This window comes from Streptomyces sp. NPDC092045, assembly GCF_044756005.1.
Lineage (GTDB): Bacteria > Actinomycetota > Actinomycetes > Streptomycetales > Streptomycetaceae > Streptomyces.
The window spans coordinates 170898-280393 of the sequence record NZ_JBIVSC010000001.1; the positions used below are offsets into that span (position 1 = coordinate 170898).

Annotated in this window: 105 protein-coding genes and 5 pseudogenes (2 of these 110 cut by a window edge); 59 read left to right on the forward strand and 51 right to left on the reverse strand. The window is 73.5% G+C overall.

The window, feature by feature from the left end; translation table 11 throughout:
* Positions 1-906, forward strand: partial view of a bifunctional phosphoribosylaminoimidazolecarboxamide formyltransferase/IMP cyclohydrolase gene (purH, locus tag ACIQKA_RS00780; protein WP_383151223.1) — the 3' portion only. 660 nt of this gene lie to the left of the window's left edge; only the last 906 of its 1566 coding nucleotides appear in the window; its start codon lies off the left edge, out of view; the stop codon is at positions 904-906.
* Positions 907-1046: 140 nt separating this feature from the next.
* Positions 1047-2555, forward strand: coding sequence for a DUF2079 domain-containing protein (locus ACIQKA_RS00785; protein ID WP_383151222.1), 1509 nt, complete (start codon positions 1047-1049; stop codon positions 2553-2555).
* A gap of 86 nt (positions 2556-2641) precedes the next feature.
* Here ACIQKA_RS00785 and ACIQKA_RS00790 read toward each other — a convergent pair whose 3' ends face one another.
* Entirely contained in the window at positions 2642-3292 is a 651-nt protein-coding gene (locus ACIQKA_RS00790) for an RDD family protein (protein WP_383151221.1), read from the reverse strand.
* A 251-nt stretch (positions 3293-3543) separates the two neighbouring features.
* Here ACIQKA_RS00790 and ACIQKA_RS00795 point away from each other — a divergent pair, with 251 nt between their 5' ends.
* The 7 genes and pseudogenes from ACIQKA_RS00795 (at position 3544) to ACIQKA_RS00825 (ending at position 9919) form a co-directional block, all read left to right on the forward strand.
* Positions 3544-4404 carry a bifunctional methylenetetrahydrofolate dehydrogenase/methenyltetrahydrofolate cyclohydrolase gene (locus ACIQKA_RS00795; RefSeq protein ID WP_383151220.1) on the forward strand — a complete coding sequence of 287 codons (861 nt, stop codon included), beginning with the start codon at positions 3544-3546 and terminating at the stop codon, positions 4402-4404.
* Positions 4405-4456: 52 nt separating this feature from the next.
* Positions 4457-4834: pseudogene (locus tag ACIQKA_RS00800) on the forward strand (DUF3017 domain-containing protein); the annotation flags it as partial.
* A 130-nt stretch (positions 4835-4964) separates the two neighbouring features.
* Entirely contained in the window at positions 4965-5339 is a 375-nt protein-coding gene (locus tag ACIQKA_RS00805; protein ID WP_402539572.1) for a hypothetical protein, read from the forward strand.
* Between the two features lie 152 nt (positions 5340-5491).
* Positions 5492-6481, forward strand: coding sequence for a malate dehydrogenase (locus ACIQKA_RS00810; protein ID WP_383151218.1), 990 nt, complete (start codon positions 5492-5494; stop codon positions 6479-6481).
* A gap of 319 nt (positions 6482-6800) precedes the next feature.
* Positions 6801-8597, forward strand: a complete 1797-nt coding sequence (locus tag ACIQKA_RS00815) for a hypothetical protein (protein ID WP_383151217.1) — start codon at positions 6801-6803, stop codon at positions 8595-8597.
* Complete coding sequence (locus ACIQKA_RS00820; RefSeq protein WP_383429412.1) at positions 8590-8970, forward strand: hypothetical protein; 381 nt, start codon at positions 8590-8592, stop codon at positions 8968-8970. The genes ACIQKA_RS00815 and ACIQKA_RS00820 overlap by 8 nt, the downstream gene beginning before the upstream one ends.
* 1 nt (position 8971) lies before the next feature.
* Positions 8972-9919, forward strand: a complete 948-nt coding sequence (locus ACIQKA_RS00825) for a serine/arginine repetitive matrix protein 2 (protein ID WP_391093444.1) — start codon at positions 8972-8974, stop codon at positions 9917-9919.
* Positions 9920-9933: 14 nt separating this feature from the next.
* Here ACIQKA_RS00825 and ACIQKA_RS00830 read toward each other — a convergent pair whose 3' ends face one another.
* Positions 9934-10602: a CatA-like O-acetyltransferase gene (locus ACIQKA_RS00830; RefSeq protein ID WP_383429416.1), complete on the reverse strand. Its 669-nt coding sequence runs from the start codon at positions 10600-10602 to the stop codon at positions 9934-9936.
* Positions 10603-10890: 288 nt separating this feature from the next.
* On the opposite strand from ACIQKA_RS00830, the pseudogene ACIQKA_RS00835 reads away from it, so the two are divergent.
* Positions 10891-11483 (forward strand): annotated as a pseudogene (locus ACIQKA_RS00835) (PLP-dependent aminotransferase family protein); the annotation flags it as partial.
* 66 nt (positions 11484-11549) lie between these two features.
* Here the strand turns inward: ACIQKA_RS00835 and ACIQKA_RS00840 are convergent.
* Together ACIQKA_RS00840 and ACIQKA_RS00845 are read right to left on the reverse strand one after the other, a co-directional pair.
* Complete coding sequence (locus ACIQKA_RS00840; protein WP_402539573.1) at positions 11550-12257, reverse strand: hypothetical protein; 708 nt, start codon at positions 12255-12257, stop codon at positions 11550-11552.
* A 27-nt stretch (positions 12258-12284) separates the two neighbouring features.
* Positions 12285-13127 (reverse strand): hypothetical protein, encoded by an 843-nt coding sequence (locus ACIQKA_RS00845; protein WP_402539574.1) that lies wholly within the window; start codon positions 13125-13127, stop codon positions 12285-12287.
* Between the two features lie 130 nt (positions 13128-13257).
* Between ACIQKA_RS00845 and ACIQKA_RS00850 the strand changes: the two genes are divergently transcribed.
* Together ACIQKA_RS00850 and ACIQKA_RS00855 are read left to right on the forward strand one after the other, a co-directional pair.
* Positions 13258-13560, forward strand: a complete 303-nt coding sequence (locus tag ACIQKA_RS00850; RefSeq protein ID WP_402539575.1) for a hypothetical protein — start codon at positions 13258-13260, stop codon at positions 13558-13560.
* An 11-nt stretch (positions 13561-13571) separates the two neighbouring features.
* On the forward strand, positions 13572-14756 hold the full coding sequence (locus ACIQKA_RS00855) for a glutathionylspermidine synthase family protein (protein ID WP_383151209.1): 1185 nt from the start codon (positions 13572-13574) through the stop codon (positions 14754-14756).
* Positions 14757-14774: 18 nt separating this feature from the next.
* Here ACIQKA_RS00855 and ACIQKA_RS00860 read toward each other — a convergent pair whose 3' ends face one another.
* Positions 14775-15470 carry a polysaccharide deacetylase family protein gene (locus tag ACIQKA_RS00860; protein ID WP_402539576.1) on the reverse strand — a complete coding sequence of 232 codons (696 nt, stop codon included), beginning with the start codon at positions 15468-15470 and terminating at the stop codon, positions 14775-14777.
* 208 nt (positions 15471-15678) lie between these two features.
* On the reverse strand, positions 15679-16884 hold the full coding sequence (gene rocD / locus ACIQKA_RS00865; protein ID WP_383151207.1) for an ornithine--oxo-acid transaminase: 1206 nt from the start codon (positions 16882-16884) through the stop codon (positions 15679-15681).
* A 288-nt stretch (positions 16885-17172) separates the two neighbouring features.
* Here rocD and glyA point away from each other — a divergent pair, with 288 nt between their 5' ends.
* From glyA to ACIQKA_RS00880, 3 genes are all read left to right on the forward strand, one after another.
* Complete coding sequence (gene glyA, locus ACIQKA_RS00870; protein ID WP_402540236.1) at positions 17173-18486, forward strand: serine hydroxymethyltransferase; 1314 nt, start codon at positions 17173-17175, stop codon at positions 18484-18486.
* Between the two features lie 433 nt (positions 18487-18919).
* Positions 18920-19933 (forward strand): tryptophan--tRNA ligase, encoded by a 1014-nt coding sequence (trpS, locus tag ACIQKA_RS00875; RefSeq protein ID WP_383151206.1) that lies wholly within the window; start codon positions 18920-18922, stop codon positions 19931-19933.
* Between the two features lie 128 nt (positions 19934-20061).
* Positions 20062-20658 (forward strand): 2'-5' RNA ligase family protein, encoded by a 597-nt coding sequence (locus tag ACIQKA_RS00880; RefSeq protein ID WP_383151205.1) that lies wholly within the window; start codon positions 20062-20064, stop codon positions 20656-20658.
* Positions 20659-20674: 16 nt separating this feature from the next.
* Here the strand turns inward: ACIQKA_RS00880 and ACIQKA_RS00885 are convergent, their stop codons facing one another.
* Positions 20675-21430, reverse strand: a complete 756-nt coding sequence (locus tag ACIQKA_RS00885; RefSeq protein ID WP_383151204.1) for an SDR family NAD(P)-dependent oxidoreductase — start codon at positions 21428-21430, stop codon at positions 20675-20677.
* 42 nt (positions 21431-21472) lie between these two features.
* On the reverse strand, positions 21473-22846 hold the full coding sequence (locus tag ACIQKA_RS00890) for an FAD-binding protein (protein WP_391093435.1): 1374 nt from the start codon (positions 22844-22846) through the stop codon (positions 21473-21475).
* 227 nt (positions 22847-23073) lie between these two features.
* Here ACIQKA_RS00890 and ACIQKA_RS00895 point away from each other — a divergent pair, with 227 nt between their 5' ends.
* Complete coding sequence (locus ACIQKA_RS00895; RefSeq protein WP_391093530.1) at positions 23074-24159, forward strand: YhjD/YihY/BrkB family envelope integrity protein; 1086 nt, start codon at positions 23074-23076, stop codon at positions 24157-24159.
* Positions 24160-24499: 340 nt separating this feature from the next.
* Here the strand turns inward: ACIQKA_RS00895 and ACIQKA_RS00900 are convergent.
* Positions 24500-25543, reverse strand: a pseudogene (locus ACIQKA_RS00900) (D-alanyl-D-alanine carboxypeptidase); the annotation flags it as partial.
* Between ACIQKA_RS00900 and ACIQKA_RS00905 the strand changes: the two are divergent.
* The 3 genes from ACIQKA_RS00905 (at position 25482) to ACIQKA_RS00915 (ending at position 28812) form a co-directional block, all read left to right on the forward strand.
* Entirely contained in the window at positions 25482-25727 is a 246-nt protein-coding gene (locus ACIQKA_RS00905; RefSeq protein ID WP_109185214.1) for an SCO4848 family membrane protein, read from the forward strand. The pseudogene ACIQKA_RS00900 and the gene ACIQKA_RS00905 overlap by 62 nt on opposite strands.
* Before the next feature lie 21 nt (positions 25728-25748).
* On the forward strand, positions 25749-27065 hold the full coding sequence (locus tag ACIQKA_RS00910) for a metallophosphoesterase (RefSeq protein ID WP_383441674.1): 1317 nt from the start codon (positions 25749-25751) through the stop codon (positions 27063-27065).
* A gap of 193 nt (positions 27066-27258) precedes the next feature.
* Positions 27259-28812, forward strand: coding sequence for an ABC transporter substrate-binding protein (locus tag ACIQKA_RS00915; protein WP_383151200.1), 1554 nt, complete (start codon positions 27259-27261; stop codon positions 28810-28812).
* Between the two features lie 60 nt (positions 28813-28872).
* On the opposite strand, the gene ACIQKA_RS00920 is transcribed toward ACIQKA_RS00915, so the two are convergent.
* From ACIQKA_RS00920 to ACIQKA_RS00930, 3 genes are all read right to left on the reverse strand, one after another.
* Positions 28873-29610 (reverse strand): TetR family transcriptional regulator, encoded by a 738-nt coding sequence (locus ACIQKA_RS00920; protein WP_383151199.1) that lies wholly within the window; start codon positions 29608-29610, stop codon positions 28873-28875.
* Positions 29611-29620: 10 nt separating this feature from the next.
* Positions 29621-30046, reverse strand: a complete 426-nt coding sequence (locus tag ACIQKA_RS00925; protein WP_383151260.1) for a thiol-disulfide oxidoreductase DCC family protein — start codon at positions 30044-30046, stop codon at positions 29621-29623.
* A 138-nt stretch (positions 30047-30184) separates the two neighbouring features.
* Positions 30185-30619: a hypothetical protein gene (locus tag ACIQKA_RS00930; RefSeq protein WP_383151198.1), complete on the reverse strand. Its 435-nt coding sequence runs from the start codon at positions 30617-30619 to the stop codon at positions 30185-30187.
* A gap of 168 nt (positions 30620-30787) precedes the next feature.
* Between ACIQKA_RS00930 and ACIQKA_RS00935 the strand changes: the two genes are divergently transcribed.
* Positions 30788-31567, forward strand: a complete 780-nt coding sequence (locus tag ACIQKA_RS00935) for an alpha/beta fold hydrolase (RefSeq protein ID WP_402539577.1) — start codon at positions 30788-30790, stop codon at positions 31565-31567.
* An 18-nt stretch (positions 31568-31585) separates the two neighbouring features.
* On the opposite strand, the gene ACIQKA_RS00940 is transcribed toward ACIQKA_RS00935, so the two are convergent.
* Positions 31586-32821: an MFS transporter gene (locus ACIQKA_RS00940; protein ID WP_402539578.1), complete on the reverse strand. Its 1236-nt coding sequence runs from the start codon at positions 32819-32821 to the stop codon at positions 31586-31588.
* 101 nt (positions 32822-32922) lie between these two features.
* Here ACIQKA_RS00940 and ACIQKA_RS00945 point away from each other — a divergent pair, with 101 nt between their 5' ends.
* A complete protein-coding gene (locus tag ACIQKA_RS00945) occupies positions 32923-33468 on the forward strand; it encodes a MarR family winged helix-turn-helix transcriptional regulator (protein ID WP_383151195.1) in 546 nt (181 codons plus the stop codon).
* A gap of 49 nt (positions 33469-33517) precedes the next feature.
* Here the strand turns inward: ACIQKA_RS00945 and ACIQKA_RS00950 are convergent, their stop codons facing one another.
* From ACIQKA_RS00950 to ACIQKA_RS00975, 6 genes are all read right to left on the reverse strand, one after another.
* On the reverse strand, positions 33518-34078 hold the full coding sequence (locus ACIQKA_RS00950) for a hypothetical protein (RefSeq protein ID WP_391093428.1): 561 nt from the start codon (positions 34076-34078) through the stop codon (positions 33518-33520).
* Positions 34079-34183: 105 nt separating this feature from the next.
* Complete coding sequence (locus ACIQKA_RS00955; protein ID WP_383151193.1) at positions 34184-34942, reverse strand: succinate dehydrogenase iron-sulfur subunit; 759 nt, start codon at positions 34940-34942, stop codon at positions 34184-34186.
* Positions 34942-36696, reverse strand: coding sequence for a succinate dehydrogenase flavoprotein subunit (sdhA, locus tag ACIQKA_RS00960; protein ID WP_391093426.1), 1755 nt, complete (start codon positions 36694-36696; stop codon positions 34942-34944). Before sdhA ends, ACIQKA_RS00955 begins: the two co-directional genes overlap by 1 nt.
* Positions 36697-36720: 24 nt before the next feature.
* Positions 36721-37197, reverse strand: coding sequence for a succinate dehydrogenase hydrophobic membrane anchor subunit (locus tag ACIQKA_RS00965; RefSeq protein ID WP_383151191.1), 477 nt, complete (start codon positions 37195-37197; stop codon positions 36721-36723).
* 8 nt (positions 37198-37205) lie between these two features.
* Positions 37206-37586: a succinate dehydrogenase, cytochrome b556 subunit gene (gene sdhC / locus ACIQKA_RS00970; protein WP_356541453.1), complete on the reverse strand. Its 381-nt coding sequence runs from the start codon at positions 37584-37586 to the stop codon at positions 37206-37208.
* 192 nt (positions 37587-37778) lie between these two features.
* On the reverse strand, positions 37779-38219 hold the full coding sequence (locus ACIQKA_RS00975; protein ID WP_383429443.1) for a 2-oxo-4-hydroxy-4-carboxy-5-ureidoimidazoline decarboxylase: 441 nt from the start codon (positions 38217-38219) through the stop codon (positions 37779-37781).
* A gap of 483 nt (positions 38220-38702) precedes the next feature.
* Between ACIQKA_RS00975 and ACIQKA_RS00980 the strand changes: the two genes are divergently transcribed.
* Both ACIQKA_RS00980 and ACIQKA_RS00985 read left to right on the forward strand, forming a co-directional pair.
* Complete coding sequence (locus ACIQKA_RS00980; protein ID WP_402539580.1) at positions 38703-40313, forward strand: glycoside hydrolase family 20 protein; 1611 nt, start codon at positions 38703-38705, stop codon at positions 40311-40313.
* Between the two features lie 303 nt (positions 40314-40616).
* The gene (locus ACIQKA_RS00985) at positions 40617-41192 is read left to right on the forward strand and encodes a hypothetical protein (protein WP_383151189.1); all 576 of its coding nucleotides are present in this window, start codon (positions 40617-40619) and stop codon (positions 41190-41192) included.
* A 46-nt stretch (positions 41193-41238) separates the two neighbouring features.
* On the opposite strand, the gene ACIQKA_RS00990 is transcribed toward ACIQKA_RS00985, so the two are convergent.
* The gene (locus tag ACIQKA_RS00990; protein ID WP_391093423.1) at positions 41239-41994 is read right to left on the reverse strand and encodes a Clp protease N-terminal domain-containing protein; all 756 of its coding nucleotides are present in this window, start codon (positions 41992-41994) and stop codon (positions 41239-41241) included.
* Positions 41995-42398: 404 nt separating this feature from the next.
* Here ACIQKA_RS00990 and ACIQKA_RS00995 point away from each other — a divergent pair, with 404 nt between their 5' ends.
* Positions 42399-43079 carry an RNA polymerase sigma factor gene (locus tag ACIQKA_RS00995; protein WP_383151257.1) on the forward strand — a complete coding sequence of 227 codons (681 nt, stop codon included), beginning with the start codon at positions 42399-42401 and terminating at the stop codon, positions 43077-43079.
* On the forward strand, positions 43079-44203 hold the full coding sequence (locus ACIQKA_RS01000) for a hypothetical protein (protein ID WP_402539581.1): 1125 nt from the start codon (positions 43079-43081) through the stop codon (positions 44201-44203). The genes ACIQKA_RS00995 and ACIQKA_RS01000 overlap by 1 nt, the downstream gene beginning before the upstream one ends.
* Before the next feature lie 157 nt (positions 44204-44360).
* On the opposite strand, the gene ACIQKA_RS01005 is transcribed toward ACIQKA_RS01000, so the two are convergent.
* The gene (locus ACIQKA_RS01005; RefSeq protein WP_402539582.1) at positions 44361-45311 is read right to left on the reverse strand and encodes a L,D-transpeptidase family protein; all 951 of its coding nucleotides are present in this window, start codon (positions 45309-45311) and stop codon (positions 44361-44363) included.
* Positions 45312-45526: 215 nt separating this feature from the next.
* Between ACIQKA_RS01005 and leuE the strand changes: the two genes are divergently transcribed.
* Both leuE and ACIQKA_RS01015 read left to right on the forward strand, forming a co-directional pair.
* Positions 45527-46183: a leucine efflux protein LeuE gene (leuE, locus tag ACIQKA_RS01010; RefSeq protein ID WP_383151185.1), complete on the forward strand. Its 657-nt coding sequence runs from the start codon at positions 45527-45529 to the stop codon at positions 46181-46183.
* Between the two features lie 60 nt (positions 46184-46243).
* Positions 46244-47065: a MerR family transcriptional regulator gene (locus tag ACIQKA_RS01015; protein ID WP_402539583.1), complete on the forward strand. Its 822-nt coding sequence runs from the start codon at positions 46244-46246 to the stop codon at positions 47063-47065.
* Between the two features lie 118 nt (positions 47066-47183).
* On the opposite strand, the gene ACIQKA_RS01020 is transcribed toward ACIQKA_RS01015, so the two are convergent.
* Positions 47184-48518, reverse strand: coding sequence for a polysialyltransferase family glycosyltransferase (locus ACIQKA_RS01020; protein WP_402539584.1), 1335 nt, complete (start codon positions 48516-48518; stop codon positions 47184-47186).
* A complete protein-coding gene (locus ACIQKA_RS01025) occupies positions 48515-49591 on the reverse strand; it encodes a glycosyltransferase family 2 protein (protein WP_402539586.1) in 1077 nt (358 codons plus the stop codon). Before ACIQKA_RS01025 ends, ACIQKA_RS01020 begins: the two co-directional genes overlap by 4 nt.
* Positions 49592-49811: 220 nt before the next feature.
* On the opposite strand from ACIQKA_RS01025, the gene ACIQKA_RS01030 reads away from it, so the two are divergent.
* The 11 genes from ACIQKA_RS01030 (at position 49812) to ACIQKA_RS01080 (ending at position 63456) form a co-directional block, all read left to right on the forward strand.
* Positions 49812-51101 (forward strand): DUF6716 putative glycosyltransferase, encoded by a 1290-nt coding sequence (locus tag ACIQKA_RS01030; RefSeq protein WP_383151181.1) that lies wholly within the window; start codon positions 49812-49814, stop codon positions 51099-51101.
* Entirely contained in the window at positions 51101-52564 is a 1464-nt protein-coding gene (locus ACIQKA_RS01035; RefSeq protein ID WP_402539587.1) for a cytidylyltransferase domain-containing protein, read from the forward strand. Before ACIQKA_RS01030 ends, ACIQKA_RS01035 begins: the two co-directional genes overlap by 1 nt.
* Positions 52565-52575: 11 nt before the next feature.
* Positions 52576-53469, forward strand: coding sequence for an N-acetylneuraminate synthase family protein (locus ACIQKA_RS01040; RefSeq protein ID WP_383151179.1), 894 nt, complete (start codon positions 52576-52578; stop codon positions 53467-53469).
* On the forward strand, positions 53466-54599 hold the full coding sequence (locus ACIQKA_RS01045; protein ID WP_383151178.1) for a hypothetical protein: 1134 nt from the start codon (positions 53466-53468) through the stop codon (positions 54597-54599). The genes ACIQKA_RS01040 and ACIQKA_RS01045 overlap by 4 nt, the downstream gene beginning before the upstream one ends.
* A gap of 150 nt (positions 54600-54749) precedes the next feature.
* Entirely contained in the window at positions 54750-55976 is a 1227-nt protein-coding gene (locus ACIQKA_RS01050; RefSeq protein WP_383151177.1) for an amidohydrolase, read from the forward strand.
* Between the two features lie 462 nt (positions 55977-56438).
* The gene (locus ACIQKA_RS01055) at positions 56439-57497 is read left to right on the forward strand and encodes a BMP family protein (RefSeq protein WP_383151176.1); all 1059 of its coding nucleotides are present in this window, start codon (positions 56439-56441) and stop codon (positions 57495-57497) included.
* A 107-nt stretch (positions 57498-57604) separates the two neighbouring features.
* The gene (locus ACIQKA_RS01060) at positions 57605-59320 is read left to right on the forward strand and encodes an ABC transporter ATP-binding protein (RefSeq protein ID WP_383151175.1); all 1716 of its coding nucleotides are present in this window, start codon (positions 57605-57607) and stop codon (positions 59318-59320) included.
* The gene (locus tag ACIQKA_RS01065) at positions 59317-60435 is read left to right on the forward strand and encodes an ABC transporter permease (RefSeq protein ID WP_383151174.1); all 1119 of its coding nucleotides are present in this window, start codon (positions 59317-59319) and stop codon (positions 60433-60435) included. The genes ACIQKA_RS01060 and ACIQKA_RS01065 overlap by 4 nt, the downstream gene beginning before the upstream one ends.
* Positions 60432-61694 (forward strand): ABC transporter permease, encoded by a 1263-nt coding sequence (locus ACIQKA_RS01070; protein WP_383151173.1) that lies wholly within the window; start codon positions 60432-60434, stop codon positions 61692-61694. The genes ACIQKA_RS01065 and ACIQKA_RS01070 overlap by 4 nt, the downstream gene beginning before the upstream one ends.
* Complete coding sequence (locus ACIQKA_RS01075) at positions 61691-62095, forward strand: cytidine deaminase (protein ID WP_383151172.1); 405 nt, start codon at positions 61691-61693, stop codon at positions 62093-62095. Before ACIQKA_RS01070 ends, ACIQKA_RS01075 begins: the two co-directional genes overlap by 4 nt.
* 83 nt (positions 62096-62178) lie before the next feature.
* Positions 62179-63456: a thymidine phosphorylase gene (locus ACIQKA_RS01080; protein WP_383436637.1), complete on the forward strand. Its 1278-nt coding sequence runs from the start codon at positions 62179-62181 to the stop codon at positions 63454-63456.
* 67 nt (positions 63457-63523) lie between these two features.
* Here ACIQKA_RS01080 and ACIQKA_RS01085 read toward each other — a convergent pair.
* Positions 63524-64169, reverse strand: a pseudogene (locus ACIQKA_RS01085) (HAD family hydrolase); the annotation flags it as partial.
* A 29-nt stretch (positions 64170-64198) separates the two neighbouring features.
* Here ACIQKA_RS01085 and ACIQKA_RS01090 point away from each other — a divergent pair.
* The gene (locus tag ACIQKA_RS01090) at positions 64199-64528 is read left to right on the forward strand and encodes an STAS domain-containing protein (protein ID WP_383151169.1); all 330 of its coding nucleotides are present in this window, start codon (positions 64199-64201) and stop codon (positions 64526-64528) included.
* On the opposite strand, the gene ACIQKA_RS01095 is transcribed toward ACIQKA_RS01090, so the two are convergent.
* The 3 genes from ACIQKA_RS01095 to ACIQKA_RS01105 form a co-directional block, all read right to left on the reverse strand.
* On the reverse strand, positions 64511-65482 hold the full coding sequence (locus ACIQKA_RS01095) for a sigma-70 family RNA polymerase sigma factor (protein ID WP_402539590.1): 972 nt from the start codon (positions 65480-65482) through the stop codon (positions 64511-64513). The two genes, ACIQKA_RS01090 and ACIQKA_RS01095, sit on opposite strands and share 18 nt — an antisense overlap.
* 82 nt (positions 65483-65564) lie before the next feature.
* Positions 65565-66212, reverse strand: coding sequence for a L,D-transpeptidase family protein (locus ACIQKA_RS01100; protein WP_383436666.1), 648 nt, complete (start codon positions 66210-66212; stop codon positions 65565-65567).
* A 160-nt stretch (positions 66213-66372) separates the two neighbouring features.
* Positions 66373-67632, reverse strand: coding sequence for an MFS transporter (locus ACIQKA_RS01105; RefSeq protein ID WP_402539591.1), 1260 nt, complete (start codon positions 67630-67632; stop codon positions 66373-66375).
* 62 nt (positions 67633-67694) lie between these two features.
* Between ACIQKA_RS01105 and ACIQKA_RS01110 the strand changes: the two genes are divergently transcribed.
* Positions 67695-68666 (forward strand): LysR family transcriptional regulator, encoded by a 972-nt coding sequence (locus ACIQKA_RS01110; RefSeq protein ID WP_402539592.1) that lies wholly within the window; start codon positions 67695-67697, stop codon positions 68664-68666.
* A 48-nt stretch (positions 68667-68714) separates the two neighbouring features.
* Here the strand turns inward: ACIQKA_RS01110 and ACIQKA_RS01115 are convergent, their stop codons facing one another.
* Positions 68715-69488: an alpha/beta hydrolase gene (locus ACIQKA_RS01115; protein WP_383436648.1), complete on the reverse strand. Its 774-nt coding sequence runs from the start codon at positions 69486-69488 to the stop codon at positions 68715-68717.
* Between the two features lie 188 nt (positions 69489-69676).
* On the opposite strand from ACIQKA_RS01115, the gene ACIQKA_RS01120 reads away from it, so the two are divergent.
* Positions 69677-70831, forward strand: coding sequence for an adenosine deaminase (locus ACIQKA_RS01120; RefSeq protein WP_383151164.1), 1155 nt, complete (start codon positions 69677-69679; stop codon positions 70829-70831).
* Between the two features lie 179 nt (positions 70832-71010).
* A complete protein-coding gene (locus ACIQKA_RS01125) occupies positions 71011-71388 on the forward strand; it encodes a hypothetical protein (RefSeq protein WP_383151163.1) in 378 nt (125 codons plus the stop codon).
* A gap of 129 nt (positions 71389-71517) precedes the next feature.
* Here ACIQKA_RS01125 and ACIQKA_RS01130 read toward each other — a convergent pair whose 3' ends face one another.
* The 5 genes from ACIQKA_RS01130 to afsQ1 all read right to left on the reverse strand — a co-directional run bounded on the left by ACIQKA_RS01130 (position 71518) and on the right by afsQ1 (position 75302).
* Complete coding sequence (locus tag ACIQKA_RS01130) at positions 71518-71721, reverse strand: PspC domain-containing protein (RefSeq protein ID WP_383151162.1); 204 nt, start codon at positions 71719-71721, stop codon at positions 71518-71520.
* Positions 71722-71811: 90 nt separating this feature from the next.
* Positions 71812-72402 (reverse strand): VanZ family protein, encoded by a 591-nt coding sequence (locus ACIQKA_RS01135; protein ID WP_383441643.1) that lies wholly within the window; start codon positions 72400-72402, stop codon positions 71812-71814.
* Between the two features lie 40 nt (positions 72403-72442).
* Entirely contained in the window at positions 72443-73102 is a 660-nt protein-coding gene (locus tag ACIQKA_RS01140; protein ID WP_383436657.1) for a hypothetical protein, read from the reverse strand.
* A complete protein-coding gene (locus ACIQKA_RS01145; RefSeq protein ID WP_383151158.1) occupies positions 73099-74628 on the reverse strand; it encodes an ATP-binding protein in 1530 nt (509 codons plus the stop codon). The genes ACIQKA_RS01140 and ACIQKA_RS01145 overlap by 4 nt, the downstream gene beginning before the upstream one ends.
* A complete protein-coding gene (afsQ1, locus tag ACIQKA_RS01150; RefSeq protein WP_017239746.1) occupies positions 74625-75302 on the reverse strand; it encodes a two-component system response regulator AfsQ1 in 678 nt (225 codons plus the stop codon). Before afsQ1 ends, ACIQKA_RS01145 begins: the two co-directional genes overlap by 4 nt.
* A 169-nt stretch (positions 75303-75471) precedes the next feature.
* Here afsQ1 and ACIQKA_RS01155 point away from each other — a divergent pair, with 169 nt between their 5' ends.
* A complete protein-coding gene (locus ACIQKA_RS01155) occupies positions 75472-76194 on the forward strand; it encodes a SigE family RNA polymerase sigma factor (RefSeq protein ID WP_391093407.1) in 723 nt (240 codons plus the stop codon).
* Between the two features lie 194 nt (positions 76195-76388).
* Here the strand turns inward: ACIQKA_RS01155 and ACIQKA_RS01160 are convergent, their stop codons facing one another.
* The gene (locus tag ACIQKA_RS01160; protein ID WP_376237803.1) at positions 76389-77021 is read right to left on the reverse strand and encodes a uridine kinase; all 633 of its coding nucleotides are present in this window, start codon (positions 77019-77021) and stop codon (positions 76389-76391) included.
* Positions 77022-77138: 117 nt separating this feature from the next.
* Between ACIQKA_RS01160 and ACIQKA_RS01165 the strand changes: the two genes are divergently transcribed.
* The gene (locus ACIQKA_RS01165; protein WP_383436660.1) at positions 77139-77537 is read left to right on the forward strand and encodes a hypothetical protein; all 399 of its coding nucleotides are present in this window, start codon (positions 77139-77141) and stop codon (positions 77535-77537) included.
* 79 nt (positions 77538-77616) lie between these two features.
* Here the strand turns inward: ACIQKA_RS01165 and ACIQKA_RS01170 are convergent, their stop codons facing one another.
* The 3 genes from ACIQKA_RS01170 to deoC are packed head-to-tail and all read right to left on the reverse strand — an operon-like array spanning position 77617 to position 80931.
* Entirely contained in the window at positions 77617-78537 is a 921-nt protein-coding gene (locus ACIQKA_RS01170; protein WP_402539594.1) for an aldehyde dehydrogenase family protein, read from the reverse strand.
* Positions 78530-79966: an aldehyde dehydrogenase family protein gene (locus ACIQKA_RS01175; protein ID WP_383160500.1), complete on the reverse strand. Its 1437-nt coding sequence runs from the start codon at positions 79964-79966 to the stop codon at positions 78530-78532. The genes ACIQKA_RS01170 and ACIQKA_RS01175 overlap by 8 nt, the downstream gene beginning before the upstream one ends.
* A 5-nt stretch (positions 79967-79971) precedes the next feature.
* Positions 79972-80931: a deoxyribose-phosphate aldolase gene (gene deoC / locus ACIQKA_RS01180; RefSeq protein ID WP_383441637.1), complete on the reverse strand. Its 960-nt coding sequence runs from the start codon at positions 80929-80931 to the stop codon at positions 79972-79974.
* 137 nt (positions 80932-81068) lie between these two features.
* Between deoC and ACIQKA_RS01185 the strand changes: the two genes are divergently transcribed.
* Positions 81069-81311 (forward strand): hypothetical protein, encoded by a 243-nt coding sequence (locus ACIQKA_RS01185; protein ID WP_402539596.1) that lies wholly within the window; start codon positions 81069-81071, stop codon positions 81309-81311.
* Positions 81312-81345: 34 nt separating this feature from the next.
* On the forward strand, positions 81346-82017 hold the full coding sequence (locus tag ACIQKA_RS01190; RefSeq protein ID WP_383160497.1) for a PH domain-containing protein: 672 nt from the start codon (positions 81346-81348) through the stop codon (positions 82015-82017).
* A 78-nt stretch (positions 82018-82095) separates the two neighbouring features.
* Here ACIQKA_RS01190 and ACIQKA_RS01195 read toward each other — a convergent pair whose 3' ends face one another.
* From ACIQKA_RS01195 to ACIQKA_RS01205, 3 genes are all read right to left on the reverse strand, one after another.
* On the reverse strand, positions 82096-83751 hold the full coding sequence (locus tag ACIQKA_RS01195; protein WP_383442926.1) for a phospho-sugar mutase: 1656 nt from the start codon (positions 83749-83751) through the stop codon (positions 82096-82098).
* Between the two features lie 371 nt (positions 83752-84122).
* Positions 84123-84926 carry a purine-nucleoside phosphorylase gene (locus tag ACIQKA_RS01200; protein WP_376237822.1) on the reverse strand — a complete coding sequence of 268 codons (804 nt, stop codon included), beginning with the start codon at positions 84924-84926 and terminating at the stop codon, positions 84123-84125.
* 204 nt (positions 84927-85130) lie between these two features.
* Positions 85131-85568 carry a gamma-glutamylcyclotransferase gene (locus ACIQKA_RS01205; protein ID WP_390107711.1) on the reverse strand — a complete coding sequence of 146 codons (438 nt, stop codon included), beginning with the start codon at positions 85566-85568 and terminating at the stop codon, positions 85131-85133.
* Between the two features lie 203 nt (positions 85569-85771).
* On the opposite strand from ACIQKA_RS01205, the gene ACIQKA_RS01210 reads away from it, so the two are divergent.
* Positions 85772-87211 (forward strand): NAD(P)H-quinone dehydrogenase, encoded by a 1440-nt coding sequence (locus ACIQKA_RS01210; RefSeq protein ID WP_376237826.1) that lies wholly within the window; start codon positions 85772-85774, stop codon positions 87209-87211.
* Between the two features lie 225 nt (positions 87212-87436).
* The gene (locus ACIQKA_RS01215; protein ID WP_383150041.1) at positions 87437-88360 is read left to right on the forward strand and encodes a DeoR/GlpR family DNA-binding transcription regulator; all 924 of its coding nucleotides are present in this window, start codon (positions 87437-87439) and stop codon (positions 88358-88360) included.
* 151 nt (positions 88361-88511) lie between these two features.
* Here ACIQKA_RS01215 and ACIQKA_RS01220 read toward each other — a convergent pair whose 3' ends face one another.
* On the reverse strand, positions 88512-89057 hold the full coding sequence (locus tag ACIQKA_RS01220) for a TetR/AcrR family transcriptional regulator (protein WP_402539598.1): 546 nt from the start codon (positions 89055-89057) through the stop codon (positions 88512-88514).
* Positions 89058-89137: 80 nt separating this feature from the next.
* Positions 89138-90892 carry a biotin carboxylase N-terminal domain-containing protein gene (locus ACIQKA_RS01225; protein ID WP_383149772.1) on the reverse strand — a complete coding sequence of 585 codons (1755 nt, stop codon included), beginning with the start codon at positions 90890-90892 and terminating at the stop codon, positions 89138-89140.
* A gap of 373 nt (positions 90893-91265) precedes the next feature.
* Between ACIQKA_RS01225 and ACIQKA_RS01230 the strand changes: the two genes are divergently transcribed.
* Positions 91266-91697, forward strand: coding sequence for a hypothetical protein (locus ACIQKA_RS01230; RefSeq protein ID WP_383149773.1), 432 nt, complete (start codon positions 91266-91268; stop codon positions 91695-91697).
* Between the two features lie 89 nt (positions 91698-91786).
* On the opposite strand, the gene ACIQKA_RS01235 is transcribed toward ACIQKA_RS01230, so the two are convergent.
* The 4 genes from ACIQKA_RS01235 to ACIQKA_RS01250 all read right to left on the reverse strand — a co-directional run bounded on the left by ACIQKA_RS01235 (position 91787) and on the right by ACIQKA_RS01250 (position 94654).
* Positions 91787-92392 (reverse strand): nucleoside triphosphate pyrophosphatase, encoded by a 606-nt coding sequence (locus ACIQKA_RS01235; RefSeq protein WP_383149775.1) that lies wholly within the window; start codon positions 92390-92392, stop codon positions 91787-91789.
* A gap of 95 nt (positions 92393-92487) precedes the next feature.
* Positions 92488-92616: a morphogenic membrane protein MmpB gene (gene mmpB, locus ACIQKA_RS01240; RefSeq protein ID WP_366371321.1), complete on the reverse strand. Its 129-nt coding sequence runs from the start codon at positions 92614-92616 to the stop codon at positions 92488-92490.
* A gap of 194 nt (positions 92617-92810) precedes the next feature.
* Positions 92811-93023, reverse strand: a complete 213-nt coding sequence (locus tag ACIQKA_RS01245) for an acyl-CoA carboxylase epsilon subunit (protein ID WP_366371323.1) — start codon at positions 93021-93023, stop codon at positions 92811-92813.
* A gap of 29 nt (positions 93024-93052) precedes the next feature.
* Complete coding sequence (locus tag ACIQKA_RS01250; RefSeq protein ID WP_383149779.1) at positions 93053-94654, reverse strand: acyl-CoA carboxylase subunit beta; 1602 nt, start codon at positions 94652-94654, stop codon at positions 93053-93055.
* Between the two features lie 134 nt (positions 94655-94788).
* Between ACIQKA_RS01250 and ACIQKA_RS01255 the strand changes: the two genes are divergently transcribed.
* From ACIQKA_RS01255 to hutH, 5 genes and pseudogenes are all read left to right on the forward strand, one after another.
* The gene (locus ACIQKA_RS01255; protein WP_383149781.1) at positions 94789-95643 is read left to right on the forward strand and encodes a biotin--[acetyl-CoA-carboxylase] ligase; all 855 of its coding nucleotides are present in this window, start codon (positions 94789-94791) and stop codon (positions 95641-95643) included.
* A gap of 214 nt (positions 95644-95857) precedes the next feature.
* Complete coding sequence (locus tag ACIQKA_RS01260) at positions 95858-96997, forward strand: adenylate/guanylate cyclase domain-containing protein (protein WP_383149782.1); 1140 nt, start codon at positions 95858-95860, stop codon at positions 96995-96997.
* A 69-nt stretch (positions 96998-97066) separates the two neighbouring features.
* Complete coding sequence (locus ACIQKA_RS01265; protein WP_383149784.1) at positions 97067-97855, forward strand: enoyl-CoA hydratase/isomerase family protein; 789 nt, start codon at positions 97067-97069, stop codon at positions 97853-97855.
* A 151-nt stretch (positions 97856-98006) separates the two neighbouring features.
* A pseudogene (locus ACIQKA_RS01270) lies at positions 98007-99113 on the forward strand (diguanylate cyclase domain-containing protein); the annotation flags it as partial.
* 725 nt (positions 99114-99838) lie between these two features.
* Positions 99839-101380: a histidine ammonia-lyase gene (gene hutH / locus ACIQKA_RS01275; protein ID WP_383150043.1), complete on the forward strand. Its 1542-nt coding sequence runs from the start codon at positions 99839-99841 to the stop codon at positions 101378-101380.
* 92 nt (positions 101381-101472) lie between these two features.
* Here hutH and ACIQKA_RS01280 read toward each other — a convergent pair whose 3' ends face one another.
* Complete coding sequence (locus ACIQKA_RS01280; protein ID WP_383149786.1) at positions 101473-101739, reverse strand: hypothetical protein; 267 nt, start codon at positions 101737-101739, stop codon at positions 101473-101475.
* Between the two features lie 111 nt (positions 101740-101850).
* Here ACIQKA_RS01280 and ACIQKA_RS01285 point away from each other — a divergent pair, with 111 nt between their 5' ends.
* Positions 101851-102192: a hypothetical protein gene (locus ACIQKA_RS01285; protein ID WP_383149787.1), complete on the forward strand. Its 342-nt coding sequence runs from the start codon at positions 101851-101853 to the stop codon at positions 102190-102192.
* A gap of 192 nt (positions 102193-102384) precedes the next feature.
* Positions 102385-103656 (forward strand): Ig-like domain-containing protein, encoded by a 1272-nt coding sequence (locus tag ACIQKA_RS01290; protein WP_383149789.1) that lies wholly within the window; start codon positions 102385-102387, stop codon positions 103654-103656.
* A gap of 83 nt (positions 103657-103739) precedes the next feature.
* Here the strand turns inward: ACIQKA_RS01290 and ACIQKA_RS01295 are convergent, their stop codons facing one another.
* Positions 103740-104612 carry a helix-turn-helix domain-containing protein gene (locus ACIQKA_RS01295; protein ID WP_383149791.1) on the reverse strand — a complete coding sequence of 291 codons (873 nt, stop codon included), beginning with the start codon at positions 104610-104612 and terminating at the stop codon, positions 103740-103742.
* 119 nt (positions 104613-104731) lie between these two features.
* Between ACIQKA_RS01295 and ACIQKA_RS01300 the strand changes: the two genes are divergently transcribed.
* On the forward strand, positions 104732-105784 hold the full coding sequence (locus ACIQKA_RS01300; RefSeq protein WP_383149793.1) for an NAD(P)-dependent alcohol dehydrogenase: 1053 nt from the start codon (positions 104732-104734) through the stop codon (positions 105782-105784).
* A gap of 91 nt (positions 105785-105875) precedes the next feature.
* Positions 105876-106226: a DUF1330 domain-containing protein gene (locus ACIQKA_RS01305; protein ID WP_390107755.1), complete on the forward strand. Its 351-nt coding sequence runs from the start codon at positions 105876-105878 to the stop codon at positions 106224-106226.
* A 28-nt stretch (positions 106227-106254) separates the two neighbouring features.
* Here the strand turns inward: ACIQKA_RS01305 and msrA are convergent, their stop codons facing one another.
* Together msrA and ACIQKA_RS01315 are read right to left on the reverse strand one after the other, a co-directional pair.
* The gene (gene msrA, locus ACIQKA_RS01310; protein ID WP_383436687.1) at positions 106255-106914 is read right to left on the reverse strand and encodes a peptide-methionine (S)-S-oxide reductase MsrA; all 660 of its coding nucleotides are present in this window, start codon (positions 106912-106914) and stop codon (positions 106255-106257) included.
* Positions 106915-107007: 93 nt separating this feature from the next.
* Positions 107008-108114: a hypothetical protein gene (locus tag ACIQKA_RS01315; protein ID WP_383149799.1), complete on the reverse strand. Its 1107-nt coding sequence runs from the start codon at positions 108112-108114 to the stop codon at positions 107008-107010.
* Between the two features lie 71 nt (positions 108115-108185).
* On the opposite strand from ACIQKA_RS01315, the gene ACIQKA_RS01320 reads away from it, so the two are divergent.
* Positions 108186-109340 carry a cystathionine gamma-synthase gene (locus ACIQKA_RS01320; RefSeq protein ID WP_402539601.1) on the forward strand — a complete coding sequence of 385 codons (1155 nt, stop codon included), beginning with the start codon at positions 108186-108188 and terminating at the stop codon, positions 109338-109340.
* A 94-nt stretch (positions 109341-109434) separates the two neighbouring features.
* Here ACIQKA_RS01320 and ACIQKA_RS01325 read toward each other — a convergent pair whose 3' ends face one another.
* Positions 109435-109496, reverse strand: partial view of a DUF1059 domain-containing protein gene (locus ACIQKA_RS01325; protein WP_366371353.1) — the end only. The gene runs 130 nt beyond the window's last position; 62 of the gene's 192 nt are visible here — the last part of the coding sequence; its start codon lies beyond the right edge, outside the window — the gene reads right to left on this strand; it ends in the stop codon at positions 109435-109437.

Consider the following 109496-nt stretch of genomic DNA (forward strand, 5'->3'; position numbering starts at 1 on the left):
AACGTCCTGCGCTACGGCGAGAACCCGCACCAGGGCGCCGCGCTCTACGTCGACGGGACGGGCGGCCTCGCCGAGGCCGAGCAGTTCCACGGCAAGGAGATGTCGTACAACAACTACACGGACACCGACGCCGCGCGCCGGGCCGCGTACGACCACGACGAGCCCTGCGTCGCGATCATCAAGCACGCCAACCCGTGCGGCATCGCGATCGGCGCCGACGTCGCCGAGGCCCACCGCAAGGCGCACGCCTGCGACCCGCTGTCCGCGTTCGGCGGCGTCATCGCCGTCAACCGCCCGGTGACGGTCGAGCTGGCCGAGCAGGTCGCGGAGATCTTCACCGAGGTCATCGTCGCCCCGGCCTACGAGGACGGCGCGGTCGAGGTCCTGGCCAGGAAGAAGAACATCCGCGTGCTGCGCGCCGAGGGCGCCCCGGCCGACCCGGTCGAGGTCAAGCCGATCGACGGCGGGGCCCTCCTCCAGGTCGCCGACCGCCTCCAGGCCGACGGCGACGACCCGGCGAACTGGACCCTGGCGACCGGCGACGCCCTCTCCGCCGAGGAGCTGGCCGAACTGTCCTTCGCCTGGAAGGCCTGCCGCGCGGTCAAGTCCAACGCGATCCTGCTCGCCAAGGACGGCGCCTCGGTCGGCGTCGGCATGGGCCAGGTCAACCGCGTCGACTCCGCGAAGCTGGCCGTCGAGCGGGCGGGCGAGGAGCGGGCGCGCGGCTCGTACGCCGCCTCCGACGCCTTCTTCCCCTTCCCCGACGGCCTGGAGATCCTCACCGCGGCCGGAGTGAAGGCGGTCGTGCAGCCCGGCGGTTCGATGCGCGACGAGCTGGTCGTCGAGGCGGCGGCCAAGGCCGGCGTGACGATGTACTTCACGGGCGCCCGCCACTTCTTCCACTGACGCGGATCCGCGCGGCGCGAACGGCCCGCCGTCCCCCACCGGGGCGGCGGGCCGTCCACGTCGTGTCGGCGGATCAGTCGATCGGGTGGTCTCTGTTCTAATGGATTGCTCTTCTGTCGACCGCCGGTAATGAGGGCGTGATGTTGGACGTAGGGAACAAGTCCCCCGAGGAGGCCGTCGGATCCGGCGCCCCCGTCGCCGGCATTCCCGCTCCGGCGAGCGCGCCGGAGGCGCCGGGCGCACCGGACGCGGCCGGCCCCGGAACGCGGCCGGGCCTCCCGCCCGCCCCCCTCCGCCCGTACCTGGTCCTCGCGGCCGTCCTCTGCGGCCTCTACTTCCTGTACTCCTGGGTGCAGTACGCGCACTTCCGGACCCCCTCCTGGGACCTCGGGATCTTCGGGCAGTCCGTCCGCGCGTACGCCGAGTTCCGGGCGCCGATCGTGGACATAAAGGGGCCCGGCTTCCCGATCCTCGGGGACCACTTCAGCCCGGTCACCGCCCTGCTCGCGCCGCTGTACTGGATCTGGCCCTCGCCGGTCGCCCTGCTCTTCGCGCAGGCCGCGCTCTTCGCCGCCTCGGCCGTGGTCGTCGGCCGCACCGCGCAGGAGGTGCTCGGCAGCCGGGCCGCCGGCCTCGGGCTCACGGTCGCGTACGGGCTCTCCTGGGGGCTCCAGGAGGCGGTGAGGTCCGACTTCCACGAGATCGCCTTCGCCGTCCCGCTGCTCGCCCTGACCTGCCGGGCCCTGCTCCTCGGCCGCTGGTCCCTGGCCGCCTCCTGGGCGGTCCCGCTGATCCTCGTCAAGGAGGACATGGGGCTCACCGTCGCCATGGTCGGCGCGGTCGTCCTCCTCAAGGGGAGCCGCCGGCTCGGCGCCGCCCTGGCCGCCTTCGGCGTCTCCGCCTTCGCCCTCACGGTCCTGGTCCTGATCCCGGCGGCGAGCAGCCTCGGCCAGTACGACTACTGGTCCAAGATCGAGAAGACGGGCGAGGGGGCCGACACCTCCTTCGGGCAGGTCGTCGGCGACGCCCTCGCCTCGGGCGAGCGCTGGGAGATGGTCCTCTACCTCCTCGCGATCACCGGCTTCCTCGCCCTGCGCTCCCCGCTGGTGCTGCTCGTCCTGCCGACCCTGGGCTGGCGCTTCCTCTCCCAGGACCCCAACCACTGGGGCATGCACTGGCACTACAGCGCGATCCTCATGCCGGTGGTCTTCCTGGCCCTCGTGGACGGCGTCCGCGCGGTCCGCACCTCGCCGCGCGCCTGGCTCGCCTCGTACGGGAGGGTCGTCGTCCCGGTGGCGACGGCGGTCGCGCTCGTCCTCGCCGCGAACCTGCCGCTGCGCGAGCTCCTGAAGCCGGAGACGTACCGCTCGGACGCGCGGGTCGCGCAGGCGCGGGACGCGCTGGCGCGGGTGCCGGAGGGGGCGAGCGTGGAGACGGACGTCTCGCTCCTCGCCCACCTCACGGCGGACCACCGGGTCTACTGGGCCGGGACCTCCCAGGAGGTCGACCCCGACTACCTGGTCTACGACCTGCGCGGCTGGTCGCAGCAGGCCTCGGACCCGGAGCGGCTGGCTTCGCAACTGCATCCCCGGGCCCGCTACGAGCTCACCCACCGCTCGGACGGGTTCGCGGTCCTGAAGCGGCGCTGACCCCGCGCGGGACGCGGGACGACGGGGAGGCCCCGGGCATCGGTCGATGCCCGGGGCCTCCCGCGTGGAACGGAGCGGACGCGGTGTCAGCCGTTCTCCTTGACGACCAGCGTGCTGCACACCTTGTCGGAGAAGGTCTGCTTCTTCGAGTCCCAGATCGGCCACAGGTAGCCGATGTAGCAGGCGATGCCGTCGAGGAAGTGCGCGAGCTGGCGCACGAAGGACATGCCGAAGCCGAGCGGGCGCCCGTCCGACTCGCGCAGCGTCCGGGTGCCGACGATCCTCTTGCCGATCGTCTGGCCCGTCGCGCCCTCCTTGTAGACCTGGAAGAAGAACATGAAGACCAGGTAGACGAAGCCCACCAGGGTGAGGACCACCGCGAGGCCGTTCTCGCCGCTGCTGCCGCTGTTGCTGCCCATCGCGGCGCCGACGCCGGCGAGGATGTAGTACGGCACCAGCATGATGGCGCTGTCGATCAGCCGGGACAGGACGCGCCAGCCCCAGTGCGCCAGCGGGGGAACGTTTCCGTAGCCGCCCGCGCCCGGGTAGCCGCTGCCGGCGTAGGGGGAGACCGGCGGGGCGGCGGGGTAGCCGTAGCCCTGCTGCGGCACGCCCTGCGGGGCCTGCTGCGGGTAGCCGTAACCGGGCTGCTGGCCCTGCGGGTAGCCGTAACCGGGCTGCTGCTGACCCTGTCCCTGGGGCTGGCCGTAGGGGTTGTTCGGGTCGCCGAAGCTCATGGCGGGATTCCTCCGTGAAATTTCTCTGTGCGGGGACGACGCGGCCCGCGCGGAGGACTTTCACGGCATCTGAGCGGATTTCCCCCCGGCACTTTCCGCGGTACTGCGCGGATCATCGTCGTCGTACCGTCGACTTCTTGTCCAGTCGATACGGGACGGAGTTGTGCAAGTGCAACCTTCCGTTCCGGGTCCGGAGCCCCTCCGTACGGGCGAATTGGAAGAAGGCGGGGGGCATCCGGGAAGATGGCTCCATGAGCGCCCAGATTCTCGATGGCAAGGCCACCGCAGCCGCGATCAAGTCCGATCTGACCGTCCGTGTGGCGGCCCTCAGGGAGAAGGGCGTCACGCCCGGACTCGGCACCGTCCTCGTCGGCGACGACCCGGCCAGCCAGAAGTACGTGGCCGGAAAGCACCGTGACTGCGCGGAGGTCGGCCTCGCCTCCATCCAGCGCACGCTGCCGGGCACCGCCACGCAGGAGGAGATCGAGGCGGTCGTGCGGGAGCTCAACGAGGACCCCGCCTGCACCGGCTACATCGTGCAGCTCCCGCTGCCCAAGGGCATCGACGAGAACCGCGTCCTGGAGCTGATGGACCCGGAGAAGGACGCGGACGGGCTGCACCCGACCAACCTCGGCCGCCTGGTGCTCAACGAGCCCGCCCCGCTGCCCTGCACGCCCAACGGCGTCATCACCCTGCTGCGCCGCCACGGCGTGGAGATCGACGGCGCCGAGGTCGTGGTCGTCGGGCGCGGCGTCACCATCGGGCGCTCGATGCCGCTGCTGCTCACCCGCCGCTCCGAGAACGCCACCGTGACCCAGTGCCACACCGGCACCCGGGACCTCGCGGCGCACCTGCGGAACGCCGACATCGTCGTCGCGGCGGCCGGCGTGCCGCACCTGATCCGGCCCGAGGACGTGAAGCCGGGCGCGGCCGTCCTCGACGTCGGCGTCTCGCGCAACGCCGAGGGGAAGATCGTCGGCGACGTGCACCCCGGCGTCGCCGAGGTCGCCGGCTGGATCTCCCCGAACCCGGGCGGCGTGGGCCCGATGACCCGCGCGCAGCTCCTCGTCAACGTCGTCGAGGCCGCCGAGCGCGCGGCCGCGGCGCTCTGACGTGACCCCGGGGAGCCTCCGGATGCGACGCGGACCGCGCAGGCGCCCGCCCACCGTCACCACCGACACCGCGCGCCCCGAGGGCGGCGGACGGGCCGCGCCCGGCGCCGCCCCGGCGCCCGCGCGCCAGTGGCCGCTGCTCACGGTCCTCTGCGTCGCCGGGGCCGGACTGCTCGTGGTGGGCGCGGACGCGTTCCCGCAGTCCTTCCGGGTGGGGACGATCCTGGTCGGGACCGCGCTCCTGCTCGGGGCCGTGATGCGGCGGACGGTGCCGTCCGTGGGCATGCTGGCGGTCCGGTCCCGCTTCACCGACATGATCACGTACGGGGTGATGGGCGCCCTGATCGTGCTGCTCGCGCTCATGGTGCAGCCCGGTCCCTGGCTGCGGATCCCGTTCCTGGAGGACGTGCTCCACCTGACGGTGACGTAGGGCCCGGTCCCGCCCGTCGACGAGTGCGGCGCCCGCCCTCTCCCCCGTGGGAGGGCGGGCGCCGTCGTGATCAAGGGTCATGTACGTGCCAACGCCGGTTCAAGGCCCGTCGGCGCGCTGTGGCACGGAAGTGACCATTCCGCTACCTCTTCCCCTTCGCGGGGACGCGCCGCCCCCGGAACCGCCGTCCTTCGACGGGGCGGACGGGAGCGGGGGCGCGGGGCCGCGCACGCCCGGCTGGAAGGCGCTTCCGGGCGAACTCGGCCCGGAGGACCGCGCGTTCGCCGAGCGGATCCGCCGGCCGATCGACCGCGGCGGCCTCGGCGTGACGGCCGTCGCCGAGCGCGCCACCGCCCCCGGGGACGCCGACGCGGCGGCGACGGAGACCGACGCGCACGCCCCGGTGCCCGCCGTCGCCCCGCGCGCGCCCGCGGCACCCTCGTGGACGGCGCCGGGGCCCGTGCGACGGGCCGGCGGGAGGGTCCGCGCGGACGGGTGGCAGTGAGCCGGACCACAAGGGGGTGGGGATTCAGGAGGGCCCGGGTCGGATAGCCTGACCGCTGGATATCTCTTCACGTCGAGACACCGATCGATCAAGAGGGGTATCCCGCACCAGGGGCAGGGACCCCCACCGCCAGCTGTCTTACGGAGATCGCCATGACCCGCACTCCCGTGAATGTCACCGTGACCGGCGCGGCCGGCCAGATCGGCTACGCGCTGCTCTTCCGCATCGCCTCCGGCCACCTGCTCGGCGCGGACGTGCCGGTCAAGCTGCGCCTCCTCGAGATCCCGCAGGGCGTCAAGGCCGCCGAGGGCACCGCCATGGAGCTCGACGACTGTGCCTTCCCGCTGCTCAAGGGCATCGACATCTTCGACGACCCGAGCCAGGGCTTCGAGGGCGCCAACGTCGCGCTGCTCGTCGGCGCCCGCCCCCGCACCAAGGGCATGGAGCGCGGCGACCTGCTCGCGGCCAACGGCGGCATCTTCAAGCCGCAGGGCAAGGCCATCAACGACCACGCCGCGGACGACATCAAGGTCCTCGTCGTCGGCAACCCGGCCAACACCAACGCCCTGATCGCCCAGGCCGCCGCCCCGGACGTCCCGGCCGAGCGCTTCACCGCGATGACCCGCCTGGACCACAACCGCGCGCTGTCGCAGCTCGCGGCCAAGACCGGCGCCTCGGTCGAGGACATCAAGCGCCTCACCATCTGGGGCAACCACTCCGCGACCCAGTACCCGGACGTCTTCCACGCGGAGATCGCCGGCAAGAACGCCGCCGAGGTCGTCGACGACCAGGCGTGGCTGGCCGACACCTTCATCCCGACCGTCGCCAAGCGCGGCGCCGCGATCATCGAGGCCCGTGGCGCGTCCTCCGCCGCCTCCGCCGCGAACGCCGCCATCGACCACGTCCACACCTGGGTCAACGGCACCGCCGAGGGCGACTGGACCTCCATGGGCATCCCGTCGGACGGCTCCTACGGCGTCCCCGAGGGCCTCATCTCCTCCTTCCCCGTCACCACCAAGGACGGGAAGTACGAGATCGTCCAGGGCCTGGAGATCAACGACTTCTCCCGCGCCCGCATCGACGCCTCCGTGCAGGAGCTCGCCGAGGAGCGCGACGCGGTCCGCGAGCTCGGCCTCATCTGAGCCCGTACCTCGCGCACTTCCGGCGCCCCCGGCCCGTACGACCGACCGTACGGACCGGGGGCGCCGTCCTTTCGCGCCGCCCCCGCGCGCACCACCTCTCCGCACGCCCCCCGGACCACCGCTCCGCGCGCCCGCGCACCACCTCTCCGTACGCCCCCCGGACCGCATCTCCGCGCGCCCCGCGAACAGCCCCCTCCACGCGTCCTCCGCACCGCCCCCGCACCGCCTCCTCCGCACCGTTTTTCCCCCGACAGGACGTCCCCGCCTCCCCTATGCTGTGCCACCGGCTCCCGGTCGACTCCACGGGAGCGGAGGACAGTTGAACACCATCGGGGGAGCCTTGGCGCAGTCGTTCGTACCCCAGCAGCCCGGACAGCCACCCGGCGTCCCGCCGTCCGGCACACCGCCCCACGGCACCGCCCCGCCGTCCGGCACCCATCCGGCCACCAGCGAGGCGACCCGGCTGCTCTGCGCCGGCGCGTACCTCGACGACGGCTTCCGCGACGCGGTCATCGACCAGCTCTACGTCCACGAGGAGCGCTTCGCCGCCCCCTCGCTCGGCTACGACGCGAGCCGCGTGCTCGCCCACGCGCTGCGCGCCCGCCGCGTCGAACTCGGCTGGGCCGCGGGCGTCCTGGCCCTCTGGATCATCGCGTTCCCGCTCACCAAGGGACTCGTGGTCCTCCTCGTCGTGCCCTTCCTGCTGCTCGGGATCGCCCGCTGGGTCCGCGGCCGGGCCGCCACCGCCGCCACCCCGGTCTACCGGCTCGTGCCCGCCTTCTTCCTGCGCTGGTACGGGCGGTTCATGCTCCTCCAGGGCGCGCTGTTCCTCCTCTTCCTCGCCGTCGGCGACGAGGAGGAGCGCTGGGAGATCCTCGGCGACCTCTCCGAGGCGGGCGAGTTCCTCGGCGCCCTGTCGCAGCTGGCCGCCGAGGAGGTGTGGGGCGTCGGCAGGCTGGAGGCGTGGATCACCGTCGCCGTGCCGCTGCTCGTCGCCTGGGCGGTGGCCGTCCAGCGCGGCCAGTTCGCCCGCGCGCTCACCCAGGAGCTCTCCAAGGAGCGCTTCCCCGACCAGCGCGCCGACCCGGCCGAGCAGGCCGAGGGCGCCCGCTCGCGCCGGCTGCGCGAGCGCATCCGGATCGAGCAGCACGCGCGGCTGGTCATGTACGGCGCCGACGACCCGTTCTGCGGCGCCGGCGAACCGTACGAGCCCTGGTCGCTCTCCATCGAGCTGCGCCCCCGGAAGGACCTCGACGGCAAGGCGCCCGAACCGCTCGACAACAGCGCCATCATGCGGCACGTCGTCCCGCTCGTGGAGGCGCTGCGCGTGCCCTCCCCGCACGGCTCGCCGCAGATCCGGGAGGCCGTGCGGGACCGGCTGCGCGAACTGGAGATCGACGAGGTCGTCTTCCTGCCCGTCGACGGCCTCCCGGCCCGCACCGCCGCCCCCTACACCCCCGAGGGGTTCGAGGCGCACCGCTCGGGCTCCATCGAGGAGGGCGGCGAGACCCGCCGCCACTTCCTCCGCATCCGGGTCGGCGGCTGGGGCGAGGAGATCGTCACCACCGTCTTCGTCCGCGTCCACACGCAGGGCGGCATGCTGATGCTGGAGGTCGCCCCGCACGTCCTGCGGCCGGTGAAGCCGCTCTACCGGTACGCCGACCGGATCGCCCACCGCTACCGGCACAACCACCACTTCGGCAAGGCCGTGTGGGCCCTCGGCCAGACCCCGCGCTCCGCCGGCCAGGCCGTCGTCACCCTCTGGCGCTCGCTCGGCCACGCCTGGCGGCTGCTCACCGCGGGCCACGCCCACGCCCTGCCCGAGGGCCCCGAGGTCTCGGTCCGCGAGCTCGGCTCCGACGACGACGCCTCCCTGTTCCAGGAGATGGACGTCAGCCGCTACCTGAAGAGCGTCCAGGACCGGGTCGCGAACGGCGTGACGGTCGCGCTCCGCGAAGCCGGCTACGAGACCGCCGAGTTCGAGCAGAAGATCGTCCACGTCGCCGAGGGCGGCACCTTCATCGAGAACACCAAGGGCAACGTCACCCTCGGCAACAACAACACCGTCACCAACAAGACCTTCACCACCTCGACGCCCGGAGGCAACCGTGGCTGACACCGACAACACCCCGCGCCGCGACGGCATCCAGGTCTCCAACACCGGCGGCAACGTCACCATCGGCGACCAGAACACCGTCACCAACACCGTGACCGGGAACCAGCCGTCCCGCGACCCCCTCCAGGAGGAGCTGCTCCGGGCGATCCGCCGTCTGCGCACCGACCTGGGAGGCGTCGTCGCCTCCGAGCGGACGACCGCCCTGGACGCCGAACTCTCCGACGCCGAGGACGAGATCGAGGGCACCGGCCGCGCGGACACCGGCCGCCTCATCCGCCTGCGCCGCGCCCTCGCGGACGCCGGCGCCGTGACCGGCATCCTCGCCTCGGGCGTGGCCGTGGGGCAGGCCGTCGGCGCCCTCCTCGGAGGATGAGATGAGCGGGTACGGGGGCGGCGGAGCCCGCTGGAACGACGAGACGCAGAGCTGGGAGACGGGCGCCCCGGCCGCCGGGCCCGCCCCCGGCCCCGTCGGCGGGAGCGGCCCGCTCCTCCCGCCGCCTCCACCGCCGTCCGCGCCGTTTGTGCCGCCCGCGCCGCCCGCGCCCTTCGCGCCCGAGCACGGACCGGGGCACGCGCCGGAGCACGGGCCCCGCTACGTACCGGAGACGGGCGACTGGCAGTACGCGCCGCCCCCGCCCCCGAACCGCTCCTCCGGGCGGACGGCGGTCGCGGCCGGGGTGGCCGTGGCCGTCCTGGCGGCGGGCTCCGTCGGCGGCTGGCTGCTCTGGGGCGGGGACGGGCAGGAGGACCCGGCGGCGGGCGCGCCGGGTTCGGTGTCGGCCCCGGCGACGGTCCCGGAGGAGGAGGCGCCGGAGACGACGGCGACGCCCTCCGGGACGCCGAGCTCCTCCGGCACCCCCGCGGACGGCACGCCCCCGCCCGGCTACCGGACGGTGAAGGACCTCAAGAGCTTCACGCTCGCGATCCCCGAGGACTGGCACCGCACCGAGAACGACCAGGGCGTCTTCTACAACGCGCCGGACGGCCGGAGCCTCCTCCAGGTCTTCGTGGTCACCGAGTCGGGCCTGACGCCGTACGAGGCCCTGCGCGGCACCTCGCAGGACGGGAGGGCCACCAAGCCCGGGTACGAGGAGATCAGCCTCGAACGGGTCACCGGCGAACCGGACGCCCCGGCCGACGCCGTCGAGCTGGTGTACGCGTACGACCGCGACGGGGGCCGCCGCAAGGTGGTCGACCGGGCGTTCACGGCGGCGGACGGCAACCACTACGCGATCCTGGCGGCGGGCCCGGAGGCGGACTGGCCGAAGCAGCGCGAAGTGCTGCGGGTGGCCCTGGAGTTCTTCGAGCCCGGCCCGTACTGACCCCGGCCCGGCGCTCAGGGCACCGGCCCCTCCTCGACCCAGGAAGGCTCGGCGAGGAGGGCCCGGAGCTCCTCGACGAGCCGCGCCGAGTGGAACCCGTCCGCGGCGGCGTGGTGCGCCTGGAGGGCGAGGGGCAGCAGGACCCGGCCCTCCCGCTCGACGTACCGGCCGAGCGTGAAGATCGGCGCGAGGTGGTCCCAGCCGCCGCCGATGTTCAGGTCGAACCCGGTGAAGGACGTCCACGGCAGGCTCGACACGTCGAACGCGTTGGGCGGCGGCGGCCCCTGCGGGAAGAAGTCGGTGGCGCGGGCGTGCTCCGCGAGCAGGGGCGCGGCCGCGTCGTGGAACGCGCCGAAGTCGGGGTCGTGGGGCACCCACACGCACGCGAACGTCTCGCGCTCCGGGTTGAGGACCGTGAAGGCCGGGTGCACGACGGGCCAGACGGCCGGCCCGCCCGACGCGGTGAGGCACATCCTGAACTCGTCGTGGCGGTTGACGACCGAGGAGAGCGCCCAGACCTGCGCGAGGTAGGTCTTGCGCGGGGACCGGCGCAGCGCGGCGGCGAACGCGGTGACGTCGAGCTCCACCGTCATCGAATACGTGCACGGGACGGCCCGGCGGTAGTGCTCGAAGTGCTGCCGGCGCGGCCATGTTTCCAGGTCGATCGGGAGGGGAGCGTCCATCGGACCATCATCCCCACCGCCGGGATCGGATCAAGTCGTTATCGGGCGAAGGGACGGGGTCCCTGCCCGCGGCGAACGAGGCGAACGACCGGCAGGACCCGCACGACCGGCACGAGACGCGGGTCCCGCAGGCCCGGCGGGACCCGCACGGGGCGAAGGACTCGCAGGCCCGGCGGGACCGGCACGGGGCGAAGGACCCGCAGGACCCGTACGAGGCGAAGGACCCGGGCAGGGCGGACGACCGGCCCGTCCTCGGGTCCGACCTCCACCTGGAGCTCCGGGGGACGCGACTGGGCGCGGTCCTCGGGCGGCCTCGTCCTGGAGGACGACTACGACGGCGAGTTCCGCTACGACGGGAAGTCCGTGGGGGCCGTCCAGGGCCTCGACCCCGAGCGGGTCGTCCACCTCGGCACCGCGAGCAGGTCCCTCGCGCCCGGCCTGCGCCCGGCGTGGATGGTCCTGCCGGAGGACCTGGTGGACGGGGTGGTGGGGAAGGGGGCCGCGCACGGGGCGCCGAGCGCGCCGGACCGGCTCGCGTTCGCGGAGTTCCCGGGCCCGGGGGCGTACGACCGGCACGTACGGGCGGTGCGGCTGCGCTGCCGGCGCCGCCGCGACCAGCTCGTGGCGGCGGTGGCCGCGCACGCGCCGGTCACCCGGGTCGGCGGCCTCGCGGCCGGCCTGCACGCCGTCCTGCCCCTCCCGCCCGGCACCGCGGAGGCGACCCCGCGCACCGCCGCCCGCCACGGCCTGGCCGTCGAGGGCCTCTCCCCTACCGCCGCCCCACCGCACCCCCGCCCCCGGCAGGCCTCGTCGTCGGCTACGCCACCCCGTCGGACAGTGCGTGGCCGGGAGCGCTGGAGGCCTTGTGCCGGGTGCTGCCGGCCCGAGGACCGGTGCGGGGGCCGCCCGGCGGGGGTCTGGCAGGTCCCGCCGTGCACCGCACCGGGTCAGTGCACCCGGTACCCGCACTCCGCCGGCAGCAGGAGCGCACCCGGCGGCAGTGCGGCCGGGGGGTGGGCGAGCAGGCGCAGGAAGGCTTCGGGGGAGTCGCCCTCGGGCGGGTGGTCGAGGGTCAGGCCGTTCAGCGGGGTGACGGTCCCGCCCAGGTGCATCCGCGCCGCGTGCACGCCGTCGGGGAAGCGGCCGGTCAGGAGGCCGAAGGCCGCCGTGCCGCCGCCGTCGGCGACGCACTCGCGGATCTCGAAGCGCCAGTGCGTGGCCGCGTCGGCCAGCAGCGTCCTGCCCGCCCCGCCCAGGCCGGTGAGGAGGTCGGCGTGGGCCCGCAGGTGGTGGGCGAGGGCGCAGCAGAGGGGGACCTCGGTGCCGTCGGGCTCCGCCACCCGCTCGTAGCCGGGGTGCGGATGGAACGACAGGGCCTCGTCGAGCAGTACGAGCGCGGTGTCCCTCGCCGCCGGGTGGCCCCGCCGGGCGATGTCCAGGAGCAGGGGAGCGGCGATCGCGGCCGCCGGGAACACCGAGCCGCCGTGGTCGTGGACGATCCCGCCACAGCCGAGCAGCGACCCGGCCTCCGCCGCCCGCACCAGGCTCGACGCCCCGGAGAGGACCCGCAGGCCGCGGCCGACGCGCTCCGGCTCGTACCACCCGGGAGGGCCCGGCACCGCGCCCCAGTCCACCGCTTCGATCCGTTCCGGCACGGCCGGATCATCGCACGCGGCCGCTCCCTATCCGGGCCGGTGCGAGCGCCCGGCCTCCGCCCCCGGGTCCGGCGCCTCGCCGAAGCGGGCCAGGGTCAGGGCGCCCGCCACCGCCACCGCGAAGCCGGTGACCGCGAGCCGGCCGAGGCCGGCGCGGGTCGTGTCGCCGAGCCAGGCCACGCCGACCAGCGCCGGGCCGATCGTCTCGCCGAGCACCATGCCCGCCGTCGCCGTCGTCACCGAGCCCCGCCGGAGCGCCGAGGTCAGGAGCAGGAACGCCGCCCCGCCGCCCGTCAGGAGCGCGTACAGGGCCGGGTCCGCCGGGTCGATCCCGTCGATCAGGCGGACCGCCACCTCCACCACCCCGAAGCCGAACCCCGATCCCAGGCCGAGGACGAGCGCGCGCGGGCGGTCCGGCAGCCGGCCGGCCGCCGCGCCGAGCAGCAGGAGCCCGGCCACGACGGCCAGGAGCGCCCAGTCCAGGGCCTCCGGGCCCGCCCGGTGGCCCTCCTTCCCCGAGGCGAGGGCCAGCATCGCGAGCCCCGCGCAGACCACGGCCACGGCCGTCCGCTCCACCCGGCTCAGCCGCACCCGGAGCACCCGCGAGGCGACGACCGCCGTCACCGCCAGGCTCGCCGCGAGGGCCGCGCCCACCACGTAGATGGGCAGCGTCCGCAGGGCCACGACCTGGAGGACGAACCCCAGCCCGTCGAGGCAGAGACCGGCGAGATATCGCCACTGCCGCACCGCCCGCCACAGCAGCGCCACATCGACCCCGCTGCCCGAGCCCGGCTCCGCGGCGCGGGCCGCCACCGCCTGGAGGACGGAGGCCGTGCCGTAGCAGATGGCTGAAGCAAACGCACAAATCATCCCGAGAAGCACGAAACGACTCTAGGTCCTGTGGGCGGAAAGCACCGGACTGGACTGGCGGTCGCGGCATGTGTGACCGTGAGCGGCGCGGCCGTGAGGATCGCGACCGCGAAGGGGGAGGGTGACAGACATGCGGAGGCTGAGGTCGAGCACGGTGGTGCTCGGCGGGATGGGCCTGCTGGCGATGACGATCACGGCCTGTGGTTCCGAACCGGACAAGCGGTGCGTGGACCGGCTGACCCGGGAGCAGCTGCCCCGCTACGAGTGCGACGGCGGCGGGAGCGGTGGCAGCAGCAGTGGCACCAGCACCACGCCCCGCGGCTCCTACTACTACGGCGGCTCCGTCAGCGACCGGAAGGTCAGCGGCGGCAGCTTCGACAGGACCGCCGTCGACAGCGGCGGCTTCGGCTGCTCCCGCACCGGCGGCGGCTGAGGCGGCCGGGCATGGAACGCCACACCATCGAACCCCGCCCGGACTGGCAGCGGACGGTCGAGGCGCAGGGGGTCGTCTACCCCCTGACCCGCTACCCGGACGGTTCGCTGCGCCCGTACTGGGACGAGAGCGCGTACTACTCCTTCTCCCTGCCCGAGGTCGAGGCGCTGGAGGAGGTCGTCGAGGAGCTGCACGAGATGTCCCTCGCGGCGGCCGCACACATCGTCGAGAAGGAACGTTTCGCGGAGCTCGGCGTCACCGACCCCCGGCTGGCCGGACTCATCGCCGAGTCCTGGCGGCGGCGCGACGAACTCCCCTCGGTCTACGGCCGGTTCGACCTCTGCTACGACGGCACCGGGCCGGCCAGGATGCTGGAGTACAACGCCGACACCCCGACCTCCCTCGTGGAGGCCGCGAGCGCCCAGTGGTTCTGGATGGAGGAGCGGTTCCCGGGCGCCGACCAGTGGAACTCCCTCCACGAGCGGCTCGTCGACGCCTGGAGGCGGCAGGCCCACCTGCTGCCGCCCGGCCCCGTGCACTTCGTCCACTCGGAGGGCGACGAGCTCGGCGAGGACCTGATGACGGTCGCGTACCTGCGCGAGACCGCCCAGCAGGCCGGTCTGGAGACCGAGGCGCTCTCCGTCGAGCAGATCGGCTGGGACCGGCTCTCGGGCCGCTTCGTCGACGACCGGCTCCGCTTCCTCCGCAGCTGCTTCAAGCTCTACCCGTGGGAGTGGCTGACCACCGACCGCTTCGGCCCGCACGTCCTGGACACCCTCGACAACGGCGGCGGCACCGGCACCACCTGCTGGATCGAGCCCGCCTGGAAGATGCTGCTCTCCAACAAGGCGCTGCTCGCGATCCTGTGGGAGCTGTACCCGGGCCACCCCAACCTGCTGCCCGCCCACCTCGACGGGCCGCGCGAACTCGCCACCACCACCGGCTGGGCCGCCAAACCGCTGCTCGGCCGCGAGGGCGAGGGCGTCACCCTGCACGAGGCCGGTACGGAGCCCTTCGTGCGGACCGGGGAACCCTGCTGCTACCAGGGCCTCGCCCCGCTGCCCGACTTCGACGGCAACCGGGTGGTCCTCGGCGCGTGGGTCGTCGAGGGCGAGGCGGCGGGCCTCGGCATCCGGGAGTCGGCGGGGCCCGTCACCGACGAGTACGCCCGCTTCCTCCCGCACGTGATCCTCTGACGGCGGTCCCGGAACGGCCTATTCGGGGACGTAGTCCCGGAGCGGCGCGGGCCTCAGGCCCGCCGCCGCGGCCAGGTCCAGGGCCCGCTCCAGATCCTGCTCCAGGGTCTCGTTGAAGTGCAGCAGGACGATGTCGCCGGCCTTGAGCTCCGGGGTCGGCGGGGTCCACTGGCCCCAGGTGGTCAGGTCGTGCGTCCAGGTCACCACGGCCTTCGCCCCGCAGGCGCGGGCGGCGGTCAGGGTGGTCGCGTCGTACGTGCCGTACGGCGGGCGCAGCAGCCGCGGCCCGTCGCCGAACCGGGCGAGGTGCTGGTCCCGGGCCCCGCAGAACTCCGCCTTCTGCCCGGCGGCGTCCAGCGTCGTCAGGTCCGGGTGGTTGACGGTGTGGTTCTCGACGCGGGAGGGACCGTGGTCGAGCAGGGTGCGGAAGTACTCGGCGTCGTACGAGTACGCGCCGGGCAGCAGGAAGAGCGAGGCGGGCACCCGCCGTTCGAGCAGCAGCTTCGCGGCGGCGGGGTCGTGGAACCAGCCGTCGTCGATGGTGATGAAGACGACCGGGTCGGTGGTCTCGACGTGCGAGACCACCGGGACGGGCGTGGGCCAGGCCGCCTCGGGGACGGCGGCCGCGGGACCCGCGACCGCGCCGACGAGCGCGAGCGGGACGAGGGTGGCGAGCGCGGCACGCACGGCGTGACGCGAGCGGGGTCTCGGCATGGCCGCATCATTGGCCTAGACCAACTGTCGTGTCAATGGTCCGTGTTGACCCGGACGGGCCCGTCGCCCGTTCGCGACGGCCCTGCCGCCCTCGTCCGTACCGGCGCCGCCGCCTCCGTCCGTACCGCGCCCGTCGCCCCGCCGGTCCCGGCCCCGTCGTCCCGCCCGTACCGGAAGCGGCCCGCCCGGCCTCCGAGACCCGGCCCCCTCAGTCCGCCAGCACCCCCCGCAACTGCTCCAGGCCCCAGTCCAGGTCCTCCTTCGAGATGACCAGCGGCGGGGCGATGCGGATCGTCGAGCCGTGGGTGTCCTTCACCAGGACGCCCCGGTCGAGCAGCCGCTCCGAGACCTCCCGGCCCGTGCCCTTCGACGGGGCGATGTCCACGCCCGCCCACAACCCGCGCCCTCGCACCGCCTCCACCGCGCCGCCGCCCACCAGGAGCCCCAGCTCCGCGTGGAGGTGGTCGCCCAGCTCCGCCGCCCGCTCCTGGTACTCGCCCGTCCGCAGCATCGCGACCACCTCCAGGGCCACCGCGCAGGCCAGCGGGTTCCCGCCGAAGGTCGACCCGTGCTCGCCCGGCCGGAAGACCCCGAGCACGTCCCGGTCGGCCACCACCGCCGACACCGGCACCACCCCGCCGCCCAGCGCCTTCCCCAGCAGGTACACGTCCGGCACCACGCCCTCGTGGTCGCACGCGAACGTCCTCCCCGTGCGCCCGAGCCCCGACTGGATCTCGTCCGCCACGAACAGCACGTTCCGCCGCCGGGTCAGCTCCCGCACCCCCGGCAGATAGCCGGCCGGCGGCACCAGGACCCCCGCCTCGCCCTGGATCGGCTCCAGGAGCACCGCCACCGTGTTCTCCGTGACCGCCGCCTCCAGGGCCGTCAGGTCCCCGTACGGGACGATCTCGAACCCCGGCGTGTACGGCCCGAAGTGGTCCCGCGCCTCGTGGTCCGTGGAGAAGCTCACGACCGTCGTCGTCCGGCCGTGGAAGTTGTTCGCCGCCACCACGATCTTCGCGTGCCCGTCCGGCACGCCCTTCACCTCGTACCCCCACTTCCGGGCCGTCTTGACGGCCGTCTCCACCGCCTCCGCCCCCGTGTTCATCGGCAGCACCGCCTCCTTTCCGCACAGCTCCGCGAGCCGCGCGCAGAAGTCGGCGAACCGGTCGTGGTGGAAGGCCCGCGAGGTCAGCGTCACCCGCTCCAGCTGGGCCTTCGCCGCGTCGATCAGACGCCGGTTGCCGTGCCCGAAGTTGAGCGCCGAGTACCCTGCGAGCAGATCGAGGTACCGGCGCCCCTCGACGTCGGTCATCCAGGCGCCGTCCGCCGAGGCGACGACGACCGGGAGGGGGTGGTAGTTGTGGGCGCTGTGCGCCTCCGCGGAAGCGATCGCGTCTTCTGTCCTCGACACGGGATCTCCGTTCGTCCTGCGGCCCGGGGTGGATGTGCCCCCTTTTCCTATCGTCGCTCGCATACCGGACGGGGAAACCTCCGACACGGCCGGACCGCTACCCTGACGGCACGCACGGCGACTGGCGCGCGGGGAAGCGACCCCGGGGGAGCCGTGCGCGGCAGACCACACGAGGCGCCGCCCGCCTGGGCGTCCCGGGACCGAAGTCCCGCGTGGCGCCGCGCCTCACGCAGTGCCCCGGGACCCCGCCCACGCCCGGAGGACACCACCGTGACCACCACCGAAGCCGTGACCACCGCCACCGAAGCCGCCGCCACCGAAGCCGCCGCCGAAGCGGCACCCGGCACCCGGCACCCCGCCCTCGCCGCCGCCGACCCCGAACTCGCCGCCCTCGTCGGCGCCGAGGAGCGGCTCCAGGCCGACACCCTGCGCCTCATCCCCAGCGAGAACTACGTCTCCGCCGCCGTCCTCGAAGCCTCCGGCACCGTCCTCCAGAACAAGTACAGCGAGGGCTACCCCGGCCGCCGCTACTACGAGGGCCAGCAGAACGTCGACCGGGTCGAGGCCCTCGCCGTCGAGCGCGCCAAGGCACTCTTCGGCGTCGACCACGCCAACGTCCAGCCCTACTCCGGCTCCCCGGCCAACCTCGCCGTCTACCTCGCCTTCGCCGAGCCCGGCGACACCGTCATGGGCATGGCCCTGCCCATGGGCGGCCACCTCACCCACGGCTGGGGCGTCTCCGCCACCGGATCGTGGTTCCGGGGCGTCCAGTACGGCGTGCGCGCGGACACCGGCCGCGTCGACCTCGACGAGGTCCGCGACCTGGCCCTGAAGGAGCGCCCGAAGGTGATCTTCTGCGGCGGCACCGCCCTGCCCCGCACCATCGACTTCGCCGCCTTCGGCGAGATCGCCCGCGAGGCCGGCGCCGTCCTCGTCGCCGACGTCGCCCACATCGCGGGCCTGATCGCGGGCGGCGCCCACCCCTCCCCGGCCGGCCACGTGGACGTGATCTCCACGACCACCCACAAGACCCTGCGCGGCCCGCGCGGCGCCATGCTCATGGCCCGCGAGGAACACGCCAGGGCCCTCGACCGGGCCGTCTTCCCCGGCCTCCAGGGCGGCCCGCACAACCAGACCACCGCCGCCATCGCCGTCGCCCTCCACGAGGCCGCCCAGCCCTCCTTCCGCACCTACGCCCACGCCGTCGTCGCCAACGCGAAGGCCCTCGCCGAGGCCCTCCTCGCCCGCGGCCTCGACCTGGTCTCCGGCGGCACCGACAACCACCTGATCCTGATGGACCTCACCTCCCGGCAGGTCCCCGGCAAGATCGCCGCCAAGGCCCTCGACCGGGCCGGGATCGTCGTCAACCACAACACCGTCCCCTTCGACCCCCGCAAGCCCTTCGACCCCTCCGGCATCCGCATCGGCACCCCCGCCCTCACCTCCCGCGGCCTCGGCACCGCGCACATGGCGGCGGTCGCGGAGTGGATCGACCGGGGCGTCACGGCCTCCGGCCGGGGCGACGAGGACGCCCTCGCCGCGATCCGCGCCGAGGTCGCCGACCTGATGGCCGCGTTCCCGGCTCCGGGCCTGCCGGTCTGACGGCCGCGTTCCCGGCTCCGGGCCCGGCGGTCTGACGGCGGTGTTCCCGGCTCCGGGCCTGCCGACCTGACGGCCGCGTCCCCCGCCCCGGGCCCGGCGGTCTGACGGCCGCGTTCCCCGCCTCGGGCCTGCCGGTCCGGCGGCCGTCTTCCCCGCCCGGTCCGACGGCCGCCTCCCCCGCCCGCCCGACGACCGCGTCCCCGCCCCGGGCCCGCCCGGCCGATCCGGCGACCGCCGGCGCGGGGGCGCGGACCGTCGCGCGCACTGTGTTCCTGGTCTCATCCGCCACGGGCCACGGCCGCCGCGACCGGAGCCGCGCCCCCGCGCGCGTACCCCCGGAACACCGGCCGGACGGCCCCCGGGACACCGGCCGGGCGGCGCCCGTCGCACCGGTCGGGCGGGGACCCGTCCCGCACCTGAGAGAATGATGTGCATGGCCTTTGACAGTCCCCGTGTGCTCTCCGGAATCCAGCCCACCGCCGGCTCGTTCCACCTCGGCAACTACCTCGGCGCCGTCCGCCAGTGGGTCGCCCTCCAGGAGACGCACGACGCCTTCTACATGGTCGTGGACCTGCACGCGATCACGGTCCCGCAGGACCCGGCCGAGCTGCGCGCCAACACCCGGCTCGCCGCCGCCCAGCTCCTCGCCGCCGGCCTCGACCCGGAGCGCTGCACCCTCTTCGTCCAGAGCCACGTCCCCGAGCACGCCCAGCTCGGCTGGGTCATGAACTGCCTCACCGGCTTCGGCGAGGCCTCCCGCATGACCCAGTTCAAGGACAAGTCCGCCAAGCAGGGCGCCGACCGCGCCACCGTCGGCCTCTTCACGTACCCGATCCTCCAGGTCGCGGACATCCTGCTCTACCAGGCGAACGAGGTCCCGGTCGGCGAGGACCAGCGCCAGCACATCGAGCTGACCCGCGACCTCGCGGAGCGGTTCAACGGGCGCTTCGGCGAGACCTTCACGATCCCCTCGCCGCACATCCTGAAGGAGACGGGGAAGATCTACGACCTCCAGGACCCGTCGATCAAGATGAGCAAGTCGGCCTCCACGCCGAAGGGCCTCATCAACCTCCTGGACGACCCCAAGGTCACCGCGAAGAAGGTCAAGAGCGCCGTCACCGACACCGACACGGTGATCCGCTTCGACCCGGAGGACAAGCCCGGCGTCTCCAACCTCCTCGGCATCCTCTCCACCCTCACCGGGAAGAGCGTCCCCGACCTGGAGAGGGACTACGAGGGCAAGATGTACGGCGCGCTCAAGACGGACCTCGCCGAGGTCATGGTGGACTTCGTCACGCCGTTCCGGACCCGCACCCAGGAATACCTGGACGACCCGGAGACGCTGGACTCCGTCCTGGCCAAGGGCGCGGAGAAGGCCCGCGCGGTCGCCGCCGAGACCCTGGCGCAGACGTACGAGCGGATGGGCCTCCTGCCCGCCAAGCACTGAGTCCTGGGACCCTGGCCACGAGGGTGGTGCAGGCCGCACACTGGCGGCTGCACCACCCGCACGCCCACCCGCACGCGCGACGGCACCGACACGCACCGACACGCACCGAGACGACGGAGGAGAACGACGTGGGGACCGTAACGCTCGGCGTTTCGATCGCGGTCCCGGAGCCCTACGGCAGCCTGCTCCAGGAGCGGCGCGCCGGCTTCGGGGACCGGGCCGCGCACGGCATCCCCACCCACGTCACCCTCGTCCCGCCGACCGAGGTGCCCCGGGAGCGGCTGCCGGAGATCGAGGCGCACCTCGCGCGCGTGGCCGCCGGCCACCAGCCCTTCCCCGTGCGCCTGAAGGGCACCGGCACCTTCCGGCCGCTCTCCCCGGTGGTCTACGTCATGCTCGCCGAGGGCGTCATCCCCTGCGACCGGCTCCAGCAGCGGATCAGGGACGAGGCGGGCCCGCTCGTGCGCGAGCTCCAGTTCCCGTACCACCCGCACGTCACCGTGGCGCACGGCATCTCCGAGGAGGGGATGGACCGGGCCTACGAGGAGCTCGCCGACTACGAGGCGGCCTGGACCTGCCGCTCCTTCGCGCTGTACGAGCAGGGCGCGGACCAGGTGTGGCGCAAGCTGTACGACTACGAGTTCGGCAGCGGCCGGCCGACCCCCGCCGTCCCGGCCCAGGGCGGCAGCCCGGTCGACACGCCGACGACGACGCCGAGCCCCTGAGGGACCGCCGCGGGGCTCACACCGGCAGCCGCCGGTACAGCGGCCTCGGCACGTGTCGCACCGCCGCCGTCACCATCCGCAGCGCCCCCGGCACCCACACCGTCTCCGAGCGGCGCAGCAGCCCCCGCTCGATCGCGCCCGCGACCGCCTCCGGGGTGGTCGCGAACGGCTCCTCCGGCCGCCCCTCCGTCGCCCGCGACCGCACGAAGCCGGGCCGCACCACCATCACGTGCACCCCCGTCCCGTACAGCGCGTCCCCGAGTCCCTGGGCGAAGACGTCGAGCCCCGCCTTCGACGAGCCGTAGATGAAGTCCGCCCGGCGGGCCCGCTCGGCCGCCACCGAGGAGAGCACCACGAGCGAGCCGTGCCCCTGCGCCTGGAGCGCGCCCGCGCACACCAGGCCCGCCGAGACCGCGCCGGTGTAGTTGGTCCCGGCGACCCGGGCGGCGGCGACCGGATCGGACTCGTCGCGCGCCTGGTCGCCCGGCACCCCGAAGGCCAGCAGCACCACGTCGACGTCGCCCTCCGCGAAGACCGGGCCGAGCCGCTCCTCGTGCGACCCGGGATCGAGCGCGTCGAACGGGACCGTCCGCACCTCGGCGCCCAGCGCCCGCAGCGACGCGGCGGAGGCGTCGAGGGCGGGGGAGGGGCGCCCGGCCAGGCGGACCGCGCGGGTGCGCCGGGCGATCATCCGGCGGGCGGTGGCGAGCCCGATCGCCGAGGTGCCGCCGAGGACGAGCAGGGACTGCGGTGCGCCGAAGGCGTCCTTCACGATCAGCTCCTAGAGGGGTCCTGGAGGGGGCCTGCGGGGGTCCTACAGGCCGAGGCGGCGGGAGAGGTCCGAGACGAGGACGGACCGGGGGTCGAGCGCGGCCCGCAGCGCCCGGAACTCGCCGAGCCGCGGGTACATCGCGGCCAGCACCTCCGGCCGCATCCGCGAGTCCCCGGCCAGGTGCACCCGCCCGCCCGCCTCCGCGACCTCCTCGTCGAGCGCGTCGAGGAAGGCGCCGAGCCCGGGGATCCCGGTCGGCAGGTCGAGGGCCAGGCACCAGCCGGGCAGGGCGAAGGAGAGCGGCCCCGGACCGCCCGGACCGAACCTCTGGAGGACGCCGGGCAGCACGGGCCAGCGCCGCCCCGCGATCCGCCGCACGATCCCCCGGAGCACCTCCTCCCGCCCGTGCGGGAGGACGAACCGGTACGGGACGGAACCCCCGGGCCCGTACAGCCGGTTCCAGTGCGGGACGGCGTCGAGGGGGTGGAAGAAGCCGGACAGCGGCCGGAGCCGGCCGGTCTCCGCGCGGGGCGACGCCCGGTACCGGAGTTCGCCCAGGAGCCCTGCGGAGGCGCGGCCGAGCAGCCCGCCGGGCACGCGCGGCGGGGCGGGCAGCCGGACGGGCCGGAAGGCGAGCGGCGCGCGGCGGGCCGGATGGCGGCGGGGCAGCGCGTCGTACGGGGCGGGGTCGCCGCGCGTGAGGACGGCCCGGCCGGTGGCGGCGCCCCGCGCGCGCAGGTCGATCCGGGCGGTGGCGTGGTGGTACGGGCGGTCGCCCCCGTCGAGCAGGGCGAGGAGCTCGTCGAGGTCGCGGGCCCGCCCGGTGTCCACGCGCATCAGGGAGGTCTCGACGGCCGGCAGCCGCAGGACGGCGGAGAGGACCACGCCGGTCAGGCCCAGGCCGCCGGTGGTGGCGTCGAAGAGCGGGGTGCCGGGCCGCACCGTCCTGGTCTCCCCGTCGGGGGTGAGGAGTTCGAGCGAGACCACATGCCGGCCGAAGGAGCCGACGGCGTGCTGGTTCCCGCCGTGGACGTCGCCCGCGACAGCGCCGCCGACCGTCACGTACCGGGTGGCGGGCACGACCGGGACGAACCGGCCGAGCGGCAGCAGGACCTCCATCAGCCGGTGCAGGCTGACGCCCGCCTCGCAGTCGACGAGCCCCGCGCGCGCGTCGACGGCGCGGATCCGGTCGAGGCCGGTCATGTCGAGGACGGTGCCGCCGGCGTTCCGGGCGGCGTCGCCGGGGGAGCGCCCCAGACCGCGGGCGACGGCGCCCCGGGCGCCGGGAGCACGGAGGGCGGCGGCGGCCTCGGCGGGACCGCGGGGCCGGTACACGCGCGCGAGGGTGGGGGCGGTGCGGCCCCAGCCGGTCAGGGCTTCGCAGTCGTCGTCCGGGACGCGGGTCTCGACAGCCATGGAGCCGACCGTATAGGCGAATGTGCCGTGTATGTCGGCATTGCCCCCTGTCGCTTGGCGGTTCGTCGAAAGGGGTGATGATCGGACGGAGTGAGGGTAGGAAGAGAATCCCGGCATCCGGCCCCGCTCCACCCGCGCATGTCGATCGCGCACGGGAGGGCCCGGTGGGGGGATTCTCGTACTCCGGCCACCCGCGCAGCGCACGCATCGAGGGGTACACGCACGACATGGACTGGCTGACCAAGCTCCCCGTCATCGGCCCCTGGGTCACCCGACTCATGCGCACCCACGCCTGGCGCGCCTACGAGACCCTCGACCGGGCCCACTGGACCCGGCTCGCCGCGGCGATCACCTTCCTCTCCTTCCTCGCCCTCTTCCCGCTCATCACCGTCGCCGCCGCGGTCGGCGCCGCGCTCCTCAGCGACGAGCAGCTCGACCGGATCGAGGACAAGATCGGGGAGCAGGTCCCCGGCATCTCCGACCAGCTCGACATCGGCGGACTCGTCGACAACGCCGGCACCGTCGGGATCGTCGCCGGTGCCCTGCTCCTCTTCACCGGCATCAGCTGGATCGGCTCCATGCGGGAGTGCCTGCGCGCGGTGTGGGGCCTCGACGACATCGAGGGCAACCCGGTCCTGCTCAAGGGCAAGGACGCGCTGATCCTCGTCGGCCTCGGCGGCGTCGCCCTCGGCTCGCTCGCCGCCTCCTGGCTCGGCTCCACCGCCGTCGGCTGGAGCGCCGAACAGGTCGGCGTCTCCGAGGGCGGGGCGGGCGGCGTCCTGCTCCAGACCGCCGCCGTCCTCGTCGGCGTCGTCGCCGACTTCCTGATCCTGCTGTACGTCCTGTCCCTGCTGCCGGGCGTCGAGCCGCCCCGCCGGGACCTGGTGGTGGCCTCGCTGATGGGCGCGGTCGGCTTCGAACTCCTCAAGCTGCTGCTCGGCGGCTACATGAAGGGGGTCGCGGCGAAGTCGATGTACGGGGCGTTCGGCGTCCCCGTCGCCCTGCTCCTCTGGATCAACCTCACCGCGAAGCTGCTGCTGTTCTGCGCGGCGTGGACGGCGGCGGCCTCGTCCCGGAAGGAGAAGGCGGCGGGCCCGGAGGGGGTTACTTCCCCGCCTCCGTCTTCTTCTCCGTCCCCGTCCCCGTCCCCTTCCCGGGACCGGACTCCTGCTCCTTCTCCTGCTCCTTCTCCCGACCCGAGTCCTGATCCCGGCCCCGGCCCCGCTCCTGATCCCGGCCCCGCTCCTGGCCCCGGTCCTGCTCCCGGCCGCCGCGACGCGCCGCCGACACGGCCGTCGGCCAGCGGCGGTTGACGAGGAACACGGCGCCCGCGAGGAGGGCGAGGACCCCGCCGACCACGGCCAGCGCGGTCCCGACCCCGCCGGACCTGCCGGCCGCGATCGCCTGGACGGGGTGGACCGGGGCGTTCTTGCCGGGTGCGGGATCCGCCGCGCCGTCGGACCCGGGCGACTTCGTACGGGCCGAGAGCGGCGGCACCAGCTCGCCCACCGGTTCCACCTTGCCGAGCGCGGCGAAGCCCCAGTCGAACAGCCGGGCGGTCTCCCGGTAGACCGCGTGCTGCTCCTTGGAGGAGGGGTTCATCACGGTGACGAGCAGGACCCTGCCGTTCCGCTCCGCGACCCCCGTGAAGGTCGCGCCCGCGTGCGTGGTGTTGCCGTTCTTGACCCCGGCGACGCCCTGGTACGGGGGGATGCCGAAGTCGCCCGTGAGGAGCCGGTTGGTGTTCTGGATCTCGAAGGTCTCGCGCTTCTTCTCGCCGGGCTTCTGTATGCCGGGGAAGGCGGCGCGGGAGGTGGCGGCGTACTCGCGGAAGTCCGGCTTGGTCATGCCGCTGCGGGCGATGAGGGTGAGGTCGTACGCGGAGGAGACCTGGCCCGGGGCGTCGTAGCCGTCGGGGGAGACCACCTTGGTGTCGAGCGCCTGGAGCTCGACCGCCTGGTCGTTCATGTCCTTCACGGTCTGCTGGAGGCCGTGGTTCATGTTGGTCAGGACGTGTACGGCGTCGTTGCCGGAGCGCAGGAAGACGCCGAGCCACAGGTCGTGGACGCTGTAGGTCTGCTTCTCCTTGACGCCGACCAGGCTGGAGCCCTCGCCCATGCCCGCCAGGTCCTGGCTGGTGACCAGGTGGTTCTGCGTCTTGGGGAACTTCGGCAGCAGGGTGTCCGCGAAGAGCATCTTCAGGGTGGAGGCGGGGGCGAGCGGCCAGTGCGCGTTGTGCGCGGCGAGGACCTGCCCGTTCTCCGCGTCGGCGACGATCCAGGACCGGCCCGACAGCTCCTTCGGCAGCACGGGCGCCCCGGCCCCGAGCCGCACCTGCGTCCCTGGCCTGCCGAGCAGGGAGCCGCCGACCGTGGACATGACGGCGGGGGGCTTGGGCTGCGTGTCCTGGACGGCCTGTTCGACCTTCTCGTCCTTCCCGTCGGCGTGGGCCGCGGGCGCGGCGAGGACGAGCGGAAGGAACACGGCAGCGGCGACCGCCCGAGCGGTCTTCTTCGAAGCAGACACGGTCGTGAACGTACAGGTACGGAACAGGGATCCGAACCCCGGCAGGCCATTCGAACCCACCCGTCCACCCGGACGCGGCCGCCCGAGGGCCGACGGCGATACTGGGGCCATGAAGCTCAGCCGTCGCGTCTCCTGGTTCCTGCTCGCGTTCGGGGTGTGGAGCTGGTTCATCTGGATCACCTTCGTAAAGAACCTCTGGAACGACGGGAGCGGCCTCGCCTTCGACGACGCGGGCGACCCGACGGCCTACTTCTGGGTTCATCTGCTGCTTGCCGTCACGTCCTTTGTCCTGGGGACGGTGATCGGCGTCCTCGGGTTGCGCGGGGTGCGCGCCGCGCGCCGCACGGGCGCCTAGAAGAAGAAGGAGTTCCGGGGCGTGGTCGTCTTCCTGCTGGTCCTGGTCGTGGTCCTCGCGCTGCTCGGCGGTGTCCACTGGTACGTGTGGCGGCGGCTCGTCCGTGACGTGACGGTGCCCGGCGGGCTGCCGCGCCGGCTGGGCACGGCCGCCGTCGTGGTCCTGCCGCTGCTCTCGGTCGCGGCCCTGGTCTCCGCCCGGGCGGGCGTGCCCTTCCGGCTCCAGCAGGTGATCGCCTGGCCGGGGCAGATGTGGCTCGCCGTCCTGCTGTACCTGGTCCTGGCCCTGGTGGTGGGCGAGGCCGTCCGCCCGCTCCTGCACGCCCGGCTCGCCCGCCGCGCGCCCGCCGCCGCGGCCCCCGGGCCCGAACCCGTACCGGTGGCGGCCGCAGTGGCCGAGCCCGTCGCGGAGACCGCCCCGGCCCCCGCGCCCACCGCCCCGGCGGGACCGGCCACCCCCGTCGGCCCCGTCGCCCCGGCGGGACCGGACGACCCGACCGGCCCCGCCGACCCCTCCCGGCGGCTCTTCGTCTCCCGGGTCGTCGGCGGCACCGCCGCCGCCGTCGCGCTCGGGACCGTCGGGTACGGCACGTACGGCGTGCTGCGCGGGCCCCGCGTCAAGCGGGTCACCGTGCCGCTCGCCAAGATCCCGCGCGCCGCGCACGGCTACCGGATCGCCGTCGTGTCCGACATCCACCTGGGCCCGATCCTGGGCCGCGCCCACACCCAGCGCATCGTGGACACGATCAACTCCACCCAGCCCGACCTGATCGCGGTCGTCGGCGACCTCGTCGACGGCACCGTCGAGAACCTCGGCCCCGCCGCCGAGCCGCTCGCCCGGCTCCGCGCCCGTCACGGCTCCTTCTTCGTGACCGGCAACCACGAGTACTTCTCGGGCGCCGACGCCTGGGTCGACCACGTGCGCGAGCTCGGCCTGCGCCCGCTGCGCAACGAGCGCCTGGAGATCGCGGCCGGCTTCGACCTCGCGGGCGTCGACGACGTCGCGGGCGAGAGCGAGGGCCGGGGCCCCGACTTCGCACGCGCCCTCGGCGACCGCGACCGGGCCCGCGCCGCCGTCCTCCTCGCGCACCAGCCGATCGTCGTCCACGACGCCGTGCGCCACGGCGTGGACCTCCAGCTCTCCGGCCACACCCACGGCGGCCAGCTCTGGCCCGGCAGCCTCCTCGCCGAACTGGCCAACCCGACCGTCGCCGGGCTCGAACGGTACGGCGACACCCAGCTCTACGTCTCGCGGGGCGCGGGCGCCTGGGGACCCCCGGTCCGGGTCGGCGCTCCCTCCGACATCACCGTCGTCGAACTCGCCTCGAAACAGGCCTAAAGGGGACCCGTCACTCCCCGCACCGAGAGTGATACGTGCTGCTCATCGGCTTAAATTCTCATATCCCGGACATATACCTGTGCTGTGAAAGTTTTCCCTTCCACTTGTGAAAACCGTGTGATGGGATGACGCCATCGCGGTGGTTCCGGGGGGCGCCGCGCCTGGGGTGGCACCAAAAAAAGGAAGCACGGCAATGCGGTCGACGGTCCGTCTGCGGATCCTCATCACTTGTGGAGTACTGGTGGCGGCCGGAGCGGGGGGCTGGCAACTCCTGCCCTCCGACGGCGCCAGCACCGATCCGATCGCCGTCGGCACCACCGACGAGATCACCTCCCTCGACCCGGCCGGCGCCTACGACGCCGGATCCTGGGCGATCTACAGCAACGTCTACCAGTCGCTGCTGACGTTCAAGCCGGGCTTCACCGAGCCGGTCCCGGACGCCGCCGAGAGCTGCGCGTTCGTGGGCACCGGACTCACCACGTACCGGTGCACGCTCCGCGACGACCTCACCTTCTCCAACGGGCGCAAGGTGACCGCCGAGGACGTCGAGTACTCCTTCGAGCGGATGCTGGGGATGAAGACGGACGTCGGTCCGCAGCCGCTCTTCCCGACGCTGAAGAGCGTCGACTCCGAGGGCCGCACCGTCACGTTCCACCTCGGCGCCAAGGACGTCACGTTCCCGCTGAAGCTGGCCACCGGCGCCGGGTCGATCGTGGACCGCGACCGCTACCCGGAGAAGAAGCTGCGTCCCGACGCGGCGGTCGACGGCTCGGGGCCGTACGTCCTCAAGGAGTACAAGCCGGGAGAGTCCGCCCTCCTGGAGCCCAACCCGAACTACAAGGGCGCCATCACCAAGGCCGGCCGTCCGGTCCTCGTGAAGTACTACGCCAAGTCCGAGGAGCTGGCCGAGGCCTGGAAGGCCAAGAACGTCCAGGTGACGCACCGCCAGCTCCCGCCGGACTTCGTCTCCGCCCTGGAGACCTCGGACGGCACCCGCGTCACCGAGGCGGAGAGCGCCGAGATCCGCAACATCAACTTCAACGTCCGGCCCGGCACGCCCATGGCGGACAAGGCCGTGCGGCAGGCCGTCGCGGCGGTCCTCGACCGCCCGGCGATCACCACCGGCGCCTACAAGGGCACGGTCGAGCCGCTGTACTCCCTCATCCCGCAGGGCTTCGTCGGCCACAGCACCGCGTTCTACGACGTCTACCCGGAGCCGAGCGGGAAGAAGGCGGAGCAGATCCTGAAGGCCGCCGGGATCGAGACCCCGGTGAAGTTCACCTTCGGCTTCCGCAAGGACGACACCTACGCCGCCGAGACCAAGGAGATCAAGCGGCAGCTGGAGGAGACCGGCCTGTTCTCGGTCGAGACCGTCGAGGTCAAGTGGGAGGACTTCCAGAAGCAGTACGCGCAGGGCGCCTTCGACGCGTACACCGTCGGCTGGCTCCCCGACTTCCCCGACTCCGACAGCTTCACCGCGCCGCTCGTCGGCACCGGGAACACCCTGCACAACGGGTTCTCCAACAGGCGGATCGACTCCCTGATCGCCTCGACCCAGCAGCACAGCGACCGTTCCCGGACGACGGGCGACTTCAAGGCGATCCAGAGCGAGGTCGCCACCGACGTCCCGCTCGTGCCGCTGTGGCAGAAGAAGGACTACGTCCTCTCCACCGATGCGGTCGCGGGCTCCCAGTACCTGACGGACGGCACCGGCATCTGGCGCCTGTGGGAACTGAGCTGGATCTAGCGGTACGGCGGTGACGCGCCGTGGGGCCGCACTCGTCCCGAGTGCGGCCCCACGGCGTCCCTACCGCTTGGCGCCCGCCCGCTTCGGCCTGCCCGAGGCCGCCATCCCGGCCGCCGTCGGCATGAAGTCGGCGAGCAGTTCGTGGGTCTCCTTGACCAGCGGGCGCAGGATCCGGAAGCGGGAGAGGGAGATCGCGCGGGCGGTGACGGGGGCGAGCCGCTCCACGAGCCGCCGGCTGTTGGCGGCGCCCTCCGACCGGTCGTACACCCAGAAGAGCACCAGGCCCATCTGCTGGAGCCACAGGAGCTGCGGCAGCGCCTCGGCCAGTTCCGGGTCGACCTTCACCGAGGCCCCGGAGATGACCCGCCGCTGCACCTCGATCGCGGCCTCGCGCGGCCCCTCCGACTCGGGCGAGAACGGGCTGAGCGGGCTGTCCGGGTCGGCGGCGTTCTTGAAGAACTGGGCGGCGAACTCGTGGTACGGCTCCGCGATGTCCAGCCAGCCGAGGTAGACCCCCCGGATCCGGGCCGTCAGGTCCTTCTCGTCCCCGGCCAGGAGGGGCTCGACGGCCGCCTGGTGCTCCTCGGCGATCCGGTCGTAGAAGCCCTGGACCAGGTGCTCCTTGGAGGAGAAGTAGTAGTACGCGTTGCCGACGGAGACTCCGGCCTCCTGGGCGATGGCCCGCATCGTCGTCTTGTCGTAACCGCGCTCCTTGAACAGCCGGAGCGCGGTTTCGAGGATGAGCGTGCGGGTCTGCTCGCTCTTGGGGGCCTTCTTCTCTTCCTTCACGTCCTTCACGGGGCCGAGCCTAACGGGGCGGACCGGGCACTTCGCAGCGCCCGTCCCCGCAGCCGTCCGGACCCGGGCCGCCGGCGGGGACCCGGCCGGGTCCCTTGAGCGCCTCGCGCCACTTCGCGGCGGCCAGGACGGTCGCCCGGGCGAAGGGCTGCCCGGCGGGGGTGGCCAGCCAGTGGGCCCTGGGCCGGTGCTCGGCCAGTGCCCAGAGGCAGACGATCCAGGCGGCGGTCTCCCGGTAGACCTGGCCCCGGTCCCCGATCACCGTGATCTCCCGCAGGGTGGCGGCGTGATCGAGGGCCGGGAACCGGCGCCGGGCCTCCTGGGACCCGGCCGGCACCAGGTCGAGCGGGACGAGCTGCCGCTGCCGCAGCAGCCAGTGCCGCAGGTGCACGCAGAGCGGGCAGTCGGCGTCGTACAGCACGGTCAGGCGCTTCACGGGCGTCCGCGGCGCGTGGGCCGCCTGCGCGGGAGCCTGCACGGGAGCCGGTGCGTGCTCCGGTGCGGGAGCCGGTACGAAGGCCGGTGCGTGTTCCGGCGCGGGGGCGTCCTCTCCGGGTGCGGTCGGCACGGCGGTTCAGCCCTGCGGCGCGGGCGGGGCCCAGGGGCCGGCCTTGGGGGGCGTGGTCCAGCCCTGCGGGCCGACCGGCGGCACCTGCTCGCGCTCCATGACCCCGCGCCGGCGGATCTTGTTGAGCACGTACACGTTCCCGAGGTGCATCACGCCGAGGACGAGCAGGACGACCCCGAGCTTGACGGAGAGGGCCTCGAAGAGCGCCCGGGCGTCGAGGACGGCCTCGTCCTGGCCCAGGTAGAGGGCGACGAAGCCGAAGTTGACGAGGTAGAAGCCGACCACCAGGAGGTGGTTGACGGCCTCCGCGAGCTTCTCGTTCCCGTGCAGGACGTCTGCCAGGAAGATCCTTCCGTTGCGGCTGAGCGTGCGGGCGACCCAGACGGTCAGGGCCACGCTGATCAGCAGGTAGACGATGTACGCGACGACAGTGAGGTCCATGCCCCACCCTCCCTTGAACGCGTTCAAAAGCTGTCGGTCATGACTGTAGACCTCATCTTGAACGTGTTCAAGTCATAGGAGGGGAGGGGGCGGGGAGGCCGCGCGGAAGGGGGGCGCGGACGGGAAAGGGATGGCCGCCCGTGTCCCCGGCCGCCTAGGGTCGCGCGGGTGACGCTCTCTCATGACCTGGCCGGTACCGGCCCCTCGACCGTCGTCCTGCTGCACTCCGGGGTCTGCGACCGCCGGATGTGGGACGTGCAGTTCTCCGCGCTCGCCGAGGCGGGACACCGTGTCGTCCGCTGCGACCTCCGCGGCTTCGGCGAGTCCCCGATCGACGCCCCGCACACCCACGCGGAGGACGTCCGGGACCTGATCGACCACCTCGGCGCCGACCGCGTCGCCGTCGTCGGCTCCTCCTTCGGCGGCGAGGTCGCCCTGGAGTTCGCCGCCCGCCACCCCGGACGGGTCGCGGCCCTCGCCCTGCTCGCCTCCGGCGTGCCCGGCATGGAGCCGAGCGCGGAGCTGGAGGCCTGGGGCGACCGCGAGGACGCGCTCCTCGACGCGGGCGACCTCGACGCCGCCGTCGAGCTCAACGTCGGCACCTGGCTCGGCCCCGAGGCCGGGGAGCGGGCCCGCGCGCTGGTCCGCGAGGCGCAGCGCCGCGCCTTCGAGGTGCAGCTCGCCGCCCCCGAGGAGTACGACCCGGTCGACCCCGGGGTGACCCGGGACGAGATCGCCGGCGTCCGGGCCCCCGCCCTGGTGGCCGTCGGCGCCCACGACCTCCCCGACTTCCGGGCGGCCGCCGACGAGTTGGCCCGCCTCCTGCCCGCCGCCCGCCGCCTCGACCTCGACTGGGCCGGCCACCTCCCCGCCCTGGAGCGCCCGGAGGAGACCGCCCGCCTCCTCGTGGACTTCCTGGCGGAGGCCCTGGCGCCGACCGCGCCCTGAGGCGGGGGCCCGGGCCCGTCAGGCGGCCGGGTCCCGGGTGAACCTCCGCACGCCCGGCACCAGCGCCGTCCCCAGGCAGCAGCCGCCCACCACCACCGCCGCGGCGGCCAGGGGCACTCCGGGGCCCCAGGCCGCCGCGGCGAGCGGGGCCAGGGCGTAGCCGAGGGGCATCGCGGCCAGCGAGAGCAGCCAGTCGTACGAGGTGACGCGGGCGAGCGCGTGGGCGGGCACCGCGCGCTGGACGGCGGTCTCCCAGACCGGCGACAGGAAGCCGAGCCCCGCCTGCGCGAGCCCGTAGGCCGCGATCGTCACCGGCGCGGGCGCGGCGACGGCGAGCAGCGCCAGCGGCAGCGCGTACGTGGCGAGTCCGAGGTTGGCGGTCAGGACCGGGCGCCGGGGGCGGGCGCGGCCCGCGAGCAGTGCCCCGAGGAGGAAGCCGACGGCGCCGACCTGGAGGAGGACCACCCAGGTGGTGCCGCCGCCGAGCCGCTGCACGGCGACGGCGGGCCCGAGGGTCATCAGGACGGCGGCGGCGCCGTTCCAGGCGCCGTGGCCGACGAGGCTGGTCCAGTACCAGTCGCGGGAGCGGACCTCCCGCCAGCCCTCGACGAGGTCGGCGCGGAGCGAGCGGCGGGGGACCGGCACCCGCTTCACCCGGACGGCGGTCAGGAGCAGGGCGCTGAGGCCGAAGGTCGCCGCGTCCAGGACGAACGCCCAGCCGGCGCCCACCGTGAGGACCAGCGTGCCCGCGAGCGCCGGGCCCGCGAGGCGGGTGGCGCTCTGGGCCACCCCCATCGCCGCGTTGGCCCGGTGCAGCGCGCCGGCCTCCACCGTGCCCTTCAGCAGCGGCGCGCCGGTCGGCATGGCGAAGGCCCCGGCGGCCCCGCCGCACGCCTCCGCGACCGCGAGCACGGCGATGCCGGGGGAGCCGCCGAGGAGCTGGAGGCCGACGACGAGCTGGGTGGCGCAGCGCACGAGGTCGGTGGTGAGCGCGACCGTCCGCGCGTCGAAGCGGTCGCCGACGACCCCGCCCAGCGGCAGCAGGAGCAGCTTGGGGACCATCGCGCAGCCGAGGACCAGGGCGAGCGCCGAGGTGGAGCCGGTGGCCTCCAGGACGGCGAGGGCGAGGGCGGCCGGGATGGCGGCGTCGCCGAGGAGGGAGAGGGCGCGGCCGGTGAGGAGGAGGCGGAAGGAGCGGGTGCGCAGGGGGTGGGGAACGGGCGCGGGCGCCGTGGCGGCGGGAGCGGCGGGCATGGCGCGAAGGGTATTTCGGCAGCGAATGATTCGTCAACGAAATATTAGGCGCCGAAGTATCCAGAGGGTGTCACGTGCCCGTTCCGACGTACGATCGCCCCATGGACCCGACCCCCGCGCTCCCCGCTCCCCCGGAACCGCGCGACTGGACCGACGGACACGTCGCCCGCTGGCAGCCCGTCCTGCCCGGCCTCGACCCCGTCGTCGAGGGCGCGGTCACCCGGATGAAGAAGCTCTCGGTCCATCTGCGCCGGGTCAGGGAGCAGTCGCTCGTCGACTTCGACCTGGAGCGCCACGAGTTCGACACGCTCCACAAGCTGGCCGGCCGCGGCGGCAGCGCCGCCCCCTCCGAACTCGCGCAGGACCTGGACCTGGCCCCCGCCTCCGTCTCGGGCCGCCTCGACGCCCTGGAGAAGCGCGGCTTCGTCCGGCGCACCCGGTCGACCACCGACCGGCGCCGGGTCGTCGTCGAGCTCACCGCCGCCGGCCGCGAGACCTGGCTCGGCGCGATGGACGTCCTCGGCCACGAGGAGTACCGGCTCCTCGGCGTCCTCGCCCCCGAGGAGCGCGCCCTGCTCAACGACATGCTGCGCCGCGTGATGGTGGCGGCCGAGGCGGGCGACGCCTCCGACCCCTGGCACGCCTGAGGAACCCTCCCTCCGGCGGACCGGGGACGGGCGCCCGCAGGACGGCCCGTCAGACGCTCAGCGAGCGCGCGAAGTTGACCTGGCCCATCACCCAGTGGAGCGTGTCCGGGCCCGTCGCCGGGATCATCGTGGCGTGGTGGCGGCCCCCGCTGGTCACCGTGACCTGGATGAAGCCCGTGGTCCTCTTCTCCTTCATCAGGAGGAACAGCAGGCCCACCAGGCACAGCAGCGTGAAGACGACCGCGAGCACGATCGCGACCGTCGGGATCTTCTCCTCGGTCCGCGACATGTCCATCGCGTTCCACACCGCGCCCTTCAGGGGCATCGACCCGGCCGGCGTGACGATCCGGTCGCCGACGACCGTGATGTCACCGATCGCGAGCACCGGCGCGGCCCCGAACGGCACCGGCGGGAACTGCTGCGGCGCGGGCGCCAGGGGCACGCCGTCGGCCAGCGTCGGCCGGTACGCCGGGGCCTGCGGGTAGCCGTACGGCGGGGTCGCGCCCTGCGGGTGGCCGTACCCGGGCGTCCCGGGCGCGCCGCCCTGCCCCGGCGGCTGCCCCGGTCCCCACCTGTACTCGCCGTCCGCGTAAGGGTTCGGCTCGCTCATCAGTCCCCGCTCTCCACAACGACACACACCGGCGCGTGCGGACGGGAAAGCCCGCCCCCGCACGCCGAGCGTACAGAAGCGGGCTTTCCCGTCGTGACCGCGATGTCAGAAACGACGCGTGATGAGCGCGCGCTTCACTTCCTGGATCGCCTTGGTGACCTCGATGCCGCGCGGGCAGGCGTCCGTGCAGTTGAACGTCGTGCGGCAGCGCCACACGCCGTCCTTGTCGTTCAGGATCTCCAGGCGCTGCTCGCCGGCCTCGTCGCGCGAGTCGAAGATGAAGCGGTGCGCGTTGACGATGGCGGCCGGGCCGAAGTACTGGCCGTCGTTCCAGAAGACCGGGCAGGACGACGTGCACGCGGCGCACAGGATGCACTTGGTGGTGTCGTCGAAGCGCTCGCGGTCCTCGGCGGACTGCCGGCGCTCGCGGGTCGGCTCGTTCCCCTTGGTGACCAGGAACGGCATGACGTCCCGGTACGCCTGGAAGAACGGCTCCATGTCCACGACCAGGTCCTTGAGGACCGTCAGGCCCTTGATGGCCTCGACCGTGATCGGCTTCTCGGGGTTGATGTCCTTGATCAGCGTCTTGCAGGCGAGCCTGTTCTTGCCGTTGATCCGCATCGCGTCCGAGCCGCAGATGCCGTGGGCGCACGACCGGCGGAAGGTCAGCGTGCCGTCGACGTCCCACTTGATCTTGTGGAGGGCGTCGAGCACGCGCTCCTTGGGGTCGATCTCGATCTGGAAGTCCTCCCAGACCGCCGCGTCCGAGATCTCGGGGTTGAAGCGGCGGATCCGCATCGTGACCGTGATGTACGGCGAGGCGGCGGAGTCCTTCTCGACCTTGTCCAGTACGGGAGTAGCCATCAGTACTTACGCTCCATCGGCTGGTAGCGGGTCGTGACGACCGGCTTGTAGTCGAGACGCACGGTCTCGGAGCCGTCCTTGCCGACCTCGCGGTACGCCATCGTGTGACGCATGAAGTTGACGTCGTCGCGGTTCGGGTAGTCCTCGCGGTAGTGACCGCCGCGGGACTCCTTGCGCGCCAGGGCCGAGACGGCCATGACCTCGGCCAGTTCGAGCAGGTTGCCCAGCTCGATGGCCTCCAGGAGGTCGGTGTTGAAGCGCTTGCCCTTGTCCTGGATGGACACGTTCTCGTAGCGCTCGCGCAGCTCGGCGATCTTCTCGACGGCCGTCTTGATGGTCTGCTCCGTGCGGAACACCATCACGTTGGCGTCCATCGTCTCCTGGAGCTCGCGGCGCAGGTCGGCGACCCGCTCGCTGCCCGTGGAGTCGCGCAGCTTCTCGATCTGCGCGACGACGAGGGACTCCGGGTTCTCCGGCAGCTCGACGAAGTCGGCCTTGGCGGAGTACTCGGCCGCGGCGATGCCGGACCGCTTGCCGAAGACGTTGATGTCGAGCAGCGAGTTGGTGCCGAGGCGGTTGGCGCCGTGCACCGACACGCAGGCGACCTCGCCGGCCGCGTACAGGCCCGGGACGACGGTGGTGTTGTCCGAGAGGACCTCGCCCTCGACGTTGGTCGGGATGCCGCCCATGGCGTAGTGCGCGGTGGGCTGGATCGGGATCGGGTCCGTGTACGGCTCGATGCCGAGGTACGTACGGGCGAACTCGGTGATGTCCGGCAGCTTGGCGTCGAGCTGCTCCGGCGGGAGGTGCGTCAGGTCCAGGTAGACGTGGTCGCCCTCGGGACCGCAGCCGCGGCCCTCGCGGATCTCCGTGTAGATGGAGCGGGAGACGACGTCGCGGGACGCGAGGTCCTTCATGACCGGCGCGTACTTCTCCATGAAGCGCTCGCCGTCCTTGTTGCGCAGGATGCCGCCCTCGCCGCGGGCGCCCTCCGTGAGCAGGATGCCCATGCGCCAGATGCCCGTCGGGTGGAACTGGAAGAACTCCATGTCCTCCAGGGGCAGGCCGCGGCGGTAGCAGGCGGCCTGGCCGTCACCGGTCAGGGTGTGCGCGTTGGAGGTCACCTTGAAGAACTTGCCGGTGCCGCCGGACGCGTAGATCACGGCCTTGGCCTGGAAGACGTGGATCTCGCCGGTGGCCAGCTCGTAGGCGACGACGCCGGCGGAGTGCTTCACGCCGTCGACCTCGGTGATCAGCTGGTCCAGGACGTAGAACTCGTTGAAGAACTCCACGCCCTCCTTGACGCAGTTCTGGTACAGCGTCTGGAGGATCATGTGGCCGGTGCGGTCCGCGGCGTAGCAGGACCGGCGGACCGGGGCCTCGCCGTGGTTGCGGGAGTGGCCGCCGAAGCGGCGCTGGTCGATGGTGCCGTCCGGGGTGCGGTTGAACGGCAGGCCCATCTTCTCCAGGTCGAGGACGGCGTCGATGGCCTCCTTCGCCAGGATCTCGGCGGCGTCCTGGTCGACCAGGTAGTCACCGCCCTTGACCGTGTCGAAGGTGTGCCACTCCCAGTTGTCCTCCTCCACGTTCGCCAGCGCGGCGGCCATGCCGCCCTGCGCGGCGCCCGTGTGGGAGCGGGTGGGGTAGAGCTTCGTGAGCACGGCGGTGCGGCTGCGCTTCGTCGCCTCGATGGCGGCGCGCATGCCGGCGCCGCCGGCGCCGACGATGACGGTGTCGTACTTGTGGATCTTCATGAGTGGATTACCTCAGCCCCGTGCCTAGCGGATGTTCGGGTCGAAGGTGAAGATCACCAGCGTGCCCAGAAGGATGGTGAACACCGTGGCGGTGTACAGCAGGCCCTTGAGCCACAGACGCGTGTTGGTCCGCTCCGCGTAGTCGTTGATGACCGTGCGGAGGCCGTTGGCGCCGTGCAGCATGGCCAGCCAGAGCATCAGCAGGTCCCAGACCTGCCAGAACGGGGACGCCCAGCGGCCGGCCACGAAGGCGAAGCCGATCTTGGAGACGCCGCCGTCCAGGAAGAGCTGGATCAGCAGGTGGCCGATGACCAGGACGACGAGGACGACGCCGGAGAGGCGCATGAAGAGCCACGCGGCCATCTCGAAGTTGCCGCGGGTCGCGCGCGGGGTCTTGCCGGTGCGCTTGCGGGGCGGCTCGATGTACGGCGCGGGGTTGTCCACGTCGTAGGGGTGGCCGCCCTCGACGGGGCCGATCGCGGAGGTGGTGTCAGTCGACATGTCTGGCGTCAGCTCCCGAACAGTTCACGTGCGGCGTGACCGAGGACGGGGTACAGCGAGCCCGCCATCAGCACGACCCAGATGCCCACGACGGTCCAGAGCATCTGCTTCTGGTAGCGCGGGCCCTTGGACCAGAAGTCCACGGCGATGACCCGGAGGCCGTTCAGCGCGTGGAAGAGGATGGCGGCGACCAGGCCGTACTCGAGCAGAGCGACGATCGGCGTCTTGTAGGTCGCGACGACCTCGTCGTAGGCCTCGGGGGAGACGCGGACGAGAGAGGTGTCAAGGACGTGTACGAACAGGAAGAAGAAGATGAGGACGCCGGTGACTCGATGAGCCACCCAGGACCACATTCCTTCCCGGCCGCGGTACAGCGTTCCAGCCGGCACGGAAAAACCCTCCGGGAGCGGGGATCGGGGCCGGCCGGCTTCTCTGTCGGTCTGGCCCGGCCGGGTACGGTCCACCGGCCCCGGTCATCGTAGCGACGAGTTGTCGGTTCGCTCGCGCGGGGTCCATAGGTGTGATCAAACAGGCACGGACGGGCTATCGCACGGGACGGAATCACCGCATTGCGGACGGAATCACGCCCCGGGGTGCCGGGGTGTGAGCCCCTCGGCCAGCCGGAAGGCCAGCCGGGCGCGGGCGAGTCGGCGCAGTTCCTCGGCCGCGATCACCCGCTCCTCCTCCGGTTCGTTGCCGAGACGTGACCGGATTCCGGCCAGGACCTGGTCGAGCCGTTCCCCGGGGCGCACTCCGTCGAGGCTGATCACGAACGCGTGTCCGAAGCTGCTCTCGTACGCCGCGTGCGCGGCCCGCAGCGCGGTGCGGGCGGCCGGCGGGGCGTCGGGGTGCGGCAGCGCGGAGGACTCGGCGGCCAGGGCCCCGTCGAGATCGGCGCGGGACAGGTCGTAGCCGGCCTCGTCGGCGGCGGCGAGCAGCGCGTCGACCGTGGGATAGGGGCGGTGGGCCGCCACCCGTTCGGCCCAGCGGGGGCTGTGGCAGCAGGAGAGCAGCAGGGCCACGGCCTCGGCGGGGGGCGCCGCGTTGAAGCCGACGAGACCGCCGGCGGGGCCGCCGGGACCGCCGACGGGGCCGCCGGCGCGCCGGGGCGCGGGGGGCGGGCCGGGTATGGCAGGCGTGTCCGTGGAGCCCGGTTTCCGGCAGGGGACGTGGGTGTCGCTGGTCAGCGTGGGCTCCGGTTACTCCGGGACGGATGGGGTGGGCGTGACGGAACGTTATCGACGGGACGGGGGAAGTGTCCGACGGGTGCGCGATTTTCACCCGGAAGGGAGAGTTTCGGAACATCTGATGGACGCCGGGGTTCCGGTCGCCCGACCGCGGGTGAAGACGGGGTGTCGATCGTCCCCGCCGCCGTCGCCGGCGTCCTTGATGACGGCGAGGGGGGTTCCGGCGTTCCCGCCGCGACGGATGTGGTGGTTCCGTTTCGGCCGTCCGTCCGTCGCCCGATTGGCCGGACCGTCATCCGTAGGAGAGGATTCCGATTGATGCGGTACTCCATACGGGGGCCCCGGCGGGGCCCCGCACTCCTGGCGACCTCGGTGGCACTGGCCACCGCGGCGGCCTGTTCCGGCGGGCCCGCCTCGGGCCCCGCCTCCGCCCCGTCCCCCGGCTCGGCCACGGCCGCCGCGCCCACGAGCGCGCCCTCGCCGACGCCGACCCCGACCCGCACGTACCCGCTCTCCAGCGCGCCCCGCACGGTCCCGGCCGTCCGCGCCCACGAGGCCGCCCGCGGCCCCGGCTGGAAGCCGGCGCCCACCGGCGGGGTCGTCATCGCCGCGAACAGCGGCGGCCTCGCCGACGAGGGGAAGCTGATAGCGGGCGAGCTGGGCATCCCGTACCGGGGCGCCGTCGCCGCCGGACCCGGGGACGTCGAGCTGGCCCTCGGCGGGACGGGCGCCCCCGAGTCGTACACCCTCGTCGTCCGCGACGACCGGGTCCGGATCAGCGGGCCCGACGAGGCCGGGGTCTTCTACGGCACCCGGACCCTCAAGCAGTCGGTGAGGGCGACCGGCGCGATGCCCGAGGGGACGGTGAACGACCGGCCGGCCAAGCCCCAGCGCGGTCTGAACGTGGACACCGCCCGCAAGCACTTCACGGCCGCCTGGATCGAGGACCGCATCCGGGAGATGGGCGACCTCAAGCTCAACCAGCTCGGACTGCACTTCTCCGACGACCAGGGCTTCCGCATCGCGTCCGACAGCCACCCCGAGGTGGTCTCCGCCCAGCACCTCACCAAGGCGGAGGTCCGGCGGATCCTGGCCCTCGCCGCCGAGCGGCACGTCACCGTCGTCCCCGAGATCGACTCCCCCGGGCACCTCGGCGCCGTCATCGCCGCCCACCCGGACCTCCAGCTCCGCAGCGCGACCGGCCGGGCCCCGCGCGGCGCCGTCGACATCGCGAACCCGGAGTCGGCGAAGATCGTCGACGACCTGCTGCGCGAGTACGCGCGGCTCTTCCCCGGCGCGTACTGGCACCTCGGCGCCGACGAGTACGTGGCCCTCATGGCGAAGGACCCCGAGGCCGCCTACCCGGAGCTGGCGCGGGCCGCGAAGGCGAAGTACGGGCCCTCCGGCCGGGTCCAGGACCTGGCCACCGGCTGGCTCAACGACCGCGCCGCCGTCGTCCGCCCCACCGGCAAGACCCTCAAGGCCTGGAACGACGGCTTCTTCACGGGCGGGGTCGTGAACGCCGCGAAGGACCTGGAGGTCGAGTACTGGACGGGCAAGGAGATCGGCGCCCGGCAGCCCGTCTCGTACCTGAGCCAGGGCCGGAAGATGGTCAACCTCAACGACGAGTACCTCTACTACGTCCTCGGCGAGCCCAACGACTTCGCATACCCCACCGGCCGCCGGATCTACGAGCAGTGGACCCCGCTCGTCGTGCGCGGCACCGCTCCCGTCCCGGCGAAGTACGACGCCCAGATCCTCGGCGCCCGCTTCGCGGTCTGGTGCGACCTGGCGAACTCCCAGACCCCGGCCCAGGTGGCGGCGGGCATCCGCCTCCCCCTCGCGGCGCTCTCCCAGAAGGTCTGGAACCCGGCGAAGCCGACGCAGAGCTGGGACCGGTTCCGGGCGCTGGCGGAGCAGGTGCGCTGAACGGGTCCGGAGCGTGATCACTCCGTGCCCCTGGGGGGTGTCTCGCCGATCGTGCCGGGCTCGCGGCGTCCGGCACCGCACCCCGCCGCGTCGTCGCCGGTCGCCGACGCCCCGCGTCGACTCCCTCCTCCGCCCCGCGGCGCACGGCGCCGGACGCCGCTCCCCGATCCGGCCCGATCGGCGAGACACCCCTAGGCAACGGCCCGACCTCACTGGCATGATTCCGGCCACACAGTGACGAAAAGGCGACCCCCGGCACCTCAGGGGGGCGTCGCGTCCGCATCGGGTGGCGAGGAGGCGTCCATGACGTCGGGGAAGCCGGGGAACGACCGGAGCCTGCGGGAGCTGATCGACGGGGCCGACGAGCGGGGCCTGGCCGCGGCCGGCCTCGCCTGTCTCGACCGCTGCCTCCCGCTGCTCGCCGCCGACCGGGGCGACGCCCTGCGGCCCGCCTGGGCGGCCGTCGCGCGCGCCGACGGCGACGCGTGGGGCGAGGCCGTCGCCAGGGCCCGCGTCGAGCTGGACGCCGAGGGCGGCGGGGACGCGGCGGAGTCCGTGCGCGGCATGCTGGCCTCCGCCCCCGACGCCTGGTCGGCCGAGTCCCTGCGCGCCTGGGTCGGCGTCTGCTCCGGCACCGCCCTCGCCCTGCACGGGCGGTACGACGCGGCCGGTGCCGACGGGGCGCTCGTCGAGCGCTGCCGCGCCGGGGACGCCGACGGCGCGGGCCCGCTGCTCGCCGGGGAGCTCCGCCGCCAGCGGGCCGTCCTCGAATCGGCCGCCCACGGCCCGACCGGGCTGCGCCGGGCCCGCGAGCTCTCCGTCGAGGGCGGCCGGGTCCTGCGCGCGGTCGTCTCGCGCCGGGCGCGCACCACGGCCTGAGGGGACGGGGCCTCCGCTCGGGGAGGCCCCGCCCCCCCGGGTGCCGTCAGGCCTCCGGCTCCGTTTCCGTCTCCGGCGCCTGGATCGCGATCGAGGCGACCGCCTCGGAGATCTCCCGTTCCGCCGTCGCCTTGTCGAGGCCGAGCCCGCTCAGGACGCCCTCCCCGTCCTCCTGCTCCAGGAGCGCGAGCAGGACGTGCTCGGTGCCGACGTAGTGGTGCCCGAGGCGCAGGGCCTCGCGGAACGTCAGTTCCAGGACCTTCTTCGCCGCCGCGTCGTACGGCACGAGCGCGGGCGGCTCGTCGACGGCCGGCGGCAGGGTCGCCGCCGCCGCCTCGCGCACCCGGTCCAGGGCCACGCCCCGCGAGGCGATCCAGTGCGCCGCGAGTCCCTCGGGTTCGGCCAGCAGGCCGAGCACCAGGTGGGAGGGGGTGATCTCGGCGTTGCCGACGGCCGTCGCCTCGTTCTGGGAGGCCATGACCACGTTCCGCGCGCGGGGCGTGAAGCGGCCGAACCCGGCGTTCGGGTCCATCTTCTCGGCGTCGGGGTCTTTCGGCACGAACCGCTTCTGCGCCGCCTGGCGGGTGACGCCCATGCTGCGGCCGATGTCGGTCCAGGAGGCGCCGGAGCGCCGGGCCTGGTCCACGAAGTGGCCGATGAGGTGGTCGGCGACGTCGCCGAGGTGGTCCGCCGCGATGACCGCGCCGGAGAGCTGCTCCAGGGCGTTCGGGTGGACCTTCTTGATGGCTTCGATGAGCTCGTCGAGACGGACGGGAACGGTCGGAACGACTGGATTCGTCATGAGGCAACCCTAGGTTGACACCCCACGGGTGTCAACTGTCGGTTGACAGTCGTGAGGGCGCGCCGCGCCCGGGGCGGTCCGGAGGCCGGAGGAGAGGGAAGGGAAGGGGAGGCGCGGAGGAAGGGGCGCGGGAAAAGGAGAGACGACCGGGGCCGCCACCCCCCACAGGAGAGGCCCCGGTCGTCCTCCACGGAGCCGCAGCACGGCTCCGTACTCCTTTCAGCGCCGGAAGTGCGCTTTCTGTCACACCGCTTCCGGACACCGGAAGGTTGCAAGTTGTACAAGGGGCGGGCACCGCGTGGACGAGGTGCCGGAGCACCACGTAGCGTTCCGGTGTGTTGGACAGCGTGGCGGCGGTGACCGGCCGCGACGAGACGACGCGACCGACGAACAGGGTTTGGGGAGTGCTGGGGGACGACGCGGAGCTGACCGCCGCGGTGCTCGCCGCACAGCACGGGGACGAGGACGCCTTCCGTGCCGTGTATCGCGCCGTGCACCCCAGGCTGCTCGGCTACATACGCACGCTGGTCGGCGACACCGACGCGGAGGACGTGGCCTCCGAGGCCTGGCTCCAGATCGCGCGCGACCTCGACCGCTTCGGCGGCGACGCGGACCGCTTCCGCGGCTGGGCCGCCCGGATCGCCCGCAACCGCGCCCTCGACCACATACGGATGCGCGGCCGCCGCCCCGTCGTCGGCGCCGACGAGACCGAGCTCACCGACAGGCCCGCCGAGTCCGACACCGCGGGCGAGGCCCTGGAGGCCCTGGCCACCGGCCACACCATGGACCTGATCGCCCAGCTCCCGCAGGACCAGGCCGAGGCCGTCGTGCTGCGCGTCGTCGTCGGCCTGGACGCCAGGAGCGCCGCCGACACCCTCGGGAAGCGCCCCGGCGCCGTGCGCACCGCCGCGCACCGCGGCCTCAAGAGGCTCGCCGAACTCCTCGGGGTCGAGGCCGCCCCGGACGGCGCCGGCGGGACCGTCGTCCCCCTGGACGGCGTGCCTCCGCAGCGCGGCCGGACACCGGGAGCGGCGGCGCCCGGCGGTGTGACGCAATCGCGTCCGCGTACGCAGAAGGACATGTGATGGCCGACGAGCGGTACCAGTGGCTCGACGAGGAGGCCGCGGAGCGACTGCTCCGGGGCGAGCCCGTCGACCCCGCCGACGACCTCGCGCGCCTGCGGGCCGGGCGCCTCGCGGGGGCCCTCGACGCGGTCCGCACCCCGGTCGCCGGGGACCCGCTGCCCGGAGAGGCCGCGGCCCTCGCCGCCTTCCGCGAGGCCACGGCGGACCGCGCCGCCGCTGCCCCCGCCGCGCGGGGGAACGCCGCCGGGCACGCGGGAGAAGCCGGGGAGACCGCCCCCGCCGACCTGGGCCGGGTGCGGATCGCGCGCGCCGCCGCGCGCCCGCGCCGCTGGGGCCGCTCCGCGCGGTACGGCCTCGCCGCCGCGGTCGCCGCCGTCGCCGTCGGCGGGGTCGCCGTCGCCACGGGCACCGGCGTCCTCCCGCTGGTGGGCCCCGCGCCCGCGAGTTCCGTCTCCGCCGGGGAGACCGCCCGACCGCTCGTCTCGCCGGAGCCCGGCGAGATACGCGAGGACTCCGGGATACCCGGCCCCCCGTCGCCCGGCGGCGGCCGCACGTCCGGCGCGCCCCGCTCCGCCGGCACGGACTCCCCGGCCCCCGACGCCACGGCCCCCGACGGCGGCCGTCCGGAGACCGGCGGAGCGGACAGGCCGAAGCGGGACGTCCCGGAGCCCGGCCGCGGTACGGCGGGCACGGACAGGACCCCGGACCCGGACCGCACGCGCGGCCGGGACCGGGACGGAGGCGGGAACGGGAACGGCGTCACGGACCTCCGGCAGAAGGCCGTCGAGGCCTGCCGGGCGTACCGCTCGGGAAAGCTCGACGACGGCGGCCGTCGCCGGCTCGCGGACGCCCTGCGCAACGGCGAGACCCTGCGCCGCTACTGCGACCGCGTCCTCTCCGGCGCCACCGGCGCGCCCGGGAACAGCTCCGGGGGACGCTCGGACGGCGGCTCCGGGGACGGCTCGAAGGGCGGCTCGAAGGGCGACGGCCCCCGCGGCGGCGAGAACGGGAGCCACTGGAACGGGGGCGGGGACGGCCGGGGCGACACCCCGCGCCCGACGGCGACGACCCTCGTGACGGCCCCGGAGACGGGCGCGACGACGCGCCTCCCGCTCGCGGTGTAACACTTTCCGGACCGTCGGCGCAGTACGTAATGCCGACTGGTCATCGGCCGCGCGACGAGCCGGGGTTCCCCCCGTACCTGCGGCTCCGCGCACCCGGCGCGGGTGGGGCACGTTCCCCCGGTCCCACCCGCGCCCTTTCCTTCCCGGGCTCCCGGGCCTACCAGTGGACGACGACCTTGTCGCCGACCTTCACCTGGTCGAAGAGGGCCGCGAGCTTGGCCCGGTCCCGGACGTTGACGCAGCCGTGCGAGGCCCCGGCGTACCCGCGGGCCGCGAAGTCCGACGAGTAGTGCACGGCCTGGCCGCCGCTGAAGAACATCGCGTACGGCATGGGCGTGTGGTAGATCGTCGACGTCCACTCGCGGGCCTTCCAGCCCACGCTGAACGTGCCCTCGCGGGTCGGGGTGTTCTCCGAGCCGAAGCGCACGTCCATCGACGAGACGACCTTGCCGTCGATCATCCAGGCGAGGGTGCGGCTCTCCTTGCTGATGCAGAGCACCCGGCCGGTCATGCACGCCGGCACCGGGGCGTCGAGCGCGTTGGTGGTCGACGGCTTCAGCTCGTCGGCGGTGGGCTTCCGGCTGGCGCCGAGCAGCCGCTGCCAGGTGGTCCCGTCGACCGAGCCGGTGCCGGCCAGCCCCTGCTTCTCCTGGAAGGACTTCACCGAGCGCGCCGTCATCGACCCGTAGAAGCCGGTGGGCGCGCGGTCGAAGTGCTTGAGCTGCCGCAGCCGCGCCTGGAGCTCGCGCACCTGCTCGTTCTCGTCCCCGTCCTTCATGAGGACCGGGGAGCCCGGCGTCCCGGCGGAGGCGGAGTCCGAGGGGTCCGCCGTGGGGAAGGAGGGGGAGGAGGACGGCGCCTTGCCGTCGGCCGTGGGAGAGGCCTCGGGGGTGGCGGAGCCCGACTCCGACGCGGACGGCGACGCGGACGGCGACGCGGACTCCGACGCGGACCCGGACGCCGATGCCGAGGGCTTCGCCGAGGCGCTGCCCGAGGGGGTCGCGGAGCCGCTCACCGGACCGGCCGCCTGGGCCGTACAGCCCGCGGCGAGCGCCACCGAGACCGCTGCCAGCACCACTCTGCGCACCACGGCCGAAGACCGCTTCATCGTTGCCCCCCGGGAAACTCGTCTGTACGTAGGGGGATGCTTCCCGCACGCGGGTGGTTGCGCACCGCGGCCGGAAAAGGCCCCTCCGGACATCACGAAGTGGTGAACCCCCTCTTCCGCCGGGGGCGGCGCCCGCGTCCCGGCCGGCGCGTGCCGGTCTTCCGCGATGCGAAACACGGGGGCGGAACACCGCATGCGCGTGCGACACTCCGGCCATGCTGGGTGTCACCGATCTGCCGACCTACCTCGCCGGGCTCGTCCTCATCATCCTCCTGCCCGGACCGAACTCGCTCTACGTCCTGTCCGTCGCCGCCCGCAAGGGCACCCGGACCGGCTACAAGGCCGTCGCCGGCGTCTTCACCGGCGACGCGGTCCTCATGACCCTGGCCGCCCTCGGCGCGGCCTCCCTGCTCCGGACCACCCCGGTCCTCTTCACGATCGTGAAGTACGCGGGCGCCGGATACCTGGCCTGGATGGCGTACGGGATGCTGCGGGCCGCGTGGTCGATGTGGCGCTCGCGCGGGGAGGCGCCCGAGGAGGAGCCGGAGGGCGCCCCGGCGGCCCCCGCCGAGCACCCGTACCGGCGCGCGCTGATCATCAGCCTCTTCAACCCGAAGGCGATCCTCTTCCTGATCTCCTTCTTCGTGCAGTTCGTGGACCCGGGCTACGCCTACCCGGCGCTCTCCTTCCTGGTCCTCGGCGTCCTGCTCCAGCTCGGCAGCTTCCTCTACCTCACGACCCTCATCTTCGGCGGCACCCGCCTCGCCGCCGCCTTCCGCCGCCGCCGGCGCCTCTCCGCCGGGGCGACCTCGGCGGCCGGCGCCCTCTTCCTCGGCTTCGCCGCGAAGCTCTCGCTCAGCAGCGCCGCCTGACCCCGTCCGCCGGCACCGGTTGACCCTCACACCGTGTGAGGCCGTTCCGTAGGGGGCGTCATGTTCACCATCGGAGACTTCGCCCGGCACGGGCGGGTGTCGGTCCGGATGCTGCGTCACTACGACGCCGTCGGACTGCTGCGCCCGGCCCGGGTCGACCCGCACACGGGCTACCGCTTCTACGCGGCGGACCAGCTCGCCCGGCTCAACCGCGTCATCGCCCTCAAGGACCTCGGCTTCACCCTGGAACAGGTGGGGGCCGTCCTGGAGGAGCGGATCGACGCGCACGAGCTGCGGGGCATGCTGCGCCTGCGCCAGGCCGAACTCGAAACGGCCCTGGCGGAGGCGCGGACCCGGCTCGACCGGGTCGGCGCGCGGCTCCGTGCCATCGAGAGCGAGGGACACATGTCCACCCAGGAAGTCGTCCTCAAGAAGATCCCCGCCGTCCGGATCGCCGAACTGAGCGCGGTCGCGGCGGGCTTCGGCCCGCAGGACGTCTCCCCCGTCATCGGCCCGCTGTACGAGGAGCTGTGCGGCCGGCTCGAAGGCGCGGGCGTCACCGGCTTCGGCCCGGGCGTCGCGTACTACGAGGACGCGGGCCGGGGCGACGGCTCGGTCGTCGTCCACGCGGGCACGACCGTCCCGGAGGGGACGGAGGCGGAGGGCGTCCTCGTGCACGTCCTGCCCGGCATCGAGGAGGCGGCGACCGTCGTCCACCACGGCGCGATGGACGACGTCCTGCCGACCGCGCAGACCCTGGCGTCCTGGATCGACGCCAACGGCTACGCCTCCGCCGGGTACGCCCGCGAGCTGTACCTGGAGTGCCCGGAGGACCGGGCGCGCTGGGTGACCGAACTCCAGGAGCCGGTCGTCCGCGCCTGAGCGCGGACCGGCAGCGCGTGTCCGGGCCCGGGCACGCGTCGCGGCACCCGCGCGGGCCCGCACCCGCGCCGGGCCCGGGGCCCCCGCACGGGTCCCGGGCTCCGGCGCTCCGCGGTGGCTATCTCTTCAGCGCCCCGCGCAGCCGCAGCGCCCGCCGGGCCAGCCGGCGGACCTGCGGGTGCCGGGGGAGGGGCAGGCCGCCGGGGAGGCCCAGGGCGGTGAGGCGGCGGCGGGTGAAGTGGTGCCGGGTGCGCTCGGCGGCCGGCCCCGACAGGTGCCGCACCGCCGCCGTCCGCAGCTCCGGCCGGATCTTCGGCTGCATCGCGAAGCCGACCGCCGCGACCAGGTCGTTCAGCTCCTCCGTACCGATCCCGGCGCCGTCGCCCTCCGTGCCGCCGAGGGGCGGGACGACCGCGTCCACGACCGTGAGCGGGATCCGGTTGCTGTTCTGGAACGGGGTCAGCCGCTCCAGGAGGGGGCGGGTGCCGACCCGGGCGACCGGCAGGCCGTAGAAGGTGTGCGCGGTCAGCAGCGCCGTCGAGAAGCAGCCGACGACGAGGGCGGGCCGCAGCTCGCGGTAGAGCACCTCCGCGAGGACCGGCCGGTCCTCGACCGTCAGCTCCGCGCCCAGCTCCTCCGCCGCGCGCACCAGCTTCCGCGACCAGGCGTCCGGGGCCGTCGGGTGCGGCTTGAAGACGAGCCGACGGTGGCCCCGGGCGACCGCGCCCCGCACCATCCGCAGGTGCAGCTCCTCCTCCTCGGCGGCGGTCAGCAGGTTCAGGGCCGCCAGGTACTGGCCCAGGAGCAGGGCCGGGCCCTCCGCCGGGGCAGGACCCGAGGGCGGGCCCGCCAGCTCCTCGACGCACTTCGTGAACGCCTCGGCCGGCACGGCCTCCGGCACCGCCCCGAACTCCCCGAGGAGCAGCGGCGCGAGGCCGGGCACCAGGTCCAGGTGGAGCAGCCGGGACACGCGCCCGCCGATCAGCGGGTCGATCTTGTTGCGGGTCGGCCCGTAGCTCATCAGCCCGTCCGCGTACACCGTGATCGACGCCTCGGGGAGCAGCTGGGCGATCGCGAGCGCGGGCGTCACCTGGATCGACTCCAGGGCCAGTTCGACCCGGTCGTCACCGAGCTCCCAGATCCTGCGCAGATGGCGCTGGAGGAGCGGGAGGTCGCTCGCGCGCGGGGTCCAGCCGCCCGGGTGGAGCGGGAAGATCACCTCGTTCCAGGAGAGGACGGAGTCGAAGCGGCCGCGCAGCCGCGCGAAGCCCTCGGCCTCGTCGAGGGAGGGCGTCGTCTCCGGCACGGGCGCGTTGTCGGTGACCAGGAGGATCCGGCGGTCGGCGGGGCCGAAGCGGCCGCTGTCGATCGCGGCGGCGATCGTCACCGCCCCGTAGAGGGTGGAGGCGCAGAAGATCTGGGTGGTGCGGCGGGGGCGCGTACGGGTGCTCACGCGGCCACCTCAGGCTTCGGGCTCTGGTCCGGCTTCGGGCTCTGGTCCGGGTTCGCGTTCTGGTTCTGGTTCGGGGAGGAGGGTCCGGGGCCGTCCGTGGGCGCGGGCGGTGGTGCCGGCCTGCGCCTGCGCAGCCTGCGCAGCAGCGCCGCGCGGTCCCCGCCCATCGCCGTCAGGGCCTCGTCGAGGACGTCCTGCGGCATCCGCCGCAGCGCGCCTGCGCTCATCGCCCGCAATTGCCGCGCCACGTCCGGCTCGAACCTTCCGATCGAACCGACGTGGTGGGAGATCACCGCGCAATAGGTGCGCACGGCTTTCGGGAGGAGGAGTTCCGCGTCCCGGTCCCGCGCCGTTTCCTCGACCACCTGGTCGAATGCGCGGATGAAATCCAATTGCCGGACGTCGCCGATCTGCGTGAGGGAGGTCGCCACTCCGCGACGGTAGAAGACGCCGAGTTCGCCGATGGCCGCGAACGATTCCGCCTCGCGGTGCAGCCGCCAGATCCACGGCCGGTCCTCGGCCGTCCGCAGCCCGTGCGTGAAGTGCAGCAGACCCCGGTCGAGGAGCCGCCGGTGGTAGATCCCGGCCCAGGCGTACGGGTAGTCGACCGAGGTCGTCCGGTGCGACGGCAGGATCGCGTCCCTCGGGCGCAGCACCTCGCCGCGCCGGGGGACCGGCGCCCGGCGCACCCCGCGCTCGCGGCCGGTCACCGAGACGTGGTCGGTGCGCAGGAAGTCGCAGCCCAGCTCCTCGGCGGCGGCGACGAGGCGGGAGTAGTGGCCGGGAGCGAGCCAGTCGTCCCCGTCGAGGAAGGCGACGTACTCGCCGCGGGCGGCGTCGAGCCCGGTGTTCCGGGCCGTGGCGAGGCCCTCGTTGCGCGCGTGCCGGAGCAGGACGGCGCCCGGGATCTCGCGCGCGGCCCGTTCGAGGAGCTCCGGGGTCGCGTCCGACGAGCAGTCGTCGACGAGCAGGAACTCGAAGTCCTCCCGGGCGTTGGCCCGCAGGCTCGTGAGGGTGTCGGGGGCGTATGTCTGCACGTTGAAGAACGGCACGACGACGGAGAGCTTGACCACGCGGCCGACGCTAGGCGCCGGCCCGGCATTCCCCCCGACCGCCGGGAGGACGTCCGGTGAACACCAAGCGGCGGGCCGATTAATCGCCTTTGCGGAAAGGGGGAGATCCGGCCCCGGGCGACCGGATGCCGACCCGCTTCAGCAGGCGGAGAGGCTCTGTTCACCGGTTGTTGTGGCTCAGTTGGGCCGGAAAGCGGAATGCCCTTCTAGCGTCCTCGACGTGCCATCACGTACCCGAGAAGCGATACGGACCGCCGTACTCGCCGACTCCGACACCCGGTGGAAATGGGGCGCCCTCACCGCGCGCCGCATCACGGCGACGGCCGCCGAACCCACCGGCTTCGTCCTGCGCGGACGCGCCACCCCCACCGCCCGCCAGCTCGCCGAGACCGGGGTGTCCGCGGACGCCCCCCGCGAGGTGACGGGCGCGGAGTTCCTGCGCGCCGTACGGGACGCGGAGGCGCGCGGCGAGGGATACGACGTCCTCGTCCTCGCCCTCGTCGGCGGCACCGTCCGGGCCGTCCTCCAGGGCCTGGCCGACCTGGGCCTGGAGCGGCGGCCCGTGATCGTCACCGGCTACGTCGGGGTCGTCTACGAGAAGCTGACCGACGGCCTCCTGCTGCGCCACGGCGCCGACGTCGTCCTCGCCAACTCCCGCCACGACGCCGAGCGCTTCCGCGCCGTGTACGAAGGGGTGGGCGCGGACGCCGGACCGGTCGTGGAGGCGGCGCTGCCCTTCCTCGGCGGCGCCCCGTACGCCCCCGCCGCCGGCCGCGACACCCTGGTCTTCGCCGCACAGCCCTCCGTGCCCGCCACCCGCGCCGAACGCGCCTACGTGCTGCGGCGGCTGATCGGGCACGCCCGGCTCCACCCGGACCGCGAGGTGCTCCTCAAGCTCCGCTCCAAGCCCGGCGAACACACCACGCACCTGGAGGAGTTCCCGTTCCAGAAGCTGGTGCGCGAGCTCGACCCGCCGGACAACTTCCGTCTCGTGTACGGGCACATGGGCGAGGTCCTGGACCGCACCGACCTCCTGGTCACCGTCTCCTCGACGGCCGCCCTCGAAGCCCTGCACCGCCGGATCCCCACCGCGGTCCTCACCGACCTCGGGGTCCGCGAGGCGCTCGGCAACCACCACTTCGTCGGCTCCGGCCTACTGACCTCCTTCGACCGGCTCGACGGGGGGAGCGCGCCGACGCCCGACGAGACCTGGCTCGCCCGCCAGGGAGTCGCCTCCGACGGCTCGTACGAGGAGGCCTTCGACGCGGCCCGTGACCGGGTCGACGCCCTCCTGGCACGGCCCGGACTCCCCCCGATCAGCCCCTACTACACCGCGGAGACGGCCCCCGGCTACCTGCCCGGGATCCTCGCCCGCCACCGCCTGGACGTCACCGCGCCGGAGCCCCGCGAGAGCGGGCTCCGCCGGATCGTCCGGGAGGCCGCGCGGGGCGCGTACCGCCACGGCGTGCAGCGCGTCGCCCCCGTCATCCGCCGCCTGGGAGAACTCTGATGACCGCCGCACCCGCCCCCGGGACCGCCATACCTGCTTCCGGGACCGCCGCTCCCGCGCCCGGGGCCGCCGTACCTGCTTCCGGGGCCGCCGCTCCCGCGCCCGGGGCCGCCGCACCCGCCCCCGGGGCCGCCGTACCCGCCCCCGGGGCCGCCGTACCTGCTTCCGGGACCGCCGCCCCCGCCTCCGGGACCGTCACCCCCGGAACCGCTCCCGCCGCGACCGCCCCCGCGGGCTCCGCGCCCGTCGTGCTCGCCGTGATCCCCGCCCGGGGCGGCTCCAAGGGCGTGCCCGCCAAGAACCTCGCCCCGGTCGCCGGCGTCCCGCTGGTCGGCCGCGCCGTCCGCGCCTGCCTCGGCGCCCGCCCCGTCACCCACGTCGTGGTCTCCACCGACGACCCCGCCATCGCGGCCGCCGCCCGCGCCGCCGGCGCCGAGGCCGTGCACCGCCCCGCCGCGATCGCGGGCGACACCGCCACCAGCGAGGCCGCCGTCCTGCACGCCATGGACGCCTTCGAGGCCACCCGCGGCCGCGCCGCCGACGTGGTCCTCCTCGTCCAGTGCACCAGCCCCTTCCTCACCTCCGCCGAGGTCGCCGAGACCGCCGGCCGGATCCTCTCCGGCGCCGCCGACACGGCCTTCACGGCCGCCCCGTCGCACGGCTTCCTCTGGCGCGAGACGGCGGAGGGCGCCGAGGGCGTCAACCACGACAGGGCGCACCGCCCCCGCCGCCAGGACCGGGAGCCCGAGTACCTGGAGACCGGCGCCGTCTACGCCATGGCCGCACCCGGCTTCCGCACCCACCGGCACCGCTTCTTCGGCCGCACCGCGCTCGTCGCCACCGACCCCGCCCGGGTCCTGGAGATCGACGACCCGCACGACCTGGCCCGCGCCAAGGCCCTCGCCCCGCTCCTGGACGCGCCCGCCACCCCCGGCCTCGCCGACGTGGACGCGGTGGTCCTGGACTTCGACGGCACCCAGACCGACGACCGGGTCCACCTCGACGCCGAGGGGCGCGAGTTCGTCTCCGCGCACCGCGGCGACGGCCTCGGCATCGCCGCCCTGCGCCGCGCCGGACTCCCCGTCCTCATCCTCTCCACCGAGCAGAACGCCGTCGTCGCCGCCCGCGCCCGCAAGCTCCGCATCCCCGTCCTGCACGGCATCGACCGCAAGGACCGGGCCCTCAAGGAGTGGTGCGAGGCCGAGGGCATCGACCCGCAGCGCGTCCTCTACGCCGGCAACGACGTCAACGACCTGCCCTGCTTCCACCTCGTCGGCTGGCCCGTCGCGGTGAGCAGCGCCCACGACTCCGTACGGGCCGCGGCCCGCGCGGTCACCGTCACCCCGGGCGGCGCCGGAGCGGTCCGCGAGATCGCCGCCTGGCTCCTCGGACCCGAACTCGACGCCCCCGCACGTGCCACCGCCGCACGGACGACCCCCGCACGCACCACCACCGAACCCTAAGGACCCGCACCATGAGCACCCGTCTCCGCACCCTCGGCACCAAGACCGCCGGCCCCGGGCAGCCCGTCTACGTCACCGGCGAGATCGGCATCAACCACAACGGCGAGCTGGACAACGCCCTCGCCCTGATCGACGTCGCCGCCGAGGCCGGCTGCGACGCGGTCAAGTTCCAGAAGCGCACCCCCGAGATCTGCACCCCGCGCGACCAGTGGGACATCGAGCGGGACACCCCCTGGGGCCGCATGACCTACATCGACTACCGCCACCGCGTGGAGTTCGGCGAGGAGGAGTACCGGGCCATCGACGCGCACTGCAAGGAGCGCGGCATCGACTGGTTCGCCTCCCCTTGGGACACCGAGGCCGTCGCCTTCCTGGAGAAGTTCGACGTCCCCGCCCACAAGGTCGCCTCCGCCTCCCTCACCGACGACGAGCTGCTGCGCGAGCTGCGCTCCACCGGCCGCACCGTCATCCTCTCCACCGGCATGTCGACGCCGAAGCAGATCCGGCACGCCGTGGAGGTCCTCGGCAGCGACAACATCCTCCTCTGCCACGCCACCTCGACCTACCCGGCCAAGGCCGAGGAGCTGAACCTGCGCGTCATCCAGACGCTCCGGGAGGAGTACCCGAACGTCCCGATCGGCTACTCCGGCCACGAGACCGGCCTCCAGACCACCCTGGCCGCCGTCGCCCTCGGCGCCGTCTTCGTCGAGCGCCACATCACCCTCGACCGCGCCATGTGGGGCTCCGACCAGGCCGCCTCCGTCGAGCCCCAGGGCCTGACGCGCCTGGTCCGCGACATCCGCACCATCGAGACGGCCCTCGGCGACGGGGTCAAGAAGGTGTACGAGTCGGAGCTCGGCCCGATGAAGAAGCTCCGCCGGGTCCAGGGCGCCGTCGCCTCATGACCGGGCAGCTGGCGTTCGTCGAGAGCCCGGTCCAGCTCCTCAACGTCCTGGAGTGGGCGCACACCCGGGCCCCGGCCCGGACCCCCGGCACGGGCCCGGCGCCCGGCGCCGGGGCGCCCGCACCCGTCACGGCGTCCAGCACCGCGCCAGCCCCCCTCGCGGTCGTCGTCCTCTCGCCGACCGACCCCATGTCGCGGGGCCAGCTGCGCCGGATGGCCCAGCTGGCCCGCGACGAGGGCCTCGCCGTCCACTGGCAGGAGGCCCGCGGCGGCCGGGGCGCCCTCGTCCGCACCCTGCGGCGGCTCGCCGGGCCGCTGCGCTCGGCGGAACGGGTGATCATCGGGGACCCGTTCTCCCGGTACGTCCAGCTCCTCCTGACCCTCTTCGGCCCCCGGCACCTGACCGTGGTCGACGACGGCACCGCGACCATGGAGTTCGCCGCCCAGCTCGGCCGCGGCGAGCGCCTGGTCCGCTGGCACCGCAAGGGCGGCCTGGGCCCGCGCGAGCTGGTCCTCGCCCCCGTGACCACCCTGGCCCGGCGCCGGCTCGCCCCGGTCCGGGGCCGCACGGTCGAGATCTTCACCTCGCTGCCGGTCGAGGCCCCGGAGGGCGTCGAGGTCACGGAGAACTCCTACGCCTGGACCCGCGCCCGCTTCGGCCCGCCGCTGCTCACCGGCGGCGCGGACCTGGTCGGCACCTCGCTGGTGGAGACCGGGGTGGTCGACGCCGACCACTACGCGCGCGTGGTCGGCGAGCTCGCCCGTGCGCACGGCGCCACCCGCTACTTCGCGCACCGCAGGGAGAGCGCCGAGAAGCTGCACCGGATAGCCGTCGAGACGGGCCTCCAGGTGGTCCGGCCCGAGCTGCCCCTGGAGCTGGTGGCCCGGCGCGGCCCGGTCGGCCGCACGATCGTCAGCTTCCCGTCCACGGTCGTGCACACCCTGCCGCTGGCCCTGGCCGGCACGGGCGTGCGGGTCGCCGTCTGCGAGGTCGCGCCCGAGTGGCTGCGGGCGACCGCCTCGCCGCGCGCGCAGGGCTTCCTGTCCGGTGTCACGGGGACGGCGGCCCGCGAGGTCGACCGGCTCACCGCGCGCGGGACCCCCGGCGTCGACCGGCTGGAGTTCGGATGATGTTTCCCGCCGCCCGCACGGGGCAATCGGGTGAGGATACCCACACGGGGTGGTCGCTAAGCCCGGAAAATCGAGGTTCTTTCCCCTAACGGGTTGAACTTTTCGTGATCAACGGGCAGTTGACCGCCTCGAAGGCCTACCCTTCAAAAGGTGAACCAGTTGAAGTCCCGTGAGCCAGGCTCCGCCACTCTGCCCGGAAAGCTGCCCGCAACCCTGCGCGACGAACTGATCATGTTCCGCAGGGACTTGCACATGCACCCCGAGCTCGGGAAGCAGGAGTTCCGTACGACCGCCGCGCTCAAGGCCCGCCTGGAGGCGGCCGGGCTCGCGCCGGAGGTCCTTCCGGCCGGCACCGGGCTCATCTGTGACATCGGCACGCCGGACCCGGGCCGGCCCATGCTGGCGATCCGGGCCGACCTCGACGCGCTCCCCATCCCGGACGTCAAGACCGTCGCCTACCGCTCCACCGTGGCCAACCGCGCCCACGCGTGCGGACACGACGTCCACACGACCTCCGTCCTCGGCGCGGGCCTGGTCCTCGCCGAGCTCGACCGGCAGGGGCTCCTGCCCAACGCCGTGCGGCTGATCTTCCAGCCCGCCGAGGAGGTCCTGCCCGGCGGCGCCGTCGACGTCGTCGAGGCCGGCGCCCTGAACGGCGTCGGACGGATCATCGCCGTCCACTGCGACCCCAGGGTCGACGCGGGCAGGATCGGCCTGCGCGCCGGTCCCATCACCTCCGCCTGCGACCGGCTGGAGGTCACCCTGGACGGCCCCGGCGGCCACACCGCCCGGCCGCACCTCACCACCGACCTGGTCACCGCCGCCGCCCGCGTCGCCACCGACGTGCCCGCCGTGCTGGCCCGCCGCGTCGACGCCCGCTCGGGCCTCTCGGTCACCTGGGGCCGCATCGAGTCCGGCCACGCCCCCAACGTCATCCCGCAGCACGCCGAGCTCTCCGGCACCGTCCGCTGCCTCGACCTGCCGGCCTGGCGCGACGCGCCCGACCTGGTGCACGCGGCGATCGACGAGATCGCGGCCCTGCACCGGGCCAAGTCGACCGTCACCTACGTCCGGGGCGTCCCCCCGGTCGTCAACGACGCGGCCGTCGCCGAGCTGCTCCGCGACGCCATGACCGCCCGGCGCGGGGTGCACGCGGTCGAGGACACCGAGCAGAGCCTCGGCGGCGAGGACTTCTCCTGGTACCTGGAGCACGTCCCCGGCGCCATGGCCCGTCTGGGCGTCCGCGTCCCCGGCGACACCCGCGTCCGCGACCTGCACGCCGGCGACTTCGACGTGGACGAGAGCGCCATCGAGGTGGCCGTGGAGCTCTTCACGGCGGCGGCCCTGCTCACGGACGCGCCGCAGCGGGAGTCCTGACCCCGGGCCCGGCCGGCGGGCCGGGCCCGTACGGGCCGGGGGACCGCACCGGCCGGGAACCGCACCGTCCGGGCCGTACGGCCCACGGCCCGAGGCGCACGGCCAGGGCCCACGGGCGGCGCGGCGAGCGGATCCCGGCCCGCCCGCCGGGCCGTACGCACGACCGATGCTTTCCGGCCGGACGGACCCCTCATCCGTCCGGCCCACCCGTTGCCCCACGCGTTCCCCCGGACGGTCCAGCGCCCGGCGTGTCCCCCGTGCGCCCCCTGTCGCACCGGGCGCCCCCGCCGGTATAACCGGCGGTACCGGGCCGAACGCCCTCGGTCGCCCCGCACGGCCGGTTCGCGACGATCCGATAACGACTCATGAACGGGTCTTTAACTGACATCTACGCGCGTTACGATCGCCGCGAAACCAGCGCCGGAAGAGGCGCTTTCGGTCAGTCTTGAAGGGACCCTCCTCTTGCGCCGGATCACCAGGATCACGACCGTGGGCATCGCCTCCGCGGCGCTCGCCCTCTCCGCCACCGCGTGTGGCAAGTCCTCGACGGACACCGGTTCCAGCTCCGCGTCGGACTCGAAGAACATCACGGCCGCCATCGCATACGACATCGGCGGCCGCGGCGACCAGTCCTTCAACGACGCCGCCTACGCCGGCCTGAAGAAGGCCGAGGACGAGCTCGGCGTCAAGGGCAAGGAGGCCGAGCCGTCGGAGGGTGAGGGCGACGCCGACAAGGTGCAGCGCCTCACCGCCCTCGCCCGCGCCGGCAACAACCCGGTCATCGGCGTCGGCTTCGCCTACGCCCCGGCCATCGCGAAGGTCGCCAAGGCCTACCCGAAGACCACGTTCGGCCTCATCGACGACACCTCGGTGACCGCCCCGAACATCGCCAACCTCGTCTTCAACGAGGAGCAGGGCTCCTACCTGGCCGGCGTCGCCGCCGCCAAGACGTCGAAGACCGGCACGGTCGGCTTCATCGGCGGCGTCGAGGTCCCGCTGATCAAGAAGTTCGAGGCGGGCTTCGCGCAGGGCGTCAAGGACACCAACCCCAAGGCGAAGGTGCTCGTCCAGTACCTGACCCAGCCGCCGAACTTCGACGGCTTCTCCAAGCCCGACCTCGGCAAGGCCGCCGCGCAGGGCCAGCTCGACAAGGGCGCCGACGTGATCTACGCCGCCGCCGGTCTGGCCGGCTCGGGCTCGATCGAGGCCGCCGCCGCCGCGGACAAGTGGGCCATCGGCGTCGACTCCGACCAGTACAACCAGGCGGGTCTGGCCTCCTACAAGGAGCACATCCTGACCTCGGTCACCAAGGACGTCTCGGACTCCGTCTTCAACCTGATCAAGTCGGTCAAGGACGGCAAGCCGCAGAGTGGCGAGATCCGCTACGGCCTGGCCCAGGACGGCGTCGGCCTGTCCGAGTCCAACCCGGAGTACAAGAAGATGACCGACGTCATCGCCGCCGTGAACGAGGCGAAGAAGAACATCGTCGACGGCAAGATCACGGTCAAGACCGCTCCGTAAGGAACCGCAGGTCAACGACCACAGGGCCCGGCGACGGTGGGACCCCCACCGGAGCCGGGCCCCGTTCCCGTACGGATTTTCATTTTTCGGCAGTGCTACGCGTGTAGATGTCTCCCTGGCACGATAGCTTCGCCCCGCCCTGCCCTCCCGCTCCCACTCCTTCCGGCCAAGGAGAGTGCGTCATCAACGCGTCCAGCCCCCCTGCCGTAGAACTGCACGGCATCACCAAGCGATTCCCCGGCGTCGTCGCCAACAAGGACATCGCCATCACGGTCCGCAAGGGCACCGTGCACGCCCTCATCGGCGAGAACGGCGCCGGCAAGTCGACCCTCATGAAGATCCTCTACGGCATGCAGAAGCCGGACGAGGGCACCATCGCCGTCGACGGCGAGCAGGTCACCTTCTCCAGCCCCGGTGACGCCATCGCGCGCGGCATCGGCATGGTGCACCAGCACTTCATGCTCGCCGACAACCTCACCGTCCTGGAGAACGTCGTCCTCGGCGGCGAGAAGCTCTACGGCATCGGCGCCAAGGCCCGGAAGAAGATCCGGGAGATCTCCGACCAGTACGGCCTCGGAGTCCGCCCGGACGCCCTCGTCGAGGACCTCGGCGTCGCCGACCGGCAGCGCGTGGAGATCCTCAAGGTCCTCTACCGCGGCGCCCGGATCCTCATCCTCGACGAGCCGACCGCCGTCCTCGTCCCGCAGGAGGTCGACGCGCTCTTCGACAACCTGCGCGAGCTCAAGTCCGAGGGCCTGACCGTCATCTTCATCTCGCACAAGCTGGGCGAGGTCCTGAAGGTCGCCGACGACATCACCGTCATCCGCCGGGGCACCACCGTCGGCACCGCCGACCCGGGGACCGCCACCACCAAGCAGCTCGCCGAGCTGATGGTCGGCAGCGAGCTGCCCTCCCCGGAGACCCGCGAGTCGACCGTCACCGACGTGCCGATGCTCCAGGTCCGCAACCTGGTCCTGTCCGAGGCCGGCGCCGTCGCCGCGGCCCCGCTGACCAGCGCGGCCCCGCCGGACCCGGCCGGAGCCACCACCTTCCCGGAGGAGGGCACCGAGGGCCGCAAGCTCCTCGACGACGTCTCCCTCACCATCCACAAGGGCGAGATCCTGGGCATCGCCGGCGTCGAGGGCAACGGCCAGACCGAGCTCATCGAGGCCCTCATGGGCATGGCCACCCCGGACTCCGGCGTGATCACCCTCGACGGGCAGGACATCTCCAAGATCTCCGTGCGCAAGCGCCGCGAGGGCGGCATCGGCTACATCCCCGAGGACCGGCACCGCCACGGCCTGCTCCTGGAGGCCCCCCTCTGGGAGAACCGCATCCTCGGCCACGTCACCGAGGCACCCAACTCCAGGCGCGGCATCCTCGACCCGAAGGCCGCCCGCCGGGACACCGAGCGGATCGTCCGCGAGTACGACGTGCGCACCCCCGGCATCGACGTCACCGCGGCCTCCCTCTCCGGCGGCAACCAGCAGAAGCTGATCGTCGGCCGCGAGATGAGCCACGCGCCCAAGTTCCTGATCGCCGCCCACCCCACCCGCGGCGTGGACGTCGGCGCGCAGGCGCAGATCTGGGACGCGATCCGGGACGCCCGCCGCGAGGGCCTGGCGGTGCTGCTGATCTCCGCCGACCTCGACGAGCTGATCGGCCTCTCCGACACCCTCCGGGTCATGTACCGCGGCAAGCTGGTCGCCGACGCCGACCCCGCCACCATCACGCCCGAGGAGCTGGGCTCCGCCATGACCGGCGCTGCCACCGGCCGACTCGAAGGCACCGAAGAGCACCCCGGAAACGGTGACGCCCGATGATGAAATTCGACAAGGACCGGCTGATCCTGGGCGCGGCGGGACCGGTGCTCGCGCTGGTCTCCTCGTTCGTGCTCACCGTGCTGGTGCTGCTCGCGACCGGACTCGACCCGATCGAGCCGATCCGGATCATGATCGAGAACGCCGGGTACTCCGACATCCAGGTCCTGATCGTCAACCAGACCGGGATCTACTACCTCGCGGCCCTCGCCGTGGCGGTCGGCTTCCGGATGAACCTCTTCAACATCGGCGTCGACGGCCAGTACCGGCTCGCCGCGATGGTCTCCGCCCTCGTGGGCGCCTCCGTCGAGCTGCCGGGCCCGCTGCACATCCTGCTCATCGTGCTCGTCGCGATGCTGACCGGCGCCTTCTGGTCCGGCATCGCCGGCATCCTCAAGACGACCCGCGGGGTCTCCGAGGTCGTCTCGACGATCATGCTCAACGCCATCGCGACCTCCCTGGTGGCCTGGCTGATCCTGCCGAAGAACTTCGGCGTCCAGCCCGCCGGCTCCAACAACCTCACCACCGGTGAGATCTCCGAGTCCGGCTGGTTCCCCGGCATCGACATGGGCCAGGGCAACGGCGTCATCTACGGCTTCACCTTCGTCGCCCTCGCCCTCGGCGTCGTCTACTGGTTCGTCCTCAACCGCACCCGGTTCGGCTTCGACCTGCGCGCCACCGGCGCCAGCGAGTCCGCCGCCCAGGCCAGCGGCGTCGACGCCAAGCGGATGATCCTCACCTCGATGCTGCTCTCGGGCGCGCTCGCCGGCCTCTCCGGCATGCCGACGCTGCTCGGCGAGTCCCACACGTACAGCCTCGACTTCCCGGTCGGCGTCGGCTTCACCGCCATCACCATCGCGCTGCTCGGCCGCAACCACCCGGTCGGCATCCTCTTCGCCGCCCTCCTCTTCGCCTTCCTCGACAAGGCGTCCTCGTCGCTCGACACCTTCGGCTACCCGAAGGAGATCACCAAGATCATGCAGGGCATCATCGTGATCGCCGTGGTCGTGTCCTACGAGCTCGTCCGCCGTTACGGCCTCCGCCGCCAGCAGCAGAAGGTCGGCGAGGAACTCGCCGCCGGCGGCGCCCTCAAGACCGACAAGGAGGTCTCGGCATGAGCACCGCCGCTGCCACCAAGCCGAGCGCCGCGCCCAAGGGCGGCGGACGCCGCAAGCTCACCCTGCCGTGGATCATGCTGATCGTCGCGGCCGGCCTCGTGCTCTTCTCCCTGGTCCGGGTCGTCTCCGGGGCCGACGACCTCACCTCCGTGGGCCAGGTCTCCGGTGCGCTCCAGCTCGCCGTCCCGATCGGCCTCGCCGGCCTCGGCGGCCTGTGGGCCGAGCGCGCGGGCGTCGTCAACATCGGCCTCGAAGGCATGATGGTCCTCGGCACCTGGTTCGGCGCCTGGGCGGGCTACCAGTGGGGCCCCTGGGTGGGCGTCCTCTTCGGCCTCCTCGGCGGCGCGCTGGGCGGTCTGCTCCACGCGATCATCACCGTCACGTTCAACGTGAACCACATCGTCTCCGGCGTGGCGATCAACATCCTCGCGGTCGGCTTCACCCAGTACCTGTCGAACTTCACGTTCGCCGAGGCCCCGGGCGGCTCCTCCAAGCAGTCCCCCCGCATCGAGGCGATCACCAAGATCACGATTCCAGGGCTCTCCGACTGGTTGCAGGACCTCCAGGCCAAGCACTGGTTCCTGGTCTCCGACCTCGCCGGCATCCTCGGCGGCCTGGTCACCAACCTGTCGCTGCTCACCGTCGTCGCGATCCTGCTGATCCCGGCCACCTGGTGGATCCTGTGGCGCACGGCCTTCGGCCTGCGGCTGCGCTCCTGCGGCGAGAACCCGGTCGCCGCCGAGTCCCTGGGCGTCAACGTCTACAAGTACAAGTACATCGCCGTCACCGTCTCCGGCGCCCTCGCCGGCCTCGGCGGCGCCTTCCTCGCGATCGTCGCCACCGGCATCTACCAGGAGGGCCAGACCGGCGGCCGCGGCTACATCGGCCTCGCCGCGATGATCTTCGGCAACTGGATGCCCGGCGGCATGGCGCTCGGCGCCGGCCTCTTCGGCTTCACCGACAGCCTCAAGCTGCGCGGCGGCGCCGAGAACGTCCACGCGCTGCTGCTCCTGGTCGCGCTGCTCCTGGTGATCGCCGCCCTCTGGCAGCTGTACAAGAAGAAGTACGTGGTCGCGGTGGTCTCCGCCGCCTTCTCCGCCGTGTTCTTCCTCTGGTACGCGCTGACCGACGAGGTCCCGAGCCAGTTCGTCGACGCCGCTCCGTACGTCACCACCCTGCTCGTGCTCGCCCTGTCGGCGCAGCGCCTGAGGATGCCGAAGGCGGACGGACTGCCCTACCGGAAGGGCCAGGGCAAGTGACCGCGAAGCTCTCCGAGACCGACTGGGAGGCCCTGCGGGTCGCGGCCCGCGAGGCGATGTCCCGCGCGTACGCCCCGTACTCGGGCTTCCCGGTCGGCGCGGCGGCCCTCGTGGACGACGGGCGGACGGTCTCCGGCTGCAACGTGGAGAACGCCTCCTACGGCCTCGGCCTGTGCGCCGAGTGCGGGCTCGTCTCGCAGCTCCAGGCGACGGGCGGCGGCCGGCTGACCCACTTCGTCTGCGTGGACGGCCGGGGCGAGCCCCTGGTCCCCTGCGGGCGCTGCCGGCAGCTCCTGTTCGAGTTCGGGGGCCCCGACCTCGTCCTGGAGACCCCGGCCGGGCTCCTGCCCCTGGCCGAGATGCTCCCGCAGGCGTTCGGTCCGGACCACCTGTCGCGGTAGCACTTCGGAGCGGCCCTTCCGGCACGATGGGGAGGGCCGCTCCTCCTTTCCCCCTCTATGCGCGTAGAAAGAGGCATCACCCCATGGACGTCATCTCCGTCATCCGCACCAAGCGGGACAAGGGCGAGCTGAGCCCCGAGCAGATCGACTGGGTCATCGACGCGTACACCCGCGGCGCGGTCGCCGACGAGCAGATGTCCGCCCTGGCCATGGCGATCCTGCTGAACGGCATGAACCGCGACGAGATCGCCCGCTGGACCGCGGCCATGATCGCCTCCGGCGAGCGCATGGAGTTCTCCTCGCTCTCCCGTCCCACCGCCGACAAGCACTCCACCGGCGGCGTCGGCGACAAGATCACCCTGCCGCTCGCCCCGCTCGTCGCCGCCTGCGGCGCGGCCGTGCCGCAGCTCTCCGGCCGCGGCCTCGGCCACACCGGCGGCACCCTCGACAAGCTGGAGTCGATCCCCGGCTGGCGCGCGCTGCTCTCCAACGAGGAGATGCTGCACGTCCTCGACACCACCGGCGCGGTCATCTGCGCGGCGGGCGACGGCCTCGCCCCGGCGGACAAGAAGCTGTACGCGCTCCGCGACGTGACGGGCACGGTCGAGGCGATCCCCCTGATCGCCTCGTCCATCATGTCCAAGAAGATCGCCGAGGGCACCGGCTCGCTCGTCCTGGACGTCAAGGTCGGCACCGGCGCCTTCATGAAGAACATCGAGGACGCCCGCGAGCTGGCCTCCACCATGGTCCGGCTCGGCACCGACAGCGGCGTGCGGACGGTCGCGCTCCTCACCGACATGTCGACCCCGCTCGGCCTGACCGCAGGCAACGCCCTGGAGGTCCGCGAGTCCGTCGAGGTCCTCGCGGGCGGCGGCCCGGCGGACGTCGTCGAGCTGACGATCGCGCTCGCCCGGGAGATGCTCGACGCGGCCGGGATCAAGGACGCCGACCCGGCGAAGGCCCTCGCCGACGGCTCCGCGATGGACGTCTGGCGCCGGATGATCGCGGCCCAGGGCGGCGACCCGGACGCGACCCTCCCGGTCGCCCGCGAGCAGCACGTCGTGACGGCCCCGTCCTCCGGCGTCCTGACCCGCCTCGACGCCTACGACATCGGCATCGCCGCCTGGCGCCTGGGCGCGGGCCGCGCCCGCAAGGAGGACCCGGTGCAGGCGGGCGCGGGCGTCGAGCTCCACGCCAAGCCCGGCGACACGGTCACGGCGGGCCAGCCCCTCCTGACCCTCCACACGGACACCCCGGAGAAGTTCGACTACGCCCTGGGCTCCCTGGAGAACACCTGGGACATCGCCCCGGAGGGCACGTCCTTCACGGCCTCCCCGATCGTCCTGGACCGCATCGCCTGACGCGTCCGGCCGAACGGGACCGGTGGCCCACCGGTCCCGTTCGGCGCAACGGGGTCTTAAGACCCGTCCCCGACAGCAGCCCCGGCGGCGTCCGCATGTCCTCGAAGACCACCGTCCCCGGGCCCGTCAGGCGGTCCGCGCGGGTCAGGCCGCCGCGGTGGCCGAAGGCGCGCGTTCCGGCGGCGCGGGCCGCCCCGACGCCGTACGGGCCGTCCTCGACGACGGCGCAGCGACCGGGCGGGACGCCCATCGCGGCGGCGGCGTGCAGGAAGAGGTCCGGGGCGGGCCTGCCCCGGGCGACGTCGTGGGCGCTGAAGATCCGGTCCGCGAAGCGCTCCAGGAGCCCGGTGCGGCCGAGGTTCCGCCGGATCGTGGGGTGGCTGCCGTCGGAGGCGGGGCAGTTACGGGACGGACAGCGCGTCCAGGACGTCGGTGACGCCCTCGACGGCGGTCGGCTCGGCGTCGGGCGCGTCCTCGCACCGCTGCCGGAGCTCGTGCTAGCCGGGCTCCAGGGGGCGTCCTGTGCGCTCCTCCAGGATCGCGGTCAGGGCCTCGTGGGAGGAGCCCGCGAACCGCTCGACGATCTCCGCCCCGGTGAACTCCGCCCCGAGCCCGGCGAACACCTCCCGGTCCACCCGGCAGCAGATCCGCTCGCTGTCCACCAGCACGCCGTCGCAGTCGAAGGTCACCAGTTCGACAGGTTCGAGAGCCATGATCGGGAGCCCGGTCAGCGGGTCCTCCGATGAGTTCCCGCCCCCGCTCCGGTCTCACCGGCGTGGACACCAGTCAGCCCGGCACCAGCCGGTCCCTCGTCGTGACCCTGAGCGCCCGGCCCGGGCGGGAGGAGGTCGACCGGCTCTGCGCGGAGCTCGCCGCCGCCCCGCCGACCGAGGTCGTCTGCGAGGCCGGCGCGCTCGTGCCGGCCGGGCTCGCCGCCGTCGACGCCCTCGCCCGGCTGAAGCTCGCGGCGGCCCGGCACGGCCACCGCCTCCGGCTCCACGGCGCCGGCCCCGACCTGCGGGCCCTGCTCCGGCTGACCGGACTCGACGAAACGCTAGGCCTCCAGCCGTGACGGCAGGTCGAAGAGCGGGAACCAGCGCTCGGTGTCCAGGAAGAAGTCCATCCCCGCGACCTTGCCCTCCCGCAGCTCCAGGACGATCAGCGCCCAGGGGACGAAGCCGCCCGCCGGGTCCGGGTGGTACTGGGCGAACGCCGGCGACCCGTTCGCCACGGTCGGCACCAGCTTCGAGCCCGCGCAGACCTCGCCGACGCCCAGCATCCAGCCCACGATGTTCTCGTGCCCCCGGAGCCACAGGTCGTACGGCGGCATGGACATCGTCGCGTCCTCGTGGAGGAGCGCGGTCAGCGCCTTCATGTCGTAGCCCTCGAAGGCCGCCACGTACCGCTCCAGGAGCGCCTTCTGCTCCTCGTCCAGCGGGTCCGCCGGGTCGGAGGCGGCCGGCGCCTGCTCGGCCAGGGTCGCGCGGGCCCGCTGGAGTGCGCTGTTCACCGAGGCCACGGAGGTGCCGAGGAGCTCGGCGACCTCGCTCGCCCGCCACGCGAGCACCTCGCGCAGGATGAGGACCGCCCGCTGCTTGGGCGGCAGGTGCTGGAGCGCGGCCACGAACGCGAGCCGCACGGTCTCCCGGGAGACGGCGGCCTCGGCCGGGTCCGCCACCGAGGGCAGCACCCGTCCGTCCGGCACCGGCTCCAGCCAGGTGATCTCGGGCTGCTTCACCAGCTGCGCCCGCGCGACCGGCGTCGGGGAGGTCAGGTCCATCGGCCGCGCCCGCCGGTTCCCCGCGTTCAGCGCGTCCAGGCAGACGTTGGTCGCGATCCGGTACAGCCAGGACCGCAGCGAGGAGCGGCCCTCGAAGGAGTCGAGCGCCTTCCAGGCCCGCACCATGGTGTCCTGCACCGCGTCCTCCGCCTCGAAGGAGGAGCCGAGCATCCGGTAGCAGTAACCGGTCAGCTCACGGCGGTACTTGTCGAGTTCCTCGGTCGTCGCGACCACGGCGCCGCTCATCGGTCCACACCCCGCTCACCCTCATCGGCACCCGTCCGGTGCCGATGAGAGCGAAGCTACCGCAGCCCACTGACAGCCGGGGTCACGTTCCCGGCTTGCGCCCGTAGACGTAGACGTCGTCCCCGTTCCGCAGCAGGTTCCAGTACGCCTTCGCGTCGGCCGGCGTCATGTTCACGCAGCCGCCCGAGCCCGGCGGGTTCCACATGGACTTGGTGGTCGAGTGGAAGGCCTGCCCGCCGTCGAAGAACTGCGCGTACGGCATGGAGACGTTGTAGAGCGTCGACCAGTGGTTGATGTTCCGCCAGTAGATCTTCTTCGCACCGGTGCGGGTCTCGGTCCCGTCCTTGCCCGTGCGCACCGGCACCGGACCGTACTTCAGCGTGGCGCCGTCCTGGATCCAGCTCAGCTGCCGGGTCAGGTCCACGCAGGCGATCCGGCCCTTGTTGGTCGGACACTTGCGGTCCTTGTTCGGGTTCTTCCCGGCCGCCCGCTGCTGGAGCATCGTGTTCATGGTGCGCCAGGTGATCTCCCCGGCGTACCCGGCGGTCGGCGTGATCCCGTGCTTCTTCTGGAAGGCCTGGGTGGCCGCGCAGTCGGCGGCCGACTGGCGCCCGTCGACCGGCCGGCCCAGGAACTTCTCCACCTGCTTCTGGTACGGGCCGGTCGTCACGTTGCAGGACGCGGCCTCCGCCGTGCCCGTGCCCAGCGCGATCGTCAGCGGCACCACCATCGCCGTCAGACCGGCCGTGACGGCCGCCCTCCGGCCCGTTCGGCGTATGACTTCCCTCATGATCCTCTGCACCCCCTGGAGTCCTGTTCCCGAAGACGTACGGGGGAGTCTGGCGGTTGCGGGCCGTCCCGGGAAGTGGGGGAGCGGGGAGGACGGGCCGTCAGGCGGTCGCCGGACGGATCCGCCGGGCCTCCACGCGCGCGCTGTGCGTGCCGTACAGGGTGACCGAGACGACGCCGAGGACCGCGACCAGGCCGATCAGGACCGTGCCCGCCCAGCCGCCCGCGTGGAAGGCGACCGCGCCGAGGGTGCCGCCCGCGCTGGAGCCGAGGTAGTACGCCGACTGGTACAGCGCCGAGGCCTGCGCCCGGCCGGTCTTCGCCGTCCGGCTCACCGAGGAGGACGCGACCGCGTGGCCCGCGAAGAAGCCGGCCGTGATCAGGACGAGGCCCGCCAGGACCGCCGGGAGCGCGTCGGAGAGCGAGAGCAGCAGGCCCGCGGCCGTGGTGGAGACCGCCAGGTAGAGCGCCCCGCGCCGGCCGAGCCGGCCGACCAGCTTCCCCGCGGCGGCCGAGGAGACCGTGCCGACCAGGTACACCAGGAAGATCGAGCCGATCACGCCCTGCGGCAGCGAGAACGGGGCCTCGGCCAGGCGGTAGCCGATCACGGTGTACACCGCGCCGAAGACCGTCATGAACAGGGCGCCGATCGCGTAGAGCCGCATCAGCAGCGGGTCGGCGAGGTGCGTGCGGACGGTGCGCGCCAGCGCCTTCGGGTGGAGCGTGCCCGGGGTGAAGTGCCGGGCCCTCGGCAGCAGCGCCCGGAAGGCGAGCGCGCAGGCCAGGGAGAGCAGGCCCACGGCGGCCAGGCCCGCGCGCCAGCCCCAGAGCTGGGCGACCCAGCCGGACACGATCCGGCCGCTCATCCCGCCGATGGAGTTGCCCGCCACGAAGAGGCCGATCGCGCCGATCAGCGCCTTGGGCCGCACCTCCTCGGCCAGGTACGCCATCGCGGAGGCCGGGAGCCCGGCGAGCGCCGCGCCCTGGAGCGCGCGCAGCACGACGAGGGACTCCAGGTTCGGGGCGAGCGGCACCAGGAGCGCCAGGGCGACCGCGACCGAGAGGGAGACGGTCATCAGGGTGCGCCGGCCGAAGCGCTCCGAGAGGGCGCTGAGCGGCAGGACGCACAGGGCGAGGGCGCCGGTCGCGGCGGAGACCGTCCAGGAGGCGGCGGAGGCGGTGGCGCCGAAGTCGGCGGAGATCGCCGGGAGGAGGGCCTGCGTGGAGTAGAGGAGGGTGAAGGCGGCCAGCCCGGCGGCGAAGAGCGCGAGGCTCATGCGGCGGTAGCCGGGGGCACCGGGGGAGAGGCGGGTGTCGGCGGACGCGGGGGTGGCGGCCGCCCTGGTACTGGCGGAAGGCATGTCACGAACGTAGGACGACGGCTTTCATGCGTCCAATGCACGGAACTGCTGTAATCGTTCCCATGGCGCATGAGTACAGGTCACAGCCGCGGCTGTCACCGAGTAGTAACGAAGAAGACATGGGGCTGCTGCTCGCGCCCCGGCTCGCGTACTTCGCTGCCGTCGCCCGGCACGAGCACGTGACCCGGGCCGCGGCCGAGATGGGCGTCCCGCAGTCCACGCTCTCCCGGGCGATGGTCCGGCTCGAACAGGACCTCGGCGTCGCCCTCTTCGCCCGCCGGGGCCGCACGGTCTCCCTCACCCCGGCGGGCCGCCGCTTCCTCACCGCCGCCGAGCGGGCCCTCGCCGAGGTGGAGCGGGCCGCCGACACCGTGCGCGCCGACGCCGACCCGGCCGCCGGACGGGTCGCCTTCGGGTTCCTGCACACCATGGGCTCCGAGACCGTCCCCGGGCTCATCCGCGCCTTCCGGGTCGACCACCCCCGGGTCCGCTTCACCCTGGTCCAGAACTACGGCGAGGCGATGATCGAGCGGCTGCGGGCCGGCGACCTCGACCTCTGTCTGACCTCGCCGGTGCCGGACGCGCCCGACCTGGTGGCCCGGCGCCTCGACGAGCAGCGGCTGCGGCTGGTCGTCCCGGACGACCACCGGCTCGCGGGCCGCAAGCGGGTGCGGCTCGCCGAGGCCGCCGACGAGACCTTCGTGACCCTGGAGCCGGGGTACGGGCTGCGCCGCATCACCGACGACCTGTGCGCGGAGGCCGGGTTCAAGCCCCGGGTGGCCTTCGAGGGCGAGGAGGCCGAGACCCTGCGCGGCCTGGTCGCCGCCGGCCTCGGCGTCGCCCTGCTGCCCCCGCCGGCCGTCCCCCGGCCCGGCGTCGTCGAACTGACCGTCACCGCCCCGCGCGCGGTCCGCGAGATCGGGGTCGCCTGGCTCGACGGCCACCCGGACACGGCCCCGGTGGCCGCCTTCAAGAAGTTCCTCCTCGGCCGGCGCGGCCACCTCCTCCCGAAGGAGCCCTCGCCCCCGGCGTGAGGACCTTCTCCGGGCCCGCGTCCCGGACCGGGCCGCCGGAGCCCCGCCTCACCGCCGCCGCGCGCCCCCGAACCCCGCCGCCAGCGGCATCCGCAGGCCGAGCGGCGGGGGCGCGGCGAAGGCGTCGGTCAGCGGGCGGGCGACCGGCCGGGAGAAGAGGGCGCCGAGCACGAAGTCGGCGGCCAGGGCCCGCACCTCGTCCGCGTACTGGCGCAGCCCGTGCCCGTCCGAGTGCACCTCGAAGCGGCAGGTCTCCCGGTTCGCCTTCTTCGCCCGCTGGGCGAAGCGGAACGACAGCTCCGGGTCCGTGCGGGCGTCGTTCGTGCCGTGCACGAGCAGCACCCGGCGCCCCACGAGCTGCCGCACCGGCTCCGGCTCGGCCGCCACGTCGTCCTCCGGCAGCCAGGGCGCGAGCGCCAGGACCGCGCCGACCGCGTCCTCCCCGGCAGCCCGCAGCGCGGCCCGCCCGCCGAGCCCGTGCCCGGCCAGGCAGACCGGGACGTCGCCGTAGCGCCGCACCGCCTCCGCGACCGCCCAGGAGGCGTCCGCCGCGAGGTCGGCGTCCGCGCCGTTCCAGCCGCGCGCCCGGTAGCGCACCACGTGCGCGACGAGCCCCTCGGCCCGGCCCGCCCGCACCAGGGCGCGCCCGAGCGGGAGCATCGCCGCGTGGGCCCGCGCGGAGGCCCGCCGCCTCGACGACGGCTCGCCGTCCGGGAGCAGCAGCACCACGCCGCCCACCGCCGACGTGCCGGAACCTGCGACGGGCCGTCCGAGCCGGGGTCTCCGTGCGTCGGGCGGCCCCACGAGTGCGAAGTGCGCCATGGCAGAACAGTCTCAGAAGCCGAGGTGTACGCCAGCCGTACGCGCGGTCACTGTTGCGTATCGCCGCCCGCGCTTCGAACGGCCGTGCCCGGCAAGCCCGTTCGAGCCCCCGGGGGCGCCGCCGCGCGCGCACGGGAAGTCGAGCGCCACGAGGGGCGCTCTACGCGCGTAGGGGCTAGAGTGCGGCAATGACGAGCCAGACCCACAGCGTCCCCACCGCGGACCAGATCCGCCGCGCCCCGAAGGTGCTGCTCCACGACCACCTCGACGGCGGGCTGCGCCCCGGCACGATCATCGAACTCGCCCGCGAGCAGGGCTACGAGAACCTCCCCGAGACCGAACCCGACAAGCTCGGCGCCTGGTTCCGGGAGGCCGCCGACTCCGGCTCCCTGGAGCGGTACCTGGAGACCTTCGCGCACACCTGCGCCGTCATGCAGACCCGGGAGGCCCTCTTCCGCGTCGCCGCCGAGTGCGCCGTCGACCTCGCCGAGGACGGCGTCGTGTACGCGGAGGTCCGCTACGCCCCCGAACAGCACCTGGAGGGCGGCCTCACCCTCGAAGAGGTCGTCGAGGCCGTCAACGCGGGCTTCCGCGAGGGCGAGCGGCTGGCCAGGGCGAACGGCCACCGCATCCGGGTCGGCGCCCTGCTCACCGCCATGCGGCACGCCGCCCGCTCCCTGGAGATCGCCGAACTCGCCAACGCCTACCGCGACTCCGGCGTCGTCGGCTTCGACATCGCGGGCGCCGAGGCCGGCTACCCGCCCACCCGCCACCTCGACGCCTTCGAGTACCTCAAGCGGGAGAACAACCACTTCACGATCCACGCGGGCGAGGCCTTCGGGCTGCCCTCCATCTGGCAGGCGCTCCAGTGGTGCGGCGCCGACCGCCTCGGCCACGGCGTCCGGATCATCGACGACATCGAGGTCGCGGACGACGGCTCGGTGAAGCTGGGGCGGCTCGCCGCCTACGTCCGCGACAAGCGCGTCCCCCTGGAGATGTGCCCCTCCTCCAACCTCCAGACCGGCGCCGCCGCCTCGATCGGCGAGCACCCCATCGGGCTGCTCCGCACCCTGCACTTCCGCGCCACGGTCAACACCGACAACCGCCTCATGAGCGGCACGAGCATGAGCCGGGAATTCGAGCTGCTGACCGAGGCATTCGATTACACGCTCGACGACATGCAGTGGTTCACGGTCAATGCGATGAAATCGGCGTTCATTCCTTTCGATGAACGACTCGCCATGATCAACGAGGTCATCAAGCCCGGATACGCCGAGCTCCGGTCCGAATGGCTGTTCCAGCAGACCGCCGCGACCAGCGGGTCTTCCGGCACGGAGGGCTGAGCCAAGTTCTCGCGGAGGGACGGAGGCGGCCGGGGCGGCACGACACCCGGCCGCTTTCCGGTGTTTGCGGCGGGGACCACCGCTGGTTAGGTTGCAGAGCCGCTCTGCGTTCCCCATTCCCCGGATTTCCCCGCACGGCTTTCCCGAAGCCCCCGGATTCCCCCAAGGAAGATTCTCAGATGAAGCAGTCCGCCAAGAAGCTCGGTGTCGTCGCCCTCGGTGCCGCTTTCGCCGCTGCCGCCGCCGGCACGGCCTCCGCCGCCCCGGTCGTGCCCGCCGCCCCCGACGCGCTCGGCCTGGTGACCCAGACCCTGCCGCTGGGCGACGGCCTCACCGAGCTCCCCGACGGTGCCGCCGAGTCCCTCGGCGCCGGGCAGGGCGCCCTCGGCCAGGGCCTGGACCAGGCCACCCAGACCCTTCCGGCCGCCGCCGGCCAGGCCACCCAGAACCTTCCGCTCGCCTCCGCCGCCGGCGCCCTCGGTGCCGCCCCGCTCGGCGGCCTCCTCGGCGGCCTGCCGCTGAACGGCCTCCCCCTGAACGGCCTGCCGCTCGGCTGACCGGGCCCGCGAGGCCCCGTACGCACACGCCGTACGACCCCATACGCACACGCCGTACGCACGCACGCCGAAGGGGCGCGCACCCGGAACCTTCCCGGGCGCGCGCCCCTTCGGCGCGGGCCGGCGTCCCTACCAGGCCGCGCTCTCCGTCTTCCGCTCCGACGGCAGCAGCAGCCACAGCGCCAGGTAGAGCAGGAACTGCGGGCCCGGCAGCAGGCAGGACACCAGGAAGATCAGACGCATCGTCGTCGCGGAGGTGCCGAAGCGCCGGGCGAGCGCCGCGCACACCCCGCCGATCACGCGTCCGTCACGGGGGCGGATGAGTGCGGCCATGGTGGGCTCCTTCGGGGTCGGCCCGGGAGCCGCTCCGTCGGGCTCCCGATGACTCCATACTGCCGTCGGGAAGGGGGACGAAACGTCGGTCTACCGGGCGATCGGGACCCTGGAAATCGTCGGGGTCGCACCCTGAGAACCCTCGTTCCGCAGCAGGGCGGAACCCCGGCCCCGCCCCGTCCCTCCGGAGGACCCCGACCGGCCCGCCCCCGACCTGCGGCGCAGCAGGCTCCGCCCGGCCGGCACCAGGAGCAGGTGCGCGAGCACCACGCCCGCCGTGTTCAGGAGGACCGAGTCCACGTCCACGACCTGACCCGGCACCGCGGTCTGGAGCAGCTCCACCGCGAGCGACACCAGGGCCCCGGCGGCGGCCGTCCGGGCCAGGGAGGCCCAGCCGGGGACGTCGAGCCGCCCGTCGGCCATCGGGAGCAGCACCCCGAGCGGGGCGAGCAGCAGCAGGCCCTCGCCGATCAGCCGGGCCGCCTCGGCGGAGCCCAGCGCGAGATCGGCCCGGAGGCCGTCCAGGGGGATCGTGTTCGGCGCGGTCACCCAGGCCACGTCCCGTGGGCGCAGGCTGACCCAGGCGACGAGCAGCAGATGCGCGAGGAGGAGGACGAACCCCGTCGCGCGGACGACCACGGCGGCACTGCCGCCCGAACCTTGACGCTGCACGCCCCCCAAGACGTGCCCGGGAGCGGAATCGGTTCCGCCGCGGGGCGACTCAGCCGGTCGGAGCCGCGGGGGGCGACCCCGGGACCGGCCCCGAGGGCGAGGCCGTCGCGGTCGCCGGCGGGGCCGTCGGCGGGGCGGACTCCGGGCGCTCGCGCAGCTCCGCCGTGCAGCGGTAGCGCTTCGGCGCGTACGGACCCGGGCCGCCGAGCAGGACCGTGCGGTCGCCCGCGCCCGCCGAGCTCTCCCCGAAGGAGCAGACGAGCTGCGACAGCGCGACCGGCGCCAGGTCCTCCGGCTGCCGGCTCAGCCGCAGCGTGCCCACCGGGTCGCCCCGGTGCCCGCCGCCCACCGTCAGCGGACCGCGCACCGCGGTCGTGAAACCGGCCCGCCGCTCGTCCTCCGACGGCGCGGCGAGGAGCTGCGCGAGCAGCAGCCGGGCCGTCCGCACCGGATCGGCGTCCGCCTTCCCCTCCGGCAGCGGAGACCGGCGGTCCACCGTCTCCAGCTGCGAGCCGCAGACCAGGAACACCCGGACCGGCACGCCCGGGGCCGAGGTCCCCGGAGTGCCGTCCCCAGCCGTCCTGCACGGCACCCGGGACGGGGCCGCGCCCGCGTCCACCGGCACCGACGTCGTCCTGATCCCGCATCCGGCGACCAGGGCCGCGAGCGCGAGCGCGCCGGCCGTGGTCCCGAGGGCACGGAGCCTCACGCTTCCTCCACCTCGCCCCGACCGCTGCGGGTCCGCACCTCGCTGGTGATCCCGGAGGCGTCCAGGGGCAGCCGCAGCACGAACACCGCGCCGTCGACCTCCCCGTCCCCGTCCACCGAGTTCGAGGCCGTGATCGAACCGCCGTGGATCAGGGCGTTCTCCATGGCGATCGACAGGCCGAGACCGCTGCCCTCGGACCGGGGCCGGGACGCGCTGGCCTTGTAGAAGCGGTCGAAGACGTGCGGCAGCACCTCCTCGGGGATGCCGGGACCGTGGTCGCGGACCGCGATGACCAGCTCCCGGTCCTCCGTGCGCACCGACACCCGCACCGGCGAACCGCCGTGCTTGAGCGCGTTCCCGATCAGGTTCGCCAGGATCACGTCGAGCCGGCGCGGGTCGAGCGGCACCACGATCCCGCGCTCGGCGTCCAGGTCCACCGCGTCCAGCCACGCGCGCGCGTCCACGCACGCGGTGATCTGGTCGGCGATGTCCACGTCGTCGAGGACGAGCCGGGCGGTGCCCGCGTCGAAGCGGGTCACCTCCATCAGGTTCTCCACCAGGTCGTTGAGGCGCCGGGTCTCGCTCACCACGAGCGCCACCGCGGGCGCGATCATCGGGTCCAGGGAGTCCTGCTCGTCCTCCAGGACCTCCGTGACGGCCGTCAGGGCGGTCAGCGGGGTCCGCAGCTCGTGCGACATGTCGGCCACGAAGCGGCGGCTGGACTCCTCGCGGGCGCTCATGTCCGCGACCTTCTTCTGCAGCGACTCGGCCGCCCCGTTGAACGTACGGGTCAGGTCGGCCAGTTCGTCCGCGCCGGTCACCCGCAGCCGGGTGTCCAGCTTGCCCTCGCCGAGCTGCCGGGCCGCCTCCCCGAGCCGGTGCACCGGACGCAGTACGGTCGTCGCCGCGACCTGCGCGAGCAGCACCGAACCGGCCACCGCGAGCGCGGTGGCGATCCCGAGCGACCAGGCCAGCGAGTTCAGATCGGCCTTCTCCGCCGCCAGCGACTTGAACATGTAGCCGGCGGGCCCGCCGCCGTCGATCCGCGTCCCGCCGACCAGGTACGGCGTCCCGCCCCGCTCCGTGCGCTGCCAGAACAGGTGGTACGGGTACGGGTTGGCGTCCGTCACCGGCCGCCGGGTGTCCACGGCGTCGCGCAGCGGACGCGGCACGTCGGCCAGGGTGAAGTCGTCCGGGTCCGAGGCGCCCACGATCGGCTTGCCCTCGTCCCGCTCGCCGAGCAGCAGCACCTGGTAGCCGGCGCTGCCGCTCGCCATCTGCTCGGCGGTCCGCCGCAGCTCCTCCTGGCCGGGCCGCAGCGGCAGCGTCGCCACCCGGTTCTGCATCTCCTGCCGGAAGTCGTTGAGCGCCCCGTCCTGGGTGCGGGTGAGCACCGCCTCGCGGTTGAGCCAGTACGCGATGCCGGAGGCGGCGACGGCCGCGGTGAGCGCGACCAGGGCGAAGACGACGACGAGCCGCAGGCGCAGGCTGGAGAGGCGCAGCCGCGCGAGGATCCCTCGGCTCACGCAGGGACGTCCAGCCGGTAGCCGACGCCGCGCACGGTGCGGATCAGGGTCGGCGAGGACGGCACGTCCTCCACCTTGGCGCGCAGCCGCTGCACACAGGCGTCGACGAGCCGCGAGTCGCCCAGGTAGTCGTGCTCCCACACCAGCCGCAGCAACTGCTGCCGGGACAGCGCCTGTCCGGGCCGCCGGCTCAGCTCCAGGAGCAGCCGCAGCTCGGTCGGGGTGAGCTGGAGGTCCTCGCCGTTCTTGGTGACCGTCATCGCCGACCGGTCGATGACCAGCGAGCCGTACGTCGCCGAGTCCGTCGACTCCCGCTCCCCGCGCCGCAGCACGGCCCGGATGCGGGCGTCCAGGACCCGGCCCTGCACGGGCTTGACGACGTAGTCGTCGGCCCCGGACTCCAGGCCCACGACCACGTCGATGTCGTCGCTGCGCGCGGTCAGCAGGATGATCGGCAGCTGATCGGTCCGACGGATCCGCCGGCAGACCTCGAAGCCGTCGATGCCGGGCAGCATGACGTCGAGCACGACCAGGTCCGGCCGCTGCTCGCGCAGCAGCTGGAGGCCGTCCTCGCCCGTGGCGGCGGTGGCCACCCGGTGGCCCTGCCGGGACAGGGACAGCTCCAGGGCCGTGCGGATGGCGTCGTCGTCCTCGATCAGCAACAGAAAAGGCACGGCAGCATTCTGTCTCATTCGGCCGTCCGAGTTCGACCGCTCGGCGCCACGCTTCCGCGACGGCCCCTGTGACACGCCTGTGACAGTCGGCGGACAACGCCATGAAGTCCCCCGGGCAAGCTTCTTGGCACACGGACCGAAACACACTCCAGCCGACGGGGGGCGCGAGATGAACGCACTGCACAGCACCAGCTCAAGCGCAGTTGTCACGCGTCTCCACGACGTCGTGCGGAGCACGGAGAAGTCCGGCGCGCAGAACGGACGGGGGTGCGTTCGCAGCGTCGGACGTCAGCGCAAGGCGCCGTACATGGTGGCCGTCGCTGACGGGGGAGCGGTGTACGGGGAGGCCACGGGGGAACGCTCTGGCTGTTCGGAGGCCGAGTTCACGGCCTACGTCCAGGAGCGTCGGGCCTCCCTGTACGCCACCGCCTACCACCTCACCGGTGACCGTTTCGAGGCCGAGGACCTGCTCCAGAGCGCGCTGTTCTCCACGTACCGCGCCTGGGACCGGATCAGCGACAAGGCCGCGGTCGGCGGGTACCTCCGCCGGACCATGACCAATCTGCACATCAGCGCCTGGCGCCGCCGCAAGCTCAACGAGTACCCCACCGAGGAGCTGCCGGAGACGGTCGGCGAGACGGACGCGATGCGGGGCACGGAGCTGCGCGCGGTCCTGTGGCAGGCGCTGGCCCGGCTGCCCGAGCTCCAGCGCACGATGCTGGTGCTCCGGTACTACGAGGGCCGGACCGATCCGGAGATCGCGGAGATCCTGGACATCAGTGTCGGCACGGTGAAGTCGAGCATCTGGCGCTCGCTGCGGCGACTGCGCGAGGACGAGGTGCTGAGCTTCGGCCGTGACGAGGAGGAGTCCTTCGGCGAGCTGGTGGCCTGAAGGCTGGGGGGAAACGGGGGAACGGGGGGAACGGGGGAGAAGAGGGGGGAACGACCCACGGGGGCCCACGGGGGAAACGGGGCTCGCGGGGAAGCACGGGGGAACCGTACGGGGGTACGGGGGAAAAGGAAGAAGCGGATCGTACGGGCCCGGGGGTCTCGTACGGTCCGCTTCTTGCGTGTCGGGGGAAGCCCTTACGGGCGGGTGGCCGGGGTGCGGTGACGGCCCGCCGCGGCGGCGGCCAGTCGGCCCAGGGCCTCCGGCTTGGCGCAGGGGTGGGCGCCCAGCTCCGCCTGGCGGGCCACGATCGCGCGCTCGGCCCGCATCAGGCGCCAGCCCCGGCGCAGCAGGAACGGCACCGACTTGCGGCCCTCCCTGAGGTCCCGGGCGAGACGGCGGCGGAACGTCGTCGAGGGGCGGCCGCGCAGGCAGATCGCGTCGGCCAGGACGCCGAGGTCGCGGCAGCGGGCCACGATCTCGGCCGCGAAGATCCCCTCCGCCACGAACAGCGGGGTCCGCCCGATGTCCAGCCCCTCCCGGCCCGTCCGGGAGCTGGTGGCGAGGTCGTACACGGGGACGTCGGTCCGCCCCGTACGGCACAGCTCGACGACGGCGGAGACGGCGGCGTCCGCGTCCCAGGACTGCGGCGAGTCCCAGTCGATGTCCGGACTGCCGTCGACGAGCGGGAGCGACGGGTCGTCGTGCTCCTTGTAGAAGTCGTCGAGGCGCAGGACCGGGAGGCCGGTGACGGCGGCGAGGGACGACTTGCCGGAGCCGGAGGGGCCCGTCAGCAGGACGACCCGGGTCGGGATCGGTTGGGAACTCACGGAACACCAGTGTGAGGCATTCCCCCGTGCAGGGGACCCCCAGGGAGGGCGTTGGTATCGGGCGTCACACCTCCACTACTGTCGGTGTCCGCCCGAACACCCCCTGGAAGGAACGCCATGGCGCGTCACGCAGCCCCCCGCACCTCCCGTCGCAGCGCCCTGCTCAAGGCCGGACTCACCGTCACGGCGGCGGGCGCCGCGCTGGTCGGCGCGGGGGCCGGGGCCCAGGCCGCCGCCCCGCTGCCGCTGCCGGTCGACTCCCTGACGCAGACGGACGCCGCGGCGGCCGGCGCGGGCGCGCTCGGCGGGGTCGGGCACGCCCTGGGCCCGCTGACCCGGCTCCAGCTCGACCCGCTGGCCAACACCGGCGTCGACCCCCTGGACAACGGACTCGGCACCCAGGTCGCCGACTTCAAGCCGGTCGGCACGAACCTGGTCACCGACCACCTCACGAAGGGCGGGGCCGTGGCGGACCTGCCGGTGGTCGGACCGCTGTCGCAGGGGCTGCTCCCCTAGCGGAGGCGCGGACGCGCGGAGGGCCCCCGGGGATCGTCCCGGGGGCCCTCCGCGCGTCTCCTCGTACGAGGAGCCGGGGCTAGTACGAGGAGCCGGAGGCGCCCAGGCTGCCCGTCGGGTGCCAGACCGTCTTCGTCTCCAGGAACGCGGTCATGCGGTCCGTGCCCGGGGAGTCCGCGAAGTCCTCGGTGCGGCGGCGCAGCACGCGCTTCAGGTTGTCCGCCGCCGCGATCTCCAGCTCGCGGGCGAGGTCGTCGTCGGCCGCGCCCGTCAGGTCGATCGCGTTGACGTCCTGGTGGGCCGCGAGGTGCGGGCCCATCTCGGCGGCCCTGCCGGAGAGGATGTTGACCACGCCGCCCGGCAGGTCGGAGGTGGCGAGCACCTCGCCCAGGGAGAGCGCGGGCAGCGGGTACCTCTCGCTCGCGACCACCACGGCCGTGTTGCCCGTCGCGATCACCGGGGCGATCACCGAGACCAGGCCGAGGAAGGACGAGTCCTGCGGGGCCAGGACCGTGACGACACCGGTCGGTTCGGGGGTGGAGAGGTTGAAGTACGGTCCCGCGACGGGGTTGGCGCCGCCCGTGACCTGGGCGATCTTGTCGGTCCAGCCCGCGTACCAGATCCAGCGGTCGATCGCGGCCTCGACGACCGCGGCCGCCTTCGACCTCGACAGGCCCTCCGCCTCCGCCACCTCGCGGACGAACTGCTCCCGGCGGCCCTCCAGCATCTCGGCGACGCGGTAGAGGACCTGGCCGCGGTTGTACGCGGTCGCGCCCGCCCAGCCGCCGAAGGCCTTGCGGGCGGCGACGACCGCGTCACGGGCGTCCTTGCGGGAGGACAGGGGCGCGTTCGCCAGCCACTTGCCCTTGGAGTCCGTCACCTCGTACACCCGGCCGCTCTCGGAGCGGGGGAACTTGCCCCCGACGTACAGCTTGTAGGTCTTGAAGACGCTCAGACGCCCCGCGGCGGAGCCGCCGATCGAACCCTTGCCGTCAGACATCGAGGTAGGCCTCCAGACCGTGACGGCCGCCCTCGCGGCCGAAGCCCGACTCCTTGTAGCCGCCGAAGGGCGAGGTCGGGTCGAACTTGTTGAACGTGTTGGCCCAGACGACGCCGGCCCGGAGCTTGTTCGCCACCGCGAGGATGCGGGAGCCCTTCTCCGTCCAGATGCCCGCCGACAGGCCGTACTGGCTGTTGTTGGCCTTCGCCACGGCCTCGTCGGGCGTGCGGAAGGACAGCACGGACAGGACCGGGCCGAAGATCTCGTCGCGGGCGACGGTGTGCGCCTGCGTGACGTTCGTGAAGAGCGTCGGAGCGAACCAGTAGCCGGCGGACGGGATCTCGCAGGCTGCGGTCCAGCGCTCGGCGCCCTCCGCCTCGCCCCGCTCGACCAGGTCGGTGATGCGGGCCAGCTGCTCCGGGGAGTTGATGGCGCCGATGTCGGTGTTCTTGTCCAGCGGGTCGCCGAGGCGGAGCGTGGACAGGCGGCGCTTGAGCGCGTCGAGCAGCTCGTCCTGGACCGACTCCTGGACCAGGAGGCGCGAGCCCGCGCAGCAGACCTGGCCCTGGTTGAAGAAGATGCCGTTGACGATGCCCTCGACGGCCTGGTCGATCGGGGCGTCGTCGAAGACGATGTTGGCGCCCTTGCCGCCCAGTTCCAGGGTGACCTTCTTGTCCGTGCCCGCGACGGAGCGCGCGATGGCCTTGCCGACGGCGGTCGAACCGGTGAAGGCGACCTTGTTCACGTCCGGGTGCTCGACGAGGGCGGCGCCGGCGTCCCCGTACCCGGGGAGGATGTTGACGACGCCCTTGGGCAGTCCGGCCTGGCGGCAGACGTCCGCGAAGAACAGGGCGGTCAGGGGGGTCGTCTCGGCCGGCTTCAGGACGACCGTGTTGCCGGTCGCGAGCGCCGGGGCGATCTTCCACGCCAGCATGAGCAGCGGGAAGTTCCACGGGATGACCTGGCCGGCGACGCCGAGCGGGCGCGGGTTCGCCCCGTAGCCCGCGTGGTCGAGCTTGTCGGCCCAGCCCGCGTGGTAGAAGAAGTGCGCGGCGACCAGGGGGAGGTCCGCGTCGCGGGTCTCCTTGATCGGCTTGCCGTTGTCCAGGGTCTCCAGGACGGCCAGCTCGCGGCTGCGCTCCTGGATGATCCGGGCGATCCGGAAGAGGTACTTGGCGCGCTCGGAGCCGGGCAGCGCGGACCACTTCTCGAAGGCCTTGCGGGCCGCCCTCACCGCGCGGTCGACGTCCTCGGCGCCCGCGCGGGCGACCTCGGACAGGACCTCCTCGGTGGAGGGGGAGACGGTCTTGAAGACCTTGCCGTCGGCCGCCTCGACGAACTCGCCGTCGATGAACAGGCCGTAGGAGGGGGCGATGTCGACGACGGACCGGGACTCGGGCGCCGGCGCGTACTCGAATGCAGATGCCATGTTGATCAGTCCACCGTCACGTAATCGGGGCCGGAGTAGCGGCCGGTCGCCAGCTTCTGGCGCTGCATCAGCAGGTCGTTGAGCAGGCTGGAGGCGCCGAAGCGGAACCAGTGGTTGTCCAGCCAGTCCTCGCCCACCGTCTCGTTGACGAGCACCAGGAACTTGATCGCCTCCTTGGTGTTGCGGATGCCGCCGGCCGGCTTCACGCCCACCTGCACGCCGGTCTGCGCGCGGAAGTCGCGCACGGCCTCCAGCATGAGGAGCGTATTGGCCGGGGTGGCGTTGACCGCGACCTTGCCGGTCGAGGTCTTGATGAAGTCCGCGCCGGCCATCATGCCGAGCCAGGAGGCGCGGCGGATGTTGTCGTACGTGGACAGCTCGCCGGTCTCGAAGATCACCTTCAGGCGGGCGCGGTCGCCGCACTCCGCCTTGATCGCGGCGATCTGCTCGAAGACCTCCAGGTAGCGGCCGGCGAGGAAGGCGCCGCGGTCGATGACCATGTCGATCTCGTCGGCCCCGGCGGCGATGGCGTCGGCGGTGTCGGCGAGCTTCACGGGGAGCGCGGCCCGGCCGGCCGGGAAGGCGGTGGCGACCGAGGCGACCTTGACGCCGGAGCCCGCGAGGGCGGCCTTGGCGGTGGCCACCATGTCGGGGTAGACGCAGACGGCGGCGGTCGTCGGGGTCGTGCGGTCGGTCGGATCGGGGTGGACGGCCTTGGCGGCGAGCGCCCGGACCTTGCCCGGGGTGTCCGCGCCTTCGAGCGTCGTCAGGTCGATCATGGAGATGGCCAGGTCGATGGCGTACGCCTTGGCCGTGGTCTTGATCGAGCGGGTGCCGAGGGACGCGGCGCGCGCCTCCAGGCCGACGGCGTCGACGCCGGGCAGCCCGTGGAGGAAGCGGCGCAGCGCACGGTCGGACGTGGTCACGTCGGCGAATGCGGGTGCTGCGGGTGCAGTGGTGGGCATGGTCACCAGTCGAGCATATCTACGCGCGTAGCGACCTGTACAGGGGGTGGGGTCCGCCGAGCCCGAGGTCACAGCCGGGCAGCCGGGGCGGTGGGGCCGGGAGGGTGCGGGCGATCGGCCGGGTGGGTGTGGGGCGGGTGCGGGTGATCGGTGGCGGGCTCCCCGCCCGTCCGGGTCCGGATGGCCCCCGCAGGACCGCCGTCCTCCGCGTCAGGGAGCTGGAGCAGGTCGACGAGGACGCCTTCCCGACCGCCAAGGTGTACGGGGACACCACCCGGCCCGAGCTGCGCCTGATCACCTGCGGCGGCGAGCTGCTCGACGGCCACCGCCCCGACGACATCATTCTGTACGCCGACCTCGTGGCCGTGCGGGCCGCCTGAGCCCCCGTCCGCCCGCTGAGGCAGAATCGGCGGCATGACGACCCCCGAGCCGACCCCCGAGCCGAGCCACGAGCCCAGCCCCGGGTCGACCCCTGAGCAGCCCTACGCCGACCGGGCCTTCCGGTCGCCCCTCGGGATCGCGAGCGGCGTGTTCCTGCTCGCGCTCGCGGGCGTGTTCGCCGGTGACGCGATGGTCCGCGGCGAGGGCCGGACCCCCTGGCTCGCGCTCGCGGGCCTCGTCCTCGCCGTGCCGCTGATCGTCGCCTTCACGATCCGGCCCGCCGTGTACGCGAACGACCGCCGGCTCCGGGTCCGCAACCCGTTCCGGTCGATCACGCTGCCCTGGGCCTCCGTCGCCGACGTCCGCGCCGGCTACTCCAGCGAGGTCTTCACCCAGGAGGGCGAGAAGTACCAGCTCTGGGCCGTCCCCGTCTCGCTGCGCCAGCGCAAGAAGGCCGCCCGCCGGGCCGCCCGCGCCTCCCAGGACGACCCCCACGGCCGCACCTCCGTCACCGCCGACGTGCGGCAGAGCGCCGCGCGCACCGCGCCCACCGACCAGACCGTCGCCGACCTGCGCGAGCTCGCCGAGCGGCACGCCGGGAGCCCGGAGGCGCAGGGCGAGCCGCAGGTGCGCTGGGCGTACGAGATCATCGCGCCCGCCGTCGCCGGGCTGCTGCTCCTGGTGATCCTGGGGGCGACGGGCTGAGCGCCCGCCCTCCCGGACGCGCGTCGGGGCCGGTACGGAATCCGCTTCCGTACCGGCCCCGACGCGCGTGCCGGCGGCCTACAGCCCCGCGGCCGCCGACAGGTCGCGCTTGAGCGCGCCGAGCAGCTCCGCCGCCGTGGCGCGGGCCGCCGGCAGCGCGTCCGCGCCGGCCACCGGGACCACGACCTCCAGGTAGCACTTGAGCTTGGGCTCGGTGCCGCTGGGGCGCACGATCACCCGGGCCCGGTAGTCGCCCTCCAGGTGGTAGCGCAGCCCGTCCGTGGGCGGCAGCGCCTCCGTGCCCTTCGTCAGGTCCTCCGCCGAGACGACCGTCAGACCGGCGAGGGCGGCCGGCGGGCGCTCGCGCAGCGCGGCCATCGCGTTCGCGATGATCCCCAGGTCCTCGACCCGCACCGACAGCTGGTCCGTGGCGTGCAGCCCGTGCTCCACGGCCAGGTCGTCCAGGAGGTCGGTCAGGGACCGGCCCTCCTCCTTGAGCACCGAGGCCAGCTCGGTGACCAGCAGCGCGGCCGTGACGCCGTCCTTGTCGCGGACGCCCTCCGGGTCGACGCAGTAGCCGAGCGCCTCCTCGTAGCCGTACCGCAGGCCCTCGACGCGGGCGATCCACTTGAAGCCGGTCAGCGTCTCCTCGTACCCGACGCCCGCCGCCTCCGCGATCCGGCCGAGCAGCGAGGACGAGACGATCGACTCGGCGAAGACGCCGGTGACGCCCCGGCGCACCAGGTGCGCGGCGAGCAGCGCGCCGACCTCGTCGCCCCGCAGCATCCGCCAGCCGCCCCCGGCGTCCGGGTCCGGCACGGCCACCGCGCAGCGGTCGGCGTCCGGGTCGTTGGCGATCACCAGGTCCGGGGCCACGGCGCGGGCCGCCTCGAAGGCGAGGTCCATCGCGCCCGGCTCCTCCGGGTTCGGGAAGGCGACCGTCGGGAAGTCCGGGTCCGGGTCGGCCTGCTCGGCCACCAGGGCGGGCGGCGGGAAGCCGGCGCGCGCGAACGCGGCGGTCAGGACGTCCTTGCCGACGCCGTGCATGGCCGTGTAGACGGTCCGCGCGGTGCGGGGCGAGCCGGGGGTCAGGACCGCGTCCGTGCGCTCCAGGTAGGCGTCGAGCACCTCGTCGCCCAGGGTCTCCCAGCCGTCCTCAGGGCGCGGCACGTCGTGCAGCGAGCGGACGGCGGCGATCTCGGCGGCGATCTCCGCGTCGGCGGGCGGCACGATCTGCGAGCCGTCGCCCAGGTAGACCTTGTAGCCGTTGTCGCGCGGCGGGTTGTGGCTCGCGGTCACCTCGACGCCGGCGACGGCCCCCAGGTGCCTTATGGCGTACGCGAGGACGGGCGTCGGCAGCGGGCGGGGGAGCAGTGCGGCGCGCAGTCCGGCGCCGGTCATCACGGCGGCGGTGTCGCGGGCGAAGTCGGCGGACTTGTGGCGGGCGTCGTAGCCGATGACGACGAGTCCGCCCTCCTCGCCCTTCGCCCTCAGGTACGCGGCGAGGCCGGCGGCGGCGCGGATGACCACCGAGCGGTTCATCCGCATGGGGCCCGCGCCCAGCTCGCCCCGGAGTCCGGCCGTGCCGAACTGGAGCGTGCCGGCGAAGCGGACGGCGAGCTCGTCCGCCGTACCGGCCTCGATGAGCCGCGCGAGCTCCTCGCGGGTCTCCTGGTCGGGGTCCTCGTCGAGCCATGCCCGGGCCCGGGTGAGGAGGTCGTCGTCCTGCGTCACGGTGTGCCTTTCGGAGGGGACGGGGTGGGTGTGGGGGCGGGGGCCGGTGGGCGGGTGCCGGTGGGTGGGTGCCGGTGGGTGGGTGCGGGTGTGCCGCTGCGCGGAGCCTGTCCCCACCCCGCCCCTTCCCGTAACCGGGGCTCCGCCCCGGCCCCCGCGCCTCGAATGCCGGCGAGGCTGGATTTCCCGCCCTGCGGGCGGAAATTCAGCCCGTCCGGCGTTTGAGGACACGGCCGAAGGCCGTACGGGGTCCGGGGGCTCGCCCCCGGTTCCGGGAAGGGGCGGGGTGGGGAAGAGGCCCGCCGCAGGCGCCTCGGCCCGCACCCGACCGCGCCCCGGAGCCCGTAGCGGCCCCGGAGCGCGGGGAAGGGCTAGATCCGGTCCAGGACCCGCGTCAGCAGTTCGCCCATCCGGGCCGCCGAGTCGCGGCCCGCCTGGAGGACCTCCTCGTGGTTCAGCGGCTCGCCCGAGAGCCCCGCCGCCAGGTTGGTGACGAGCGAGATGCCCAGGACCTCGGCGCCGGCCTCGCGGGCCGCGATGGCCTCCAGGACGGTGGACATGCCGACGAGGTCGCCGCCCATGACGCGGACCATGTTGATCTCGGCGGGGGTCTCGTAGTGCGGGCCGGGGAACTGCACGTAGACGCCCTCTTCGAGGGTCTCGTCGACCTCCTTGCACAGCGCGCGCAGCCGCGGCGAGTACAGGTCGGTGAGGTCCACGAAGTTCGCGCCGACGATCGGGGAGGCGGCCGTCAGGTTGATGTGGTCGCTGATCAGGACCGGCTGGCCGGGGCGCATGCCCTCGCGCAGACCGCCGCAGCCGTTGGTCAGGACGACGGTCTTGCAGCCGGCGGCGACGGCGGTGCGGACGCCGTGGGCGACGGAGGCGACGCCCCGGCCCTCGTAGAAGTGGGTGCGGCCCAGGAAGACCAGGGCGCGCTTCTCGCCGATCTTGTACGAGCGGATCTTGCCGCCGTGGCCCTCGACGACCGGCGGCGGGAAGCCCGGGAGCTCGGTCACCGGGAACTCGGCCTCGGGGGCGCCGAGGGCGTCGACGGCGGGCGCCCAGCCCGAGCCCATGACCAGGGCGACGTCGTGGCTCTCGGCTCCGGTCAGCTCGCGGAGGCGTGCGGCAGCGGCCTCGGCGGCCTCGTACGGGGTGGCAGTTGCGTTCACTGACTTCTCTCGCCTCGGGGAGGGGAGTCCGAGGCGGGCCCCGGACGATTTGATACCCGAAGAAGCGTAGCCGGAGAATCCCTACGCGCGTAGATGACGGTGCTGACGGACATGCGATCGTTGTCTTGTCGTTTCCGACGAAAACCGGAGCGGACCGGTCCGCCGACAGGCGGCCGGCGCCTCCGCCGACGCCCCGCGGACGGCTCAGCAGGGGCGCTTGCGCAGCTCCGTCACGTAGTCGTGCGGTGCGCCCGCCGACTCGGCCGCGTCCGCGATCTCGCCCAGGTAGCGGGCCGACGGGAGCCCGCCCTCGTACCCGTTGAGCACGTACACCCAGACGGGCTCCTCGCCGTCCAGGGTGTGCGCCCGCACCCGCATGCGCCGGTAGACGTCGAGGCCCACGCCCTCCCAGCGGTCCATGGAGTCCTCGTCCATCGGCGCGATGTCGTACAGCGCCACGAAGACCTGGGAGCGGGGGGCCTCCACGATGGTGGCGAGGGCCCCCTCCCATCCCATCTGCTCCCCGCCGAAGGTGAGTCGCCAGCCGTTCAGCCAGCCGGTCCCGCGCAGCGGGGAGTGCGGTGCGCGGCGGCTCATCAGCCGCGCGTCCAGGTTGCCGGCGAAAGCGGCGTAGAGGGACATGGGACCGAGGGTACGGGAGGGGGCGGAGGGACGGCCCGCCTTCCCGGGGGGCCGCCGGACCCCTTCGGAGGCCCCGCCGCGTGGCCGCGCCGGACGTGCGGGACAATGGGGTACGCACTTGAAGCGTGCGGGACAATGGCGTACGCACTGCACCCCAGCGGGGGGACCCCCCGGCAGAACGAGAGCGCGAGGCGTAGATCCCAGTGACCCGGATCGTGATCATCGGCGGCGGACCCGGCGGATACGAGGCGGCCCTGGTGGGCGCCCAACTCGGCGCGGAGGTGACCGTCGTCGACACCGACGGCCTCGGCGGCGCGTCCGTCCTGACCGACTGCGTCCCCTCCAAGACCCTGATCGCCACCGCCGAGGTGATGACCACCTTCGACTCCTCGTACGAGGAGCTGGGCATCATCGTCGCGGACGACACCCCGCACATCGACCAGGCCGCCCGGGTGGTGGGCGTCGACCTCGGCAAGGTCAACCGGCGGGTGAAGCGCCTCGCGCTCGCCCAGTCCCACGACATCACCGCCTCCGTCACGCGCGCGGGCGCCCGCGTGCTGCGCGGCCGCGGCCGGCTCTCCGGCCGGCAGGCGATGGACGGCTCCCGCCAGGTGGTCGTGACCGCCGCCGACGGCACCGAGGAGACGCTGACCGCGGACGCCGTGCTGATCGCGACCGGCGGCCACCCGCGCGAGGTGCCCGACGCCAAGCCCGACGGCGAGCGCATCCTGAACTGGACGCAGGTCTACGACCTCAAGGAGCTCCCGGAGGAGCTCATCGTGGTCGGCTCCGGCGTCACCGGCGCCGAGTTCGCCGGCGCCTACCAGGCGCTCGGCTCCCGGGTCACCCTGGTCTCCAGCCGCGACCGCGTCCTGCCCGGCGAGGACCCGGACGCCGCCGCCGTCCTGGAGGACGTCTTCCGGCGCCGCGGCATGAACGTCATGGCCCGCTCCCGCGCCGAGTCCGCCAAGCGGGTCGGCGACCGGGTCGAGGTCACCCTCGCGGACGGCCGGGTCATCTCCGGCACCCACTGCCTGATGGCCGTCGGCGCGATCCCGAACTCGGCCGGCATGGGCCTGGAGGAGGCGGGCGTCCGCCTCAAGGACTCCGGCCACATCTGGACCGACCGGGTCTCCCGCACCTCCGCCCCCGGCGTCTACGCGGCCGGCGACGTCACGGGCGTCTTCGCGCTCGCCTCGGTCGCCGCCATGCAGGGCCGGATCGCGATGTACCACTTCCTGGGCGACGCGGTGACCCCGCTCAACCTGAAGACGGTCTCCTCGAACGTCTTCACCGACCCCGAGATCGCCACCGTCGGCTACACCCAGGCCGACGTGGACGCGGGCAAGATCGACGCCAAGGTCGTCAAGCTGCCGCTGCTGCGCAATCCGCGCGCGAAGATGCAGGGCATCCGGGACGGCTTCGTCAAGATCTTCTGCCGTCCGGGCACCGGCATCGTGGTCGGCGGCTGCGTCGTCGCCCCGCGGGCGAGCGAACTGATCCATCCGATCTCGATCGCGGTCGACAACAATCTGACCGTCGAACAGATCGCAAATGCTTTCACCGTGTACCCCTCCCTGTCGGGCTCGATCGCGGAAGTGGCACGGCAGTTGCAGACCCGAAAGTCGGCGGGCGACGCCTAGTCGCCGCGCCCGACCCGCCTCCCGCCTGCGGGAACGGTTCGCCGACTCGGACAACCCCCGGCAAGCCGGGGCATAGAACGATCAATGACGGGGCCTCCCATACCACTTGAGGGCCCCGTCCGTGCGCAACTTCTGCAATTCGCCGCATACTGCTGAAAAGCATCGCGCGGCCACGTTACTGTCAGTTTCGTGTTCGCTGCAGAACGTCGCCAGTTGATCCTCGAAATGGTGCGCGCCAACGGAGCCGTGTCGCTCCGTGAGCTCGCCCGCGTCGTCCAGACCTCGGAGGTGACCGTACGGAGAGACGTACGGGCCCTGGAGGCAGAAGGACTCCTCGACCGCCGCCACGGCGGTGCGGTGTTGCCGGGCGGATTCACGCGAGAATCCGGCTTCCCGCAGAAATCCCATCTCGCGACCGCGGAGAAGACGGCCATCGCCGACGTCGCGGCGAGCCTCGTCGAAGAGGGCGAGGCCATCGTCGTCGGCGCCGGGACGACCACGCAGGAGCTGGCCCGCCGGCTCGCCCGCGTGCCCGGCCTGACCGTGGTCACCAACTCCCTGCTCGTCGCCCAGGCCCTCGCCCATGCCAACCGGGTCGAGGTCGTCATGACCGGCGGCACCCTGCGCGGCTCCAACTACGCGCTGGTGGGCAGCGGGGCCGAGCAGTCGCTCCAGGGGCTGCGGGTCTCCCGGGCCTTCCTCTCCGGGAGCGGCCTGACCGCCGAGCGCGGCCTGTCCACCTCCAACATGCTCTCCGCGAGCGTGGACCGGGCGCTGGTCCAGGCGGCGGCCGAGGTCGTGGTCCTCGCCGACCACACCAAGCTGGGCTCCGACACCATGTTCCAGACGGTGCCCACGGACGTGATCACCCGTCTCGTCACCGACGAGCCCCCGGCCCACGACGAGCGGGCCGCCACCGAGCTCCAGGCCCTCGCGGACCAGGGCGTGCAGATCGCCGTCGCGGGCACGGGCGGCACCGGCTCCGCCGGAGGCGACCAGATCCCCCCGGGCGCCCGGCCCCGCCGTGACGTGCCCCTTCCGGTCCAGCGCGGCCGGATGGCGGCGGGCCAGTTCCGGGGCCCGGGCGGCGGACTGGCCGCGGAGACGCTGGAGCGCACGGCCCGGGTCGCAGACCTGCGCCGCCGCTGAGGGCCGGGCCCGCGGGCCGTGGCCGTGCACCGGGGGACCCTCCCCCGGGGGACCCGCGCCCGGAGCCGTACGCGGTCCGGAGACGTACGCGCCCCGGAGCCGTGCACCGCTCGGGATCGTGCGCGTCACCGCACGCGTGCGCGCGCGTGCCTCAGGTTTCGATGCCCCGCAGCGTCAGCTCCAGCAGGCGGTCCGCCAACTCCCCGTCCTCCGGGCACTGCTCCGCCGTCAGCGCGATCGCGTTGGTGAGCTGCATCAGGTCGCCGATCGACACGTCGGCCCGCACCCGGCCCGCCTCCCGGGCCCGGACGAGCAGCCGCTCGCCCGCCGCGCGCAGCGGGTCGCTGCATCCGGAGAGCGCCGAACTCCGGTCGTACGAGGCGGACATCAGCGCGTGCGCGAGGCCCCGGTACTCGCCCGCGTGGGCGACCAGGGCCCGCAGCCACTCCACGAGCGCCCGGCACGGCTCGTCGGTGTCCGCCAACGCGCGCGAGCGGTCGAGGAGTTCCGCCAGCGCCTCCTGGAAGACGCCGTTCAGCAGGTCGGCGCGGGTGGGGAAGTGGCGGTAGAGGGTGCCGATGCCCACGCCCGCGCGGCGCGCGATCTCCTCCAGGGGCACGTCGGCGCCCCGGCCGGCGAAGGCGGAGCGGGCCTCGGCGAGCAGGCGTTCGTGGTTGCGGCGTGCGTCGGCGCGCATGGGTGACGGAGGCCCTCCACTCGGCGAAGGGCCCGCAGGCGGCTGCCTGCGGGCCCTTCGTACCGTACTGGGTGCGACGGTCAGTCCTTGATGTCGCAGATGGAGGCGCCGGAGGTGACCGAGGCGCCGACCTCGGCGTTGAGGCCCTTGACGGTGCCGGAACGGTGCGCGTTGAGCGGCTGCTCCATCTTCATGGCCTCCAGGACGACGATCAGGTCGCCCTCCTCGACCTCCTGGCCCTCCTCGACCGCGACCTTCACGATCGTGCCCTGCATCGGGGAGGCGAGGGTGTCGCCCGAGGCCGCCGGGCCGGACTTCTTCGCCGCGCGGCGCTTGGGCTTCGCGCCGGCCGCCAGACCGGTGCGGGCCAGGGACATGCCCAGCGACGACGGCAGCGAGACCTCGAGACGCTTGCCGCCGACCTCGACGACGATCGTCTCGCGGCCCGACTCGTCCTCGTCGGCGTCCGCGCCGGCCGGGGCGAAGGGCTTGATCTCGTTGACGAACTCCGTCTCGATCCACCGGGTGTGGACCCGGAACGGGTCCGCGGTGAACGCCGGGTCGACCACGACCGCGCGGTGGAAGGGGATGGCGGTGGCCATGCCCTCGACCCTGAACTCCGCCAGGGCGCGCGAGGCACGCTGGAGGGCCTGCTCGCGGGTGGCGCCGGTGATGACCAGCTTGGCCAGGAGCGAGTCCCAGGCCGGGCCGATGACCGAGCCGGACTCCACGCCCGCGTCCAGACGGACACCGGGGCCGCTCGGGGGCTGGAAGAGGGTGACGGTGCCGGGGGCCGGGAGGAAGTTGCGGCCCGGGTCCTCGCCGTTGATGCGGAACTCGAAGGAGTGACCGCGGATCTCCGGGTCGCCGTAGCCGAGCTCCTCGCCGTCGGCGATCCGGAACATCTCGCGGACCAGGTCGATGCCCGTGACCTCCTCGGTCACCGGGTGCTCGACCTGGAGGCGGGTGTTGACCTCCAGGAAGGAGATCGTGCCGTCCAGGCCCACGAGGAACTCGACCGTGCCGGCGCCGACGTAGCCGGCCTCCTTCAGGATCGCCTTCGACGCGGTGTAGAGCTGCTTGTTCTGCTCCTCCGTCAGGAACGGCGCGGGGGCCTCCTCCACCAGCTTCTGGTGGCGGCGCTGGAGCGAGCAGTCACGGGTGGAGACCACGACCACGTTGCCGTGGGTGTCGGCCAGGCACTGCGTCTCCACGTGGCGCGGCTTGTCCAGGTAGCGCTCCACGAAGCACTCGCCCCGGCCGAAGGCCGCCACGGCCTCGCGGACGGCCGAGTCGTACAGCTCCGGCACCTCTTCGAGCGTGCGGGCGACCTTCAGGCCGCGGCCGCCACCGCCGAAGGCGGCCTTGATCGCGATCGGCAGGCCGTGCTCCTTCGCGAAGGCCACGACCTCCTCCGCGCCCGAGACCGGGTCGGGCGTGCCGGCGACCAGCGGGGCGCCCGCGCGCTGCGCGATGTGACGCGCCGCCACCTTGTCGCCCAGGTCGCGGATCGCCTGCGGCGGCGGGCCGATCCAGATCAGGTCCGCGTCCAGGACCGCCTGCGCGAACTCGGCGTTCTCCGAGAGGAAGCCGTAGCCCGGGTGGACCGCGTCCGCGCCGGAGTCCTTCGCGGCCTGGAGGACCTTGGCGATGTCCAGGTAGCTGGTGGCCGGAGTGTCACCGCCCAGGGCGAACGCCTCGTCGGCCGCACGGACGTGCAGCGCGTCCCGGTCCGGCTCGGCGTACACGGCCACGCTGCCGATACCCGCGTCCCGGCACGCCCGGGCCACACGGACAGCGATTTCGCCACGGTTGGCGATGAGCACCTTGCGCACGATGGCTCCCTCCTTGAAACAAGCTGAGTTTAGGGACTGCCGACACGGCCTTTCGACCCGTCCCCAGTGGTGAGCTTTCCCACACGGAGGGTGACCCCGGGCCTGCTCGGATCGTGATTTCCCTTGTCGCACCACGGTACGCAGGGTTCCTTTACGGCACAGTAGCTCCGAGGTGTGGCGCAGGTCTCTGTTCGCCTGGCCAGTGGCCGTTCGGGTTTCTTTGTCGGGTCTCTACGAACGCTCCGGCGTTTCTTTGCCCGGCCTCCGGTCGTGGCCCGGCGTGTGCGAACCCTTGTCCAGGGGTTTACCAGCCAGTAGCCTTCCCGCTGTCGATCGTACTGTCGGTAACAGGCGAATCCAGGGGGTGGCCGAGGTGGCCCGCAGACCGATAGCTCTCGTGACGGCCGCGGTGCTCCTCCTGGAGGCACCCGGCATCGTCGCCGTCAACGCCGTCATGGCCCGCTTCGTCGAGGCCCAGTCGATGTCCCTCGACGGCATGGACCCCGACGCGATGGCCGCCGGCACCTGGGCCCTCGGCATCGCCTCCGGGGCCGCCCTCGTCCTCTGCGCCCTCGTCGCCCTCCTCGCGGGCCTCCGCGACCGCCGCCCGGGCCGCCTCGGCCGGGGCCTGCTCATCGGCTGCGCGATCGTCCACGGCGTCCTCGGCGCGGTCTCCGTCGGCCTCCTCGGCTGGGAGGCCTTCACCTTCCTGACGGTCGTTCTGGGCCTGATCGTGCTCACCCTGGTGGCGTACGGGAAGGAGCCCGGGGCGCCGGTCGCGGAGGAGGCCCCGGCGCCCGCCTAGGGCGTGTGTCGAAAGTAGCGCCGTCTGCCCGGAGGGCAGGCGGGACTTCCGACACACGCCCTAGGGGGTGCCAGGGCCCTTCCGCGGCCTCAGGCCCAGAGGTCGGTGATCTCCACGTCCAGCTTGCGCAGCAGCCGGCGCAGCAGCGGCAGGGACAGGCCGATCACGTTGCCCGGGTCGCCGTCGATCCCGTCGATGAACGGCGCCGAGCGCCCGTCCAGGGTGAACGCGCCCGCCACGTGCAGCGGTTCGCCGCTCGCCACGTACGCCGCCACCTCCTCGTCCGTCGGTTCGCCGAAGCGGACCACGGTGGAGGCGGTCGCGGACTCGTAGCGCTTGGCGGCCGTGTCGTACACGCAGTGGCCCGTCTGGAGGACGCCGACCCTGCCCCGCATCGCCTTCCAGCGGGCGACGGCCTCCTCCGCGTCGGCCGGCTTGCCCAGCGCCTTCCCGTCCAGCTCCAGGACCGAGTCGCAGCCGATGACGAGCGCGCCGGACGCCTCGGGCCGGGCGGCCACGTGGGCGGCCTTCGCCTCCGCGAGGGCGAGCGCGAGCTCGGCCGGGGTCGGGGCGTGGACCCTGTCCTCGTCGACGCCGCTCACGATCACCTCGGGGGCGAGTCCGGCCTGCCGCAGCAGACCGAGCCGGGCGGGGGAGGCGGAGGCGAGCACGACACGGCGCGGATCAGCAGTCATGGGGGCAGCGTAGCCAGTGCGGAGGGCCCGGACCCACCGGACCGGTTCGACGGAACCGCGCACGCGCGCGCGGCTCGGCGCAGCACGCGCGCGGCTCAGCGCACGCCGACCGCGAACATCGCCACCACCATCGCGAGCGCCAGCAGCACGCCCGCGCGGCGGAGCATCGCCTGCGTCTCGCGCATGAACTTGGGCGGCTGGTTCTTCGGGTCGGACCACAGCATGCCTCCGATCCTGCGGCCGGGAGGGCCGCGGCGCCTGAGTACGGATACTCAACCGCGCCGGTGCCCGGGGCCCATCCGGAGACGGAGACGGGGACGGCGACCGGAGGGCCGGAGACCGGGGCCGGAGGGCCGCACGCACGCGCGGAGGGCCGGGCCCCCCGCACACGGGACCCGGCCCTCCGGCCCCGGCTTCCCTACGCGGGCCAGTACGACCTCGCCCAGGCCCGCGGGCCCGGGCGCTGCCGTACGGCCCGCGCGATACGGGAGGGGTCCGACCACCCCTCCGGTACCGCCGGGCCGCCGTCCCCGGCGGACGCCGCCGCCGTGGCCGCGGCCCGGGCCTGAACCACCGCCAGTGCGGCGGCCAGCTCCTCCGGAGTCGGGTTTCCTCGTACGACCTTGATCATGTCGGCTCCTTGGAGGTCCGGAGGGGCTGCTACAGCGGGATGTTGCCGTGCTTCTTCGGGGGCAGGGATTCCCGCTTCGTACGGAGCTGACGCAGGCCCTTGACGATCTGCGGGCGCGTGTCGGACGGCAGGACCACGCCGTCGACGTACCCGCGCTCGGCCGCCGTGTACGGGTTGAGCAGGGCGTCCTCGTACTCCTGGATCAGCCGCGCCCGCGTGGCCTCGGTCTCCTCGGCGTCCCCCGCCTCCGCGATGGTGCGGCGGTGCAGGATGTTGACCGCGCCCTGCGCGCCCATGACCGCGATCTGCGCCGTCGGCCACGCCAGGTTCAGGTCCGCGCCCAGGTGCTTGGAGCCCATCACGTCGTACGCGCCGCCGAAGGCCTTGCGGGTGATGACCGTGATCAGCGGGACCGTGGCCTCCGCGTACGCGTAGATCAGCTTCGCGCCGCGCCGGATGATGCCGCCGTACTCCTGGTCCACGCCCGGCAGGAAGCCCGGCACGTCCACGAAGGTCAGGACCGGGATGTTGAAGGCGTCGCAGGTGCGCACGAAGCGCGCGGCCTTCTCGGAGGCGTCGATGTCCAGGCAGCCGGCGAACTGCATCGGCTGGTTGGCGACCACGCCGACCGGGAAGCCCTCGACGCGGCCGAAGCCGGTCAGGATGTTCGGCGCGAACAGCGCCTGCGTCTCCAGGAACTCGCCGTCGTCCAGGACGTGCTCGATGACCTTGTGCATGTCGTACGGCTGGTTCGCCGAGTCCGGGATCAGCGCGTCCAGCTCGCGGTCCTCGTCCGACACCTCGGTGTCCGCGGTCTCCGGGAAGGCCGGCGGCTCCGACAGGTTGTTCGAAGGGAGGTAGGAGAGCAGGGACTTCACGTACTCGATGGCGTCCTTCTCGTCCCCCGCCATGTGGTGCGCCACGCCCGAGGTCGCGTTGTGCGTCCGTGCGCCGCCCAGCTCCTCGAAGCCCACGTCCTCGCCGGTCACCGTCTTGATGACGTCGGGGCCCGTGATGAACATGTGCGAGGTCTGGTCCACCATCACCGTGAAGTCGGTGATCGCGGGCGAGTACACCGCGCCGCCCGCGCACGGGCCGACGACCAGCGAGATCTGCGGGATCACGCCGGAGGCGTGGGTGTTGCGGCGGAAGATCTCGCCGTACATGCCGAGCGCGCTCACGCCCTCCTGGATGCGGGCGCCGCCGGAGTCGTTGATGCCGATGACCGGGCAGCCGGTCTTCAGCGCGAAGTCCATCACCTTGATGATCTTCTGGCCGTACGTCTCGCCGAGCGCCCCGCCGAAGACCGTGAAGTCCTGCGAGAACACCGCCACCGGGCGCCCGTCGACCGTGCCGTAGCCGGTGACGACGCCGTCGCCGTACGGACGGTTCTTCTCCAGGCCGAAGCTGGTCGAGCGGTGCCGGGCGAACTCGTCCAGCTCGACGAAGGACCCCTCGTCGAGGAGGAGGGCGATCCGCTCGCGCGCGGTCAGCTTCCCCTTCGCGTGCTGCTTCTCCACCGCACGCTCCGAGCCGGCGTGGGTGGCCTCGTCGATACGGCGCTTGAGGTCCGCGATCTTGCCCGCGGTCGTGTGAATGTCGATCTCGTACTGCTCTGCCGGCTCGGACATCGGGATGCGGCTCCCTGCCTGGTCACGGGGGGTTCGTTGACTGCGAATGGGCTACTGCTGCCCTACTGACCCGTAGCGTATCCACGCCGATACGGTTCGGCACTGCGGTCTTTGCCACACCTACTCTGGCTTGCATGACGTCCTCACAAGGCTCCGGCGGACGCTGGTCCGACCTCGACCGTCCCCCGCTCAACGAGACCGCGCTGCGCCGCGCGCTCGTCCTCCCCGACGGACTGTGGACCTCGCTCGACGTGGTCCCCACCACGGGATCCACCAACACCGACCTCGCCGCCCGGGCCGCCGACCTGCCCGAGGGCGCGGTGCTCGTCGCCGAGGAGCAGACCTCGGGGCGGGGCCGCCTCGACCGCACCTGGACCGCCCCGGCCCGCTCCGGGATCTTCGTCTCCGTGCTGCTCAAGCCGGACGTGCCCGCCCACCGCTGGGGCTGGCTCCCGCTGCTCACCGGCGTGGCGGCGGCGACCGGCCTCGCGAAGGCCGCCGGCGTCGACATGTCCCTCAAATGGCCCAACGACCTCCTGGTTTCCGTCGGGGGCGAGGAGCGCAAGACCGGCGGCATCCTCGCCGAACGGGCCGGCCCGGACGGCGTCGTCGTCGGCCTCGGCCTCAACGTCACCCTCCGCGAGGACGAACTCCCCGTCCCCGGCGCCGGGTCCCTCCTCCTCGCCGACGCGGTCTCCACCGACCGCGACACCCTCCTGCGGGCCGTCCTGCGCTCCCTCGCCCAGTGGTACGGCGCGTGGACGCGGGCCGGCGGCGACCCCGACGCCTCCGGGCTCCAGGAGGCCTACGCGGCCGGCTGCGCGACCCTCGGGCGCCGGATCAGGGCCGAGCTGCCCGGCGAGCGCACCCTGGAGGGCGAGGCGACCGCCCTGGACGGCGACGGGCGGCTGGTGGTGGCCACGGAGGGCGGCGGCACGGAGGCGGTGGGCGCGGGCGACATCGTCCACGTGCGGACGCCGAACGCCTGACGGCCCCCCGGGGCGAAGGGGCCGGTTCCGGAACGGTCCGGACCCGGCCGGGGAAGGGTCCGGCGCCCGGCCGCACGGAGGCCCGGACCCCGTCCGAGGGGCGGAAGGGCTCGCCGTCGGGGCGTGAGCCATTCCACACCTGTCGTATCGTGGAGCGCGATCCAGGCGACAGATCGGCAGGGCAAGTGGGCAGGGAACGGGCAGGAGGCGGCCGGTGACCGTCGACGACGAGAACACGGGCGGAACGCCCGGGCCTCCCGCGTACCCCACCCCCCATCACGAGGTCGACCACACGGCCGAACCGAGCGACGACCCCCTCGCCATCCGCCTCGAACAGCTCATCCTCGGCGCGGACCGCCGCTACACCCCCTTCCAGGCCGCCCGGACCGCCGGCGTCTCCATGGAGCTGGCCTCCCGCTTCTGGCGGGCCATGGGCTTCGCCGACATCGGGCAGGCCAAGGCGCTCACCGAGGCCGACGTGCTCGCCCTGCGGCGGCTCGCGGGCCTCGTCGAGGCCGGACTGCTCAGCGAGCCGATGGCCGTGCAGGTCGCCCGTTCCACCGGACAGACCACCGCCCGGCTCGCCGAGTGGCAGATCGACTCCTTCCTGGAGGGCCTCACCGAGCCGCCCGAGCCCGGCATGACCCGCACCGAGGTCACGTACCCCCTGGTCGAGCTGCTCCTGCCCGAGCTGGAGGAGTTCCTGATCTACGTGTGGCGCCGGCAGCTCGCCGCCGCCACCGGCCGGGTCGTGCAGGCGGCCGACGACGAGGAGATGGTCGACCGCCGGCTCGCCGTCGGCTTCGCGGACCTCGTCGGCTTCACCCGGCTCACCCGCCGCCTGGAGGAGGAGGAGCTCGGCGAGCTGGTCGAGGCCTTCGAGACGACCTGCGCCGACCTCGTCGCCGCGCACGGCGGCCGGCTCATCAAGACCCTCGGCGACGAGGTGCTCTACGCGGCGGACGACGCCGGCATCGCCGCCGAGATCGCACTCCGGCTGATCGAGACCCTCGGCCACGACGACACGATGCCCGCGCTGCGCGTCGGCATCGCCTTCGGCACCGTGACGACCCGGATGGGCGACGTCTTCGGCACCACCGTGAACCTCGCCAGCCGGCTCACCTCGATAGCCCCGAAGGACGCCGTCCTGGTCGACAGCGCCTTCGCGAAGGAGCTGACCAGGACCGGCGAGGCGCCCGTCTCGGAGGCGGAGGCGGCCGAGGAGGCGTCCCGCGCCGAGAAGGAGGGCCGCACGCCCGCCGCGTACCGCTTCGCGCTCCAGCCGATGTGGCAGCGGCCGGTCCGGGGCCTCGGCGTCATCGAACCCTGGCTCCTGGGCCGCCGTCCCACTTAGGATCTCCTCCGTGAACGCCGGTTAACAGCCGTTAACGGGCGGAGCCGGCTGGTGGGAGGGTGTGCGGTCATGTCCGAGCAGCGTTTCGGTGAGTTCGTGGTGGTCCGGCGGGAGGGGCACGTCGCGGAGCTGGTCCTCGACCGGCCCAAGGCGATGAACGCCGTCTCCTCCGAGATGGCCCGCTCCCTCGCGGCCGCCTGCGACGCGCTCGCCGCCGACGCGGCCGTCCGCGTCGCCGTCCTCACCTCCTCGAACGACCGGGCCTTCTGCGTCGGCGCCGACCTCAAGGAGCGCAACTCCTTCACCGACGCCGAGCTGGTCCGCCAGCGCCCGACCGCCCGCGCCGCCTACACCGGCGTCCTGGAGCTGCCCGTGCCGACCGTCGCCGCCGTGCACGGCTTCGCTCTCGGCGGCGGCTTCGAGCTGGCGCTCGCCTGCGACGTCATCGTGGCCGACGCCACCGCCGTCGTGGGCCTGCCCGAGGTCTCCGTGGGCGTCATCCCGGGCGGCGGCGGCACGCAGCTCCTCCCACGCCGGGTGGGCGCGGCCCGCGCCGCCGAGCTGGTCTTCACGGCCCGCCGGGTCGAGGCGTCCGAGGCCCGCGAGCTCGGCCTCGTGGACCTCCTGGCGGAGGACGCGCGCACGGGCGCCCTGGAGCTGGCCGGGCGGATCGCGGTCAACTCCCCGGTGGGCCTGCGCGCCGCGAAGAAGGCCATGCGGCTCGGCCAGGGCCTGGACCTGCGGGCCGGCCTGGAGGTCGAGGACGCGGCCTGGCGCTCGGTGGCCTTCTCGGGCGACCGGGCCGAGGGCGTGGCGGCCTTCAACGAGAAGCGGAAGCCGGAGTGGCCCGGGGAGTGACCCGACCGGTCCGTCCGGTACCGGTTTCCCGGTGTCGATTCGTTCCGTACCGGTTTCCCGGCGCCGGTCCGCCGGCGCCGGTTCGCCCGACGGGTCACTTTCCGTGACGCCCCGAAGGGGAAAACAGATCAAACCTCCCTAAGCTGGAGGAATGGGTGAGGACGGGCGGCTGCGGGCCGTAGTGGCGCTGGCGCAGGGGATGGCGGCGGCGCACACTCCACGGGAGTTCTGGCGGGCGGCTGCGCTCGGGGCCCGCGACGGGCTCGACGGGAGCTTCGCCGCCCTGTCCGTCTGGGAGCGGGACCACGGACGGCTCAAGGTCCTGGTGAACGCCGGGGAGCGGGCCGTGGGGGAGGAGGAGTTCCCGGACGCGGAGACGTACCCGGTGCACCGGTTCCCCGAGATCACCGAGTTCCTGCACGAGCGGTGGGCGGGCGGCGGCGAGCCGGACGCCTGGGTGGAGACCGCCGCCGACCCCGTGCGGACCGGCCGCGTGACCGGTCTGCGGCGGCGCGGGCGCGGCTGCTGCGTGGTCGCCCCGATCGTGCTCCACGGGCGGGCCTGGGGCGAGCTGTACGTGGCCCGGCCGCCCGAGGCGAAACCTTTCACCAGCGCGGACGCGGGCTTCGCGACCGTCCTCGCGGCGGTCGTCGCGGCGGGCATCGCCCAGGCCGAGCGCCTGGAGGAGGTCCGCAAGCTCGCCTTCACCGACCCCCTGACCGGCCTGGCCAACCGGCGGGCCGTCGACACCCGTCTGGACGAGGCCATCGAGCGCTACCGGGCCGACGGCTCCGTGGTGAGCCTGGTGGTCTGCGACCTCAACGGCCTCAAGCGGGTCAACGACACCCACGGCCACGCGGTCGGCGACCGCCTCCTCGAACGCTTCGGCTCCGTCCTCTCCCGCTGCGGCGCCCGGCTCCCCGGCGCCCTCGCGGCCCGCCTCGGCGGCGACGAGTTCTGCCTCCTGACGGTCGGCCCGACGGCGGACGAGGTGGTCGCGGTCGCCGAGGAGCTGTGCGTACGGGCGGCGGAGCTGGAGCTGGGCGAGGGCGTGGCCTGCGGGGTGGCGTCCACGGGCGACCCCATCGGGCCCCTCAAGTCGGCCCGCCGCCTCTTCCGCCTCGCGGACGCCGCCCAGTACCAGGCCAAGGCCGGCCGCTCGGCGAAGCCCGTGGTGGCGGGGCGCGACGGCACGGTCGTGCGCCTCGCGGACGCGCCGCCGGGCGCCCGCGACCGCCGCCGCTTCCGCGACGCGCCGACGGTGGAGCTGCCGGAGCCGGGTGCGACGGAACCCGGACCACCGGGCCCCGGCTCCGCCTCCGGTCCCGGCTCCGCCTCCGGCCTCGGCCCCGGCCGCGACTCCGACTCCGGCTCCCGCCTTGACCTCGACCGCGATTTCGGTCCCGGCCCCGGCCGCGACTTCGACTCCGCCCTCGGCCCCGGCCCTGACCTCGACCGTGACTCCGGCCGCGACCCAGGCGCCAGCCCCGACTCCGGCCCGGACACGGGCCGAGACCGGGCCCCGGACCGGGCCCCGGACCGGGGGCCGCGACCCCCCGAGCCGGCCGCCTGGCCCGTGGGGCCCCCGGGCGAGGAGCCGACGGAGACGGCCCTCCGGCCCGAGGAGTCCACGGAGTCCACGGAGCCCGAGGAGTCCACGGAGCCTGTGGAGCCCACGGAGCCCACGGAGCCTGTGGAGCCCACGGAGCCCACGGAGACGGCCCCCCGGCCCGAAGAACCCCCGTCGGCGGACAGGTGAGGCCGGGAGGCCCGCCGCATGCGCCGGAAGGGCGTGCGCGCCGCCCGGGCCCGGAGGTGCGGCGGAGGCGGGGGCGGCCCCGGGAACGGCGGCGGAGGCGGGAGGGGGCGGAGGGGCGAGGGCGGGACGGCGGCGGACCGGTAAGGGACGAACCCCCGCCGGGCCGGTGACGAAATCCCCTAGTGACAGGTCGGTCTTCAATCCGTAGGGTGCTGAATATGGATATGCAGACAGTCGTCCTCGGCACGTCCGGCACGACCCCGCAGGACGTCGTCGACGTCGCCCGCCACGGCGCCCGCGTCGAGCTGTCGACCGAGGCCGTGCAGGCCCTCGCCGCCGCCCGGGAGGTCATCGACGCCCTCGCCGCCAAGCCCGAGCCCGTCTACGGGGTCTCCACCGGCTTCGGCGCCCTCGCCACCCGGCACATCGGCCACGAGCTCCGCGCGCAGCTCCAGCGCAACATCGTGCGCTCGCACGCCGCCGGCATGGGACCCCGCGTCGAGCGCGAGGTCGTGCGCGCCCTGATGTTCCTGCGCCTGAAGACCGTCGCCTCCGGCCACACCGGCGTCCGCCCCGAGGTCGCCCGCACCATGGCCGACGTCCTCAACGCCGGCATCACCCCGGTCGTGCACGAGTACGGCTCCCTCGGCTGCTCCGGCGACCTCGCCCCGCTCTCCCACTGCGCCCTGGCGCTCATGGGCGAGGGCGACGCCGAGGGCCCCGACGGGCGGGTCCGCCCCGCCGGCGAGCTGCTCGCGGAGCACGGCATCGCGCCCGTCGAGCTCAAGGAGAAGGAGGGCCTCGCCCTCCTCAACGGCACCGACGGCATGCTCGGCATGCTGGTCATGGCCCTCGCCGACCTCGACACCCTCTACAAGTCGGCCGACGTCACCGCCGCGCTCTCCCTCGAAGCCCTCCTCGGCACCGAGAAGGTCCTCGAACCCGAGCTGCACGCCATCCGCCCCCACCCCGGCCAGGCCGCCTCCGCCGCCAACATGCTGGCCGTCCTCAAGGGCTCCGGCCTCACCGGCCACTTCCAGGCCGGCGAGGCCCCCCGCGTCCAGGACGCCTACTCGATCCGCTGCGCCCCGCAGGTCGCCGGCGCCGGCCGCGACACCCTGGCCCACGCCCGCCTCGTCGCCGAGCGCGAACTCGCCGCCGCCGTCGACAACCCCGTGGTCCTGGGCAACGGCGAGGTCCGCTCCAACGGCAACTTCCACGGCGCCCCCGTCGCGTACGTCCTCGACTTCCTCGCGATCGCCGCCGCCGACCTCGGCTCCATCGCCGAGCGCCGCACCGACCGGCTCCTCGACAAGAACCGCTCGCACGGCCTGCCGCCCTTCCTCGCCGAGGACGCCGGCGTCGACTCGGGCCTGATGATCGCCCAGTACACGCAGGCCGCCCTGGTCAGCGAGATGAAGCGGCTCGCCGTCCCGGCCTCCGCCGACTCCATCCCGTCCTCCGCGATGCAGGAGGACCACGTCTCCATGGGCTGGTCCGCCGCCCGCAAGCTGCGCACCGCGATCGGCAACCTCACCCGGATCGTCGCCGTCGAGCTGTACGCCGCCACCCGGGGCGTCGAGCTCCGCGCGGGCCTCACCCCGGCCCCCGCCTCGCAGGCCGTCATCACCGCCCTGCGCGCGGCCGGCGTCCAGGGCCCCGGCCCGGACCGCTTCCTCGCCCCCGACCTGGCCGCCGCCGACGCCTTCGTGCGCGAGGGCGGGGTCGTCGCCGCCGTGGAGCCGGTCACCGGCCCGCTGGCGTAAGGCCGTCGGCACACGCGTGAGGGCCCGCTCCCGCCGGATCGTTCCGGCGGGGGCGGGCCCTCACCCGCAAGTGCGCGGCGGGGGAACGCGGTTCAGGAGGCCCGGCCCCGGCGGCGCATCGCGAGCACCACGAAACTCGCGCCGACCGCCAGGAACGCCGTCCCGCCGAGCACGTACGGCACGGTGTCCCGGCCCCCGGTCTCCGCGAGGCGCCCGTCGTTCGCGGCGGGACCGTCCGCGGGCACCCCGACCCGTACTCCGCCCCGGTCCACGGCGTTCGCGGACGGTACGAACCACAGGGCGCACAGCAGCGTTCCCGCGACGGCGGCGGTCAGCAGGAGACGTCGGGCGGCGGACACGGAGATTTCGATCCTCCTTGCGGAAACCACGAACAGGGCGGCGTGTTGATGCTAATGAACACAGCGGGTCGCGGGAAAGCCGAGGCCCCTCGGACCCCTACGCTCCGGAGCATGAGCACTTCTGACACCACGCGCTATGTACGCCTTCGCGTCGATGTGGTCCTGGAGATCGACGGACCGGCCGAACTGGCCGAGGCCGCCGAGGCCCGGATCGACGCCGACGAGTTCATGCCCGAGGAGGAGCGGGAGCACGCCCGCGCCGCCGCGCGCGAGGACAGCGCCGAGGCCCTCGCCCACCTCGTCGAACCCTTCGACCTGATCCGCGACGTCCCCGGCATCGAGATGGTCCAGGCCTCCTGGAGCAGCGAGGAGATCGACTACGACCCCGATGCGCTGGAATGGGACCTCGGGGAGGAGGATGGAGCGGAGGAAGACGACGACGACCAGCCGTAGGGCCGGTGTCCTGCCTGCTCGCGGGCCCCGGGACGCCGTCCCGGGGCCCTTCCGCGACACCGGGCGCGCGACGGGAACCGGATGCTCCGCCGGCGCGTGTCGATCAGTGGTGTTCCCCACAAATCGTTCGGTTCCCGCACCGAACGGGTTGTCATGGGTAGGGAAGCAAGCGTGCACAGGGAATCGGCGACGATGGAGAAGCGTGTGATGACGGACGGCAAGCGCCGCAGGAGCCTGGCTGCCGCGGCTGCCCTGCTCAGCGGTGTGTTGGTGCTCTCGGCGTGCGACGACGGCGACAAGGGCGGCAGCGGCGCCTCCGGAACCGCGACCCCGCAGTCCCAGGAGCAGGTCGACGAGGCGGCGGCGCAGAAGACCTCCAAGGCCCGGATCACCATCTCACCGAAGAACGGTGCCCAGGACGCCTCCATCAACAACGACGCCAAGGTCACCGTCGCCGACGGCAAGCTCACCGAGGTCGTCATGACCTCCGCCGAGGGCACGGCGGTCAAGGGCGAGATAGCGGCCGACGGCCTCAGCTGGAAGCCGACCGTCGCGCTCAAGCGCGCCACGGTCTACCGGATCACGGCCACCGCGGCGGACGCGGCCGGCCTGGAGGCCCACGAGAACTCCTCGTTCACCACCGTCTCGCAGGCCAACAGCTTCATCGGCAACTTCACGCCCGAGGACGGCTCGACCGTCGGCGTCGGCATGCCGGTCTCGATCAACTTCAACAAGGCGATCACCGACAAGAAGGCCGTCCAGAGCGCCATCACCGTCAGCTCCAGCTCCGGCCAGGAGGTCGTCGGCCACTGGTTCAACCCCCAGCGCCTCGACTTCCGCCCCGACGCGTACTGGACCGAGGGCTCGACCGTCACGCTGAAGCTGAACCTCGACGGCGTCGAGGGCGCCGACGGCGTCTACGGCGTCCAGCAGAAGACCGTCACCTTCAAGATCGGCCGCAACCAGGTCTCCACCGTCGACGTCGCCACCAAGACCATGACGGTCAAGCAGGACGGCAAGACGGTCAAGACCATCCCGATCTCCGCCGGCTCCCCGGAGAACCCGACCTACAACGGTCAGATGGTGATCTCCGAGAAGTTCAAGGAGACCCGGATGAACGGCGCCACCGTCGGCTTCACCGACGACGACGGCAAGGGCGAGTACGACATCAAGGACGTGCCGCACGCCATGCGCCTGTCCAGCTCGGGCACCTTCATCCACGGCAACTACTGGGGCCCGGACTCGATCTTCGGCTCCTCCAACACCAGCCACGGCTGCGTGGGCCTCAACGACGTCAAGGGCGCCGGCGACCCCAACCAGATGGCCGCCTGGTTCTACGACCACTCGCTCGTCGGCGACGTCGTGATCGTCAAGAACTCCAAGGACAAGACGATCGCCCCCAGCAACGGCCTCAACGGCTGGAACATGAGCTGGTCGGACTGGAAGGCCGGTTCGGCGATCTGACCCCTTCCGCCCCCGCGCTCCCGCACGCACGCGGAAAGGGCCCCCTCCGCCCGGAGGGGGCCCTTCGCGCTCCCTGCACCGGTCTACCGGGCGTCCACGGCCTCGTCCACGCCCCACTGCGCGAGCAGCCGCAGCGCGTCCGCCGAGGGCGTGCCCGGCTCCGCGTGGTACGTCACGAGCACCAGGTCCGGATCGGCGCCGGACACCTTCAGCGTCTCGTACGACAGCTCCATCTCGCCCACCAGCGGGTGCCGCATCCGCTTCGTGCCGTGGCCCTTGTCCGTCACCGTGTGCGCCGCCCACAGCGAGCGGAACTCCTCGCTGCGCACCGACAGCTCGCCCACCAGCGCGAGCAGCTTCGGATCGTCCGGGTAGCACCCCGCGTACAGCCGCAGCACGCTCACCACCTCGGTCGCCTTGCACTCCCAGTCGAGGTACAGGGAGCGCGCGTTCGGATCGAGGAAGACCATCCGGGCCATGTTCCGCTCGTGCGGCTCCCAGGTGGTGAAGTCGCCGAGCAGCGCCCGCGCCATCCGGTTCCAGGCGAGCAGGTCGAGGCGGCGCCCCAGGACGACGGCGGGCACCCCGTCCATCGAGTCCAGCAGATGCGCGAGGCCCGGCCGCACCTGCTGGGGACGCGAGATCGCCGCCCGCTGCCGCTTCTTCACCGTCGGCTTCGCCAGGTGCGTCAGATGCGCCCGCTCGGTGTCGCTCAGGCGCAGCGCCCGCGCGATCGAGTCCAGGACCTCCATGGACACGTTCCGGCCGTTGCCCTGTTCGAGCCGGGTGTAGTACGCCACCGAGACCCCGGCCAGCTGCGCCAGCTCCTCGCGGCGCAGCCCCGGCACCCGCCGGTGCCGTCCGAACTCGGGCAGCCCCACGTCCTGGGGCTTCAGCCGGGCCCTGCGGGAGCGCAGGAATTCACTGAGTTCGGCACTGGGGTCCACCCGGTCCATTATCGCCGCCGGCCCGCTCCGGCGGACGCGCGTTCCTGTCCCTGCCAGTGGTAGGCACACCGGTCGTAGGCAGGACAGGTGGCTGGGAGACGCCGGTGTCCCCGGGCAGGCTCGGGGCCATGACCACGAACGTGACCACCGTCCCCGCCTACGCCGCGCCCGCCCCCGGCGCCCCCCTCGCCCGCACCACCGTGCCGCGCCGGCCGGTCGGCGAGCACGACGTCCTCATCGAGATCAAGTACGCCGGCATCTGCCACTCCGACATCCACCAGGCGCGCGACGGCTGGGGCGAGGGCATCTACCCGATGGTCCCCGGCCACGAGATCGCCGGCGTGGTCGCCGCGACCGGCTCCGGCGTGACGCGGTTCCGGGTCGGCGACCGGGTCGGCGTCGGCTGCTTCGTGGACTCCTGCCGCACGTGCGAGTACTGCCGCCAGGGCCTGGAGCAGTACTGCGTCGAGGGCGGCACGGGCACGTACAACGCCCGTGACAAGAACGGCGAGCCGACCTACGGCGGCTACTCCACGCACATCGTCGTCGACGAGAACTACACCCTGCGCATCCCCGAGGGCATCGGCCTCGACGAGGCCGCCCCGCTGCTCTGCGCCGGCATCACCCTCTACTCGCCGCTCGCCCACTGGCAGGCCGGCCCCGGGAAGAAGGTCGCGATCGTCGGCCTCGGCGGCCTCGGCCACATGGGCGTCAAGATCGCGCACGCGCTCGGCGCCGAGGTGACCGTCCTCAGCCAGTCCGAGAAGAAGCGGGAGGACGCCCTGAGGCTGGGCGCCGACCACTACCGCGCGACGAGCGACCCGGAGACCTTCACCGCGCTCGCCGGCACCTTCGACCTGGTGATCTCCACCGTCTCGGCGCCGCTGGACTTCGACGCCTACCTGGGCCTGGTGCGCACGGACGGCGCCCTGGTGAACGTGGGCGCCCCCGAGGAGCCGGTCAGGATCAGCCTGTTCTCCCTGATCGGCGGCCGCAGGACCCTCGCCGGCTCGATGATCGGCTCCATCGCCGAGACGCAGGAGATGCTCGACTTCTGCGCCGCGCACGGCCTGGGCGCGGAGATCGAGGTGATCACGGCGGACCGGATCAACGAGGCGTACGAGCGGGTGATCGCGAGCGACGTCCGCTACCGCTTCGTGATCGACGCGTCCACCATCTGACGGCGGCCGACGGACCCGACTCCGGGTACGGCTCCGGGGCATGACGTCGGGAGTAATCGACCCGTACGGCATGCCCCGGCACGCTGTTCCCATGACCGCGTACGCCCTCGGAAACCTGCACCCGAAGCCCGTCCTCGACGAGGAGGTCCTCATGTACATGGAGCGCGTCCGGGCCACCCTGGACCCCTACGGAGGCCGCTTCCTCGTCCACGGCGCCCCCGCCCGCGAGGTCCCGGAGGGCACCTGGCCCGGCGCCCTCGTGATCATCGCCTTCCCGACCTACGAGAACGCCCGCGCCTGGTACGCCTCCGCCCCCTACCAGTCCCTGATCCCCCTCCGCACCCGCCACATGACCGGCGACGTCCTCCTGATCGACGGGGTCCCGGAGGGGTACGACCCGGCCGCCACCGCCACGGCACTGCGGGCGGCGACGGCCGGGTGAGCGGGCGGCGCGGGGCGCCGCAGGGGCACTACTCCGCCTTCGCCACCCCGATCGGGCACGAGACCCCCGTGCCGCCGATGCCGCAGTAGCCCCCGGGGTTCTTGTCCAGGTACTGCTGGTGGTACGCCTCCGCCGGGTAGAACGGGCGGTCGGCGGCCGGCAGGACGTGGGTGGTGATCTCGCCGTGGCCCGAGCCCGTCAGGACCCTCTGGTAGGCCTCGCGGGAGGCCTCGGCCGCGGCGGCCTGGGCGGGGGAGTGGGTGTAGACCGCCGAGCGGTACTGGGTGCCCACGTCGTTGCCCTGGCGGAAGCCCTGCGTCGGGTCGTGGGACTCCCAGAACAGCTTCAGGAGGGACTCGTACGAGACCTTCGACGGGTCGAAGACCACCCGGACGACCTCCGTGTGGCCGGTCAGGCCCGAGCAGACCTCCTCGTAGGACGGGTTCCGCGTGAAGCCGCCCTGGTAGCCGACGAGGGTCGTCCAGACGCCCTCGGTCTGCCAGAACGTGCGCTCGGCGCCCCAGAAGCAGCCCAGGGCGAAGTCGGCGACCTCCAGGCCCTCCGGGTACGGGCCGACGAGCGGGTTGCCGAGGACCGTGTGGCGCGCGGGCACGGAGAACTCCGGCTCGGCGCGGCCGGGCAGGGCCTGCTCGGGGGTGGGGAGGACGGGGGTGCGGGACAGGAACATGCGGCATCTCTCCTCGACGGTCGGCAGCCCGTACAACAAGGGGCGGGACACGGGGATTCCCCCCGCTCCCGCCCCCGTTCCCCGGCCGTCCCGTCAGCGCGGCAGCGTCAGCGGGCTGCCGCCGTTCGCCTCGTACCCCGCCACCGCCAGGTTCCGGAAGACCGTGTACTCGGCCGCCGGGTCCGCGCTCAGCGTCCACGGCACCGCGCCCACGTGCCCGTCCACCTTCACCAGCTGGTGCATGGCCTCCGCCCAGCGCTCGCCCCGCACCAGGAACCACACCAGCAGATGGCGGACGTGCGCCAGCACCGGGTCGTCCGGACGGGCCGAGTGCACCGCGTACAGCGCGCCCTCCACCGCCTTCGACACCACCTGCGTACGGAAGAAGTCCTGCACGAGCACCACGTCCGGCACGTGCTCGTGCACCGCGAACAGCGGCAGGGCGGCGAGCAGCGAGCCGCGCGGGGCGCGCGCCGCCGCCGTCGTCGCGAAGTGGTCGGCCTCCTCGCGTGAACCGTGCCACTTCTCGCACCAGTAGTGCAGCGCCGCCAGGTGCGCCCCCATGTGCTGCGGCGCCCGGTCGATCACCTTCGCCCACACCTGGTCGAACCGCTCGGGCCCGTAGCCCAGGCCGCGCGCCACGGCCAGCTGCGTGATGTACGGGACGGGGTCGCCCGGGGCGAGCAGCGCCGCCTCCTCGGTGACCTTCAGCGCCTCCTCCAGGATGATCCGGAAGTCGTCGCTCCCGGCCGCCGAGGAACGCCACGCCTGCTGCACCAGGAACTCGGCGTGCACCGCCGCCCCGCCCGGGTCCTTCGGAGCGTCCGCCCGCCAGGCCCGCAGCCACGCCCCGCCGGCGCCCGGCCGCTCCCCGAGCTCCAGGGAGGCCGCGCCCGCGAACGCCTGCACGCGCTGCCAGCGCAGCTCGCCGTCCTTGCCGGTCCCGGCGAGCAGCTGCGCGGCGGCCTTCCAGTCCTGGGTGGCCTGCACGACGTTCAGCACGTCGAGCAGGTCCTCGTCCGCCCCCGGCAGCCGCACGTCCTGGTCCTCCTGCGGCACGAACCCGTACGCCTCCGGGTCCGCCGCGTCGGGCGACCCCGGCGCGGCCAGCCGGACGCCACCGCCCCGGCGGCGCAGCACGTAGGGGCCGAGGACGCCGAACAGCAGCCCGAGCGCGATGAGGAACCAGAGAATCTCCATGTGTCCATTGTCCAGGACACCCCATGAGACGGACGCGGCGGCGGGGGCCCGGCGGCACTACGCTCCTGAGCATGAGCGACCAGCACATCCACCAGAGCTTCGAGACCCGCGCGATCCACGCGGGCAACACCGCCGACCCGCTGACCGGCGCGGTCGTCCCGCCCATCTACCAGGTGTCCACGTACAAGCAGGACGGCGTGGGCGGGCTGCGCGGCGGTTACGAGTACAGCCGCAGCGCCAACCCGACCCGTACCGCCCTGGAGGAGAACCTGGCGGCCCTGGAGGGCGGCCGGCGCGGTCTCGCCTTCGCCTCCGGCCTCGCCGCCGAGGACTGCCTGCTGCGCGCGCTGCTGGTCCCCGGCGACCACGTCGTCATCCCGAACGACGCCTACGGCGGCACCTTCCGGCTCTTCGCCAAGGTCGCGCAGCGCTGGGGCGTGGACTTCTCGGTCGCGGACACCTCCGACGTCGCCGCCGTGCGGGACGCGATCAACGACCGCACGAAGCTGATCTGGGTCGAGACCCCCTCGAACCCGCTCCTCGGCATCACCGACATCGAGGCCGTCGCGGGCGTCGCCCGCCAGGCCGGCGTGAAGCTCGTCGTCGACAACACCTTCGCCTCGCCCTACCTCCAGCAGCCGCTGGCGCTCGGCGCGGACATCGTCGTGCACTCGCTCACCAAGTACATGGGCGGCCACTCGGACGTCGTCGGCGGCGCCCTGGTGACGGCCGACGCGACCCTCGGCGAGGAGCTGGCGTACCACCAGAACGCGATGGGCGCGGTCGCCGGACCGTTCGACTCGTGGATCGTGCTGCGCGGCATCAAGACCCTCGCCGTGCGCATGGACCGGCACGGCGAGAACGCCGAGAAGGTCGCCGAGATGCTGACCCAGCACCCGAAGGTGACCCAGGTCCTCTACCCGGGCCTCCCGGAGCACCCGGGCCACGAGATCGCCGCCAAGCAGATGCGGTCCTTCGGCGGCATGATCTCCTTCCGCGTCGAGGGCGGCGAGGAGGCGGCGGTCGAGGTCTGCAACCGCGCGAAGCTCTTCACCCTGGGCGAGTCCCTGGGCGGCGTCGAGTCCCTCATCGAGCACCCGGGCCGGATGACCCACGCGAGCGTCGCGGGCTCCGCCCTGGAGGTCCCGGCCGACCTCGTCCGCCTCTCGGTGGGCATCGAGAACGCCGACGACCTGCTCGCCGACCTGCGGCAGGCGCTGGGCTAGACCGGCGGCGGACGCACGGCGGCCGGGTGCGGGCCCCACGGGCCGCACCCGGCCGTCTCCGTGCGCTTCCGTCCTCTTTCTCTCCCGTACGCCCTCAGGCCGGGACCTTCTCGTCCTCCAGGTCCGCGCGGACCATGGCCCGCAGCTCGGGGGTGT

Excerpts from the sequence above, each read along its gene's own strand:
- ACIQKA_RS00785 (WP_383151222.1), top strand. The coding sequence starts at position 1,047 with ATGTTGGACGTAGGGAACAAGTCCCCCGAGGAGGCCGTCGGATCCGGC.
- ACIQKA_RS00790 (WP_383151221.1), bottom strand. The coding sequence starts at position 3,292 with ATGAGCTTCGGCGACCCGAACAACCCCTACGGCCAGCCCCAGGGACAG.
- ACIQKA_RS00795 (WP_383151220.1), top strand. The coding sequence starts at position 3,544 with ATGAGCGCCCAGATTCTCGATGGCAAGGCCACCGCAGCCGCGATCAAG.
- ACIQKA_RS00810 (WP_383151218.1), top strand. The coding sequence starts at position 5,492 with ATGACCCGCACTCCCGTGAATGTCACCGTGACCGGCGCGGCCGGCCAG.
- ACIQKA_RS00825 (WP_391093444.1), top strand. The coding sequence starts at position 8,972 with ATGAGCGGGTACGGGGGCGGCGGAGCCCGCTGGAACGACGAGACGCAG.
- ACIQKA_RS00830 (WP_383429416.1), bottom strand. The coding sequence starts at position 10,602 with ATGGACGCTCCCCTCCCGATCGACCTGGAAACATGGCCGCGCCGGCAG.
- ACIQKA_RS00845 (WP_402539574.1), bottom strand. The coding sequence starts at position 13,127 with ATGATTTGTGCGTTTGCTTCAGCCATCTGCTACGGCACGGCCTCCGTC.
- ACIQKA_RS00850 (WP_402539575.1), top strand. The coding sequence starts at position 13,258 with ATGCGGAGGCTGAGGTCGAGCACGGTGGTGCTCGGCGGGATGGGCCTG.
- ACIQKA_RS00855 (WP_383151209.1), top strand. The coding sequence starts at position 13,572 with ATGGAACGCCACACCATCGAACCCCGCCCGGACTGGCAGCGGACGGTC.
- ACIQKA_RS00860 (WP_402539576.1), bottom strand. The coding sequence starts at position 15,470 with ATGCCGAGACCCCGCTCGCGTCACGCCGTGCGTGCCGCGCTCGCCACC.
- trpS (WP_383151206.1), top strand. The coding sequence starts at position 18,920 with ATGGCCTTTGACAGTCCCCGTGTGCTCTCCGGAATCCAGCCCACCGCC.
- ACIQKA_RS00890 (WP_391093435.1), bottom strand. The coding sequence starts at position 22,846 with ATGGCTGTCGAGACCCGCGTCCCGGACGACGACTGCGAAGCCCTGACC.
- ACIQKA_RS00895 (WP_391093530.1), top strand. The coding sequence starts at position 23,074 with ATGGACTGGCTGACCAAGCTCCCCGTCATCGGCCCCTGGGTCACCCGA.
- ACIQKA_RS00905 (WP_109185214.1), top strand. The coding sequence starts at position 25,482 with ATGAAGCTCAGCCGTCGCGTCTCCTGGTTCCTGCTCGCGTTCGGGGTG.
- ACIQKA_RS00915 (WP_383151200.1), top strand. The coding sequence starts at position 27,259 with ATGCGGTCGACGGTCCGTCTGCGGATCCTCATCACTTGTGGAGTACTG.
- ACIQKA_RS00930 (WP_383151198.1), bottom strand. The coding sequence starts at position 30,619 with ATGGACCTCACTGTCGTCGCGTACATCGTCTACCTGCTGATCAGCGTG.
- ACIQKA_RS00940 (WP_402539578.1), bottom strand. The coding sequence starts at position 32,821 with ATGCCCGCCGCTCCCGCCGCCACGGCGCCCGCGCCCGTTCCCCACCCC.
- ACIQKA_RS00945 (WP_383151195.1), top strand. The coding sequence starts at position 32,923 with ATGGACCCGACCCCCGCGCTCCCCGCTCCCCCGGAACCGCGCGACTGG.
- ACIQKA_RS00950 (WP_391093428.1), bottom strand. The coding sequence starts at position 34,078 with ATGAGCGAGCCGAACCCTTACGCGGACGGCGAGTACAGGTGGGGACCG.
- ACIQKA_RS00955 (WP_383151193.1), bottom strand. The coding sequence starts at position 34,942 with ATGGCTACTCCCGTACTGGACAAGGTCGAGAAGGACTCCGCCGCCTCG.
- sdhA (WP_391093426.1), bottom strand. The coding sequence starts at position 36,696 with ATGAAGATCCACAAGTACGACACCGTCATCGTCGGCGCCGGCGGCGCC.
- ACIQKA_RS00965 (WP_383151191.1), bottom strand. The coding sequence starts at position 37,197 with ATGTCGACTGACACCACCTCCGCGATCGGCCCCGTCGAGGGCGGCCAC.
- ACIQKA_RS00980 (WP_402539580.1), top strand. The coding sequence starts at position 38,703 with ATGCGGTACTCCATACGGGGGCCCCGGCGGGGCCCCGCACTCCTGGCG.
- ACIQKA_RS00985 (WP_383151189.1), top strand. The coding sequence starts at position 40,617 with ATGACGTCGGGGAAGCCGGGGAACGACCGGAGCCTGCGGGAGCTGATC.
- ACIQKA_RS00990 (WP_391093423.1), bottom strand. The coding sequence starts at position 41,994 with ATGACGAATCCAGTCGTTCCGACCGTTCCCGTCCGTCTCGACGAGCTC.
- ACIQKA_RS01000 (WP_402539581.1), top strand. The coding sequence starts at position 43,079 with ATGGCCGACGAGCGGTACCAGTGGCTCGACGAGGAGGCCGCGGAGCGA.
- ACIQKA_RS01005 (WP_402539582.1), bottom strand. The coding sequence starts at position 45,311 with ATGAAGCGGTCTTCGGCCGTGGTGCGCAGAGTGGTGCTGGCAGCGGTC.
- leuE (WP_383151185.1), top strand. The coding sequence starts at position 45,527 with ATGCTGGGTGTCACCGATCTGCCGACCTACCTCGCCGGGCTCGTCCTC.
- ACIQKA_RS01015 (WP_402539583.1), top strand. The coding sequence starts at position 46,244 with ATGTTCACCATCGGAGACTTCGCCCGGCACGGGCGGGTGTCGGTCCGG.
- ACIQKA_RS01035 (WP_402539587.1), top strand. The coding sequence starts at position 51,101 with ATGACCGCCGCACCCGCCCCCGGGACCGCCATACCTGCTTCCGGGACC.
- ACIQKA_RS01040 (WP_383151179.1), top strand. The coding sequence starts at position 52,576 with ATGAGCACCCGTCTCCGCACCCTCGGCACCAAGACCGCCGGCCCCGGG.
- ACIQKA_RS01045 (WP_383151178.1), top strand. The coding sequence starts at position 53,466 with ATGACCGGGCAGCTGGCGTTCGTCGAGAGCCCGGTCCAGCTCCTCAAC.
- ACIQKA_RS01060 (WP_383151175.1), top strand. The coding sequence starts at position 57,605 with ATGTCTCCCTGGCACGATAGCTTCGCCCCGCCCTGCCCTCCCGCTCCC.
- ACIQKA_RS01065 (WP_383151174.1), top strand. The coding sequence starts at position 59,317 with ATGATGAAATTCGACAAGGACCGGCTGATCCTGGGCGCGGCGGGACCG.
- ACIQKA_RS01070 (WP_383151173.1), top strand. The coding sequence starts at position 60,432 with ATGAGCACCGCCGCTGCCACCAAGCCGAGCGCCGCGCCCAAGGGCGGC.
- ACIQKA_RS01080 (WP_383436637.1), top strand. The coding sequence starts at position 62,179 with ATGGACGTCATCTCCGTCATCCGCACCAAGCGGGACAAGGGCGAGCTG.
- ACIQKA_RS01090 (WP_383151169.1), top strand. The coding sequence starts at position 64,199 with ATGAGTTCCCGCCCCCGCTCCGGTCTCACCGGCGTGGACACCAGTCAG.
- ACIQKA_RS01095 (WP_402539590.1), bottom strand. The coding sequence starts at position 65,482 with ATGAGCGGCGCCGTGGTCGCGACGACCGAGGAACTCGACAAGTACCGC.
- ACIQKA_RS01100 (WP_383436666.1), bottom strand. The coding sequence starts at position 66,212 with ATGGTGGTGCCGCTGACGATCGCGCTGGGCACGGGCACGGCGGAGGCC.
- ACIQKA_RS01105 (WP_402539591.1), bottom strand. The coding sequence starts at position 67,632 with ATGCCTTCCGCCAGTACCAGGGCGGCCGCCACCCCCGCGTCCGCCGAC.
- ACIQKA_RS01110 (WP_402539592.1), top strand. The coding sequence starts at position 67,695 with ATGGCGCATGAGTACAGGTCACAGCCGCGGCTGTCACCGAGTAGTAAC.
- ACIQKA_RS01115 (WP_383436648.1), bottom strand. The coding sequence starts at position 69,488 with ATGGCGCACTTCGCACTCGTGGGGCCGCCCGACGCACGGAGACCCCGG.
- ACIQKA_RS01120 (WP_383151164.1), top strand. The coding sequence starts at position 69,677 with ATGACGAGCCAGACCCACAGCGTCCCCACCGCGGACCAGATCCGCCGC.
- ACIQKA_RS01125 (WP_383151163.1), top strand. The coding sequence starts at position 71,011 with ATGAAGCAGTCCGCCAAGAAGCTCGGTGTCGTCGCCCTCGGTGCCGCT.
- ACIQKA_RS01130 (WP_383151162.1), bottom strand. The coding sequence starts at position 71,721 with ATGGCCGCACTCATCCGCCCCCGTGACGGACGCGTGATCGGCGGGGTG.
- ACIQKA_RS01155 (WP_391093407.1), top strand. The coding sequence starts at position 75,472 with ATGAACGCACTGCACAGCACCAGCTCAAGCGCAGTTGTCACGCGTCTC.
- ACIQKA_RS01165 (WP_383436660.1), top strand. The coding sequence starts at position 77,139 with ATGGCGCGTCACGCAGCCCCCCGCACCTCCCGTCGCAGCGCCCTGCTC.
- ACIQKA_RS01170 (WP_402539594.1), bottom strand. The coding sequence starts at position 78,537 with ATGTCTGACGGCAAGGGTTCGATCGGCGGCTCCGCCGCGGGGCGTCTG.
- ACIQKA_RS01175 (WP_383160500.1), bottom strand. The coding sequence starts at position 79,966 with ATGGCATCTGCATTCGAGTACGCGCCGGCGCCCGAGTCCCGGTCCGTC.
- deoC (WP_383441637.1), bottom strand. The coding sequence starts at position 80,931 with ATGCCCACCACTGCACCCGCAGCACCCGCATTCGCCGACGTGACCACG.
- ACIQKA_RS01190 (WP_383160497.1), top strand. The coding sequence starts at position 81,346 with ATGACGACCCCCGAGCCGACCCCCGAGCCGAGCCACGAGCCCAGCCCC.
- ACIQKA_RS01205 (WP_390107711.1), bottom strand. The coding sequence starts at position 85,568 with ATGTCCCTCTACGCCGCTTTCGCCGGCAACCTGGACGCGCGGCTGATG.
- ACIQKA_RS01215 (WP_383150041.1), top strand. The coding sequence starts at position 87,437 with ATGGTGCGCGCCAACGGAGCCGTGTCGCTCCGTGAGCTCGCCCGCGTC.
- ACIQKA_RS01220 (WP_402539598.1), bottom strand. The coding sequence starts at position 89,057 with ATGCGCGCCGACGCACGCCGCAACCACGAACGCCTGCTCGCCGAGGCC.
- ACIQKA_RS01235 (WP_383149775.1), bottom strand. The coding sequence starts at position 92,392 with ATGACTGCTGATCCGCGCCGTGTCGTGCTCGCCTCCGCCTCCCCCGCC.
- mmpB (WP_366371321.1), bottom strand. The coding sequence starts at position 92,616 with ATGCTGTGGTCCGACCCGAAGAACCAGCCGCCCAAGTTCATGCGCGAG.
- ACIQKA_RS01245 (WP_366371323.1), bottom strand. The coding sequence starts at position 93,023 with ATGATCAAGGTCGTACGAGGAAACCCGACTCCGGAGGAGCTGGCCGCC.
- ACIQKA_RS01250 (WP_383149779.1), bottom strand. The coding sequence starts at position 94,654 with ATGTCCGAGCCGGCAGAGCAGTACGAGATCGACATTCACACGACCGCG.
- ACIQKA_RS01255 (WP_383149781.1), top strand. The coding sequence starts at position 94,789 with ATGACGTCCTCACAAGGCTCCGGCGGACGCTGGTCCGACCTCGACCGT.
- ACIQKA_RS01265 (WP_383149784.1), top strand. The coding sequence starts at position 97,067 with ATGTCCGAGCAGCGTTTCGGTGAGTTCGTGGTGGTCCGGCGGGAGGGG.
- hutH (WP_383150043.1), top strand. The coding sequence starts at position 99,839 with ATGCAGACAGTCGTCCTCGGCACGTCCGGCACGACCCCGCAGGACGTC.
- ACIQKA_RS01285 (WP_383149787.1), top strand. The coding sequence starts at position 101,851 with ATGAGCACTTCTGACACCACGCGCTATGTACGCCTTCGCGTCGATGTG.
- ACIQKA_RS01290 (WP_383149789.1), top strand. The coding sequence starts at position 102,385 with ATGGAGAAGCGTGTGATGACGGACGGCAAGCGCCGCAGGAGCCTGGCT.
- ACIQKA_RS01295 (WP_383149791.1), bottom strand. The coding sequence starts at position 104,612 with ATGGACCGGGTGGACCCCAGTGCCGAACTCAGTGAATTCCTGCGCTCC.
- ACIQKA_RS01300 (WP_383149793.1), top strand. The coding sequence starts at position 104,732 with ATGACCACGAACGTGACCACCGTCCCCGCCTACGCCGCGCCCGCCCCC.
- ACIQKA_RS01305 (WP_390107755.1), top strand. The coding sequence starts at position 105,876 with ATGACCGCGTACGCCCTCGGAAACCTGCACCCGAAGCCCGTCCTCGAC.
- msrA (WP_383436687.1), bottom strand. The coding sequence starts at position 106,914 with ATGTTCCTGTCCCGCACCCCCGTCCTCCCCACCCCCGAGCAGGCCCTG.
- ACIQKA_RS01315 (WP_383149799.1), bottom strand. The coding sequence starts at position 108,114 with ATGGAGATTCTCTGGTTCCTCATCGCGCTCGGGCTGCTGTTCGGCGTC.
- ACIQKA_RS01320 (WP_402539601.1), top strand. The coding sequence starts at position 108,186 with ATGAGCGACCAGCACATCCACCAGAGCTTCGAGACCCGCGCGATCCAC.